The 93,676-nt window shown below is 72.1% G+C and carries 84 protein-coding genes and 1 tRNA gene (1 of these 85 running past the window's edge); 47 read left to right on the forward strand and 38 right to left on the reverse strand.

Annotated elements, in window-relative coordinates; genetic code table 11:
* The 4 genes in view from A3IG_RS0126170 to A3IG_RS0126185 are tightly spaced (at most 14 nt apart) and all read left to right on the forward strand, a layout consistent with a single transcriptional unit that may run on beyond the window.
* Nucleotides 1-1,495, forward strand: partial view of an FAD-dependent oxidoreductase gene (locus tag A3IG_RS0126170; protein ID WP_018386550.1) — the 3' portion only. The gene continues 101 nt to the left of window position 1, outside the view; the window shows 1,495 of its 1,596 coding nt (coding positions 102-1,596); the start codon falls outside the window, past its left edge; its stop codon occupies nucleotides 1,493-1,495.
* A 14-nt stretch (nucleotides 1,496-1,509) separates the two neighbouring features.
* On the forward strand, nucleotides 1,510-2,775 hold the full coding sequence (locus A3IG_RS0126175; protein ID WP_018386551.1) for an ABC transporter substrate-binding protein: 1,266 nt from the start codon (nucleotides 1,510-1,512) through the stop codon (nucleotides 2,773-2,775).
* 11 nt (nucleotides 2,776-2,786) lie between these two features.
* Nucleotides 2,787-3,728 (forward strand): carbohydrate ABC transporter permease, encoded by a 942-nt coding sequence (locus A3IG_RS0126180; protein WP_018386552.1) that lies wholly within the window; start codon nucleotides 2,787-2,789, stop codon nucleotides 3,726-3,728.
* Nucleotides 3,718-4,557: a carbohydrate ABC transporter permease gene (locus tag A3IG_RS0126185; RefSeq protein WP_018386553.1), complete on the forward strand. Its 840-nt coding sequence runs from the start codon at nucleotides 3,718-3,720 to the stop codon at nucleotides 4,555-4,557. Before A3IG_RS0126180 ends, A3IG_RS0126185 begins: the two co-directional genes overlap by 11 nt.
* A gap of 6 nt (nucleotides 4,558-4,563) precedes the next feature.
* On the opposite strand, the gene A3IG_RS35790 is transcribed toward A3IG_RS0126185, so the two are convergent.
* Genes A3IG_RS35790 through A3IG_RS34845 form a run of 4 tightly spaced genes read right to left on the reverse strand, consistent with a single transcriptional unit; the run spans nucleotide 4,564 to nucleotide 8,666 of the window.
* Entirely contained in the window at nucleotides 4,564-6,291 is a 1,728-nt protein-coding gene (locus A3IG_RS35790) for an asparagine synthetase B family protein (protein WP_018386554.1), read from the reverse strand.
* Nucleotides 6,292-6,301: 10 nt separating this feature from the next.
* On the reverse strand, nucleotides 6,302-6,820 hold the full coding sequence (locus A3IG_RS0126195) for a hypothetical protein (protein WP_018386555.1): 519 nt from the start codon (nucleotides 6,818-6,820) through the stop codon (nucleotides 6,302-6,304).
* A gap of 11 nt (nucleotides 6,821-6,831) precedes the next feature.
* A complete protein-coding gene (locus A3IG_RS0126200) occupies nucleotides 6,832-7,647 on the reverse strand; it encodes a hypothetical protein (RefSeq protein ID WP_018386556.1) in 816 nt (271 codons plus the stop codon).
* A complete protein-coding gene (locus tag A3IG_RS34845) occupies nucleotides 7,647-8,666 on the reverse strand; it encodes a hypothetical protein (protein ID WP_018386557.1) in 1,020 nt (339 codons plus the stop codon). Before A3IG_RS34845 ends, A3IG_RS0126200 begins: the two co-directional genes overlap by 1 nt.
* A 290-nt stretch (nucleotides 8,667-8,956) precedes the next feature.
* On the opposite strand from A3IG_RS34845, the gene A3IG_RS0126210 reads away from it, so the two are divergent.
* Nucleotides 8,957-9,697: a hypothetical protein gene (locus A3IG_RS0126210; protein WP_236719288.1), complete on the forward strand. Its 741-nt coding sequence runs from the start codon at nucleotides 8,957-8,959 to the stop codon at nucleotides 9,695-9,697.
* On the opposite strand, the gene A3IG_RS31385 is transcribed toward A3IG_RS0126210, so the two are convergent.
* From A3IG_RS31385 to A3IG_RS0126225, 3 genes are all read right to left on the reverse strand, one after another.
* Nucleotides 9,681-10,973 carry an ATP-grasp domain-containing protein gene (locus A3IG_RS31385; RefSeq protein ID WP_018386559.1) on the reverse strand — a complete coding sequence of 431 codons (1,293 nt, stop codon included), beginning with the start codon at nucleotides 10,971-10,973 and terminating at the stop codon, nucleotides 9,681-9,683. The two genes, A3IG_RS0126210 and A3IG_RS31385, sit on opposite strands and share 17 nt — an antisense overlap.
* Nucleotides 10,942-12,258, reverse strand: coding sequence for an MFS transporter (locus A3IG_RS31390; RefSeq protein ID WP_018386560.1), 1,317 nt, complete (start codon nucleotides 12,256-12,258; stop codon nucleotides 10,942-10,944). Before A3IG_RS31390 ends, A3IG_RS31385 begins: the two co-directional genes overlap by 32 nt.
* 61 nt (nucleotides 12,259-12,319) lie before the next feature.
* Nucleotides 12,320-13,009: an HAD family hydrolase gene (locus A3IG_RS0126225; protein WP_018386561.1), complete on the reverse strand. Its 690-nt coding sequence runs from the start codon at nucleotides 13,007-13,009 to the stop codon at nucleotides 12,320-12,322.
* A gap of 539 nt (nucleotides 13,010-13,548) precedes the next feature.
* On the opposite strand from A3IG_RS0126225, the gene A3IG_RS0126230 reads away from it, so the two are divergent.
* The 11 genes from A3IG_RS0126230 to A3IG_RS0126280 all read left to right on the forward strand — a co-directional run bounded on the left by A3IG_RS0126230 (nucleotide 13,549) and on the right by A3IG_RS0126280 (nucleotide 27,923).
* Complete coding sequence (locus A3IG_RS0126230; RefSeq protein WP_018386562.1) at nucleotides 13,549-15,375, forward strand: amino acid adenylation domain-containing protein; 1,827 nt, start codon at nucleotides 13,549-13,551, stop codon at nucleotides 15,373-15,375.
* 74 nt (nucleotides 15,376-15,449) lie between these two features.
* On the forward strand, nucleotides 15,450-16,397 hold the full coding sequence (locus tag A3IG_RS0126235) for a radical SAM protein (RefSeq protein WP_236719305.1): 948 nt from the start codon (nucleotides 15,450-15,452) through the stop codon (nucleotides 16,395-16,397).
* Nucleotides 16,391-17,131 (forward strand): deoxynucleoside kinase, encoded by a 741-nt coding sequence (locus tag A3IG_RS0126240; RefSeq protein ID WP_018386564.1) that lies wholly within the window; start codon nucleotides 16,391-16,393, stop codon nucleotides 17,129-17,131. The genes A3IG_RS0126235 and A3IG_RS0126240 overlap by 7 nt, the downstream gene beginning before the upstream one ends.
* A complete protein-coding gene (locus A3IG_RS0126245) occupies nucleotides 17,128-18,519 on the forward strand; it encodes a hypothetical protein (RefSeq protein WP_018386565.1) in 1,392 nt (463 codons plus the stop codon). The genes A3IG_RS0126240 and A3IG_RS0126245 overlap by 4 nt, the downstream gene beginning before the upstream one ends.
* On the forward strand, nucleotides 18,516-20,213 hold the full coding sequence (locus A3IG_RS0126250) for a carbamoyltransferase family protein (protein WP_018386566.1): 1,698 nt from the start codon (nucleotides 18,516-18,518) through the stop codon (nucleotides 20,211-20,213). The genes A3IG_RS0126245 and A3IG_RS0126250 overlap by 4 nt, the downstream gene beginning before the upstream one ends.
* On the forward strand, nucleotides 20,214-21,062 hold the full coding sequence (locus A3IG_RS0126255; protein ID WP_018386567.1) for a class I SAM-dependent methyltransferase: 849 nt from the start codon (nucleotides 20,214-20,216) through the stop codon (nucleotides 21,060-21,062). It begins immediately after the preceding gene.
* Nucleotides 21,059-22,159 carry a 1-aminocyclopropane-1-carboxylate deaminase/D-cysteine desulfhydrase gene (locus A3IG_RS0126260; protein WP_018386568.1) on the forward strand — a complete coding sequence of 367 codons (1,101 nt, stop codon included), beginning with the start codon at nucleotides 21,059-21,061 and terminating at the stop codon, nucleotides 22,157-22,159. The genes A3IG_RS0126255 and A3IG_RS0126260 overlap by 4 nt, the downstream gene beginning before the upstream one ends.
* Nucleotides 22,160-22,175: 16 nt before the next feature.
* The gene (locus tag A3IG_RS0126265; protein ID WP_018386569.1) at nucleotides 22,176-23,195 is read left to right on the forward strand and encodes a radical SAM protein; all 1,020 of its coding nucleotides are present in this window, start codon (nucleotides 22,176-22,178) and stop codon (nucleotides 23,193-23,195) included.
* Nucleotides 23,182-25,188, forward strand: a complete 2,007-nt coding sequence (locus A3IG_RS0126270; RefSeq protein ID WP_018386570.1) for a hypothetical protein — start codon at nucleotides 23,182-23,184, stop codon at nucleotides 25,186-25,188. The genes A3IG_RS0126265 and A3IG_RS0126270 overlap by 14 nt, the downstream gene beginning before the upstream one ends.
* Nucleotides 25,189-25,269: 81 nt before the next feature.
* Nucleotides 25,270-26,553: a serine--tRNA ligase gene (serS, locus tag A3IG_RS0126275; protein ID WP_018386571.1), complete on the forward strand. Its 1,284-nt coding sequence runs from the start codon at nucleotides 25,270-25,272 to the stop codon at nucleotides 26,551-26,553.
* A gap of 56 nt (nucleotides 26,554-26,609) precedes the next feature.
* Nucleotides 26,610-27,923 carry a PLP-dependent aminotransferase family protein gene (locus A3IG_RS0126280; protein WP_018386572.1) on the forward strand — a complete coding sequence of 438 codons (1,314 nt, stop codon included), beginning with the start codon at nucleotides 26,610-26,612 and terminating at the stop codon, nucleotides 27,921-27,923.
* A 145-nt stretch (nucleotides 27,924-28,068) separates the two neighbouring features.
* Here the strand turns inward: A3IG_RS0126280 and A3IG_RS0126285 are convergent, their stop codons facing one another.
* Nucleotides 28,069-29,088, reverse strand: coding sequence for an NAD(P)/FAD-dependent oxidoreductase (locus tag A3IG_RS0126285; RefSeq protein ID WP_018386573.1), 1,020 nt, complete (start codon nucleotides 29,086-29,088; stop codon nucleotides 28,069-28,071).
* 191 nt (nucleotides 29,089-29,279) lie between these two features.
* Between A3IG_RS0126285 and A3IG_RS0126290 the strand changes: the two genes are divergently transcribed.
* Nucleotides 29,280-30,251, forward strand: coding sequence for a serine/threonine dehydratase (locus tag A3IG_RS0126290; RefSeq protein ID WP_018386574.1), 972 nt, complete (start codon nucleotides 29,280-29,282; stop codon nucleotides 30,249-30,251).
* Between the two features lie 16 nt (nucleotides 30,252-30,267).
* On the opposite strand, the gene A3IG_RS31395 is transcribed toward A3IG_RS0126290, so the two are convergent.
* Nucleotides 30,268-30,588 (reverse strand): hypothetical protein, encoded by a 321-nt coding sequence (locus A3IG_RS31395; protein WP_018386575.1) that lies wholly within the window; start codon nucleotides 30,586-30,588, stop codon nucleotides 30,268-30,270.
* A gap of 240 nt (nucleotides 30,589-30,828) precedes the next feature.
* Here A3IG_RS31395 and A3IG_RS0126300 point away from each other — a divergent pair, with 240 nt between their 5' ends.
* Together A3IG_RS0126300 and A3IG_RS0126305 are read left to right on the forward strand one after the other, a co-directional pair.
* Nucleotides 30,829-31,221 carry a PPOX class F420-dependent oxidoreductase gene (locus A3IG_RS0126300; RefSeq protein ID WP_018386576.1) on the forward strand — a complete coding sequence of 131 codons (393 nt, stop codon included), beginning with the start codon at nucleotides 30,829-30,831 and terminating at the stop codon, nucleotides 31,219-31,221.
* Between the two features lie 418 nt (nucleotides 31,222-31,639).
* On the forward strand, nucleotides 31,640-32,293 hold the full coding sequence (locus tag A3IG_RS0126305; protein WP_018386577.1) for a DUF4352 domain-containing protein: 654 nt from the start codon (nucleotides 31,640-31,642) through the stop codon (nucleotides 32,291-32,293).
* Nucleotides 32,294-32,738: 445 nt separating this feature from the next.
* Here the strand turns inward: A3IG_RS0126305 and A3IG_RS0126310 are convergent, their stop codons facing one another.
* A complete protein-coding gene (locus A3IG_RS0126310) occupies nucleotides 32,739-33,095 on the reverse strand; it encodes a hypothetical protein (protein WP_040912355.1) in 357 nt (118 codons plus the stop codon).
* 488 nt (nucleotides 33,096-33,583) lie between these two features.
* Between A3IG_RS0126310 and A3IG_RS34445 the strand changes: the two genes are divergently transcribed.
* The 4 genes from A3IG_RS34445 to A3IG_RS31405 all read left to right on the forward strand — a co-directional run bounded on the left by A3IG_RS34445 (nucleotide 33,584) and on the right by A3IG_RS31405 (nucleotide 37,409).
* Nucleotides 33,584-33,675, forward strand: a tRNA-OTHER gene (locus A3IG_RS34445).
* A 73-nt stretch (nucleotides 33,676-33,748) separates the two neighbouring features.
* Nucleotides 33,749-34,711 carry a diacylglycerol/lipid kinase family protein gene (locus A3IG_RS31400; RefSeq protein WP_018386579.1) on the forward strand — a complete coding sequence of 321 codons (963 nt, stop codon included), beginning with the start codon at nucleotides 33,749-33,751 and terminating at the stop codon, nucleotides 34,709-34,711.
* A 50-nt stretch (nucleotides 34,712-34,761) separates the two neighbouring features.
* Nucleotides 34,762-35,895, forward strand: coding sequence for a ferritin-like domain-containing protein (locus A3IG_RS0126320; protein ID WP_018386580.1), 1,134 nt, complete (start codon nucleotides 34,762-34,764; stop codon nucleotides 35,893-35,895).
* Nucleotides 35,892-37,409: an MmgE/PrpD family protein gene (locus A3IG_RS31405; RefSeq protein ID WP_018386581.1), complete on the forward strand. Its 1,518-nt coding sequence runs from the start codon at nucleotides 35,892-35,894 to the stop codon at nucleotides 37,407-37,409. The genes A3IG_RS0126320 and A3IG_RS31405 overlap by 4 nt, the downstream gene beginning before the upstream one ends.
* A 78-nt stretch (nucleotides 37,410-37,487) precedes the next feature.
* Here A3IG_RS31405 and A3IG_RS0126330 read toward each other — a convergent pair whose 3' ends face one another.
* The 3 genes from A3IG_RS0126330 to A3IG_RS0126340 all read right to left on the reverse strand — a co-directional run bounded on the left by A3IG_RS0126330 (nucleotide 37,488) and on the right by A3IG_RS0126340 (nucleotide 40,332).
* Entirely contained in the window at nucleotides 37,488-38,375 is an 888-nt protein-coding gene (locus A3IG_RS0126330; protein ID WP_018386582.1) for a universal stress protein, read from the reverse strand.
* Between the two features lie 374 nt (nucleotides 38,376-38,749).
* Nucleotides 38,750-39,445, reverse strand: coding sequence for a response regulator (locus A3IG_RS0126335; RefSeq protein ID WP_018386583.1), 696 nt, complete (start codon nucleotides 39,443-39,445; stop codon nucleotides 38,750-38,752).
* The gene (locus A3IG_RS0126340; protein ID WP_018386584.1) at nucleotides 39,442-40,332 is read right to left on the reverse strand and encodes a sensor histidine kinase; all 891 of its coding nucleotides are present in this window, start codon (nucleotides 40,330-40,332) and stop codon (nucleotides 39,442-39,444) included. Before A3IG_RS0126340 ends, A3IG_RS0126335 begins: the two co-directional genes overlap by 4 nt.
* A gap of 130 nt (nucleotides 40,333-40,462) precedes the next feature.
* Here A3IG_RS0126340 and A3IG_RS0126345 point away from each other — a divergent pair, with 130 nt between their 5' ends.
* From A3IG_RS0126345 to A3IG_RS0126355, 3 genes are all read left to right on the forward strand, one after another.
* Nucleotides 40,463-41,170 carry an ABC transporter ATP-binding protein gene (locus tag A3IG_RS0126345; protein ID WP_018386585.1) on the forward strand — a complete coding sequence of 236 codons (708 nt, stop codon included), beginning with the start codon at nucleotides 40,463-40,465 and terminating at the stop codon, nucleotides 41,168-41,170.
* Complete coding sequence (locus tag A3IG_RS0126350; protein ID WP_018386586.1) at nucleotides 41,167-43,479, forward strand: ABC transporter permease; 2,313 nt, start codon at nucleotides 41,167-41,169, stop codon at nucleotides 43,477-43,479. The genes A3IG_RS0126345 and A3IG_RS0126350 overlap by 4 nt, the downstream gene beginning before the upstream one ends.
* Before the next feature lie 64 nt (nucleotides 43,480-43,543).
* Nucleotides 43,544-43,741 carry a DUF397 domain-containing protein gene (locus A3IG_RS0126355; protein ID WP_018386587.1) on the forward strand — a complete coding sequence of 66 codons (198 nt, stop codon included), beginning with the start codon at nucleotides 43,544-43,546 and terminating at the stop codon, nucleotides 43,739-43,741.
* Between the two features lie 110 nt (nucleotides 43,742-43,851).
* Here A3IG_RS0126355 and A3IG_RS31410 read toward each other — a convergent pair whose 3' ends face one another.
* The 4 genes from A3IG_RS31410 to tgmC form a co-directional block, all read right to left on the reverse strand.
* Entirely contained in the window at nucleotides 43,852-44,361 is a 510-nt protein-coding gene (locus A3IG_RS31410; RefSeq protein ID WP_018386588.1) for an ATP-binding protein, read from the reverse strand.
* Nucleotides 44,358-44,537 (reverse strand): hypothetical protein, encoded by a 180-nt coding sequence (locus A3IG_RS0126365; protein WP_018386589.1) that lies wholly within the window; start codon nucleotides 44,535-44,537, stop codon nucleotides 44,358-44,360. Before A3IG_RS0126365 ends, A3IG_RS31410 begins: the two co-directional genes overlap by 4 nt.
* Before the next feature lie 157 nt (nucleotides 44,538-44,694).
* On the reverse strand, nucleotides 44,695-45,897 hold the full coding sequence (locus A3IG_RS0126370) for a helix-turn-helix domain-containing protein (RefSeq protein WP_018386590.1): 1,203 nt from the start codon (nucleotides 45,895-45,897) through the stop codon (nucleotides 44,695-44,697).
* A 237-nt stretch (nucleotides 45,898-46,134) separates the two neighbouring features.
* Nucleotides 46,135-47,268 carry an ATP-grasp peptide maturase system methyltransferase gene (gene tgmC / locus A3IG_RS0126375; protein WP_018386591.1) on the reverse strand — a complete coding sequence of 378 codons (1,134 nt, stop codon included), beginning with the start codon at nucleotides 47,266-47,268 and terminating at the stop codon, nucleotides 46,135-46,137.
* Nucleotides 47,269-47,488: 220 nt separating this feature from the next.
* On the opposite strand from tgmC, the gene A3IG_RS0126380 reads away from it, so the two are divergent.
* Nucleotides 47,489-47,686: a DUF397 domain-containing protein gene (locus A3IG_RS0126380; RefSeq protein WP_018386592.1), complete on the forward strand. Its 198-nt coding sequence runs from the start codon at nucleotides 47,489-47,491 to the stop codon at nucleotides 47,684-47,686.
* A gap of 77 nt (nucleotides 47,687-47,763) precedes the next feature.
* On the opposite strand, the gene A3IG_RS0126385 is transcribed toward A3IG_RS0126380, so the two are convergent.
* From A3IG_RS0126385 to A3IG_RS0126430, 10 genes are all read right to left on the reverse strand, one after another.
* Nucleotides 47,764-49,008, reverse strand: coding sequence for a beta-ketoacyl-[acyl-carrier-protein] synthase family protein (locus tag A3IG_RS0126385; RefSeq protein WP_018386593.1), 1,245 nt, complete (start codon nucleotides 49,006-49,008; stop codon nucleotides 47,764-47,766).
* Nucleotides 49,008-49,259: an acyl carrier protein gene (locus tag A3IG_RS0126390; RefSeq protein WP_018386594.1), complete on the reverse strand. Its 252-nt coding sequence runs from the start codon at nucleotides 49,257-49,259 to the stop codon at nucleotides 49,008-49,010. The genes A3IG_RS0126385 and A3IG_RS0126390 overlap by 1 nt, the downstream gene beginning before the upstream one ends.
* 105 nt (nucleotides 49,260-49,364) lie before the next feature.
* Nucleotides 49,365-50,378 carry a beta-ketoacyl-ACP synthase III gene (locus tag A3IG_RS0126395; RefSeq protein WP_018386595.1) on the reverse strand — a complete coding sequence of 338 codons (1,014 nt, stop codon included), beginning with the start codon at nucleotides 50,376-50,378 and terminating at the stop codon, nucleotides 49,365-49,367.
* The gene (locus A3IG_RS0126400) at nucleotides 50,375-51,457 is read right to left on the reverse strand and encodes a fatty acid desaturase family protein (RefSeq protein ID WP_018386596.1); all 1,083 of its coding nucleotides are present in this window, start codon (nucleotides 51,455-51,457) and stop codon (nucleotides 50,375-50,377) included. The genes A3IG_RS0126395 and A3IG_RS0126400 overlap by 4 nt, the downstream gene beginning before the upstream one ends.
* On the reverse strand, nucleotides 51,454-52,413 hold the full coding sequence (locus A3IG_RS0126405; RefSeq protein ID WP_018386597.1) for a hypothetical protein: 960 nt from the start codon (nucleotides 52,411-52,413) through the stop codon (nucleotides 51,454-51,456). Before A3IG_RS0126405 ends, A3IG_RS0126400 begins: the two co-directional genes overlap by 4 nt.
* A 3-nt stretch (nucleotides 52,414-52,416) precedes the next feature.
* Complete coding sequence (locus A3IG_RS0126410; RefSeq protein WP_018386598.1) at nucleotides 52,417-52,905, reverse strand: hypothetical protein; 489 nt, start codon at nucleotides 52,903-52,905, stop codon at nucleotides 52,417-52,419.
* Nucleotide 52,906: 1 nt separating this feature from the next.
* Complete coding sequence (locus A3IG_RS0126415; protein WP_018386599.1) at nucleotides 52,907-53,404, reverse strand: type II toxin-antitoxin system RatA family toxin; 498 nt, start codon at nucleotides 53,402-53,404, stop codon at nucleotides 52,907-52,909.
* A 5-nt stretch (nucleotides 53,405-53,409) separates the two neighbouring features.
* Nucleotides 53,410-54,726: an aspartate aminotransferase family protein gene (locus A3IG_RS0126420; RefSeq protein WP_018386600.1), complete on the reverse strand. Its 1,317-nt coding sequence runs from the start codon at nucleotides 54,724-54,726 to the stop codon at nucleotides 53,410-53,412.
* A 9-nt stretch (nucleotides 54,727-54,735) separates the two neighbouring features.
* A complete protein-coding gene (locus A3IG_RS0126425; RefSeq protein ID WP_018386601.1) occupies nucleotides 54,736-55,872 on the reverse strand; it encodes an acyl-CoA dehydrogenase family protein in 1,137 nt (378 codons plus the stop codon).
* A 130-nt stretch (nucleotides 55,873-56,002) separates the two neighbouring features.
* Nucleotides 56,003-57,703, reverse strand: coding sequence for an aldehyde dehydrogenase family protein (locus A3IG_RS0126430; protein WP_018386602.1), 1,701 nt, complete (start codon nucleotides 57,701-57,703; stop codon nucleotides 56,003-56,005).
* 280 nt (nucleotides 57,704-57,983) lie between these two features.
* Between A3IG_RS0126430 and A3IG_RS0126435 the strand changes: the two genes are divergently transcribed.
* Nucleotides 57,984-58,982 (forward strand): bifunctional lysylphosphatidylglycerol flippase/synthetase MprF, encoded by a 999-nt coding sequence (locus A3IG_RS0126435; protein WP_018386603.1) that lies wholly within the window; start codon nucleotides 57,984-57,986, stop codon nucleotides 58,980-58,982.
* A 73-nt stretch (nucleotides 58,983-59,055) separates the two neighbouring features.
* Here the strand turns inward: A3IG_RS0126435 and A3IG_RS0126440 are convergent, their stop codons facing one another.
* A complete protein-coding gene (locus A3IG_RS0126440) occupies nucleotides 59,056-59,817 on the reverse strand; it encodes an AfsR/SARP family transcriptional regulator (RefSeq protein WP_018386604.1) in 762 nt (253 codons plus the stop codon).
* Between the two features lie 442 nt (nucleotides 59,818-60,259).
* Between A3IG_RS0126440 and A3IG_RS0126445 the strand changes: the two genes are divergently transcribed.
* The 8 genes from A3IG_RS0126445 (at nucleotide 60,260) to A3IG_RS0126480 (ending at nucleotide 70,219) form a co-directional block, all read left to right on the forward strand.
* Complete coding sequence (locus tag A3IG_RS0126445; RefSeq protein ID WP_018386605.1) at nucleotides 60,260-60,958, forward strand: GDSL-type esterase/lipase family protein; 699 nt, start codon at nucleotides 60,260-60,262, stop codon at nucleotides 60,956-60,958.
* Nucleotides 60,959-61,143: 185 nt separating this feature from the next.
* Nucleotides 61,144-61,788: a TetR/AcrR family transcriptional regulator gene (locus tag A3IG_RS35795; RefSeq protein ID WP_018386606.1), complete on the forward strand. Its 645-nt coding sequence runs from the start codon at nucleotides 61,144-61,146 to the stop codon at nucleotides 61,786-61,788.
* Between the two features lie 512 nt (nucleotides 61,789-62,300).
* On the forward strand, nucleotides 62,301-63,755 hold the full coding sequence (locus A3IG_RS31415) for a DHA2 family efflux MFS transporter permease subunit (RefSeq protein WP_018386607.1): 1,455 nt from the start codon (nucleotides 62,301-62,303) through the stop codon (nucleotides 63,753-63,755).
* Between the two features lie 169 nt (nucleotides 63,756-63,924).
* Entirely contained in the window at nucleotides 63,925-64,626 is a 702-nt protein-coding gene (locus A3IG_RS0126460; protein WP_018386608.1) for an SGNH/GDSL hydrolase family protein, read from the forward strand.
* A gap of 302 nt (nucleotides 64,627-64,928) precedes the next feature.
* Nucleotides 64,929-66,137, forward strand: a complete 1,209-nt coding sequence (locus A3IG_RS31420; RefSeq protein WP_018386609.1) for a cytochrome P450 — start codon at nucleotides 64,929-64,931, stop codon at nucleotides 66,135-66,137.
* A 44-nt stretch (nucleotides 66,138-66,181) separates the two neighbouring features.
* Nucleotides 66,182-68,425, forward strand: a complete 2,244-nt coding sequence (locus tag A3IG_RS0126470; RefSeq protein WP_018386610.1) for a molybdopterin-dependent oxidoreductase — start codon at nucleotides 66,182-66,184, stop codon at nucleotides 68,423-68,425.
* A gap of 140 nt (nucleotides 68,426-68,565) precedes the next feature.
* Entirely contained in the window at nucleotides 68,566-69,600 is a 1,035-nt protein-coding gene (locus A3IG_RS0126475) for an NADP-dependent oxidoreductase (RefSeq protein ID WP_018386611.1), read from the forward strand.
* 94 nt (nucleotides 69,601-69,694) lie between these two features.
* Complete coding sequence (locus A3IG_RS0126480) at nucleotides 69,695-70,219, forward strand: GyrI-like domain-containing protein (protein ID WP_018386612.1); 525 nt, start codon at nucleotides 69,695-69,697, stop codon at nucleotides 70,217-70,219.
* A 55-nt stretch (nucleotides 70,220-70,274) separates the two neighbouring features.
* Here the strand turns inward: A3IG_RS0126480 and A3IG_RS0126485 are convergent, their stop codons facing one another.
* Nucleotides 70,275-71,210, reverse strand: coding sequence for an SGNH/GDSL hydrolase family protein (locus A3IG_RS0126485; protein WP_018386613.1), 936 nt, complete (start codon nucleotides 71,208-71,210; stop codon nucleotides 70,275-70,277).
* Nucleotides 71,211-71,548: 338 nt separating this feature from the next.
* Here A3IG_RS0126485 and A3IG_RS0126490 point away from each other — a divergent pair, with 338 nt between their 5' ends.
* Nucleotides 71,549-72,043 (forward strand): DUF3145 domain-containing protein, encoded by a 495-nt coding sequence (locus tag A3IG_RS0126490; protein ID WP_026220694.1) that lies wholly within the window; start codon nucleotides 71,549-71,551, stop codon nucleotides 72,041-72,043.
* A gap of 231 nt (nucleotides 72,044-72,274) precedes the next feature.
* On the opposite strand, the gene fabF is transcribed toward A3IG_RS0126490, so the two are convergent.
* The 5 genes from fabF to A3IG_RS0126515 all read right to left on the reverse strand — a co-directional run bounded on the left by fabF (nucleotide 72,275) and on the right by A3IG_RS0126515 (nucleotide 77,312).
* Nucleotides 72,275-73,531 (reverse strand): beta-ketoacyl-ACP synthase II, encoded by a 1,257-nt coding sequence (gene fabF, locus A3IG_RS0126495; protein WP_018386615.1) that lies wholly within the window; start codon nucleotides 73,529-73,531, stop codon nucleotides 72,275-72,277.
* A gap of 114 nt (nucleotides 73,532-73,645) precedes the next feature.
* A complete protein-coding gene (locus A3IG_RS0126500; RefSeq protein WP_018386616.1) occupies nucleotides 73,646-73,912 on the reverse strand; it encodes an acyl carrier protein in 267 nt (88 codons plus the stop codon).
* A gap of 56 nt (nucleotides 73,913-73,968) precedes the next feature.
* Nucleotides 73,969-74,976 (reverse strand): ketoacyl-ACP synthase III, encoded by a 1,008-nt coding sequence (locus A3IG_RS0126505; protein WP_018386617.1) that lies wholly within the window; start codon nucleotides 74,974-74,976, stop codon nucleotides 73,969-73,971.
* Between the two features lie 66 nt (nucleotides 74,977-75,042).
* A complete protein-coding gene (locus tag A3IG_RS0126510; protein ID WP_051087647.1) occupies nucleotides 75,043-76,020 on the reverse strand; it encodes an ACP S-malonyltransferase in 978 nt (325 codons plus the stop codon).
* Nucleotides 76,021-76,109: 89 nt separating this feature from the next.
* The gene (locus A3IG_RS0126515) at nucleotides 76,110-77,312 is read right to left on the reverse strand and encodes a PucR family transcriptional regulator (RefSeq protein ID WP_018386619.1); all 1,203 of its coding nucleotides are present in this window, start codon (nucleotides 77,310-77,312) and stop codon (nucleotides 76,110-76,112) included.
* 76 nt (nucleotides 77,313-77,388) lie between these two features.
* Here A3IG_RS0126515 and A3IG_RS33445 point away from each other — a divergent pair, with 76 nt between their 5' ends.
* Entirely contained in the window at nucleotides 77,389-78,255 is an 867-nt protein-coding gene (locus A3IG_RS33445; protein ID WP_040912356.1) for a pirin family protein, read from the forward strand.
* A 152-nt stretch (nucleotides 78,256-78,407) separates the two neighbouring features.
* On the opposite strand, the gene A3IG_RS0126525 is transcribed toward A3IG_RS33445, so the two are convergent.
* Nucleotides 78,408-79,229: a serine hydrolase domain-containing protein gene (locus A3IG_RS0126525; RefSeq protein WP_026220695.1), complete on the reverse strand. Its 822-nt coding sequence runs from the start codon at nucleotides 79,227-79,229 to the stop codon at nucleotides 78,408-78,410.
* Between the two features lie 225 nt (nucleotides 79,230-79,454).
* Here A3IG_RS0126525 and A3IG_RS31430 point away from each other — a divergent pair, with 225 nt between their 5' ends.
* Nucleotides 79,455-80,039, forward strand: a complete 585-nt coding sequence (locus A3IG_RS31430; RefSeq protein ID WP_018386622.1) for a MerR family transcriptional regulator — start codon at nucleotides 79,455-79,457, stop codon at nucleotides 80,037-80,039.
* Between the two features lie 117 nt (nucleotides 80,040-80,156).
* On the opposite strand, the gene A3IG_RS0126535 is transcribed toward A3IG_RS31430, so the two are convergent.
* Nucleotides 80,157-81,431: an alpha/beta hydrolase gene (locus A3IG_RS0126535; RefSeq protein WP_407701042.1), complete on the reverse strand. Its 1,275-nt coding sequence runs from the start codon at nucleotides 81,429-81,431 to the stop codon at nucleotides 80,157-80,159.
* A 94-nt stretch (nucleotides 81,432-81,525) separates the two neighbouring features.
* Nucleotides 81,526-82,266: a TetR family transcriptional regulator gene (locus A3IG_RS0126540; RefSeq protein WP_018386624.1), complete on the reverse strand. Its 741-nt coding sequence runs from the start codon at nucleotides 82,264-82,266 to the stop codon at nucleotides 81,526-81,528.
* Between the two features lie 153 nt (nucleotides 82,267-82,419).
* On the opposite strand from A3IG_RS0126540, the gene A3IG_RS0126545 reads away from it, so the two are divergent.
* Entirely contained in the window at nucleotides 82,420-84,006 is a 1,587-nt protein-coding gene (locus A3IG_RS0126545; RefSeq protein WP_018386625.1) for an MFS transporter, read from the forward strand.
* Between the two features lie 218 nt (nucleotides 84,007-84,224).
* Nucleotides 84,225-84,626 carry a peptidase inhibitor family I36 protein gene (locus A3IG_RS0126550; protein WP_018386626.1) on the forward strand — a complete coding sequence of 134 codons (402 nt, stop codon included), beginning with the start codon at nucleotides 84,225-84,227 and terminating at the stop codon, nucleotides 84,624-84,626.
* A gap of 285 nt (nucleotides 84,627-84,911) precedes the next feature.
* Here the strand turns inward: A3IG_RS0126550 and aceE are convergent, their stop codons facing one another.
* A complete protein-coding gene (gene aceE / locus A3IG_RS0126555) occupies nucleotides 84,912-87,659 on the reverse strand; it encodes a pyruvate dehydrogenase (acetyl-transferring), homodimeric type (RefSeq protein WP_018386627.1) in 2,748 nt (915 codons plus the stop codon).
* Between the two features lie 478 nt (nucleotides 87,660-88,137).
* Between aceE and A3IG_RS0126560 the strand changes: the two genes are divergently transcribed.
* The 6 genes from A3IG_RS0126560 to A3IG_RS0126585 all read left to right on the forward strand — a co-directional run bounded on the left by A3IG_RS0126560 (nucleotide 88,138) and on the right by A3IG_RS0126585 (nucleotide 93,340).
* Nucleotides 88,138-88,572: a DUF3052 domain-containing protein gene (locus A3IG_RS0126560; RefSeq protein WP_018386628.1), complete on the forward strand. Its 435-nt coding sequence runs from the start codon at nucleotides 88,138-88,140 to the stop codon at nucleotides 88,570-88,572.
* A gap of 778 nt (nucleotides 88,573-89,350) precedes the next feature.
* Nucleotides 89,351-89,809, forward strand: a complete 459-nt coding sequence (locus A3IG_RS0126565) for a peroxiredoxin (RefSeq protein WP_018386629.1) — start codon at nucleotides 89,351-89,353, stop codon at nucleotides 89,807-89,809.
* Nucleotides 89,810-89,923: 114 nt separating this feature from the next.
* Nucleotides 89,924-90,499 (forward strand): TerD family protein, encoded by a 576-nt coding sequence (locus A3IG_RS0126570; protein ID WP_018386630.1) that lies wholly within the window; start codon nucleotides 89,924-89,926, stop codon nucleotides 90,497-90,499.
* 188 nt (nucleotides 90,500-90,687) lie between these two features.
* Entirely contained in the window at nucleotides 90,688-91,263 is a 576-nt protein-coding gene (locus A3IG_RS0126575) for a TerD family protein (protein WP_018386631.1), read from the forward strand.
* Nucleotides 91,264-91,376: 113 nt separating this feature from the next.
* Nucleotides 91,377-92,501 carry a DUF475 domain-containing protein gene (locus A3IG_RS0126580; protein WP_018386632.1) on the forward strand — a complete coding sequence of 375 codons (1,125 nt, stop codon included), beginning with the start codon at nucleotides 91,377-91,379 and terminating at the stop codon, nucleotides 92,499-92,501.
* 98 nt (nucleotides 92,502-92,599) lie between these two features.
* Entirely contained in the window at nucleotides 92,600-93,340 is a 741-nt protein-coding gene (locus A3IG_RS0126585; protein WP_018386633.1) for a TerD family protein, read from the forward strand.
* Nucleotides 93,341-93,676 lie beyond the last annotated feature (336 nt).

Consider the following 93,676-nt stretch of genomic DNA (forward strand, 5'->3'; position numbering starts at 1 on the left):
CGACTGGCTCGGCGGCCAGTTCACCAGCCAGGCCGTGCCGCCGGACGAGCACACCTGGATCGAGCAGTTCGGCGCGACCGCCTCCTACCGGGCGCTGCGCGACGGCGTCCGTGACTACTACCGGCGCAACCACCCGCTCACCGACACCGCGCGGCGCCGCCGCGACCTGAACCCGGGCGCCGGCTGGGTCAGCCGCCTGTGCCACGAGCCCCGGGTCGCCGTTGCCGTCATCGACGAGATGCTCGCCCCCCACCGCGGCTCCGGCCGGCTGACCGTGCTCCAGCCCTACCGGCCCGTCGCCGCCGACACCGACGGCGACCGGGTCACCGCGGTGACCCTCGCCCACCGGGACAGCGGGGAGCGGCTCACCGTCACCGCCGCCTACGTGCTGGACGCCACCGAGACCGGGGAACTGCTGCCGCTGACCGGCACCGAGTACGTCACCGGATTCGAGTCGCAGTCCGACACCGGCGAGCCCAGTGCCCCCGGCACCGCCCAACCCCTCAACATGCAGGCGGTCTCCTACTGCTTCGCCGTGGACCACGTGGACGGCGACCACACCATCGACCGTCCCGCCGGTTACGACTTCTGGCGCGACCGGCAACCCCCGTTCTGGGGCGCCCCGCTGCTGTCCTGGAGGGCCCCGCACCCACGGACCCTGGAGATCGTCGAGCGGAGCTTCACCCCCAACCCCGGCGACGACCCGCACTCCGTCCTCGCCGACCAGCGCGTCGGCGGTGGCGACGCCAACCTGTGGACGTTCCGCAGGATCGCCGCCCGCGACAACTTCCTCCCGGGCGCCTACGACAGCGACATCACCCTGGTCAACTGGCCGATGATCGACTACTTCGAGGGCCCGGTCCTCGACGTGCCGGACGCCGGGGCGCACCTGGCGGCGGCCAAGGAACTGTCGTTCTCCTTCCTGTACTGGATGCAGACCGAGGCGCCCCGCCCCGACGGGGGCACCGGCTTCCCGGGCCTGCGGCTGCGGGGGGACGTCACCGGCAGCGCCGACGGTCTCGCCCAGGCGCCCTACGTCCGCGAGTCCCGCCGCATCCGCGCCGAGTACACCGTGGTCGAGCAGGACCTCTCGCTCGACGTGCGCGGCGGGGCGGGCGCCGTCAGCTACCGCGACTCCGTCGGCGTCGGCATGTACCGCATCGACCTGCACCCCTCCACCGGCGGGGACAACTACATCGACGTCCCGTCCAGCCCCTTCGAGATCCCCCTCGGCGCACTGCTGCCCCTCCGCGTCGAGAACCTCCTGCCCGCCAGCAAGAACCTCGGCACCACCCACATCACCAACGGCTGTTACCGCCTCCACCCGGTCGAATGGAACATCGGCGAGGTCGCCGGGCTGCTCGCGGCGCACTGCGTGGCCGGCGGACTGACCCCGCGCGCCGTGCGGAACACCCCCCACCTCCTCGAGGACTTCCAGCGCCTGCTCACCGACCACGGGATCGAGCTGCGCTGGCCCGACATCAGCGGCTACTGACCAGGAGAACCGCCATGAACACGCACCTCCGGAACCGCAGAACCACCCTCGCCGCACTGACCGTCGCCGGCCTGCTCGCCCTCACCGCCTGCGGAGGGGGCGACGGCGGGTCGGGCAGCGAAGGACCCGTCTCCCTGAGCATGACCATCTGGACCGGGAACGAGGAGCACCTGAAGCTCCTGAACGGCATAGCGGCCGACTACCGCAAGAGCCACCCGGAGGTGAAGGAGATCAAGTTCGACACCCTGCCGGTGGAGACCTACACCACCACCCTCACCACCCGGATCGCCGGGGGCAAGGCCCCCGACCTGGCCTGGATACTGGAGAACTCAGCCCCGGACTTCGTCTCCTCCGGGGCCCTGGTCCCCGTCAAGGACGACCCGGACGTGCTGCCGGCGGCCAAGAAGCTCTGGCAGCGGGACGGCAAGCTCTACGCCTACCCCTTCTCCACCTCGCCCTACGGGGTCTTCGTCAACACGGACCTGATCAAGAAGGCAGGTCAGCCCGCGCCCGCGGACCTGATCGAGCAGGGCAGGTGGAACTGGGACGAGGTCGCCAAGATCGGCTCCGCGGTGAACGCCAGGACCGGCAAGGCCGGCATGGTGATCCGTGACTTCGACTACAAGGCATGGGACAACCTCGCCTCCGTGTGGAACGGCTGGGGCGCGGAGGCGTGGAGCGAGGACGGCAGGACCTGCGGCTTCGACAAGCCCGAGATGGTCGGCGCGATGACCTACCTGCACCGGGCCGTCTTCGAGGACAAGGCGATGCCCGCGCCGGGCACGACCGCGGACTTCTTCTCCGGGGAGGCGGCAATGACCGTCACCCAGATCAGCCGCGCCTCGCTGCTGACGGACTCGTTCGCGTGGGACTTCGTGCCGCTCCCGGAGGGCCCGAAGGGTCCCTATGACGTGATCGGCCAGGCCGGGCTCGGTGTCTTCGGCAACGGCAGGCACGTGGAGGAGGCCACCGACTTCCTCACGTTCATGACCAACGCGGAGAACTCCGCCAAGCTCGGCCGCTTCTTCCCCCAGGCCCGCACCTCCCAGTTGGACGCGGCCACCCTCGCCGCGAGCAACCCCCAGGTCAAGCCCGAGGCATTGGAGGAGGTCGTGATCAACGGGATCAAGGAGGGCAAGGTGAAGCCGAGCCACACCAACCAGTCGGAGATCGCCGAGGCCGTGCGGTCCGCGCTCGACCCGCTGTGGACGCCCGACGCGGACGTGGAGAAGGTCCTCGGTGACGTCTGCTCCGCGATCAGGCCGCAGTTGGAGAAGTGACGGTCCCCGCCATGAAGACCCTCGAACGGTCCACCTCCGCAGTGCCCCCGCCCCAGCGGTCCCGGCGCCCCTTCTGGACCGCACGCCGCCGGGACCACGCGGTCGGCTACCTGTTCATCGCACCGCAGCTCGCCGGCAGTGTGATCTTCGTCCTGATCCCGCTGGTGATGGTGCTCTGGTACAGCTTCCACGAGTGGAACGTGCTGGCGGGGACGTTCCACTCGGTGGGGGCGGACAACTACCGCGCCCTCGCCGACGACCCCAAGCTGCCCGGCGTCCTGAGGAACACCGCCCTCTTCTCGGCCGGCCTGGTGACCCTCAACCTCGGCCTCGCGCTGGCCCTCGCCGTGCTGCTCAACCAGAGACTGCGCGGCCGCGTCGTCTTCCGCACCCTGTTCTTCTCGCCGGTCGTCGTCTCGCTGGTGGCCTGGACCATCGTGTGGGGGTTCCTCCTGCAGAAGAACGGCGGCATCAACGCCTTCCTCGACCTGGTGGGCGTCCAGGGGCCCAACTGGCTGCGCGGCGAGGGCACCGCGATGCTGTCCGTCGTCGTCGTCCAGGTGTTCAAGAACGTCGGCCTGAACATGGTGCTCTTCCTGGCCGCGCTCCAGGGCGTGCCCCAGGAGTTCTACGAGGCGGCGACCGTGGACGGCGCGGGGCGGTGGCGCCAGTTCTGGCGCATCACGGTGCCGCTGATCAGCCCCACGATCCTGCTCACCTCGATCATCACCGTCGTCGGCTCGCTCCAGGTGTTCGCCCAGATCGCCGTGCTCACCCAGGGCGGCCCCGGGGACTCCACCACCGTGCTCGTCTACTACCTCTACCAGCAGGCCTTCGAGTTCCACCACTTCGGCTACGGCGCGACGCTCTCGGTGCTGCTGTTCCTCATCGTCCTCGTCCTCACCGTCATCCAGTGGCAGATGCGCAAGAGGTGGGTCTTCCATGAGAACTAAGCCGTCCCCCCGCGCCAGGCTCCTGCTCTACGGACTGCTGCTGGTCCTGTGCGTACCGTTCGTCTTCCCCACCTGGTGGATGGTGACGTCCTCGCTGAAGCCGGCCACGGAGATCTTCGCGTTCCCGCCGTCGCTGCTGCCCGACCACCCGGAGTTCGGCGCCTACGACAAGGTCTTCGACCTCCAGCCCTTCGGACAGCAGTACGTCAACAGCATGTACATCGCGGCGGTCGTGACGCTGGGCACCCTGGCCTTCTCCTCCCTCGCCGGCTACGCCTTCGCCCGCATCCGCTTCCGCGGCCAGAACGCCCTCTTCCTCGTGGTGCTCACCGGGCTGCTCATCCCCAGCGAGGTCACCATCGTGCCGCTGTTCCAGATGTTCCGTGACTGGGACATGATCGACACGCACTGGCCGCTCATCCTGGTCCCGGTCTTCGGGGCCCCCAGCGTCCTGGCGACCTTCATCATGCGGCAGTTCTACATCGCGCTGCCCAACGAGCTCGAGGAGGCCGCGCGCATGGACGGCCTCGGTCGGTTCGCCACCTTCCTGAAGATCGCCCTGCCCCTGTCCCGACCGGCCCTGGCCGCTGTCGCGATCTTCACCTTCCTGCACAGTTGGAACCTCTACCTCGAGCCGACGGTGTACCTCTCCACCCCGGAGAAGTTCACCCTGCCCCAGGCGCTGACCAGTTACGTCGACGCCTACGGCGGTCCCATGTGGAACGTCCAGCTCGCCGCGGCCTCGCTCACGGCGCTTCCGGTGCTCGCGGTGTTCGTCTTCGCGCAGCGGCAGTTCGTCGAGGGGCTCGCCCACACCGGTCTGAAGTGACCCCCCTCAGTCGGTGACGTCGAAGGAGCGCAGCCACAGCTCCAGGGTGAGGACGAGCCACAGCTTGCCGCCCTGACGGGGCAGCAGCGTTCCCGTGCCGCGGAGCCACGACCGCACGGTGTCCTCGCGGAACAGGCCCCGGTCGCGGGCCGACCTGCCCAGCAGCAGGTCGTGGCCCAACTCCCGCAGGGGCCCGTGCAGCCACCGCTGGACGGGCACCCGCATGCCGCTCTTCGGCCGGTCCACGACGGTCGCCGGCAGCAGGTCCCGCACGGCCTCCTTGAGGATCCACTTCTCCACGGTCCCGGAGAGCTTGAACCGGGACGGCACCCGGAACGCCTGGTCGATCACCTCCCGGTCGAACAGCGGGGCACGGCCCTCGAGTCCGGTGGCGGCGGTGATCCGCTCCACCTTGCTCAGGATGTGGTGGGCGCCCTTGGTCCGCAGGTTGGCGTGGAGCAACTGGTTGAGCAGGCCGTTCATGCGTCCCGGACGCAGGTAGGGCGCCACCAGGTCCTGCGGGGGCGGGGCGGGGGCCAGCGCCGCCAGCGCGTCACGGGTCAGCAGGGTGGGCAGGTCGGCGTGGCACTTGCGGTAGGAGTCCACGTACGCCCGCGCCCGGGACTCCGGGGAGGGATCGTCCCGGTGCAGCTCGTGGACGAGCATCGGGAGGTTCTTGGGGCCGCCGAACACCGGGTCGCCGCCCTCGCCGTTGAGCGCCACCCGCATCCCGTCGGCGGCGACCGCCTCGGCCAGCAGCAGGTTGGGCACGGTGAGCGGGTCGCCGACGGGGCAGTCCAGCAGGGCGACGGTCTCCGGGAGCCGGGCGGCGACGGTCTCCCCCGCGACGGTGAGCACCCGGTGCTCGGTCCCGCAGTGCGCGGCCACGAGCCCGGAGTAGGCCAGCTCGTTGGGCGCGTCGTCGCCGAAGCTGATCGAATAGGTGCGGACCGGGCCCGGGTGGAGCCGCGCCGCGAGCGCGGTGACCAGACTGCTGTCCACGCCGCCGGACAGCAGGACCCCGACCGGCCCCGCGTCCGGCAACCGCCGCGCCGTGGCCTGCTCGAGCAGGGCGCGCAGTCGCCCGGCGTGCTCGGCGGCCGGTGACTCGTCCACCGCCTCGGCCGGCTCCCAGAAGGTCTCCTCCACGGTGGTCCCGTCCGCGCGCAGCCTCAGGCACCGGCCGGGCAGCACCTCGTGCACCCCGCGCAGCAGCGTCTCGGTGCCCGGGAGGTAGGCGAACGTGAGGAACGAGCGCACCGCGGGCAGGTGCAGCCCGGTGTGCAGCGCCGGCCAGCGGCGCAGGGCGCGCAGCGAGGTCGCCGCCGCCCACCGGGAGCCGGCGCGGGCGTGGAACACCGTGCGGGCCCCCACGTGGTCCCGGACCAGCACCAGGTCCTCTCCGTCCGCGATGGCCAGCGCGAACATGCCGTCCGCCGCGGCGAGGCCGGCGGTGCCGAACGCCGCGTAGCAGCGCAGCAGCAGCTCGCCGTCCGGGCAGTCGCCGCCGTCGGCCCCGGCGGCGCCGAGCCGGGCGCGCAGTTCGGCCGCGTTGAACAGGGTGACCTCACCCACCGCCCAGCGTCCGGCCGCCTCGAACGGGCCGGTCGCCGCGCCGGGTCCTTCGAGCAGCCCCAGGGCCCGCCGGCCGGCGACCCGCACCGCCCGGCCGCCCATCGCCTCCACCTGGCCGGCCGGGTCGTCCGCCGCCAGGCACGCACACCACCGCGCCATTGCCCGTCCCTCAGCCGAAGTCGTCGAAGAGGTCGTCGCCACCCGTGCCGTCGCCCCAGTCGCCGTAGCCCCCGCCGCCCGAGAAGTCGCCGCCCGAGGCGTCGCCGCCGGCCTGGCCCTGGGCCTGGGCCTGGCGGCGCAGCTCCTCCTCCTGCTCCGGGGTCAACGCGGTGGGCGGTGCGACGAGACCCCCGACCAGGGCGCCCGCGGAGGCGGCGGCCAGGATCGCCCCCAGGCGCCCGCCGAACGACGTCCGGTTCACCGTCAGCACCCCGTCGCTCCACAGGGTGCGGCCGTAGCCGGCCTCCCGGCCGTAGAGCACCCGCCCGTTGCTGAAGACCCGCTTGACGACGCGCTGGCCGAGCAACTCGTCGGTGCCCTGGCGACCGCGGTTGTCCCGCCAGGCCACGAGGGTGGGCCCCTGGCGGACGCGCCACTCCTGGCGGCGGTCGGAGTACCGCCGGTGCACGGAGCCGTCCGCGAGCAACTCGTCCGTGTAGGTCGTCTCCTGCCGGTTCCGGGGCGACACTGCATGTCCTCTCATCGGGTGGGCCAGCTCAGGAAGCCGGTCTCGCGGGCCCGTCGCACCCCACCGGGCCGCCGTCGGGTCCTGACGTCGCGGACCAGCCGGTGCACCGTGCGCAGCAGCGACGCCGGCCGCACGGCCGCGACCTCCGCGAACCTGTCCCGCTCCAGCCACCGCTGTTCCGCGTGGGCCAGCCGCAGCGTGGGGCTCGGCGGTGCCACGGTCCGGGTGGTGGCCCGGCCGTGGGTCAGGTGCAGGGAGCCGGCCTGCCGGGGACGCAGCCCGAGCGGGACCACCCTGGTGCCGTCCGGCAGCCCGGTGAGACCGGGGAGGCGCTGCGGGAAGGTGAGTCCCCACGGGGACGCGTCGTGCAGCAGGTAGACCGTGGCGCCCTCGGCGCGGGCGAGCATCTCGACCACCCCCGGGGCGAGGGGGAGTTCGGCGGCGCTGAACATCGGGCACGCCGACTCCATCGGCAGCCCGTTGGCCCGCAGCATCCGCGCGATGTCATGGGACTCGCACACCAACAGCCGCGGCAGCCCGTAGTCGAACAGGTCCGGCTCCGGGGTGTGCCGTCCGGCACCAGGCACCGGCGGTGCCGCCGCCGGGAGCAGCCCGGGCACGTCGCCGAGGCGGCACAGTGCCGCGCGGAAGTCCGGGTAGCGCACCGTCGGGGCGACGGTGAACGCGGGCCGCCGGGGCGCCCGGTGCCAGGGGCCCAGCACCCGGCACAGCTCGTAGTACAACTGGCGCTCGGTGAAGCGGACCGCCCCGGGGGCGGCGGCGCTGGCCACCGCGATCCGCAGCGCCCGGTCCACCAGGGTGCCCATCACCGCTCCGGCCAGGTGAGGAAGCCCACCCCGCGGGCGCCCCGGTGGTCCGGGTCGGTGGCTTCCGCCGCCCGCCGCGCCGCCTGGTGCACCGCCGTGAGCAGCGCTGCCGGGGGCACCGCTGCCAGCGGCGACCACCAGCCCTGGGCCAGCCAGTCCAGCTCCTCGTCGGTCAGGGTCGGGCAGGAGGCCCGCAGCTCCGCCACGCCGTACTGGGGAAGCGGGCTCTCCCGTAGCCGGACGGCGTTCTCGTGGGCCATCACGGACCGCGGCAGCAGCCCGACGACCAGTGCTCGCTCGCCGAGCGCGGTGCGGGCCGCGGCGGCGAAGGCGAGCCCGGAGGGACTGGCGTCGTGCAGGACCACGGCGGGCACCCCGGGGGGAACCTGGTCCGGTGACTGAACCATCGCCATGGTCGGGGCGGCCGGGGCGTCGTTCGCGGCGAGGCAGTCGAGCACCGCCCGGTCCGGGCAGAGCACGGCGACCCCGGGACGGGGCGGCGCGGGCAGCGGGGCCGCGGTCGGCGGCACCAGGCCGCGCGGGCGACGCCCGTACACCTCGGCCCACCGCTGGAGCACCGCCGACTCGAACCGCTCCAGGGACATCGGCATCCGGACCGGATCGACCCTGCGGGCCCGGCGGCGGGCCAGGAACAGGCACAGGACCAGCACCGCGAGCACCGGCCCGCCGACGAGCAGCACGGGCTTCCGGAAGGGGTTCGCCGACACGATCGAGACCGCGGCGACCAGGGTGATGACGACGAGGGTGACGAAGCAGCCCCTGGAGGCCTGGCCGGCCGGGGGGATGCGGTTGCGTGACGCGGCGTACCACAGTTGGGGAGCGGTGTAGCGCAGCCCCCGGCCGTCACCGAGCTTCTCGGCGAGTGTGCGCATCCGCACGTCGTGCAGCCGCAGCTCGTTGTCCTTGGGCTCCAGGGCGAACGTCCGCTTGCAGGCGAGGCAGGTCCGGCCGGTGCGTTCCTTGTGCAGCAGGTTCACCGAGCAGTGCGGGCAGATCACGACGGGCCGCCCGGTCGTGCCGGGCGCGGCGGGCGGGGCCCGGCCAGGTGGCGCGGCGGACCTCCCACCGACCCGGCCGGGTCGGTGGGTTCGCGTGTGCCGGTCATGGTGGGACCCTTCCGGAGTCGCGGTGCGATCAGTGGAGGAGACACCGTCCGGGCGCTCCCGGTTCCACCTGGTTTCCCCCCGGTGCGCCCGACCGCCGCCGGTCAGCGACGGGACGGGGTGGAAGAATCGCAACGACCCCGGTTCTCCCGGGTTCTTGTGATGTGTCCGGCTCGGAGGGTCCGATGAGCGTGTCGCACCAGCGAATGAAGCACAGCGCCGACGACGAGAACGAGGTGCACGACGTCGCCCGTTTCCAGGACGCGGCGAGGAACGTGGTCACCCCGGTCCTCCGACTCCCCGCGGACACGGCGCTGGCCGTGGTCAACGCGTTCGCCGAGATCGTCAGGAACGCCAAACGGAGCCGGGTGGCCACCACACCCGACCGGGACGGCGTCGTGCGCTCCCAGACCTTCGAGGAGGGCGACGTCTACATGGTCGAGGCGCCCTTCGACGGTTTCTTCGCGGACCGCTACCTCATGGACTTCTACGACGTGGAGCAACGGGGCATCTGCTCCCGCATGCACCTGCACACCGGGCTGCGACTGGTGCGGATGATGACCGGCCCGGACACCCAGATCCGGGTGAGCAGCCTCTCCCCGTTCGAGGTGACCGACGTGCCGGGCGTTACCCCGTTCCTGCCGCGGACGTTCCAGGACACCCTGCCGGACACCCCCGAGGACGTCACCAGGACCCGCCACAACCTCGTGGTACCGCCCTGTTCCTTCGTGGACATGCAGATACCGCGGGGGGTGAGCCACCAGTTCAACGCCGTCGGGCCGCACGCGGTGATCGACTCGGTGCACCCCGAGGAGTCCATCGAGACGTTCCGGGAAAGGATGTCGGGGTACCGGATGACGGCGCAGACCGTGTTCCTCGCCGAGGACCTCCCGCCCGCGGACACCTGCGTCAACCTGCCGACCTGACGCCGACCGCCCCGGCCAGGTCCCTGGCGCCGACCCGCACGGGGCCCGGGGCGCCAGGACCGGGGAACTCCACGGTGAACGACAGTTCCGCAAGCGCCTCGGAGATCACCCGCGGCACCCGGGCGTGGTCCTCGGCCGAGCCGCACAGGATGTCCACCTCGCCGGTGCGCACCCCGCCGGTCAGCGAGGTGCCCGGGGACACCAGCGTGCGGTAGCCGGAGATCCCCGCGGCACGACGGACCCGGGACGCGCCGTGGACGCCCACGATCCGGCAGTCCACCGCGGGGGCCAGGGTGTGGTGCTGGAAGTGGACGCGGTCCGGGCGGGCCACCGCCGGTTCCGGCCGCTCACCCAGGGCGATGCGGCCGGCGAGCTCCACCAGGTCCACCCCCGCGGCCCGGGTGCTGAGTTCGTTGACGAACCCGCCGAGCCTGCCGTTGACCTCGATGACGCGGGGGCCCCGCGGGGTCAGCTTGACCTCCGTGTGGGTCAGCCCGTGGGCGACCCCAAGGGCCCGCAGGGCGGCTCCGGTCAGCGCCAGCACCTGCCGTTCCTCGTGGGGGGCGAGCGACGACGGCCAGAACTGGCCGGTCTCCCGGAACGGCGGCACCACGGGGAGCTTCCCGGTGACCGCGAGATGGGTGATCCGGCCGGCGACCACCGCCGACTCCACGGACACGTAGTCGCCGAACGGCCCGCGGTCGGTGCCCCGCAGGTACTCCTCGACCACCAGGCGGCGCTCGCCCGCGCCCCCGGCACCGACCGGCGCCAGCAACCACCCCACGAGCGCGGCCCCCTCGGCCCGGCCGCGCACCAGGTGGGTGTGGCGGCTGGCGGCGCCCCGCGCCGGTTTGACCACCGCCGGCAGCCCCGTGGTCCGCACGGCGTCGGGCCACCGCCGGGGGTCGGTGAGGTCCACCGACACCACCGGGTGGGCCTCCGCGCGGCGCAGTCCGCGGCGCTGCGCCGACTTGTCGGTGAGCATGGTGACCGTGGGCCCGCTGTGCGCGGGCAGCCCCCACCGGGCGGCGATCCGGGCGGCCGGCCGCAGCATGGTCTCGCTGAAGGTCAGCACCGCGTCGGGGCGGGGGCCGTCGGCCACCTCGTCGAGGCGGACCACCTGGCCGAGCCGCCGCGACAGTTCCAGCTCCGCACCGCCGTGCCGCCGCGGCGGGAGGACCACCAGCAGGTCACCGAGGCGACCGAGGCCCTCGGCGATCTCCACCAGGGAGGCCGAACCGCCGTCATACAGGACGGCCAAGCGCTTCCTCGCCATGGGTGCGGTCCTCCTCCGTGTCGGGTCTCGGTGCGGACCAGCCGCCCAGCGTCCTGACCTCGCGGACCGCCAGGACGCCCAGCGACGACAGGGCGACGACCGCGGCGGCGGCGAAGAGGGTGGTGCGCGCCCCGACCGCCACCGCCAGGGGGCCGGCCAGGGCCATCCCGGCGGGGGTCAGGGCGGTGGAGGTCAACCAGTCGAAGGCCTCCACCCGGGAGATCCGGTCGGCCGGGATGCGCTGTTGCACGGCGGTGTCCCACAGGGTGCCGCCCAGGCCGAGCGCGGTGTTCATCGCGCACGCCGCCAACGCGATGGCGGCGACCGGGGCGTGGAAGCCGATCAGCAGCAGCGGCACGCTGCCCAGCGCCATGCAGACGTTCGCGGTGACCAGCGGCCGGCGCGGGCGCCAGCGCAGCGCGAGGACCGCGCCGGCCAGTGCGCCGGCCGTCCCGGCCTGGCTGATCACCCCCCAGGAGAGCTCGCCGCCCAGGGAGCGCAGCACCACCAGCGCGCCGACGGTGAAGAACACGCAGCGGCCCAGGTTCCACAGGCAGTGGCTGATCAGGTTGGTCCAGTACCAGCGCCGCCGCCGCACCTCCCGGAAGCCCTCGGCGAGCTCGGCGGTGAACCGTCCCCGGGACCGGGTGACCCCGGCGTTGCGGGGGAGCGTCAGCAGGGACACCCCGCTGACCGCGAAGGTCAACGCGTCGATGCCGACGCCCCACCCGGGGCCGACCGCCAGGGCCACGGTGGTGGCGACGGCGGGGCCGGTCACCGCGCAGACCCGTTGGGAGACGGCCATCAGGGCGTTGGCCTGCTGGAGCTGGTCGGACGGCACCAGGGACTGCACGAGGCCGGCGGCGGCGGGTTGGAAGATCCCCGACGCGGCGCCGGTGCAGGCACCTGCGACGGCCAACCGGACGGTGTCGGTGCTGCCGCGGACGAGTTCGAGGGCGAGCCAGAGCTGGGCGAGGGTGCGTGCCGCCTCGGCGCCCACCATGAGCAGGTTGCGCGGGAGCCGGTCGGCCCAGACCCCGCCGGGTAGGCAGGCCAACGCCTCGCACAGCACGGTGACGGCCAGCACGACGCCGAGGTCCGCCGCGGAACCGCCGTTGTGCACGACCGCGAGGGTCAACGCCACCGGTGCCACCGCGCTGCCGAACTGCGAACAGGACTGCCCCGCCCACACCACCAGGAACCGGCGGTCGCACAGCGGCTCCGGGAGGCGCCGGCGGGGCCTCCGCGGCGCCTGCTGCGCGCCCGTCCCCGCGGTGCCGGTCACGGCGCCCGCCGGGCTGCTGTTCCCGGGCGCGCGCGCCGGACCGCGCGGCTGGCGCGGACGGTCAGAAGTGGTCCCCCAGGGCACCGAACCGGGGCACCGTGAGGAACCGCGGACTCGGGTCCGGCACCCGGTCGGCCTCCAGCGACCAGGTCATCGGGTGGGGGACGAAGACGGCGCCGAGTCCGCAGGCGAGCGCCGGGTTGATGTCCGAGCGCAGCGAGTTGCCGATCATCCAGGTGTGCTCGACGGGGAGGTTCCGGGCGGTGGCGAAGGACCGGTAGGCGGAGACGTCCTTCTCCGGCACCACCACCGCCTCGACGAAGTAGCCGGCGAGACCTGATTTCTCCACCTTCCGCAACTGCTCCTTTTCGCACCCCTTGGTGAGCAGGAACAACCGGTGCCGTGCGGAGAGCCTTTCCAGGGTGGATTCCACGCCGGAAATGAGGACCATCTCCATGTCGTGCACGCCGGCGCACAACGCGGCTATCTTCTCCACCTCCGCCGCATCCGGGGTGTCGCTGCCACGCAGTGCGCACAGGGCGTTGAGCAGGCTGTCCTCGAACACCTCGGCACCGTAGCCGCGTCGCCGGATGTTCTCCCGCTCCGTCTCGTCGATGACGTCGCGCACCTGCTGCCGGGTGAGCGACGGGTGATCCACGAGGTCGATGAGGCCCTCGATGGCGGCCTCGTAGTAGACGTTGTTCTCCCACAGCGTGTCATCCGCGTCGAAGATCAGGTTCTGGGACAGCAAGGGTGCTCCTCATGCAAGCGCCTCAGGTCGGCCGGGCGTTGACCGCATCATCCAACCTCTGACGGTGGCATGGTGCACCAGCCCGATCGTCGCCGTCGCCCCGATTACCCCCGCTCCCCGGCCAATTCGGCCGTCCAGGGAAACCCGGCTATACCGGTGGACCGACCCGGTGACGTCACATCAGCAACGCGTCACCTCATCGGCAACTCGGTTATGGGAATGCGCGTACACCGAGGTCGCGCGTGCTCTGTCACGCTTTCAGGTGACTTCGAGGGTCAGGGCAGTTCCCCGCACCGATACTTTTTCCGATGGGGATGGCCCTGGGCGTTTTCCGCGGCGTCATCATGGCGACTCCGCGCCACGGGTGGGGAATTCCCCGAAGTCATTTCTTCTCATCGGAAAACACACGCGGAAGCAGTTACGGCGAGTTTCGGCTGCGGTGGCGCCACGGTGGCGGCGCCGACGGGCGGAGGGGGAGTCGCGTGCGATCCAGGGACGGTCACGCAGCACCGGGGACGCCACCCGTCGGGCGGCGACGCGTGCTGGGCGAGGCGCTGCTGGCCCAGGCCTCGAGCAGCCCCGACCGGGTGGCGGTGCGCGCCGGCGGAGACACGCTGACCTACGCCGCGCTGCACGCCAGGGCCGCCGACGTCGCCGCCCGCGTCATCGCGGCGAGCGCCCCCGGTGGCACCGCGGGGCGGCGCGTGGCGGTGCTGTTGCCCCGCGGTACCGCGCAGGTGGTCGCCCTCGTCGGCACCGCCCTCTCGGGCGCGGCACAGCTCGCCGTGGACGTCGCCAACCCGCCCCCGCGGGCCCGTTGGCTGCTTGCCGACTTCGCCCCCCACCTGCTGATCACCGACGCGGCCACCGACGCACCGGGTGACGTCGCCCCCGGGGTGCCCCGGCTGTGGCTGGACGCCGCCGGCGGACCGGTGTCGGTGCCCACCCGACCGGGCGCGCCCCCCCGGGTGCCCGCCGGGCGCGGTGGGCACCCGGCACCGGCCACGGCCCCCGCGGCCTCCCCCGGGGACACCGCCTACTTCGTGTACACCTCGGGGTCCACCGGCAGGCCCAAGGCGACGCTGATCACCCACGACGGCATCATGAGCCGGCTGTGCTGGCTCCAGCGGTCCCACCGCCTCACCGCCGACGACCGGGTGCTGTACAGCAGCAGTTGCGGCTTCGACGCCAGCGTCGCCGAGCTCTACTGGCCGCTGACCACCGGCTCCCAACTCGTGGTGGCCGGGCAGGGCGCCCAGCGCGATCCCGACCACCTGGCCGATCTGATCGCCCGTCACCGCGTCAGCGTCCTGCAGATGGTGCCCTCCCTGCTTGACCTGCTGCTCCAGGGCCGGCCGCGGGACGAGCGGTACGACGGGCTGCGCCTGGTGCTGGCCGGCGGCGAGCGCCTCCCGCCCGCACTGCTGGCCCGGCTGCACCGGCGCACCACCGCCACCGTCGTCAACCTCTACGGCCCCAGCGAGTGCGCCGTCTACGCCACCGCCTGGCGCTGTCCGCGCGATCCGGACCCCACCGAGACGCTGATCGGCACCGCGGTGGGGGAGACCGAGCTCGTGGTGCTCGGCCCGGACGGCGCGGAGGCCGACGAGGGCGAGCTGTACATCGGCGGCGTCGGCGTCGGCGTCGGCTACTGGAACCGGCCCGAGCTGACCGCCTCGGCCTTCCTCGACCGGCTCGGCACCCGCACCGGCCGCTTCTACCGCACCGGCGACCTGGTGGCCCGCCGGGCCGACGGCAACCTCGCCTACCTGGGACGCACCGACCGCCAGGTGAAGGTCCGCGGCCACCGGATCGAGCCCGCCGAGGTCGAACGGGCGGTGCTGGCGGACCCCGAGGTGCGCCAGGTCGCCGTGGTCCCGGTGGAGCGCGGCTCGGGCACGGTGCTGGCCGCCTCGCTGGTGCTGTCCCGCGGCGCCGACCCGGCGGTGGTCCTCGACCGCCTCAAGCGGCGGCTGCGCGGCGAACTCCCCGACCACCTGCGCCCCGCCCTGTTGCGGCCCTGCGCCCGCCTGCCGGTGACCGCCAACGGGAAGGCCGACGTCCTGGCGCTCACCGAGAGCTGCGCGGCACACCTGGCCGACACCCCCGCCCCCACCGCCGACCCGGCCGGGGCCACCGCCCCGTCCCGCACCGAGCGGTTGGTGATCGACACCTGGCGGGCCGCCCTGCGCGTCCCGGACGTCGGGACCGACGACGACTTCTTCGACCTGGGCGGGGACTCCTTCGCCGCGCTGAGCGTGGTGCGGGCGCTGGAGAAGGAACTCCACCGCGAACTGCGCGTCAGCCTCCTCTACACCCACCCCACCGTCACGGAACTGGCGGCGGCACTCGACCGACGTCCCTGACCGCCGCGGGCGCCCGCCCCACCCGCGGGCACCCCCGACCCGTCCCCCCACCGAAGGAGCCTCCCGTGTCCGTCATGCTTGGCCAGCTCACCGTGCCGCGCCGTCGGGACGACGTCATCGACCAGATCCGCTCCCGGCTCGCGGAACGGGGCCAGACCCTCGCCGACGCGATCAGGGAACGGGAGCTGTACTTCCGGATCTCCGTCGTCGGCACCTGCAACCTGTCCTGCACGTTCTGCCACAACGAGGGCGCCCCGGCCAGCGGCAAGATCAGCCTCGGGGTCGTCGGGGAGGCGGTCCCGGCGGCGGTCAGGGCCGGCTTCACCCGGGTCCAGTTCACCGGCGGGGAGCCCCTGCTGCGCCCGGACATCGGCGACTTCGTCCGCCTCGCCCGGGAGCACGTGGACGACGTGGGCGTCACCACCAACGGCACCTACCTCCCGCAGCGGCTCGAGGCCCTGCTGGACGCCGGGCTGGCCAGGATGCACGTGTCGCTGCAGACCGAACCACTGGTCGAGGCCGGCACGAAGGACGCCTGGGGCATCCCGGACTGGCTGATGCCCACCGTGGAGCGGGCCGCCTCAGGCGCCTTCACCCTGCGGCTCAACCTGCCGGTGCCCGCAGACTCCCTGGACCGCACCGAGGCGTTCCTGTACCTGCTCACCGCCCGGGGCGTCAACGTCAAGGTGTTCTCGGTCCTCCCCGAGGGCGAGGTCCGGGAGGACAGCTACCCCCTGGCCGCGCTGAACGCCCTGGTGGACCGGGTCAACGCGCACAACTCCACCGTCCCCGGGGCCGGGGAGGTGCTGCTGCGCGGCTTCCGCCCGCCGGCCGGCATCCGCTGCTCCACCTGCGGTGACCTGCCCCGCTGCAAGGAGCAGTCACACTCCCTGCGGCTCGGCGCCGACCTGCTGCTGCGCCCCTGCCTGGCCACCCGGACCTGGGACGCGCCGCTCCAGCGTGACCACATCGACGCGTCGGTGACCGAGGCCGCGCTGCTCGCCCTGGACTACGCATGGTGAAGGGTCCCGCCGGGGCCCCGGAGGTCTACGACGTCCGCGCGTCGGCGGCACGGGGCCCACGGGGCGTCTACGTCGCCGTGTCCGGCAACACCTCGGCGGGGAAGTCCACCCTGGTGGAACGGGTGCGCCGGGAACTGACGGAGCGGGGCACCCAGGCCGTCGGGATCTCCGAGCGGCTGTTCCACCACCGCTACCTGCCCCTGATGTTCTCCCGCAGCGACACCTACGCCTTCCCCGTCCAACTCAGCTTCATGCTGGAGCGGCACCTGGTGCTCCTGCGGAACCTCGAGCTGGGCCGGGTGGTGGTCATGGAGCGCTCGCACCTGGACGACGGGCTGTTCGTCGCCGAGCACATCGAGACCGGCAGCGTCCAACCGGACCAGGCCGCGGCCTACCGCGAGCTCTCCGCCGTGCTGCACCGCCGCGTCCCCGCCCCCGACGTCCTGGTGCTGATGAACCCGCGCCCCGAGGTCTCCCTGGCCCGGTTGGCGGCGGCCGAGGCGGCCGGCGAACGGCCCCGGGAGTTCCCGGACGAGGACGCCAAACGCCGCTGGGTGCACCGCTGGCACGAGCTGTACGTGGACCTCCACGAGGAGTTCCGCAAACGGTGCGCCGCGGACCCGGCGTTCGCCGGCGTGCGGCTGCTCGAGGCCGATCCGCAGGCCCCGCCCGGGTCCGCGGCCCCCCAGGTCGTGGCCGCCGTCAGGGACGTGACCCGCCAGGGGCGGCCATGAGGGACGCGTCACCCGGGCCGGCGTACCCGGCGGAACCCTTCCTCCAGCGGCTCACCGCGGCGGGCTCCGACCTCGGCGGGCAGTTGGGCCGCTGCCTCGACCAGCCGCTGCGGCGGTACCTCGCCGGGCTCGTCCCGCGCGCCGGCACCGGCCACGCCGGGCACCTCGGGCGGCTCGCCACGGCGCTGGTCCGCTGGCTCGGGGAGCGCGGGGTCACCGACCCGGACGGGGTCGCGGACCACCTGCTGCGGGTGCCGGTCATCCAGCAGGCCGACCACGCCAACCTGCTGCTCGACCGGGAGACGTTCCTCAACAACTACCTGTTCCACCTCGCCTGCTCCCACGCCGGGGCCCGGGTGATGGTCGTGTCCCAGTGCTCCACGGTGAGCTGCCTGAGCCGGCGCGTTCCGGTCACCGGGCCGGTGTTCCTGCGCACCCGCGGCTCGCTGTACCGGGTGTTCCCGTTCTCCAAGCGCCGGTACAAGGACTCCACCTTCTGCTGCCTGCCCCCACCGCTGACCATGACCCTCGAACGGCTCGAGGGCGACGGTCCCGCCGCCGCCGACGACCCGGTGCTCGGCTCCCTGGTCGGCCGGGTCTGGCCCGACCCGGCCGAGGCGTACCGGCGGTGCAACGAGGAGATCTGGTCGTCCCTGGCCCTGGACCACTCGGTGCGCCGGGTCGCCGTGGACGAGTCCCTGGCCGCCGAGTGCGCCGCCGACCACCTGCTCGACCCGGCCAGCCCACTGCGGCACGTCGTCTTCGACCCGCGGGTGCGCCGGGCGTTCCTCGGCGTCAAACGCGAGCTGGTGGCGCGCCCCGACAACCTGGCGGTCAACCGGGCCGCCCCCGACTTCTTCTGGGTGCGCCGCGGCAGCCGGCTGCACCCGGTGGTGCTCCGCGAGGAGGGCGGCACCGCGGTGATGGTGGTCGAGACGGACGGGGCCGCGGTGCCGGTCCCGTTCGCCCCGCGGCCGGTCGCCGCGGCCCTGCGGGCCGGGGTGCTGCACACCGACCGGGTCCTGGCGTACCTGGTCCGCTGCCTGCTGCCGGGGGTGGTCGCCGTGGGCGGCACCAGTCAGCAGGACTACGTGCGGCTCTACGTGCGCCTGCTGACGGAGACGCACCGGCGGGTGCCGTTCCTCGACGCCGCCGAGGTGGCGACCGTCACCACCCCGGGGCTCAGCCGGCTGGGCGGGATGCCCCTGCTGCACCTGGACCACCCGGCGACGCTCCCGCTCACCCACCTGTCCCCGACGACCGACCTGGCCGCCGTGGCACGTCAGGTGCTCGACCAGCGGGTCGGCCACACCATCGGCACCCTGTCCTGCGCACGTTACTTCGACGAGGCCCTCGCCCGGAGCGAGGCGGTGGAGGCGCACGCGTGATCATCCTGGGAGTCAACAGCTACTTCGAGCACCCGTCGGTGGCGCTCGTCCGGGACGGCGAGCTGCTCTTCGCGGCCGAGGACGAACGCTTCACCGGCATCAAGCACGGGCGCCGCTACAGCCCCTACCACAGCTACCTGCCCATCGACGCGGCGTACCGGGCGCTGGACCACACGGGGATCTCCTTCCACGACATCGACGAGATCGCCTACTCGTACCACCGCTGGAGGCACCTGCGGAGCCTGTGGGGCTGCCTCACCGGACGCCGGCTGTCCACGCTGCGCGAGGAGCTCGCCGCGTTCGCCGGCCTCGCCTGCCTGCCGGCGGCCCTGCGGTCGGGGTACGACGTCCCCCAGCGGTACCGGCACCTGATGCGCCCCGAGGACATCCGGGGCGTGCCGTTCCGGGAGTGGCCCCACCACCTCACCCACGCCGCCTCGGCGTTCTTCTGCTCCGGCTGGGACGAGGCGTTGACCATCGTCTGCGACGGCGCCGGGGAGAACGCCTGCACCTCGGTGTTCGTCGGCCGGGGCCGGCGGCTGCGCACGGTCGCCGAGCAGGTCGTGCCGGACTCCCTCGGCCTGTTCTACTCCCTGGTCACCAGGCACCTGGGGTTCGAACCCTTCGCGGACGAGTTCAAGGTGATGGGTCTCGCGGCCTACGGGGAGCCCCGGTTCGCCGACGAGTTCGCCCGCGTCCTGCCCCTGCTGCCCGACGGTCGCTACCGGCTGGACCTGCGCCGGCTGCGGGCCCTGGACCGGCGGGTCGCCCCCGCCCGCAGCCCGGGCGCCCCACTGGAGCGGGTGCACCGGGACATCGCCAGGTCCGCGCAGCAGCGTCTGGAGGAGGCGTTGGAGCACATCGTCACCCACTACGCCAGGACCACCGGCCTGCGCAGGCTCTGCCTGGCCGGGGGCACCTTCCTCAACTGCGTCGCCAACGGGCGGATCGCCGCGCTCGGCCTGTTCGACGACGTCTTCGTGCAGCCCGCGGCGAGCGACGCCGGCACCGCCGTCGGCGCCGCCTCGCTGAGCGCCATCCGCAGGGGCGCGCCGGCCCAGTTGTCCTACGACTCGTTCTGCCTCGGCACCGCCCACCCCGACCGGGCGGTCGAGGCGGCGTTCACCCAGGCCGGCCTGGAGGCACAGTGGCTCACCGAGGCCGAGGTGACCGAGCGGCTCGCCGACCGGCTCGCCAGGGGCCGGATCGCCGCGGTCTTCCGCGGGCGGATGGAGTTCGGCCCCCGGGCCCTGGGCAACCGCAGCCTGCTGGCGGCGGCGTCCGACCCCGGCATGCGGGACCGGCTCAACCGGGTGAAGGGCCGTGAGGACTTCCGGCCGGTCGCGCCGATCGTGCCGTGGGAGGCGTTCGACGACTACTTCTCGGGCCATCCCGACCCGTACATGCTGTTCACGGGCTCGGCGAAGGACAAGGCCAAGGAGCGGACCCCCGCCGCGGTGCACGTGGACGGCACCGCCAGGGTGCAGGCGGTCCGCGCCGAGCGGGAGCCGTTCCTGCACCGGTTGCTGTGCCGGTTCGCCGACCGCTCGGGGGACCCGGTGCTGATCAACACGTCGTTCAACGTGCGGGGCAAGCCCATCGTGGAGAGCCCCCAGGAGGCCCTCGCCTGCTTCCTCGGCTCCGAAGTGGACTGCCTGAGCATGGGCGGCTGGTTCTACGAGAAGGGAGCCTGAGTGTCCACGGCCCCCGACGGGTCCCACGCGGTGCGGGTCAACCGCACGGCCTGGGACCTGCGCACCGGCGTCCACCTGACGTCCGACTTCTACCCCACCCGCCGGGTCCGCGCCGGAGGGTCCACCCTCAAACCGCCGGAACGCGAACTGGTGGGGGAGGTGCGGGGGCTGCGGCTGCTGCACCTCCAGTGCCACTTCGGCCTCGACACCCTGTCCTGGGCCCGGCTCGGTGCCCGGGCCACCGGGGTGGACCTGTCCCCGGTCGCCGTCCGCGCGGCGCGCCGACTGGCCGCGGAGACCGGCCTCGACGCCCGTTTCGTCTGCGCGGACGTCCAGGGGTTCACCGACCCCGGGGCGCCGTACGACGTGGTGGTCAGCACCTACGGCGTGCTGTGCTGGCTCGGGGACCTGCCGCGGTGGGCCGACTCCGTGGCCCACAACCTGCGCCCCGGCGGACGGTTCGTCCTGGTGGAGTTCCACCCGCTGCTCGAGGTGCTGCACCCGGGGAAGGTCAGCGGCGCCGGCCGCTACTTCGGCCCCGACCGGCCGCCGGCCACCTGGACGCAGGGCACCTACGCCGACCCCGCCGCGCCCATCCGCTACCGGGAGTACCGCTGGCAGCACCCCGTCGGCTCGGTGCTCGACGCGCTGATCGCCGCAGGTCTCGTCCTGGAACGGGTCGAGGAGTACCCGTACAGCTCCTACCGCCTCCTGGACGAACTGGACCGGTGCGTCAACGGGGTGTGGGTGAACAGCCGGTCCCCGGGCCGACTGCCCTACATGTACGCGGTGGTGGCGCGGGCGGCCCGCGGACCCCGGGCACCAGCAGGCGCGGAGGGACCCCGATGACACGACACCGGCTCGAGGCGTTGCTGCCGCCGGGCGCCGTCCCCCGGCCACTGGCCTACGGGCGGCTGCCCACCCCACTCCAGTACCGGCCGGACCTCGGGGCCGACCTCGGGGTGCGGGTCCTGGTCAAACGGGAGGACCTGCTGGACGACCTGGCCAGCGGCCACAAGGCGCGCAAACTGGCCCACGCGGTGGCCCGGGCCAGACGCCGGGGCGCCGACACCCTGGTCACCGGGGGGAGCCTGCCGTCGGGGCAGTGCGTGGCCGTGGCCGCGTTCGCCCGCAGGTACGGCCTGCGGTCCCACCTGGTCTACAGCGGCGACCAGCAGGTCAGGCCGCACCGCCCGAACGGCGCGTACCTGCTCGCGCTGCTCCTCGCCGACGAGGTCACCTGGCACGAGCGGACCCCGTGGCAGCGGAACGCCGAACTGCTCCGTGCCGCCTGCGCCGAGGAGGCGCGGCGGGGCGGGAGACCGTTCGCGGTCCCGCCCGGCGTCACGGTCTGGCCGGGCCTGCTCGGCAGCGTCGAACTGGGCCTGGAGCTCGCCGACCAACTCGGTACCGGTGCGGACGTCGTCCCGGGGCCGATCCACCTGGTGGCGCCCGCCGGCTCCGGAGGGACCTGCCTGGGGCTCGCCGTCGCCGCCCGGTTGCTCGGGCTGCCCTGGCGGGTGCACGGGATCTGCGTCGGCGGCAGCCGCACCTCGGTGACCGCCGAGGTGGCCGCGCTGCGCCGGCAGGCGGTGCGGCGGCTCGGGCGCCAGAACCTGACCGACACCCCGGTCGAGGTCCACGCCGACTGGCTGGGCGCCGGCTACGACCGACCCACCGCGGCCGAACTGCGGGTGCTGGCCGAGGCCGTGCGCCGCTACCGGCTGCCGCTCGACCCGACCTACATGCTCCGGGCCTTCCTCGGCCTGCTCGGCCTGGTCCGCGCCGGGACCATCCCCCGCGGGGCGCTGGTGGTGCTCGTCCACACCGGGGGGAACCTGGGCCTGTTCGCCGGCTGCCCGGCCCTGAACGACTGGCTGGGGGAGACCTTCGCCGCCCACCTGGCCGAGCCGCGCCCGCCGGCCGCCGTACCCAACGACCACTAGCCGGGAGACGACAGCCGTGCCGAACCAGACCCCCGTCCAGCGGGACGCACCGCTCACCCGCATGGCGAGACTCTTCCTGTGGATCAACTCGGGCTGCAACTCCCGCTGTCGCATGTGTGACATCTGGCGGGAGAAGCCGGGCACCAACCTGTCGGTGGCGCAGATCCGCCGGTGGGCCCCCCGGTGGCGCGAGCTCAGCCTGGGCAAAGTGATCATCTGCGGTGAGCCCCTGATGCACCCGGACGTCTGGGAGATCGCGTCGGTCATCAGGGAGCAGGGCATCCGGGTCGAGGTGCTCAGCAACGGCCTGCTGCTCGAACGGCACGCCCACGCGGTGGCCGCCCACTGCGACGCGTTCCGGGTGAGCCTGGACGGCCCCCGCGAGGTCCACGACGACGTCCGCAACGTCCCCCACGCGTTCGACCGCCTCCGCGCCGGCCTCGAACTGCTCGACCGCGTCCGGCCCGACCTCGCGGTGGAGGGGCGCTGCGCGGTCCACCGCCACAACTTCCGGCACCTGGGCGAGACCGTGGACGCCGCCCACGAACTGGGCCTGCGGGGCATCAGCTTCTCCGCCACCGACCTGCACAACGAGGAGGCGTTCCGGCGTTTCGGCGCCATCGACGAGGCGTACGTGGAGGCCCTGGCGATCCGCGGCGAGGACCTGGACGAGCTTGCCGTGCAGCTCGCCGCCCTGCGCCGGGACCACGCCGAGGACTTCGCCTCCGGGTACATCAGCGACACCCCGCAGGACCTGGACCGGCTGCTGACGCACTACTACCGCGCGGTCAACGGCCGGGCGGAGTTCCCCCCGGTGCGCTGCAACGCGCCCTGGACGTCGGCGATCCTGGAGTACGACGGGACGGTGCGGCCCTGTTTCCCGATGCCGGCGTACGGCACCGTCCACGGCCACGGCGGGCTCGCCGAGGCCGTCAACTCCCCGGAGGCGCTGGCCTTCCGCCGGGAGCTCGACGTCCTGGCCGACACCACCTGCCGGTTCTGCGTGTGCCCCACGGTCAGCGATGTCGGCGACTGACGGGCCGCCCGCCGCGGAGGGCGGCCGGGACGTGGTGCTGTGCGTCCCGCAGGGCGCGGCGGCGGCCGAGGCGTTCGTGGACCTGACCGGCCGGCCCCTGGTGCGGGCCGCCGACCTGGACGAGGCCGGCCGGCTGCTGGCCGGGCCCGGGGTGCGCACCGCGCTGCTCTCCGTGGGCGCCGCCCCCATGGCGTTCACCGCGAGCGCCGCCTACCGCGCGCACCACGCCGGCCGGGGCCTGGGGTGGGTCTTCGGCTGGGACGGCCCCGAGGCGGCGCTGGCCCACGCCCGGAAGATCGCCGGGTTCCGGTTCCGCGGCGCCAGGGAGGCCCTGGTCTGGTCCTCCCAGGCCCTGCCGGGGGTCCGCGAGGCAGCCGCCGGCGGCCTGCGCCTGCTGTCGGGGCCGATACCCGAGCTGGCCACGTCGCTCGCCGAGCCACGCCTGTTCACCGCGCTCAGCAGCCACGGCCTGGGCATCGACCTGTGGCTCGGGTCCGGGCTGCTGTGCTCCGCGCTGGACGCCGGGTCGCCGCGGCTGCGGGGGCAGGCCGTCCACCCCTGCCTCCAGGGCGGTCCCTGCCTGCGCGGGGAACGGGACCCGGGCGGCCCCGGGGAGCCCGACCGGCTCGCCGTCACCGGGGTCGCCTCCGCCATGCTGGTCCTGGACAGTTGCCGCGGCCTGCGGCTGGCCCCCCGCACCCGCTCGGCCTGCCTGGCGTCGGCGGCGGCACTCGGCCCGCACGCCGGGGTGGTGCTGGCCCCGGTCAGCGACGTCGAGGGGGTGCCGGGGGCACACCTGGCGGCGGGCGCGGCGCTGCTCGGCGGAGCCCCGGCGCACCGCGCCCTCGCCCTGGAGAACCGCGTGAACCTCGCCGCCATGGGGACCGCGCCGTGGCTGTTGCTCGGTGACCCGCTCGCGGTGCTCACCCGCCCCCGCTGCCCGGGCCGGGGCCCCGCGCGGGGGCGGTCGGTGGACGGCACCACGGTGCTGTTCCCGGCCACCCCCGAGGGCACCGTCACCATCGTCAGCGGGGAACCGGAACGGCCGTCCCAGCCGCGGGTGTGGGTCGGGCCCATCCCCGGCACCGGGCGGGTCGCGGTGGTCACCCAGGGGCTGCGGCGCCCGGTCGTCCGCGCGGTGGACCGGGCCGGGGAGCCGGCGTGCACGCTCCACCGGGAACTGCTGTCCTGCGCCGCCGCCGTGGCCACCTCGGCGCGGTTCGCGGCGACCGCGGCGGAGCTCCTCGGCGGGGCGGACGGTCAGCGGGCGCGGCAGGTCGCCGACGCCCTCGACGAGTGGCTGCGGCGCGCCCCGCGGCTGCGCGCGGGCCCGCCGGGCACCGTGCCGCACGGCGGCTGGGACCGGCAGCGCGACCGCTGGTACCGGGCGGAACGCCGCGCGTGGCAGGGCCTGCACGACGACCTGGCCGACGTGATGAGCCGGTTCACCACCGCCCTCGGGCCGTTGCAGACCGCCTTCCACCTCGACGCCCGGGTGGTGCCGGGGACGCCGGGCGAACCAGCCGAGCGGTGTCCCTACTGCCGGTCGCCCGCCCAGTGGCGGGAGTTCCGGCTCGACGCGCTGTCCCGTTCCCGCAGGGCCCTGCTGTGCTGGGCCTGTGACCTGGTCTACGACGGCCCCGCCGACCGGCCGGCGGCGGTGCTGTGCGGGCCCGCGGCGGTCCGGGGCGGCGAGGCGGTGCCGTTCGTGCTGCGTGCCGGTGGCCCGGCCAGGGCCGGAGCGGTACGGCCCCACGCGGCCGCGGTGCGGTTCGCGGTGGAGCGGGTGCCCTGGCGGATGGGCGTGCGGGTGTCACCCGGCGGGGGGTCCCCCGAGTCGGTGGGCGGCGCCGGGGTCACGTCACGGCATCTGGTGACGGTGGACCAGGCGCCCCCGGGCCTGTACTTCCTGGTGGGCTCCCTGGTGGTGGGCGGTGAGGCCGTGACGATCCGCCGGCCGCTGCACCTCGTTCCTCCGGATGGCGCAGGGTGAATCGGTGTACGGTCATGATCCGGTCGAACCGGGTCCCAGCCGAGTCGTTGGTCGCACCGCCGCCGAGGAAGTTGTACTCAGATGCTTGATATCGAACTCATCCGGAAAGAGCCGGACATGGTCCGGGACGCCCTGCTCAAGCGCATGGACGAGGTGGACCTCGAACCGGTCCTCAAGGCCGACCGGGACCGCCGTCGGCTGCTCCAGGAGGTCGAGTCGGCGCGGGCCGAGCGCAAGCGGCTCACCAAGGAGATCGGTCGGCAACGGGCGTCCGGCGGCGACACCGCGGAGGCCGAGCGCCGCGCCGCGGGGATCGGCGAGGAGATCGACCGCGCGCAGGCCGAGTTGACGGGCGTCGAGGAGGCGCTGCGCGGGCTGCTGATGGAGCTGCCCAACCTCCCCGACGACCGGACGCCGCCCGGGGGCAAGGAGGCCAACCAGGTGGTCCGCACCTGGGGCGAGCGGCCCGACCTGGGCGACGCCCCGCTGGACCACGTGGAGCTCTCCACCAGGCTCGGCCTCGTGGACTACGCCCGCGGGGTCAAGCTGGGCGGCAACGGCTACTGGCTGTACACCGGGCAGGGAGCCGCGCTGGAGTGGGCGCTGCTGGACTTCTTCAACCGGGAGCACTACGCCGCGGGGTACGAGTTCATGCTGCCGCCTCACGTGCTCACCGAGGAGTCCGGGTACGCCGCCGGGCAGTTCCCCAAGTTCTACGACGACGTCTTCCACATCCAGGCCACCGAGGGCGGGCGCGGGTCCTTCCTGCTGCCGACCGCCGAGACCGCGATCCTGAACGTCTACCGCGACGAGATCCTGCCGCTGGACCAGCTCCCGATCAAGGCGTTCGCGTACACCCCCTGCTACCGCCGGGAGTCCGGGAGCCACCGCAGCCAGGAGCGCGGAACCGTCCGCGGCCACCAGTTCAACAAGGTGGAGATGTTCCAGTTCACCACCCCGGAGCTGGCCGAGGAGGCGCTGACCGAGCTGGTCGGGCGCACCGAGTCCCTGGTGGAGAAGCTGGGCCTGCACTACCGGACGTCGCTGCTCGCCGCCCGCGACGCCAGCGCCACCATGCGCATGACCTACGACGTCGAGGTGTGGATCCCCAGCATCCAGACCTACAAGGAGGTGTCCTCGGCCTCCTGGGCCGGCGACTACCAGGCGCGGCGGGCCAACATCCGTTACCGGCCGGCACCGGGCAGGCCCACCACCCTGGTGCACACCCTCAACGCCTCGGGTCTCGCCACCAGCCGACTGCTGCCGGCGATCCTCGAGCAGAACCAACGCCCCGACGGGTCGGTGGTCGTCCCCGAGCCGCTGCGGGCCTGGGTGGGAACCGACGTCATCCATCCGCGGCGCTGAGCCGGGCCGGCCCCCCGCGGCCGGCGCCCGCCCGCGCGCAGAACAGGAGGGACACCATGCCCACGACCGATCCGCGCGCGCTGGTGGGTGCGCTGGCCGAGCACCAGAGCAGGGCCCGGCGGGCCCTGAACCTGACCCCCAGCGAGAACACCATGTCACCGCTGGCGCGGGTGCCACTGGTGTGCGACGTCTACTCCCGCTACTTCTTCGACCACCTGCGCCTGCTCGGCTCGTGGAGCTTCTACGGCGGTCTCGAGCCGGGCCGGATCGAGCTGGACATCCTGGTGCCGCTGCTGCGGGAACTGGCCGGGGCCGCCCATGTGGACGTCAGGCCGATCTCCGGGCTGAACTGCATGACCGTGGCCCTGGCCGCGCTGTGCCCCCGCGGCGGCACCGTGTACACCGTCCCGCTGGCCAGCGGCGGACACATGAGCACCCCCGTGGTCGCCGACCAGCTCGGCCTGCGCACCGTGCCGCTGCCCATGGACCGCCACCACGACGTGGACCCGGACCGGCTGGCGGACCTGCTGCGACGGGACCCGGCCGACCTGATCTACCTCGACCAGTCCACCCAACTGTTCCCGCTCGACGCCGGGCCGGTCCGGGACCTGGCGGACCGGCTCTCCCCGCGGACCCTGATCCACTACGACTCCAGCCACGTCAACGGGCTGGTCCTCGGCGGGGCGGTGCCCAACCCGCTGCGCCGCGGGGCCCACACCTTCGGCGGCTCCACCCACAAGACCCTCCCCGGCCCCCACAAGGGGTTCCTCGCCACCGACGACGAGGAGCTGGCCAAGCGGATCGGTGCCGTCGCCGACCACCTGGTCAGCCATCACCACCTGGGAGAGGTCGTGTCGTTGGCGGTGACCCTGCTCGAGCTCCGGGACCGCGACGGCGCGGGGTACGCGCGGAAGGTCATCGACAACGCCCGGGTGTTCGCCCGGACCATGCACCGGCACGGCCGCACCGTGGCCGCGGCCGACCGCGGCTTCACCGGCTGCCACCAGGTCTGGGTCCGGGCGGGCGCGGGGGTGGACCCGCACCGCGCGGCCGACCGCATGTACGCCCAGGGCCTGTTGGTCAACAAGCTGGACGGGCTGCCCGGTCTCGACGGCACGTCGTTCCGGCTGTCCGTGGCCGAGGTGACCCGGCTGGGCGCCGGGGCGGAGCACGCCTCGGCGCTCGGCGAGGTGGTCGCCGCGCTCCTCGGCGACGAGGACGCCGACCGGACCGCGGACATCGCGCGACTGCGGTCCTCGCTGTCCCACCCGCGCTACTGCTACACCTCCGACGAGGTCGAGCGGATGGGCGCCCCCGGGGAACTGCTGGCGCTGATGCGCGCGATCGAGACGCTGACCGGGGCGGGGTGAGCCGGGTGCGGGGAACGCACCGCACGTCCCCCGGAGCCGTCCCGCTGGACACCGGCGGGTGCGCGGCGGCCCCCGCGCCGCTCTTCCGGTCCTGCTCGGGCGAAGGCCCCTCCGCTTGTGAGCATCGCCCACCACACCGGGACCGTCAGAAGCGATCCGGGCGGCAACCTGCCAGAGCCGACTCAACGGTTCCGTCGACCAACTCCCGTGCGACCAGGCGGCCCACGGCCGCGGCGAGCGTGACCGCCGAGTGCATCACTGCCACGTAGAGGCCGGGGACCTCGGTGACCGGGCCGATGATCGGCTCACCGTCGGCCGGCATCGGGCGCACCCCGAGTCGGGTGCTGAGCAACTCGACGCTCCCGGCGCCGTGGAAAGTGGACCGGACGGCGGCAAGGGTCCTTTCGGGCGAGTCCGCGGCGGCGATCAGCCGGTCCGCGGCGACCTGCCGAAGATCGAAGTCCTCGGTGTTGACCACGGTGCGGACCAGACCGGCCGGGGCGCGGAGCCGGAACAGCGGGCACGGCGACGGTTGGACCGGGACGCGCACGCCGAGCGGCGCGCCCAGCGCGGCCGTGGCGACTCCGGCGGCCAGCACCACCGTCGCACCGGAAACGGTTCCTGATGTCGTCTCAACCCCGATGACCCGGCCCGCCGTGTCTCGGCGGACCGCGGTGACCGGCGTGTCCAGGTGCACCCGAGCTCCATGGGCGCGAGCGCCCGCGACCAGCCGCTCGGTCACGCCCACCGGGTCAACAGCGCCGTCACCCGGCGTCCAGACAGCCCACTCCGGGGGCTGGCGGAGGGCGGGCTCGAGCGTCGCCACGGTGGCCGCGTCCAGGATCGTCTGCCCGGGCCCGGCGTCCGGCGCACCGTCCTGACTGTTCCAGCTCAGCGAGCCGGACCAGGTCACCGGGAGTCCCGGCAACTCGGCCTCGAGCCGGTGGTACTCCGCCGTCGCGGTGGCCCGCAGCCCGGCGGCCGGACCCTTGAGCACGCCGAACGAGCCGACCCAGGCGAACGAGTCCGCGGTCACCCCGGCGCCCGGCCGCCCGGCGTCGACCAACGTCACGGTGGCGCCCGCCCGGGCGGCGTGATAGGCCACCGACGCGCCGACGATGCCGGCGCCGACGACGACCAGGTCCCTAGCCGGTGGGCTCAACACGTTCCCGACCTTAACGTTCCGCGGTGTCCGACCCCCAAACGAGATTTCGACGCGGGACACTGGGCTGTCCATCCGTAGGAGCCCGCCGGAGCCGAGCGCCTCGCCCGGATGGGCACTCCGTACCATCACGGTGGCCGCCGACCACGTGCCGGTACCGTCCCAACCTCCGTCCCCGGCCCCCGGAGCATCCCGTGCACACCGTGACCCATGCCGACGTCAAGGCCGCCGCCGAGCGCACCGCCGGCACCCTGCGCCCGGTGACCGTCGCCCCCGTCGCCCCCGCGGAACCGGGCGCGTTCGGCGGCGCGGAGGTGTACTGGGCCCTGGAGTTCCTCCAGCACACGGGGTCGTTCAAGGCCCGGGGCGCGGCCAACTTCACCGCGGCGCACCGCGCGGACGGCGCCATGCCGGAGGCCGGCGTGGTCATCGCGTCCGGGGGCAACGCCGGTCTGGCGTGTGCCTGGGCGGCCCGGCGGCACGGGGTTCCGGCGACGGTGTTCGTGCCCCGCGGCGCGCCCCCGGTGAAGGTTGCCCGGCTGCGCGCGCTGGGCGCACGGGTGCGGCTCGAGGGGAACGAGTACGCCGAGGCGCTGGATGCCTCGCGGGCCTACGCCCGGGAGGTCGGTGCGGTGGAGTCCCACGCCTACGACCACACCCTGGTCGCCGCCGGAGCCGGGACGCTCCTTCCGGAGATCGTCGCCGCGGTGCCGGACCTGGACACCGTCGTGGTCGCGGTCGGTGGGGGCGGGCTCTTCGCCGGCGTGACCGCCGCGGCGGACCACCACGGCGTCCGGGTCGTGGCGGTGGAGCCGGCCACCTGCCGGGCGTTGCACGCGGCACTCGAAGCCGGCCGCGTCATCGACGTCCCCGTGGACTCGGTCGCCGCCGACTCACTCGGCGCGCGCCGCGCCTCGGCCGCCGCCCTGGACTGGGCCAGGACCGCGGACGTCCGCTCGGTGCTGGTCGCGGACGACGCCATCGTCCGAGCCCGCCACCTGCTGTGGGACCAGCACCGCCTGGCCGTGGAGCACGCCGCGGCCACCGCGCTCGCGGCGCTCACCACCGGCGCCTACCGCCCCGCCGTCGGCGAGCGGGTCGCCGTGGTGCTGTGCGGCGCCAACACCGACCCGGCGGACCTCGTCACCCGCGGCCCCGGAGGGTGAGGTCCGGGCCCCTCCCTCAGCTCCCGGTGCCCTCCGCCTCCGCCGGCGTCGGGGTCGGCGTCGGCGTCGGGGTGGCACCGGCCGCCCTGGGGTACCGCGGTGGCCGTGCCCAGCCGAGCAGCACCCCGGCCAGCTTCCGTAACCAGTCCCAGCCGATCCGGCCCGCGGCCTCCTCAAGCAGCCGGAACACCGCGTAGTACGCGGCGGTCAGTGCGGCGGTGACCGCCGCGGTGGCGGTCTCGCCGTCCAGGTCGAAACCGGCCCTCGCGGCCAGGCCCAGCAGCAGGCCGACCACGATGGGCACCACGGTGCGCATGAAGCTGGCGAAAAGGTCCACTTCAGGATCACGTCCTTCGGATGGGGTGCGCGCGACCGGCGCCCACGGCACGCTGATCACCCGGGTCGGACGGTCCACCTGTCCGGACGTCAGGGACCGTGGAGAAGTCTTCAGGGGTTTCATTCCCCGCCGGGCGTCGCCCGCACCGTCGTTGCCCGCACCGTCGGCGGATGCGCCGGCCACCACCCAGGGACCGCGGGGCTGCCACCGGATCGGGGCGGGACTGGCTACCCTGGTGCGGTGACCGCTTCCCCGAGCGTTTTCGACCAGTTGGCCTCGGCCCGGTACATGCTGCTGACCACGTTCCGCCGGGACGGCAGGGCGGTGGCCACCCCGGTGTGGGTGATGCGTGACGGCGACGCCCTCGCGGTGTGGACCAACGCCGACTCCGGCAAGGTCAAGCGCATCCGCAACGACGGTCGCGTCACCGTCGTCCCCTGCACCATGCGGGGCCGCCCCCGGGGCAGGGCCGTGCCGGCCGTCGCCGAGATCCCGGGCCCCGAGCAGACGGCGCACTTCACCGAGCTGATGCAGCGCAAGTACGGCGTCCAGGCCCGGTTGGCCCTGCTGGGCAGCCGCCTGCGCGCCGGCGGGAGCAACACCGTGGGCCTCCGCGTCCGACTGACCGACTGACCGGCTCACGGGGGCCGAGGAACAGCGGGTGCTGGAGGAACGGGAGTTCGCCGAGGCGAAGGCCGAGCTGCGGGCGTGGGGGCGCCCCGGAGGTACGGGCCGCGCAGCGGCGGATCGTCAGCACCATCAACGCGTCCGGCAGGCTGAACGGAGACGGGCTCGCCATCAGCCTCGGGGGACATCGGTACAGCGGTTGTCGGTGAGTGCGAAGACGGTCCGGCCGACCGCTCCGTGTCCTCCTCGACGAACCCGGACCGGGCGAGCATCTATGCGTGGATTTCTTCTCAATGTCCTTTCGTGGCAAGCTTTTTGAATCCGTTTGGTGACAGAACCAGGGCCTCGCGTACCCCCAGGGCTACCAGAATCTTCTGTGGCGTCACTCGCCGGACCCACCCACAGGCATCCTCGGGGGAATCACATGCACCGTTCCATCGCGTCCGTGGCCGCAGCCATCGTGCTCGCCGCCACCCTTACTGCGTGCGGCGGCTCGGACGGAAACAGCGCCGACTCCGATCACCCGAAGATGCCGGGCATCAGTTTCCCGCCGGGCGTGGACCAGACCCCGGACGACGCGTCCAGCGACACTCCGGTCACGGACCCCACCACCACCCGGCCCACCTCCGGCAAGATCGGCGACACCCTCGTCCTAGAGGGATCGCCCGGGACCACCGCCGGCACCGTCCTGGTCGACATCACCCTGGACACGTACGAGGACCACGCCCAGCCCACCCTCGACGTCTTCGCGGCTGCCACCGGAAAGCGCCTGGTCGCGGCGCAGTTCACGATCGCCTCCAAGGGCGACACCGCCTACGTGGACAGCACCGGGGTCCTGGGCGCGAAGGTCGTCGACGACCAGGGCCAGGCGTACCGCGCCAAGCCCGGCCAGGTCACCTCGGGCAGCTCCTTCCCGCTCATCCTGAGCGTCCAGCCGGGCCAGAAGGCCACCGGCTGGGTGGTCTTCGACGTCCCCCAGGACGCGAAGATCACGGGCGTCCAGTACAGCATGGACCCGATCGGGGACAGCTTCGGGGACAGCAAGCCGGAGGGCCACGGCAGGTGGAGCCTCAACTGATTTCCAGCACGTGGCAGTCAGCGGCGCCGACACCCGTCCGGCGGGATCGCGGCGCCGCCCGCCACCGCTGCGTCACGGCTCGCGCAGACGCGCCGCGTCCCCGAACGCGACCAGGCGCATCCGGGTTCCGTCGCCGTCTCAGCGGGACACCGAGGCGTTGGGCACCGGCTCCGGCCTCGGACCGGGCGCGCCAACTCCCCGCCAGCACCTGACGTACCACCAGTACCACGGCATCGTGCGCGATGAGCAGGACATGCGCCCGGGTGGCGCCGGATCACCCGTCCCCGCGGCCCGTGCGTACACGAGGTTCGCCGTGCACTCCCCTGGTGGTGCGTGGAGCGGCGCAGCGCGATCAGATCGCGGTCGACGTCGTCCAGGAAGAAGAACCGCTCCAGCTCGCGGGGCGGGTCGGCCCGAGGCACCTGCCGTCGGCTGAATGAACCTGCTACTCCGCAGGAAGGGGACTCAGCGGAATCTGCATCAACGCCCAGCGCGTGAAGGTGAGCAGGGCTTCGCCGGCGATGTCCTCAAGCCGGTCGAAGTCCTCCGGCAGCACGTCGAGCAGGAAGTGCTCGACTTCCCCGTCGGCTCGCTTGATCAGGACGAGGGAGCGGTAACAGACCTTAGGGGGATGCTCAAGAAGGATCGCTCGCAGAGACCCCGTCGCATCGTCGGCCAGGTGCTGAGCAAGCCACCCAGGCTCACGTCCCCTGCCGAGGCGAAGCCGCTCGCCCTTCGTACTCAGTCCTACCAGATCTTGCTTGCTCACGCGCTTGATCGCTCTGGGCACCTTCTCCGGCATGGGAGCAGATTAGCCATCGACGGCCAGACCGCGATTTGCCGCACGGAACAGTCCATGCTCCTGCGACACCCCAGCACACACAGTGACTCCAACGACCGCTTGGGCAGCAGTACTCGCGACAGTTGAATACGCGAGTCCACCAGTATCAACCCCGCTCACCGACCCACCGGCCAGCCGCCGCCCCCAGCCCGCACGGCTCCCGGCCGGCAGCGTCGCCCCGCCGCGCCGTGGACGCCCCTGCCGAGGCGAAGCCGCTCGCCCTTCGTACTCAGTCCTACCAGATCTTGCTTGCTCACACGCTGGCCACCGTGCCGCACCGGTCGGACCCCCGTGACCAGCACGAACACCCGCTCCCCAGCGCTGCCGCCGCGCCGTCACCGGTCCCGCGCCGGACTGAGGTGGTGATCTCAGTGCCGTGTCAGCGGACTCTGCCAGAGTGGTGCTCGCAAGGACGGGGACGACGGTGACGGAGCCCCCGCCCGACGCGAGGAGAGATTCCCGTAGCGGCCCAACGGGGACCGGGAGGCAACTTCCGGTCTAGGTCTCACGGCCTTCGCAGGTTCGAATCCTGCTCTCTCCGCAACCTGTCGCCTGTGGACCCGCGCGACCACGTTCGATCCCCAGGCCCGACGACAACAGGCAGGGAGAGTGCCATGCCCCAAGGCCGTTGGGCAGGTTTCGCGCTGCTCATCGCCAACCCGGCCGCCGGCGGTCGGAGTCCTGAGCTCATCGACGCGGTGGCGGCGCACTGCGCGGAGCGGGTCTCCGTCCTGGACGTGGTGCGCACCGGCTATCCGGGGCACGCCTCGGAGATCGCCGCCAAGGCCATGGACGAACGGGTGGACCTGGTCATCTCCTTCGGCGGTGACGGGACCACCCGGGAGGTGGCGTCCGGTCTCGCCCGTGCCGCGCAGGCCCGTCCCGGCCTCGCGGTGCCGCCGCTGCTGCACCTGCCGGGCGGCACCGGCAACTCCTTCTACCGGGAGGTCTGGTCCGACCAGCCGTGGCAGCGGACGGTGGACGCGGCGCTCCTCGCCGACCGGCCGTCGCTGCGTCGGGTGGACCTGGCGCACATCGTGGACGCGGACGACTTCGCCCTGCTCGGCGCCGGTTCCGGACTGATCGCCGAGGCCCTGGTGACCGCGGCCAGGATCGCCGGGGAGAGCCACGGTCGGGACCGCTACCAGCAGAGCGTCGCGCTGACCCTGCGTGACTTCGCCCCTTACCCGGGCCGGGTGAGCGTGGACGGGCGCACGGTGCACGAGGGCACCGTCATCCTCGCCAACGTCGGCGGGGGCCGCTACCGGGGTGGCCAGTTCAAGGTGCTGCCGCACTCGGTGCTCGACGACGGCCTGCTCGACGTGTGCGTCATCGGTGGGGAACTGAGCCTGCGTGACCTGCCGGGCCTCACCCGCGACGGGAGCCATGTGCACCGTCCCGAGGTGGTCTACGCGCGGGGACGCAGCATCGTGCTCGAGCGCACCGACGGCAACCCGCTGACCTTCGAGTACGACGGGGAGCTGCAGACCGGTTCGGCGCAGCGGCACACCGTCGAGGTCATGCCGGGCGTCCTCCCCGTGCTCGCCCCGCCGGCCGCGCGGCCGGGCGGGGAGTGAGGGTCGCCGGGCGGGGACATCGACCGCATCAGTCACGAGGGAGAGCCCTGATGAACGGCCCTGAAGCGAAGACGACCACGGCCAGCGGCGGGGACAGGAACTGGACCTTCCCCATGGCCGGCGAGAACTTCTTCACCTGGGAGTACGGCAACGGCAGGGAGCGGCTGCTCAACCTGTACCAGAAGGGCAAGGACAAGCAGTGGGACAGCACCACGCGGATCGACTGGGACATCGAGGTGGACCCGTTCGACGCGCTGGGCACCCCGGAGAACACCCTCGCCCTGTACGGCTCCAAACAGTACGACAAGCTGAACACCCGTGAGCGGCAGGAGATGCGCCAGCACATGGCGTCCTGGGAGTTCAGCCAGTTCCTGCACGGCGAGCAGGGGGCGATGATCTGCTCGGCGCGGATCGTGCAGTCCGTCCCCGACCTCGACTCGAAGTTCTACGCCGCCACCCAGGTGATGGACGAGGCCCGGCACGCCGAGATCTTCTCCCGGTTCCTGGACGAGAAGATCGGCATGCAGTACAAGATCAACCCCAATCTCCAGGCCCTGCTGGGCGACGCGCTCAACGACTCCCGCTGGGACATGCCGTACCTGGGCATGCAGGTGCTGATCGAGGGCCTGGCGCTGGCCGCGTTCGGCATCCTGCGGGACAAGACCAACAAGCCGCTGCCCAAGCAGATCCTGGCCTACGTGATGCAGGACGAGGCGCGGCACGTGGCGTTCGGCCGGCTGGCGCTCCGGGACTACTACGCCCAGTTGTCGGCGAAGGAGATCGCCGAGCGCGAGGAGTTCGTGGTCGAGGGCTGCTACCTCATGCGGGATCGTTTCCGCATGCAGGAGGTCTGGGAGAACCTCGGCTTCGACATGGACGAGTGCATGGAGTACATGAACCGCGGCCCGCGGATGCGGGCGTTCAGGTCGTTGCTCTTCACCCGGATCGTGCCCTGTGTGCGGGACATCGGCCTGTGGGGGCCCAAGGTGAAGCAGGCGTACGAGGACATGGGCGTCCTGGAGATGGCCAACAGCGACCTGATCAAGCTCATGCAGTCCGACGAGGCCCAGGCGGAACTGCTGGACCGGGAACGGGCCGAGGCGGCGCGCCGGCAGGAGGCGCAGGAAATCGCCGACCGGGTGGCCGAGGTGGACCAGGCCATCACGGCCGGCGCCGCGGAGTGACCTCGGCGGCGGAGGAGCCGACGGCCTCCGGGAGCACCACCGCGGTTGACTCGCTCACCCGGCGGCTGGCCCGCTGGACCGCCGGGCTGCGCCTCGACGACGTTCCCGAACGGGTGATCCCGGTCGCGGTGAGCCAGGTGATCTCCCACCTGGCCACCGTCCGGGCCTCGGTGGCCCACCCGATGGGCCGCAGGCTGCTCACCGCGTTCGGCCAACCCGACCCCGCCGACCCCGCGCGCACCGCCCACCTGCTCGCCGCGCTGTCCTCCTGCCTGTACCTGGAGGACACCATGTACGCCGGGCACGTGGCGCACGCCGGAGTCGGGGTGCCGGTCGCCCACCAGGAACGGCAACGCCTGGACGGACGTGGTCTCCTGGCCGCGGTCATCGCCGCCAACGAGTCCGCGGCCAGGGTCACCGCGGCGGCCACCCTGGGACCGTTCCGCGGCCAGCAGGCCTCCCACACCCACCTGGTGGCCGCGGTCGCCGCCCGGCTGCACGGTGCCGGCGCCGACCACGACGCCCTGCTCAACGCGTGGGGACTGGCCCTGGCCGCGCCGCCGCTGTGGCTGCGCCCCTCGTTCCTCGGCAGCGACGCCAAGGTGCTCTCCGCGGCCGTCCCGGTGCGCATCGCCATGGACGCCTGCGACGCCGCGGCGGCCGGCCTGACCGGCCGGGACGACCTGCTGGAGCACCCCGACGGGGTGCTGGCCAAGTTCGCCCACGCCCCCGTCCCCGAGGCCGTGGTCGCCGGCCTCGGGGAGCGCTGGCACACCGAGACGCTGTCGTTCAAGCTCTTCCCCGGCGCGGTCCACCTCGACGCGCTGGTGGAGTGCGCCGCGGAGCTGCACCGCCGGCTCCGTCCACGCGGGGCGGACGACGTCGAGGCGGTGGAGATGCACGTGCCGCGGATGACCATGGTGATGAGCCGGCACGCCGGGCGCTACACCCGCGGGCCCGACTCACCCCTGGTCGCGGTCAACATGTGGGCCGGCTACAACGTGGCCACCGCCCTGCTCACCGGCGGCCTCGGGGTCGCGGACCTGGCGGAACCACTGGTGCGTGACCCGGACCGCTGGGCACTCGCCGGGAAGCTCACCATGATCCCCGACGAGACGCTGAGCCAGGAGGGCATCGCCGGGACCGCACCGGTCGGTGAGGCGCTGCGCCAGGCCGGGCCGCGGGCGCTGGACTGGAGGACCGAGCTGCCCGGCAAGCCCCTGGAACAGCTCCTCGAGGAACTCGGCCCGCCGAGCCCCACGTTCGAGCACGCCACCAAGAAGCTGGGCTGCCGGATGGTGGTGCGGATGGCGGACGGGCGCCGGGACAGCTACGCCATGGACGCCGGCACCGGCTCGGTGGGTTCGCCCTCCTGGTCCGCCCACCCCGAGCTGGTTCGCGACAAGCTGCTGGCCACCGGGGCGGACAAGGAGACCGCGCGGACCCTCGCCCGGCTCCCCGAACTGTCCGTGGACGAGCTGTCCCGGGTGCTGCGCCAGGTCCTCACCTGGTAGGGCGCCGCGGTGAACGGCCGCAGGAACAACGTCGGTCCCTCGTCGTGCGCATCGCGTGCGGACAACGGTCCTGCGGCCTCACCGGCGTGCCTCAGGGGCCCGGACGACCACGACCGGGCAGTGCGCGTGATGCAGCACGGCCTGGCTGACCGAGCCCAGCAGCAGGCCCGTGAACCCGCCGCGGCCCCGGGCACCGACGACGAGGAGTTCGGCGTTCCGGCTCGCCTCGATGAGCGCCTCACGGGCACCACCCCGCACCACCTCGTACTCGACCGCGACGCCGGGGTACCTCTCCCGGCGCCCGGCCACCGCCTCGGCCAGCAGACGTTCCTCACCGTCCGCGAGCATCCCCGGCTCGTACGCATAGGGCATCGAGGGGTCCTGCGGTGGGGGCACGTCCACGTTCCACGGGGTCCACGCGTGCAGGGCGGCGATGTCAGTGCCGCGGAGGGCCGCCTCCGCGAAGGCGAACCCCACCGCGGCGTCGCCGGCCGGTGAGCCATCGACCCCCAGCACGATCCGGTTGCCGGGACCAGGCCGTTCGCGCACCACCATGACCGGACAGTGGGCGTGCGCGGCCATGTGCACGGCCGTCGATCCCAGCAGCAGCCCGGTGAAGCCCCCCAGCCCCCGGCTGCCGACCACGACCAGCTCCGCCCTGCGCGACTGGGCCTCCAGCACCGTCAGCGGCTCACCGGTGACCACGGCCTCGGTGACCTCCACGTCCGGCGCCACCGAACGGGCACGCTCCACCGCCTCGGCCACCATCCGATCCACCATGTTGCGCAGCCCGCCCCCGCTCGGCCCCAGCGGCGACGGGCCGAGCGGTACGTGCATGACCGGCCAGAGGAACGCGTGCACCACCCTCAGCCCACACCCGCGCAGCCGCGCCTCACGGGCCGCGAGGTCGACCGCGTCCAGACTCGACGACGAACCGTCCACACCCACCACGACCGGGAGGCTCACCGTGGTCCTCCGATCCCCGGGCGCGTCGCAGGCCACCGGTCACCGCTGACCAGCCCCTGGCCGGGCCCAGCGCCGGGGTGCCACCACAGGGATCCGCGCGGCCACACCGTCATCACCCGCTCAGCCTCCTCACACCAGCCCCGCGCCACCTGGCCCGCCTCACCAACCGGCCGAACGGCCAGCCCCGGGACCACCGGTTCCCTGCCGGCGCCCTGCCCCACTCTCGTACCACGGGGAAGCCGACCGGTAACTCACCGCGGAGGTGTATACGCCGCGGCGGAGAACCCGGGGTATCGGTCGAACTGGCGAGCGCCGTGGCGGGGCGGGGTGCGGCGGCCTGGTGCGGGCCCGGCGCCCGCCCCGCACGGCCCGGGCTACCGGCCCGCGGCCCGCGCCCCGCGGTCACCCGGCCTGACCAGCCCGGTCTCGTACGCGAGCACCACGGCCTGGGCGCGGTCACGCAGGGCGAGCTTGGCGAAGATCCGGGCCACGTGGGACTTCACCGTGGCCTCGCTCAGGGTCAGCTCCGCGGCGAGCTCCGCGTTCGACAGACCGCGGCCCAGGAGCGTCAGGACCTCCAGCTCTCGGGGTGTCAGGGCGGCGAGGTCACCGTGCACGGCCGGCGGGCCGGCCGCGTCCGAGGCGAAGCGCTCCACCAGCCGACGCGTGATCGACGGGGCCAGCAGGGCGTCACCCGTGTTGACCAGCCGCACGGCCGCCGCCAGGTGCTCCGAGGTGACGTCCTTCAGGAGGAACCCGCTGGCCCCGACCGCCAGCGCGGCGTACACGTAGCGGTCCAGGTCGAAGGTGGTCAGCATGAGCACCCGGCAGCCGGGGACGTGCTCCAGGACCTGGCGGGCGGCCTCGAGGCCGTCCATGTTCGGCATGCGGATGTCCATCAGCACGACGTCCGGCCGGAGTTCGCGCGCCGCCGCCACCGCCTCCCAGCCGTCGGCCGCCTCACCCACCACGTCGATGCCCCGAGCGGCAAGGATCAACCGGAAGCCCGTCCTGATCAGGGTCTGGTCGTCGGCGATGAGGACCCGGGGCGCCGGCTCGGCCCCGGTCACGGGCGGTCCAGCGGGATGCGCGCCCGGACCCGGTAGCCGCCGCCGAGGCGGCGCCGGGCGTCCAGGTCCCCGCCGTACACCGCGACCCGCTCCCGCAGCCCCAGCAGTCCACGGCCCGCGCCCTCCCGGTACCGCGGGACGGCCCGTGCGGGCGCCGGTCGCTCCGCGACGTCGCCGGTCAGCGCGCTCCGACCGGTGCTCAGCACCTCCACGCGCAGCGCGTGGTCCGCGTACCGCACGATCACCTCGGCCCTGCCGCCATCACCGTGCTTGAGCGCGTTGGTCAGCCCCTCCTGGACGATCCGGTACGCGGTGGCGTCGATCCCCTGCGGCAGCGGGCGCGGCTCACCGGAGATCCGCACCTCCACCGGAAGGCCGGCGAACGATATTCGGTCCACGAGCTGGCCGAGCCGGTCCAGGCCGGGCTGCGGTGCCAGCGCCGCCGCGCCGCCGTCCCGGTCCGCGTCGCCGTGGGGGCCCTCGCCCGTGTCGTCGCCGTCCTGCGCCGGCGCCAACAGCCCCAGGAGGTGCCGCAGGTCGGTCATCGCGCCGCGCCCCGCGTCCTCGACCGCCCGAAGGGCCCGCGCGGCCTCGTCCGGCATCGTGTCCAGCACCTCGCGGGCCGCCCCCGCCTGGACCACCATGAGGCTGACGTTGTGGCTGACGATGTCGTGGAGCTCCCGGGCGATGCGGTCCCGCTCGGCGGCGACCGCGGCGTGCGCGGCGCTCTCCCGTTCCCGCTCCAGCAGCCAACCGCGTTCCCCCACGGCCTTCTGCCACCGGCGCCGCGTGCGCGCCAGGGCAACCGCCAGCCACCCGGCGGCCACACACGCCACCCCAAGCGCCGCCACCAGCACGTTCGCCTCCCACTCCCACACGGCGTTCACGGTCGCACATCGTCACCGGCGCCGCATCACCCTGTGGAAGCAGGGAGCTGCATCCACAGGATGAGGAGCGGGGCCCATTGCCATCCGGGGGCGGATGTGCGGGTTCCGGTCCCCGTCTAGCGTCCTGTGCATGGTCACTGAGAACGACGGGGGAGAGGCGGTCGTCCGCCTCGCCGACGTGCGCAAGGAGTACGGCGAGACGACGGCGCTCGCCGGCGTGTCGCTGGAGGTCCGCGCCGGCGAGGCGGTCGCGGTGATGGGCCCCTCCGGCTGCGGCAAGTCCACGCTCCTCAACATGATCGCCGGTCTGGACCGTCCGACGGGCGGCACGATCACGGTGCACGGCGAGGACGTGGGGGAGCTCAGCGAGAAGGGCCTCGCCCTGTACCGGCGGCGGCGCATAGGCATGATCTTCCAGTTCTTCAACCTCATCGACGACCTGTCGGCGATCGACAACGTGGCCCTGGCCGCGCAGCTCACCGGCACCCCCGCCCGGCAGGCCCGCCGCCGTGCCCTGGAGCTCCTCGACGAACTCGGCATCGCCGACCGCCGGAACGCCTACCCGGCGGTGCTCAGCGGAGGCGAGCGGCAACGCGTCGCCGTGGCCCGGGCGCTGATGAACCGCCCCGCCCTGCTGCTGGCCGACGAGCCGACCGGCGCCCTGGACAGCCGTGCCGGGGAACAGGTGACGGACCTGCTGCTCGACCTCAACCAGATCGGGCAGACGCTGATCCTGGTCACACACGACGAACACCTCGCGAGGCGCTGCGCCAGCCGGCTGGTCCGGTTCGCCGACGGCCGGGTCACCGCCGAGCACACCCTGGAGCCGTCCGCGTGAGGGCCGTGTGGGGGGTGGCCCGGGCGGCCATGCTGCGGCGCGGGCTCCAGACACTGGTCATCGGGCTGGTCACGCTCACCTCGACCGTGGCGATGGTGGTCGCGCTCGGCCTGGTGGACGCGGCCTCCGCCCCGTTCGACCGGGCCTTCGGCCAGCAGCGCGGGCCGCACGTCATCGCCGCGTTCGATCCCGCAGTGATCTCCGACGCGCAACTCGCGCGCGCCGCCCGGCGACCCGGTGTCGAGGCCGCCGCCGGGCCCTTCGCGCAGGCCACGGTGGAGATACCGGAGGGCGCGCACAACTTCGGCCTGGGCGACGAGATCACGGTCGTGGGCCGCCCCGGCCCCGGAGGCCCGGTGGACCGGCTGGACCTGTGGGCCGGCCACTGGGCCACCCGACCGGGCGAGGTCGTCCTGAACCGGCAGTCCGACTGGACCGCCGACGACCTGGGCAAGCAGATCCGGCTGCCCTCGGGCCCCACCCTCACCGTCGTCGGGTTCGCCTTCGACCTGAGCCGTACGGCGGACGCCTGGGTCGCCCCCGACCAGATCACGGCCCTGCACCCCCACACCACCCAGATGCTCCTCCGCTTCACCGGCGCCTCGTCGGGGGCCGAGCTCCGCTCGGGGCTGGCCACGGTGACCGAGGGGCTTCCCGACCAGGCACTCACCGGCTCCCAGTCGTACCTCACCCTCAAGCACCAGATCGGGAGCAGCGCGCGGGCCTACGCCCCCTACCTGCTGGCCTTCGGCATCCTCGGCGTCGTGGTGTCGGTGCTCATCGTCGCCAACGTGGTCAGCGGTGCCGTGATCTCGGGCTTCCGGCACATCGGCATCCTCAAGGCCATCGGGTTCACCCCGGGGCAGGTGGTCGTCGTCTACCTCGCGATGACCTCCGTCCCCGCGATCCTCGGCTGTGCGCTCGGCACCGTCGTCGGCAACCTGGCGGCGCGCCCCCTCTTCCAGTTCGTGTTCACCGGGCCCGACGCCGGGGTGTTCCACGACACCGCGGGCATACCCGCCTGGGTGAACCTCCTTGCCCTGCTCGGCATGCCGCTCGTCTGCGCCCTCGCCGCGCTCGTCCCCGCGGCGCGCGCCCACCGGCTGTCCGCGGCGCGGGCGATCAGCGCGGGCACCGCCCCCCGCGCCGGACGGGCGCTCGGCGCGCAGCGCAGGCTCGCCGGCAGCGGGCTGCCGCGGTCCATGAGCCTGGGGTTGGGCCTGCCGCTGGCCCGCCCGGGGCGCAGCGCCCTCACGCTTGCGGCCGTGGTCCTGGGGGTGACGTCCGTGACGTTCGCGACCGGCCTGGCCACCACGATGACCAGGTTCGGGGACGCGGGGCGGGACGCCTACCAGGTCACCGTCTACGCCGGCACGATCAAGCACGGCAGGGAGATCGAGCCGGTCCACGGCGACCTCGAACTCCAGTCGCTGCTGCGTTCCCTGCCCGGCGCCAGCCAGGTCACCGCCAGGGCCGACATGGAGGTCCGGATCGCCGGCTCCGGGCGCAAGGCGATGCTCGAGGGCCGTCGCGGCGACCTGCCCCGGTTGGACAGCGTCCTCACCGAGGGCCGGTGGACGCGTCGCCCCGGCGAGGTCGTGGCCGGATCGGCCTTCCTGCGCCAGAACGGCCTGCGGGTCGGCGACCACCTCCGTCTGGAGAATGGCGACCGTCAGCGGGAGATGACCATCGTCGGTGAGTACATGGAGAGCAACGGCAGGATGGTCGTCACCGACTGGGCGACGGTGACGGCCATGTCCCCGCGCGAGAAGCCCATCGCCTACCACGTCAAGCTCCGCGAAGGAGCGGACCCGGCCGCCTACGCGCGGGCAGCGCGGGCCGCCGACGCCGGGACCAACCCGGTGCCGAGGGGCCCCAACACCACCACCCAGACCATCGTCGGCTCCGCGTCCGTGCTCACCCTGCTGCTCGCCGTGGTCGCGTCGCTCGGCGTCTTCAACACCGTCCTGCTCAACACCCGCGACCGCCGCCGCGACCTGGGCATGCTCAAGTCCATCGGCATGACGCCCCGGCAGGTCACGGTGATGATGGTGACGTCGATGGCGGTGCTCGGAGCGGCCGGCTCGTTGCTCGGCATCCCGCTGGGCATGCTGGCGTACGAGCTGGTGGTGCCGCGGATGGCCGGCGCGGTGGACATGACGCTGCCCGGGTACATGACGGACGTCTGGCAGGGCCCGGCCCTGGCCGGCCTCGCCCTGGCGGGCCTGGTGATCGGAGTCCTCGGGGCGGCGGTCCCGGCCCGGCGGGCGGCGCGGCTGACGGTCGCCCAGGTGCTGCACAACGAGTGAGCGGGGGGCCGGCCCCCGGCGGGCCACCGCCGCGGAGACCACGCAGCAGAAGGGAGCAGGGGAGATGCAGGTACAGGGAACGGGATGGTTCAAGAGCAGCCGCAGCGCTCAGAACGGTGACTGTGTCGAGGTTTCGACCAGCCAACCCGGTGTGGTCCCGGTCCGGGACTCCAAGGACCCTGCAGGGTCGGTGCTGGTCTTCACGGCTGAGGTGTGGTCCTCGTCCGTCTCCGCGGTGAAGCGGGGGGAGCTGCCCGCCTGACCGACGTCGGGGCCTGCCCGGGCAGCATGGCCCGGGCAGGCCCTGGTGCTTCGCTGGGCTACCGGAAGAGTGGGCGGCGCTGGGCGTCCCGCTACCGAGCCGGTCGTTACTCAACGTGGACGTCCGGCGCATCCGCCGGTGGGCTGTGCCCACGGTTCGCGCTGGTTCTCCTCGGTGACCAGTTCGGCCCACACCCGTTTGCCCCGGCGAAGGAGGTCGGTGCCCGCGTCCGCGGCAAGGCTGGCGACGACGAGGAGTCCCCGCCCGTGCTCGTCCTCGTCGGACGGGGTTCCGGGCGTGGGTACCTGGCTGCTGGTGTCGGTGACCGCGATACGCACCCGACCCGGAGCGGGGCGGCTGACGGTGACGCGGATGCTGGGGCAGGCGGTGTGTTCCACCGCGTTTGCCACGAGTTCCGAGACGATCAGGTTGCCTGCGTCCTCCAGCTCGCTCAGTCCCCATGCGCTGAGGGCGGCCACGGTCAGGCGACGGCCGCGGGACGCGCTCTCCGGCCTCCGGGGAAGGGTCTCGGTGTAGACGGGCGGGCTGATGGCCGCTGCCCGGGAGACCGTGATGGCCGTCGTGCCCGCCGTCGGGGTGGGTGCGCCCAGCCCGCTCACAGCGCACGCTCCGGGCGTGCGTCCCGGGCCTCGGCTGAGAGCCGATCCAGTGGCTTCTCCGGCTTGCTCACACTGGCGGTGGGCGCGTGCGACACCAGGGGCCTACTGGCGAAACCCGCCGCCGCCTCGGCGAGATGGCAGTGGCGGAGGGCGTCCTGGGCGGTTCTGCGGGTCATGATGGTTCCTTCCTCACGGTTGCTCAATCGTGAGGAAGAACGCACAGACAGTGAATGAGCGGCCCGTGGGACTCCCGGAACCCGGCGGGGTGGACTCCCACAGAAGGTCAGAGCAGGCCGGACTGAGACCTCTGGCTCCCATGCGACGTGGGAGACGTCAGCGCATGGACACCGACACCCCCAGGATGCGCGACAGTTTCCGGACCCGAGCCGTGGAAGCGTCGCCCACCCGCTGCACGATCACGCCGGGGAGAGCCTGGTGTCTGGCCCACTCCGGTGCCGTGGTGCAGACGTCCAGCAGCGTGTCCAGACTGGCGTCCCACATCCTCGCGTCGCACTGCGCCAACGCGACATTGAGTTGGTGCCGGTACCGTGCCGCCTTCGGCAGGCCGGACAGGTCACGCAGCCCGTCAATCAGGCGCAGTGCCTTGCCGGTCTCGCCCAGCGCCAGGTTGATGCCCACGGCCTCGGCGGTCGCCGTGGCAGGACCGAACACCGCCCCGTGACAGTGCTGATCGCGACCCATCCGTGCCCCGGCTGCCTGGGCCTGCGACATGAAGTCACCCGACCGTACGGAATCGCCTCGGCGGGACGCGGCCACCGCCGCGGACACCATCAGGTTGCCGTACACGGTGAGCTGGTCGGCGTGGTTGTCCGAGTAGCGCGGCTCCACCGAGAGCGCGGCCTTCTCGGCGATGCGTTCCGCCTGTTCCAGTCGGGCGTCCCTCAGGTACACCCAGGACCGGGCCGAGTCGACCCGGGCGACACGCAGCGGGTCCTCCGCCAGTTCGGCGGCCGCCCGTGCGTGCCCCACGGCCGCGTACGCCAGGTCCCGGGCGCCCAGCAGGTTGGCCACGCAGCCGGCAATCTGGTAAGCGTCCGAGAGCACGCCGCGAACCACACCTCGGGGATCACTTGGCGACTGCCGCAGAGTGGCCGCGGCGGCCTGGGTGAGTCGCGGTAGGAGGCTGCCCAACTCCACGTACAGTCCCGCCCAGTACAGCGACCACGACCGCTCGGCGATGCGGCGCAGCTCATCACCGTCAGCAGGGAGCGAGTCCGCGTGCAGGAGGCCGGAAGCCGTGTCGTGGACCGCGGACGCGATGCGTCGCAGGGACGTGCGTTCGTCCTGGCCCATGGAACGCCGTGGAGCCTGTTGGCCGAGGATCACGGACACGTCCGTGCCCAGTCCGTCGGCCAGACACATGAGAGTGGGCAGAGAAACCGTGCCGCCCTGCTCGGCCTTCTGCACCGTCTTGACGGAGAGGCCGGTTCTTTCGGCCAGTTGGGCCTGTGTCAGGTCCTTGCCCCGGAGGATCTTCAGCCGTTCACCGGTGGTGTAGTCGGACCACTGCGCCACGTTCGGAACACCTCGATTCCCGTACAGCCGCCTACGGGAACGGTACCCGCGTGCCACCCAACGGCGATGACAAACGGCCCGCCCGAGCACACTGCCCGGGCGGGCCTCGGTGCGCCTCGCCAGGTGTTCCGCCGCGGGGCCGGCCATCACTCGAAGTGGTGGATCGGGTTCGCGCGGTCAAGAGCACCGCGCGAACCCGGTGCCGATGTGCCCCCGGCGCTGGCCCGCCCGTGCTCGTCAGGTCGGCAGGCGCCACTTCGGGCCGTCCGCGGAGCCGAGCCACACGACCTGGTCCCAGTCGGTGACGGTCATGCCGAATGCCGCCTGATCCGGCGAGCCCGCCTCCAGCCAGACCGTCAGGGCCTCCTCCACCTGGTCCCACAGGCGCAGCGGGCCATCCTGGTGGACCATCCACCCCTCGCTCGTGCGCTCCGTCCACGCTTGGGACCCGGTAGCGACGTCCACCAGGGCGACTCCGTCGCTGGTTCCCACCAGTTCCGCGGAGGGCGCGGCGAGTTGGGAGACGAAGCACCCCGTCCAGTCCTCGAGCAGGTCGGGATTCACCTGTGACGGCCGGGTATCGCCCTCATGGCGGTAGAACATCGGCCGCGGCGGGCGGTCGTGCGGTCTGGCGAGCATGTACGCCACCTGGTCGCCGGTGAAGCGGCCGATGGCCGTGCCGTCCTCTTCGATGGTCAGCCGGATCATGCCGGACGCGAGCATCCACCCGCTGATCGTCGCGGTGATGCTCCCACCGCCGCGTAGCTGCCACAGCCACGACGGGGGAATGCTGCGGACCGCGCACGTGGAGATCACGGCGTCGTAGTCGGCGCCAGCCTGGTACCCGAGCAGTCCGTCCCCCGTGACCAGCGTCGGGGCGTATCCCGCCGCGGCCAGGTGCTCGGCTGCCTCAGCGGCCAGAGCGGCGTCATACTCGACCGACACCACACCGGCGTCCCCAAGACGGTGGCACAGGAGCGCGGTGGAGTAGCCGGTGCCTGTGCCGATCTCCAGCACCCGGTCGCCCTTCCCGATGTCGGCGACCTCCATGGTGCGCACCACCAGGGACGGCAGCGTGGAGGACGATGTGGGGGCACCGGACACCGGGCCGGGCGCGTCGGCCGCGTGGACGCCGTTGACCTGCGTGACCCACGTGGTGTCGGAGTAGGCCATGCGCAGCCACTCGTCCTCGCTGGTGTCGGAGACGTGGACGGGCTCCCACATCGTTCCTGCCGGCCGGTAGAGGTGCTGGCCGAGGAACACCTCGCGGGGAACGGCCGCGACCGCCTGCCAGGCCGGGTCCGTCGCTTTCGCCCCACCGGTGACCCGGTTGGCCAGTGCGCGGCGGAGAGCAGTGGAGTCAGGGCTCATGGGGGTGTCCTGGGGTTGCTACCAGTTGACGACTCCTGACCACCGTAGTGGGCAGATGATGGCAAATGACCGTCAGAACACCGGATGTGTGGTGTCATCCGGGTGCGCGGTCGAGGTCCGCCGCGCGGCCGGCAAGGCCCGCGGACGTGTTGTCCGCAGGGACAGCACGGAGTTCGTCAAAGCTGTCGCCACAGAAACTACCCGCAAGGGAGCAGGGGAGATGCAGGCATACACGTCCGGATGGTTCAAAAGCAGCCGCAGCGCTCAGAACGGTGAGTGTGTCGAGGTTTCGACCAGCCAACCCGGTGTGGTCCCGGTCCGGGACTCCAAGGACCCCGCAGGGCCGGCGTTGGTCTTCACGGCTGAGGCGTGGTCCTCGTTCGTCTCCGCGGTGAAGCAGGGGGAGCTGCCCGCCTGACCGACGTCGAAGCCCGCCCGGGCGCACTGGCCGGGCGGGCTCCGACGCGTCCGGCGCGGCCCCTTCGCCGGGCGCGCCTAAGCGGACGTCAGCACCAGGACCGCGTTCTGCCCACCGAAGCCGAACGAGTTGCTGACCGCCACCTCCACCCGGGTCTGTCGCGGGGCCTTGGCCACCACGTCCAGTTCCACCGCCGGGTCCTGGCTCTCCAGGTTGGCCGTCGGCGGGATCAGCCCGTGCTGGACGGTCAGTGCGGTGGTCACCGCCTCGATCGCGCCGGCCGCCCCGAGGGCGTGCCCGACCACGCCCTTGACGGAGTTCACCGCGGGGCGGTCGCCCAGCACCCGGCGGATCATCCGGGCCTCGGAGACGTCGTTGAGCGGGGTGGAGGTCCCGTGGGCGTTGACGTGGTCCACCGCGTCCGGGGGCAGGCAGGCGTCCCGCAGGGCGGCGCGCACCGCTCGTTCGGCGCCCTGGCCCTCGGGGTCGGGCGCCGTCGCGTGGTGGGCGTCGGCGGAGGCCCCGTACCCGCTGACCATGGCGTGGATCTCCGCCCCCCGGGCCCGGGCGTGCTCGACCCGTTCCAGCACCAGGACCGCGGCGCCCTCGGCGGGGACGAAGCCGTCGCGGTCCACGTCGAACGGCCGGGAGGCGGACGCAAGGTCCGTCTTCCGCTCGGTCAGCGCTCCCATCTGGCTGAAGCCCGTGACGATCGACGGGACCAGCGGGGCCTCGGTCCCGCCGGTGATCACCACGTCGCACTGGCCGGAGCGGAGCAGCTCGCGGGCCATCCCCACCGCCGTGGTGCCCGAGGCGCAGGCGGTGGCGGTGACGAAGTTCGGCCCCTTCGCGCCGCACTCGATGGCCACGTAGCCGGCGGACATGTTGACCGACAGCATGGGGATGAGCAGCGCGGACACCCGTTCCGGGCCGAGCTCCGGGTCCAGCAGGGTCCGGTGCTGCTTCTCCCAGGTGGCGGCGCCGCCGATGCCGTTGCCCAGGACCACGCCGACCCGGGCGCCGTCCCAGGTGGCCGGGTCGAGTCCGGAGTCGGCCAGGGCCTCGGCCGCGGCGGCGATGGCGAACTGGTTGCAGCGGTCGAGGCGCCACGCCTTCTTGCGCCCGACCGCCTTCGCGCCGTTGAAGTCGGGGACCCAGCACGCGAAGTCGGCGGGCATGCCCGCCAGGGCCGGCACCCGGGAGGCCGCGGTGCCCGTTCCCGCGCTGACGCGCTCCCAGGCGGCGGACACCCCGATCCCGGCCGAGGTCACCAGGCCGACTCCGGTGATCGCGGCGTGGAACGGAGTGCGGTCGGGCTCCATCAGGCGGCGCCCTGCGACGCGCCGATCTTGCTCTCGATGATCTGGGCGGCACGCTCGATGGAGTCGTCGGGCCCGAGGTCGTCGTCGCCTATCTTCACGCCCAGGTCGGCGGAGACCGCCATGGTCAGCTCCACCAGGGCCAGCGAGTCCAGTTCCAGGTCGTTGAACGTGTCCTCGGGCTTGATCTCGTCGGCCTCGAAGCCGAACTCGGCGGTCATCAGTTCCACCAGGCGGTTGTAGACGTCGCTCATGTCAGGCTCCTGAAGAGGGTGTTGGGGGATCGGGTTGTGGGGCGGGCGCGGGGGAGTGGGACGGCCGCCCTGGGAACGGGGCCCCGCGGGTCACCCCGGGACGGGTTACCCGGGGGTCACCGCGGGCCAGCGCATGGTGCAGGACCCCCAGGCCAGGCCGCCGCCGAACGCGGTCATCAGCAGCCGGTGCCCCGGTCGCAGCAGTCCGCTGAGCGTGGCGTCGGCCAGGGCCAGGGGGATGGAGGCGGCGGCGGTGTTGCCGACCCGGTCGAGGTTGACGGCGCAGGCGTCCCTGGCGATGCCGACGCGGTCCGCGACCGCGTGCAGGATGCGCAGGTTCGCCTGGTGCGCCACGAGCACGTCGGGGGGCGTGGACCAGCCCACGTCGGTCATGGTCTTGCGGGCCGAGGCAGTCATCCGTTCCACCGCGTTGCGGAACACGGACTTGCCGGCCATCCGGAAGTACGGGTCCGCGTCTCCCTCCGCCGGCCGGTCCGGGTCCCTGCGGGGGTCCCGGGAACCGCCGGACGGGATCACGATGAGTTCGCTGCCGGTGCCGTCGCTGCCGAGGTCGAACGCGCCCAGGGCGCCGTCCTCGTCCGGCTGGCCGGCGCGGAGCACCACCGCCCCCGCCCCGTCCCCGAAGATCGCCCTGGTGGAGCGGTCGTGGGGGTCCAGGATGGTGGAGAAGGTGTCCGCGCCGATCACCAGCACCCGTTCGGCGCCGCCGGTGGCGATCATTCCGGCGCCGGTGGCGAGCCCGTACAGGAAGCCGGTGCAGACCGCCACCACGTCGAACGCCGCGACCGTGCCGAGGCCCAGGCGGGAGGCGACCAGCGGCGCGGTGGCCGGGCAGGGCCGGTCCGGGGTGGTGGTGGCCAGGACCACCGCGTCCACGGAGTCCACCTCGGCCGACTTCATGGCCCGTCCGCCGGCCTCCACGGCCAGGTCCGAGGTGGCCATGGTGGGGTCGGCGACGTGGCGCTGGCCGATCCCGGTGCGGCTGCGGATCCACTCGTCGCTGGTGTCCAGGACCTGCGACAGGTCGTCGTTGGTGACCACCCGCGGGGGCAGCCAGGTACCGAGGCCGCAGACCACGGCGGCCCGGCCGGCGCTCACTGCGCGCCCTGCGCGGCGACCCGCGGGTTCTCCAGCCGGCGCACGTCCTCGCTGACCTCGGCGAGGTAGTCGGAGACCTCGAGGTACGACTTGAGCATGGTGCACTCGACGTAGGGCAGGCCGTTGCGCAGGCAGTAGTCCTTCACCAGCGGGTGGGCCCGGCGCAGGTTGCTGCGCGGCATCGACGGGAACAGGTGGTGCTCGATCTGGTAGTTGAGCCCGCCGTAGAGGAAGTGGGTGATCCGGTTGGGCATGAGGTTGCGGGAGGTGACGACCTGCCGGGTCAGCCAGTCCCACTCCTCCTTGTCCCCGTCCCGCACCGGCAGCCCCTTGTGGTTGGGGGCGAACAGCAGGCCCATGTAGAGGCCGAAGAGGGCCTGGTGGATGAGGATGAACAGCACGCCCTTGACCGGGGACATCACCCAGAAGACGGCGACGAGGTACACCGCGAGGTGCAGGGTGAGGACGGTCAGCTCGGTCTTCTTGTAGCGCTTGAGGGCGCCCCGGCGGGCCGCGATGAACCCGGACAGGTGCAGCCGCAGGCCCTCCATCATGATGGTGATGTAGAACATCCACGCCTGGTGCCGCACGATGAACCTGGCCAGGGCCCCGGTGCGCCGGTCGCGGTGCTTGGCGGTGAAGATGACCTGACGGCGCAGGATGTCCGGGTCCTTGGACAGGTGGTTGGGGTAGTTGTGGTGCTGCGTGTGGTGGCCCACCCACCAGCCGAAGCTCACCCCGGACAGCACGTTGCCGTGGATGTAGCCGACCACCTCGTTGCCGCGCTTGGTGCGGAAGAGCTGCCGGTGGCCGGCGTCGTGCCCGATCAGGTCGGTCTGGGTGGTGACGAACGCCAGCAGGACCGCGACGGCCATCTGCCACCACGAGTCGCCCACCACCACGAACAGCGCCCAGGAGCCGATGAGCAGCAGCGCGTTAACCGTGATCTTGTACGTGTAGTAGCCGGGCCGGACATCCATCAGCCCCGCGTCCCGCACCAGCTTGGAGATCTCCTCGAAACTGCCGGTGTGGGACAGCGTCCCGCTGTTGGCCGCCGCCGGGCGCTCGACATCGGTCACAGCGCTTCCTCCAGGCCCATGTACACCAGTCGCTGCTGCTGCATGCGGTCGGCCCACTCGTGCGCGGTGGCGATGCGCTCGTCCGGGGTGGTGTCCACCAGGCGTCGGCCCGGCCACACCTCGTAGTCCCCGAGCAGGTGCCCGTGCTCCTCGATGCCCTGCTGGAACAGGCCCTCGCGGCGCTCCATCATCGCCTGGGCCGGCAGGTCCTTCCACAGGTGCCGGCCGCTGTTGATCAGCTCGAGGATGCGGTCCTTCTCCTCGGGGTGCTTCAGCAGGTACTCGCGGGCGATGGAGCTGCCGACGGTGAGGTGCCGGATCTCGTCGATCGCTGCCCCGCGCTCGATCTCGGACGCCGCCGGATCGAAGATCTTCCACTTGCGCTCGCTCAGTTCGGCGGCGGGTGCGAGCACGCCCTCGACGAGGATGGTGAGCACCACGACCCCGCCGATGAAGTCGCTCTCGTCGCGCAGCACCCGCAGGCCCAGGTCCTCGAGCGGCACCAGGATGCCGTCCTTGTCCTCGCGGGCCAGCCGTTCGATGGACTGCCACAGCTCGGCCTGGGGGATGCCCAGGTCCAGCAGGTGGCTGCGGAAGACCATGGCGTGCCGGGCCTCGTCCATGAGCTGGGTGGCGTAGAACTCCATGGAGTCGTTGTCGGGGGCGAGCGCCACCAGGTAGGAGATGGCCCGGGTGGCCTTCTCCTCGGCGATCGACCGGAACGCCAGCTCCTGGGTGAGCGCGTCGTTCAACGGCCCGGGCCGGCTGGTGATCTCCGGGGTGCCGACGTCGTCGGCGTGGCCCAGCACATTGCCGCGCAACGTTCCCTGGGGGACCGCGCGGAGCCAGTACTGGAGGTTGCAGGAGGCCGCGGTCAGCTCAAGGCTCATGGCCCCGTCGACCAGCGAGGGGGCGTTCTCCCAGTCGGCCTCGGCAGGGATCTTCTGGTCGGTCAACGGTCAACTCCTCGTATCGACCTGCTCGACGAGCAGGGCGCGGTCGGTGCTTGCTGCCTCGAACTCGCTGCGGAACCGCAGGTAGGCGGGGTGGGCGACCGGTTCGAAGTGCAGGGCGAAGGGCTTCAGGAAGTTCCCGAACAGCGCACGGTCACCGCACAGGTGGATGGGCAGGGCCAGCAGCGCCCACTCCGGACCCCACAGCCAGATCCACAGCAGCGTGACCAGACCCTGGGTGACCAGACTGTGCATGGTGTTGTAGAGGACGTAGTAGACCTTGGAGATCTGCTTGTCCTTGCTCCGGTGGTAGACGATCGCCCCCGGGATGTACCCGATGAGGTCGATGTAGACGAAGAGCCCGGCGAAGGCCCACCAGTTGATGTCCCCCAGGTGGACGAAGAACAGGGTGCTGGCCACGACCAGGCCGAGCCCGTACTCCGCCCGCAGCAACCGGTAGGTGGTGGGGGTCTCGAAGTGGTTCTTCCCGTCCATGTCAGCGCCCCCCGGCGGCCACGGGCGCGGCGGCGACCGCGCGGGCGAGGGTGTCGTCTCCGACCACGGCCGCCGTCTCGAAGAGGCTGACCACCACCCGGGCGATGGTCTCCTTCAGCACCCGTTCGGCGACCGGGTCCAGGATTCCGGCGAGGCTGGGGATGCCGAAGTCGAACTCGGCGGTGAACGCCACCAGGCAGCCGTCGGCGTCCGGGGTGATCTGCCACGTCCCGGAGAAGTCCGCGAAGTCGCCGTCCAACTGGCTGAAGGAGATCCGCAGCGCGTCCCGGTCGAAGCGGTCCGCCTCGCTCCAGGTGAGGATTCCGTTGCGGAAGTACACCTCCCAGTCGCTGCTCTCCTCGTCGTCGGTCACCTCGTGGACGGTGACCGAGCGCACCACATCGCTGAGTTCCGGATAGCGCGAGAAGTCCTTGATCCGGTCGAAGGCGGTACCCGGATCGATGTCGTCGACGCGAACGGTCAGGTGTGCGCTGCGCATGGGTTTCAGCCACCTTCTGATGTGGGTGCGTACCGGGCTGCCTGCATCTGGCAGGCGCGGTCAACTGCCGCGTAGAGGAAGTCCACGTCGTCCCTGGTCAGGACCGCGGGCGGGGTGAGCCGCAGGACCAGGTGGGAGTTGAGCGAGTGGTTGGCGACCACGCCCTGCAGGGCGAGCTCGATCAACAGGTCCCCGGCGGGTCCCGGCTCGGCGAACTCGATGCCCAGCAGCAGTCCGCGCCCGCGCACCTCGCGGACCGCGTCGCCGAAGTGGCCGCGGACGATGGCGCCGAGGTTCGGCAGCAGTTCGTCACCGAGTTCCCTGGCCCGCTCCACCAGCCCGTCCTCGCGCATCGCGGCGATGGACCCGCGGGCCGCGGCCATCGCGAGCGGCACCTGGGAGAACGTCGAGGTGTGCAGGTAGGGGTCCTTGTCGAAGACGGAGAACGCCTCGCGGGTGGCCACTGCGGCCGAGACCGGGACCACCCCGCCGCTGAGGCCCTTGCCGACCAGCAGCACGTCGGGGGTGACGTCCTCGAAGTCCGCTCCCCACCAGGAGCCGAGCCGGCCCATGCCGGTCTGGATCTCGTCGAGCACGAAGAACGCGTCGTACTGGCGGCACAGCTCCTGCACGGCGCGCAGGTAGCCGTCCGGTGGGATGACCACACCGGCCTCGCCCTGGACCGGTTCGACCACCACGCACGCCTCGCCCCCCGAGTCGGCCAACACCGCGCGCAGCGCCCCGGTGTCACCGAACGGCACGTGGGTGGTCAGGGACAGCAGGGGCCGGAACGGCTCCTGGAAGACGTCCTTGCCGGTGAGGCTGAGCGCGCCCATGGTCTTGCCGTGGTAGCCGTCGCGCATGGCGACCAGCCGGCGCTTGCCGTGGGTGCGGGCCATCTTGATCGCGGTCTCCACGGCCTCCGCGCCGGACAGCGCGAAGTGCACGCGTTCCAGGCCGGGCGGGCAGATCGAGACCAGGTCGTCGGCGGCGAGCGCGGCCTGCGGCTCGAGGAAGATCCTGGTGGCCACGGGGTGCCGGCCGAGCTGCTCGGTCACGTACCGCAGCACCGTGGGGTGCCGGGCGCCGGTGAGCAGCACGCCGTAGCCACCGCAGTTGAGGAATCGTTTACCCTCGCTCGTGGTGACCCAGGCACCCTCGGAAGCCACCTCGATGTGGCCGCCGAACATCTCGCCGAGCACGGCGCGGCCCTTGTTGAGCCGGGTGCGGTACAGCCGTCCCAGCTCCTCACGGCCCGGGACGTCGGCGGTGGCTGGTGACGCGGCCCCGGACGCGGGCCGCGTGGTCGGCGTGATACTCATGTTTCTCCCTCAGGTCAGACGGAGCGGCCGGCCCGCGACGTGGTCCAGGAACGGCCCGGTGAAGCTGTCCCGGGACGGCGGGTGGAAGGAGAGCCCGTGGGAGGCGGCGGCGAGGTACGACACCTCGTCCGAGCCGATGAACGCCATACCGCCGAGCAGTTCCACCGCGCGGTTGCGGGCGTCCCCCAGCGCGTCCTGGGCCGCGTACCTGGCGACCAGCGACTTGGCGAGGCCGGCGTTGTCGGCCTCGCCGTCCCTGATCATGCGGGCGGTGCCCTCGAGCAGGAGCTGCGCGGTCTCCAGCCGGGCCACCAACCGCGCCCGGTCCGAGTCGCTGCCCCGGCCCCGGACCAGCACCCTCTCCACCAGGGTGCTGACCATGCCCAGGTAGCAGGCGGAGATCAGCAGCTCGAACCAGATGAAGCCCACGGTCTGGAGCTGGTCCAGCTCCCCGGCCTCGCCGAGCTCGGTGCGCATCAGCAGTTGCTCGTCGACGAAGACGTTCTCCAGCCGCACCTCGTCGCTCTCCGCACCGGCCAGGGTCCTGGTCCCCCAGAACGGGTGGACACTGATCCCCTCGGTCTCCCGGGGCACCAGCAGCACGGCCATCTGCTCACCGCCGTCGTCGGTGGGCAGCGACACGCTCGCGGTGAGCAGGCTCATCGAGTGGGCCAGGCTGCACGGCTTCTTGGCGCCGTTGATCAGGAAACCGCCCTCGGCCTTGCTCGCGGTCATGGTGGGGGTCAGGATGCCCCGGCCCGGCTGGCCCTCGGCGAACCCCGAGGCGACCAGCAGCCCCTGCTCGGCGATCCCCTCGAGCAGCGCCCATTCCATGCCGCTGCTCTGGATGCTGTCGGCGAGGGTGAACAGGGTCGCGACGGAGAAGTGGTGCATGGTGGTGCCGACGGCCAGCGACGGCGCCCGCGAGGCCAGGGCGCGGGTCACCGCGAGCGCCTGGACCGGGTCGGCCCCACCCCCCTTGTACTCCTTGGGGATCACCAGACCCGGTCCGCCACGGGCACGGAAGCGGTCCATGGCGGGACTCTTCGGGGCTTCCAACTCGGCGAGCGGGATCGCGGCGAGGTCGTCGAGCAGTCCGGGCAGGAACGATTCGCAGACATCCTTGGCGGCTTCCAACGAGCGCATGGGCTTTCCTCGGTTCCTGGAGGGGTGGGCGGGCGTGACCCGGGTGCCGCCGGCGGCCGGGGAGCGCGCCGGTGCCCCGGGGGTGCGGTCGAACGGCCCGGTGGCGTGGCCCGTCGGGCCGGTCGCGCGGTCAGCGGCTGCCGTTGCGCATCGCGTGCCAGGCGCCGAAGACGGAGTCCCGGGGGCGGGTGCCGGGGGCGGCCACCGCCACGCCCTGGACGTGCGAGGTGCGCAGGATGGGGTAGTTGGCCTCGCCGAAGACACCGCCGGTCAGGCCGGTGCCGCCGTGCGTGGGCAGGTAGGACAGGAAGCCGATGTGCGAGTCGTTCACCTTCAACAGGCCACCGGTGGTGACCCGGGACACGAACCGGTCCACCACCTGCGGGTCCCGCGCCCACAGCGAGTTCCGCAACCCGTACTCGTTGCTGTTGACGTAGTCGATGAACCGCTCCAGCAGGACGTCGTCGTCGGCCGGCTCCGCCGCGATCACCGGGAGCAGTGGGAAGAACGTCTCGTGGCGGACCGCCTTGACCTCGCGGGCCCCCGCCAGGCCGCGCACCAGGACCACCGTCGGCTCCAGGAAGATGCCGGCGGTGTCCCGGGTCTCGTCCATCTGCATGGCGTGCCCGCCGCACACCAACTCGGCGCCCCTGGCCAGCGCGTCGTCCAGACAGTCGAAGAACTTCTCGTTCCGCAGCACCGGCGTCAGCAGCACGTCCTCCTCCCCGGGGTGTCCGGGGCGGATGTGGCCGACCTTCCGGGCCAGCAGGGCAACCAGCTCATCGACGACGTCCGGGTGCGCCACCACCTGGTTGGGGATCATGCAGAGCTGACCCGAACCGTAGAAACTCTCGGTCAGCGCCTCCGCGGCCAGCTCCAGGTCGGCGTCCTTCCAGACCACCACCGCGTCGTTGCCGGCCAGCTCCAGGATGGGCTTCTTGCCGGCGGCGACGCAGCGCTCCTGGAACTTCATGCCGTTCTCGCTGTTGCCGAAGTACATGATGTCGTCCACCGCGGGGCTCTCCAGCCAGGCGGTGAGCATCGGGGCCGGGTCGCCGCAGACCACGTTGAGCGTGCCGGGCGGGGCACCGACCTCCTCCAGCACCGGGGCCACCACCTCGTGCAGCACGTACATCACCCCGAGCGGGCCGCTGCGCGGGGCGCGGACCACCAGCGCGTTGCCGGCCATCACCGCGTTCACCCCGAGCAGGGCGCTGGACAACGGCGCGTTCTGCGGCGGGTTCAGGCACACCACCCCGTCCGGCTGCCGGCGCACCACGATCCGCCGCCCGTCGTGCCGGAACTCCTGGTGCATCTGCGACCGGTAGAAGCCGAGCGACTCCGGGCCGAAGCACTCGAGCATGCCCGAGACCTGCCAGCGGGCCAGGGCCAGCGGGTGCCCCTCCTGGACCAGGATCTCGGTGATCTCCTCCGCCTTCTCCGCGAGCCTGCGGTGGATGCCCGCGCCGACCGCGGTCAACCGGGTCTCCAGGGGGAAGGCCGCCCACTGCGGGGCCGCCCGGGAGGCCGCCTCCACCGCGAGCTGCACCGTGGCCCGGTCCGCCTTGGCGACCCGGCCCACGATGCTGGCGGGCAGGTCCTGGGCGGGAACCCGTCCCTGTTCCAGCTTCCGCTTCAGGGTCAGGCTCGAGAACGCGTCCTCAAGCAGAGCCGCAGCGTCCACGACGTACACCCAGTCGGTGCTCGGCACCCCCTTGCCGTCGATGTAGGAGAGGTAGGTGCGAACGTCCTGACCGGCCCGGCGGGGCGGGGCGGACGCGGCGGGATCCCGTCGGCGTGACACCGGTGCCGACAACTCGAGGCTGCTCACGCTTTCCTCCGCTTTCTCCTGCCCTTGCGAGCGGCACGGGCATATGCGACATGCGGTGCGTCGGCGAGAACTCTCTCAGCAGCACCTGAAAACCTTCGGAGACCGCACTGAGACCGCCCCGTCAGCGGGGTGCAAGAGCGAAGGAGGAGCGTGGTCGTCCGGGCGGACGGCACCGCGGCCCGGGGCCGGCCGGCCTGGCGAGCTGCACCGGAGCCCCCGGCGGTTCCAGCGGGCACCGGTAGGCCTCACCGGCGTCGGCGCGACGGCAGGAGGAGCGAACATGACCACTGTGGACGAGGGCACCAGCTTCGACGCGGTTCTCAACTGCCTGCGGGCACACGGTGAGAACCCGAGTGCCTTCCTGGCGCTGAACACCGGCAACGAGTACTTCACCACCCGGGCCGTGGACGGAGTGGTGGCCTATCGCCGAGCCGGACGTTACCTGATCCAGTTCGGCGGCCCGTTCGCGGCCCCCGAGGACCAGGCGGCGCTGCTGACCGCGTTCCTCGACTTCGCCGGGGAACAGCGGCGGCGGGTGGTGGCGATCCAGCTCCAGCGCTCCGACGCGGAGCTGTACGCGGAGTCCGGCTTCACGGTCAACCAGGTGGGCGGTTCCTACTCGGTGCACCTGCCCGAGTTCACCCTGCGCGGCACCCGCTTCATGAAGCTGCGGAACAAGATATCCCGCGCCAGGCGGAGCGGGCTCGAGGTCAGTGAGGTGCCCCTGGAGAAGTGCCAGCAGGACATCGAGACGATCGACCGCCAGTGGCTGCGCGGCAAGGGCCGCCACGTCAAGGAGATCGAGTTCCTGGTGGGACAGTGCGGCGGGCCGGCCCAACGGGAGCGCCGCCTGCTCCTCGGCCGGGTCGAGGGGGTTCCGGTGGCGTACATCTCCTACTCACCGGCGTACGGCTCCCGTCCGGGATGGCTCCACGACCTGAGCCGGCGCGTCCCCAGCGTCGCCCCCGGGGTGATGGAGGCGATCAACCTCCAGGCCATGGAGACGTTCAAGAACGAGGGGGCCGAATGGCTGCACTTCGGCTTCACCCCGTTCACCAGCCTCTCACCGGACCACGAGGTCTCCTCGGCGAGCCGGGGCACCGCGAGGTTCATGCGGTTCCTCGCCGACCACGGGGAGAAGGTGTACCCGGCGGCGAGCCAGCTCGCCTACAAGGAGAAGTGGAACCCGCACCTGGTGCTCCCCGAGTACCTCGCCTTCCACGGCCGGGCCAGGTTCGGGGCGATCTGGCAGGTGCTGAGGGTGACCAAGTCCGTGTAGGGGCGCTGCGGTCCGGACCGTCCCGGGTCCGGACCGCGGTGGTCCCCGGGGCTCCCGCCGTGCCGGGGGAGCGTCACAGCAGGGCGGGGTCCTGGCGCAGGATCTCGTGGAACTTGGCCCGCAGCGCCTGGCCGGGTTCGAGGCCCAGGTCCTGGGCGAGACGCTGCCGGGTGCGGTGGTAGGCGTCCAGGGCGTCGGCCTGCCGGCCGGACCGGTACAGCGCGGTCATCAACTGCTCGCAGAACCGCTCACGCAGCGGGTACTGCGCGTGGAGCTGTTCGAGTTCGGTGATGACGGAACGGTGCATGTCCAGCTTGAGCTTGGCGTCGAAGAGCTGTTCGCGGGCGGTGAGCCGGGTCTCGGCGAGCCGGGCGTAGGCCATCCGGCAGATCATGCCGTGGCCGGCGTCCAGCAGCGCCGGTCCGCGCCACAGCCGCAGCGCCTCGGTGAGCAGCACCACGGTGCGCCGGGGATGCTCCTCGTGCACGGTCTCCGCGTGCAGCACGAGGTCGTAGAAGCGGAGGGCGTCCACGTCATGGGTGGGAATGGCAAGGGTGTAGCCGGAGTAGGACGTCTGGATGATGGAGCGCAGACTTTCCCGACCGGTGCGTTCGGCGAGGATTCTGCGGAGTCTGGCGATGTGCCCCTGGAGGGAGTTCTCCGCGTTGCGGGGAGGTTCCTCCGCCCACAGCTCGTCTATGAGATCATCGCGGGACACGGGGCTGCCGGGGGTGAGCGCCAGGACGGCGAGGATGGCCCGGAGCTTCTCACCCGGGATGCTGAGCGAGATGCCCTCGTCCACCACTTCCAGCGACCCGAGAATGTTGACCTGCATATCGTGTTCCGCCCCTTTCGGCAGCGCGACCGGCGAGTGACCGGCCCGATCGGCGGTACGGCGTTGGTGCGGCCCGAAAGGCGGACCGCCCGCCCGGCGTGGGAGCAGCGGGGGTACGCGTCGGCATCCTCCAAGCCACGGTGGCAGCGGGTCTTACAGGGTGGATCGACACTGCGTCAGGTCCGAGTGGACAGGGGACTGCCTCATCATCCATCTCCCCCTGTAAGCGGCCTCGAGTCGTGATCGACCGACCCTTGGGTTCCGCTTGCGTCGGCCGGAGTGCTGGCGCGTCAAGAGGGATCGTCCCTCGCGACGCGGAGTGCAGTCAAAGGCGTGTTCGATACGGCCTAGGCTCGGGTCGGTCGCCGGGCGGGGCGCCCGGCCCGGCGCGGTGGAGACGCCCGTCGCGCCGGTACCAGCACTCTTCGTGGAGGAGACGGCGATGGCGACGAGGCCAAGCACGGGGCACCAGGTGGACCCCCACGGTCTGCGGGCGGGCGAGGCGGGGCGGCTGCTCGCCGGTGCCGGGTGGCGCCGGTTCGTGGTCCTGGGTGACGGTGGCGCGACGGTGGCGCGGCGTGGGGTCCGGGGAGGCGCCCTGACGTCGTGGACGGAGCGGGTCGCCGGGACGTTACGAGCCGTCCGACCGGACCTGGCCCACCTCAACCTGGCCAAGCGTGGAGTGGTCGTCGCCCAGGTGCGGTCGCAGCAGCTCGCCGCCGCACTGGACTTCACCTGTGACCTGGCGGCCGTGTTCTGCGGTACGGACGACGTCCGTCGCCGCTCGTTCGACGCCGACGCCTTCGAGATGGAGCTGAGCCGGATCGTGGCGCCGCTGCGGGACGTCGGCTGCGAGGTGCTGACGGTGTCGCCGTTCGACGTCACCCGCACGGACGTCGTGCCGGTCGAGGAGCGGAACCGCCTGCGCGACCGGCTGCGGCTGCTGGTCGAACGCACCGCGGTGGTGTCGCTGCGGCACGGCGCGCTCCACGTTGACCTGGCGGGTCACCCGGCGGGTGCCGAGGCGGACGTCTACGACGGGGACGGGCGGCAGTGGAGCGGCCGGGGGCACGCCGTCGCGGCGGCCGAGGTGGTCCGCCGGCTGGGGGCCCACGTGACCCTGGGCCGAAGAAGTCATTGAGTGATGAACTCGTTGACTCGCCGAGTACGGGAACCGTAAAATCCGAACGTCGGTATGTTATGCGGCCGGTGTGCCCGGATCGCGACACGGGCCTGACGGGCCACGGGCGTCGGGCACGGCCAGATCGCGGTGGCGAGCCGGTCACGCTGTTCACTGGTCGTCTGCAGGCGAGGAGAATCGTATACATGACCGTCTCCCGCCACCCTCGCATTCCCCGCAGGACCCAGCGGGAGCGCAGTGAAGCCACAGCCGCCGACCTGGTCAACGCCGCCAGGGAGCTGTTCGCGCAGGACGGGTACGCCGCCACCTCCCTGGAAGCCGTGTGCGAACGGGCCCGGGTGAGCAAGGGCGCCCTCTACCACCACTTCAAGAACAAGGAAGAGCTCTTCCGGGTGGTCTGCGCGGGAGAACAGGAGCGGATCGCCGCCGCGGTGGCCGCCGCCTACCGGGCGAGCCAGGACGACTCCTGGTCGGCGGTGTTCGAGGGCTGCCGCGCGTTCCTCGAGGTGTCCATGGACCCGGCGGTCCAGCAGATCACCCAGCTCGACGCGCCGAGCGCGCTGGGCTGGTTGGTGCTGCGGGAGATCCGCTCCGGCTGCTTCGACCTGGTCCGGGCGGCGGTCGCCCGGGCGATGGACGAGGGTCGCATCGCGGCCCGTCCGGTCGATCCGCTGGCCACCATCCTGTACGGCTCCATCTGCGAGTCCGCGATGGCCCTGGCCCGGTGTGAGGAGGACCAGCAGGACCGCCTGCACCGGGAGACCCTCGAGGAGCTGCGCCTGCTGTTCACCGCCCTGTCGGTGGACGGCTCCCTGGTCAACCAGGGCTGACTCCCGGGGCCGCCCGGAGCACCCCAGCCCCCCGCCCCGACCCCCGACGGGGCGGGGTCCTCCTCGGTGCGGGCCCGTTGGGCTCGTCCTCGACCACCGCGGCGACGGCGCCCGGGCTGACCGCGCCGGAGCGGACGGAGGCTGACCGCGCCGCGCGTCCCCGCCGCTGCCTGGCGGAGGCGGAGAACGGTGTTTGACCGTTCGTCCAGGGCACTGCGAGAGCCCGGTCACTACCGTCAACGCCCGTGAGTCGGCTACCCGGTACGCCTCCCCCGGGTAGTCGGCGAGCCCCCTGACGCCCACCTCGAACCGGGCGGGGCGCCACCGTCCGCGCACGAGGCCCGACCGCCGCGCTCCGCCCCCCGTGCCAGCCGCCGCGCCCCGGCCCGCCCCGGCCGTCGTTCTCCCCGTGCCGCCCCGGCCCTGCTCCGGCAACCCCCCGCGCGCCGTGGGCCGTTGACGTGCCCGCGCCGTACGCAATACATTCCGACCATCGGTATGTAGGAGGCATGATGAGTCAACCGTCCCCCGGCACAGCGGAGGCCGCGCGGCGCGGCTACCTTCCGCTGCTGCTGCTCGCATCCGGCGCGACGTTCCTGGCCGTCCTCGACGTCACCATCGTCAACCTGGCGATACCCGACCTCGCCGAGGACTTCGAGGACGCGGCCTTAGCGGACCTGTCATGGGTGATCACCATCTACGCGACCCTGTTCGCCGCGCTGCTGGCGCCGGCCGGCCGCGTCGCCGACGTGGTCGGCAGGAGGTCGCTGTTCATCGGCGGCATGAGCTGCTTCACCCTGATGTCGTTGCTGTGTGCGCTCGCCCCCAACCTGCCCCTGCTGCTCACCGCCCGAGCCCTCCAGGGCGCCGGTGCCGCGGCGATGATTCCGGCCTCCCTCGCCATCGTCCTCGTCGACACCCCGCCGGAACGCCGCCGGGCCGCGATCGGCCAGTGGAGCGCCGCCTCCGCCCTCGCCGCCGCGGTGGGGCCCTCGCTCGGCGGCGTGATGGTGGACGCGTTCGGCTGGCGCTCGCTGTTCCTGATCAACGTTCCGCTCGGCCTCGGCCTGCTGCTCTGCGCCGGCATCATCCCCCGGACCACCCGTCCCGAGGGGAGCAGGCTGCCCGACGTGGTGGGCACCGTGCTGCTCGGCACCGCCGTCGGCCTGCTGTGCCTGGGCATCTCCAAGGGCAGCGACTGGGACTGGGGCAACGCCAGGACCTGGCTGTGCATCGGCGGCGGCGCCCTGGCCCTGGGCCTGACCCTGTGGCGCTCCTCCCGCCACGCGGTCCCGGCCGTGGAGACCTCGTTGTGGCGCAGCCGCACCTTCGCCCTGTCCAACGTGGCCTCGTTCTTCTACGGCGCCTGCCTGTACGCCTGGCTCCTGGTCGGCGTGCTGTACGTGACCTCGGCATGGGAGTGGTCCGAGCTCAAGGCCGGCCTGGCGATGACACCGGGGGCGATCGCCGCCACCCTCACCGCGCTGTACGTGGGCAAGCTCCAGACCAAGTACGGGGTGCGCGTGGTGGTGATGGCCGGCTCCGTGCTGCTGGGCGCGACCGGTCTGTTCCTGGCGTTCACCCTCCCCGAGGACTCGATGTTCCTGGCGTACTGGCTGCCGCTGGGCACCCTGGCCGGCATCGCCATGGGCGCCGTCACCACCGGGACCTCGACGGCGGCGGCCCTGTCGGTCTCCCCGCTGCGCTTCGCCGGGGCCACGGGGCTGAACCAGACGGCGCGGCAGATCGGTGGCGCGATCGGCATCGCGTCCATGGCGACCATGCTCAGTGGGAAGGCGATCAGCGTCGATGACTTCGGCACGGTCTACGCCTTCTGCGGGATCGCCGCGCTGCTGACCGGTGTGGCCGCGATCGGTCTGGTCTTCCAGGCCGCACCGGCCCCCGCCGGAAACGGCGGGGACAAGACCGGCGCCCAGGGGGCGTCGCAGCAGGCCCCGGCCCGCTGAGCGACCGGTGCTGCCGGCCGCGGGGGGCGGGGCCCGGCACGCCGTATACCCAGGGAGTCCAGCAACTCCGCACGATCCGAGGCCGGGGTACCCACGCTCCCCGGTGCCTGCGCGCCCGGTCCCCCCGGAGTACCCCGAGGCCCGGGACCTGACGAGGAGAGGGAACGACATGACGAGCACCCAGCCGGAACCCGTTGACATCGCGTTGGAACTGGCCGACCCGCACTGTCTGACCGAGGAGGCCATGGACAGCCTGCTGGCGAAGGCCCCGTGGCAGCGGTACGTGGTGTTGGGGGACAGCATCGCCGAGGGGGTCCGGGAGGCGATACCGGGCTACCGGGACGCCAGTTGGGCCGACCGCCTGGCCACGGCGCTCAGGCGGATCCAACCCGACCTGGAGTACCGCAACCTGGGCGTCCGGGACCTGGTCGCGTCCAAGGTCAGGTCCACCCAGCTCGACCCCGCACTGGAGTTCCGACCGGACCTGGCCGTGGTGCTGGCCGGCGGCAACGACATCCTGGGCCGCACCTTCGACCCGGACGCGGTGCAGACCGAGCTGGCCCGGATGATCTCCTCGCTGCGCAGCACGGGCTGCACGGTGGTCACCATGGGGCTGTTCGACATCACCAGCTCGCCGCACGTGCCGGAGAAGTACCGGGCGGTCATGAAGGAGCGGCTCGCGGTGCTGGCCGAGCACACCAGGGCGGTCTCCTTCCGCATGGGCTGCCTCTACGTCGACCTGCCCAGCCACCCGTGCGGCACGGAGGACATCTACGCCCGCGACGGGCTGCACCTGAACACCAGGGGCCACGCCATCGTCGCCACCGAGACGGTCCGCCGGCTCGCGGAGTACCTCGACACCAAGGACTGACCGACGTTCCTCCCCTCCCGGGCGCCCATCACCTCGAAGGGCGCCCGGAGGCGTTTCCTGAGCCGCCGCTGAGATCGCCCTGACACGGGTGTGTCAGGGGCGTGTCGTCGATTCCGGACAGACTGGCCTTGCCGCGCCGCCGCCGGCGGCGGTCCCCGGCCCGCCGCGCCGCCGTGGCACCGTCCTGTCCCGCGCCCCCTGCCCGCCCTCCGGCCGCCCGCCCACACGGCCAGGTCCCACGGCTCCGTACCCCGCACCCCGGTCAGGTCACCCGTTCATCCGTCCCGTCGGAAGGCATTGACATGACAGGCACCGCCACCCCGCACGACCCGCAGTACCGCTACCCGATCCCCCGCACCTCCCCCCACGAGCCGCCGTGCGAGTACGCCAAGCTCCGCACTGAACAGCCGGTCTGCCCCATCGCCCTGCCGACGGGGCATCCGGCCTGGCTCATCACCCGTTACGAGGACGTCAAGACGGTGCTGTCGGACCACCGGTTCAGCCGGGAGGCGCTGTTCCGTGAGGGCGCGCCGCGCGCGCAACTGGTCGAGCCCGACTCCAACAGCGTGATCAGCATGGACCCGCCGCGGCACACCACGATCCGGAACCTGATCAACCGGACGTTCACCCCGCGGCGCTCGGAGAAGCTGCGGCCGACCATCAACCGCGTGGTGACCGACTTGCTGGACGCCATGGAGGTGGCGCCCAAGCCGGTGGACCTCAACGCCGCCCTGGCCCGGCCCATGGCGCTGCGGATCATCTGCGAGCTGCTCGGCATCCCGATCGAGGACCACCCCAAGTTCGGTAGCTGGTGCGACCACTTCATGTCGCTGACCAAGTACACCGCCGAGGAGATCATCCGCTCCAACCAGGAGATGCGGGCGTACTTCGGCAGGCTGATCGACATCAAGCGGGAGGAACCGGGTGAGGACCTGCTCACCCAGCTCGTCCAGGCGATGGACGAGGAGGAGAAGATCACCCGTGAGGAGCTGATCAGCACCGGCGTCATGCTGCTGATCGCCGGGCACGACACCACGGTGACCGTCACCGGTGGCGGCGCGATCATGCTGATGACCCACCCCGATCAGATGGCGCTGATCAAGGAGGACCCGACCCGGCTGAACCCCGCCATCGAGGAGATCATCCGCATGGTGACCCCGGGCGACGGGACCTTCATCCGGATCACTCTGGAAGACGTCGAACTCAGCGGCACCACCATCCCCGCCGGTTCCGCGGTGATCGCTCCGATCAGCTCCGCCAACCGCGACGCGGAGGTCTTCCAGGACCCCGACACCATGGACATCCTCCGCGAGGACAACAAGCACATCGGTTTCGCCCACGGGACGCACTTCTGCGTGGGGTCCGCGCTCGCCCGGGCCGAACTCCAGATCGGCCTCGGCATGCTGTTCGAACGTTTCCCCGGACTGCGGCTGGCCGTGCCCGCGGAGGAGCTGCGCTGGCGCAGCACCGCGGCCCTCGGCGGCTACGAGGAGATCCCCGTCACCTGGTGACCACCGGGGTCTTCCGCGGGCGGCCACGAACGGAGAGGAACCCCATGACCAGGACCGCTCACCGCATCTGCCCCTTGTGCGAGGCCAGTTGCGGCCTGACCATCGAACTGGACGGAGACCGGGCGACCCGGGTCCGTGGGAACGCGGCGGACGTCTTCAGCAAGGGGTACGTGTGCCCCAAGGGGATCGCCCTGGGAGACCTCGACCAGGACCCCGACCGGCTCCGGACACCGCTGCTGCGCCAACCGGACGGCAGCCTGGCCGCGGTGAGCTGGGACGAGGCGTTCGCCGCGGTGGAGACCGGCCTCAACCGGGTCATCGCCGAGCACGGCAGGGACGCGGTGGCGTACTTCTACGGGAACCCGATCGTCCACACCATCGCCCTGCCGCTGTACAGCCGGGTGCTGCGGGAGATGCTGGGCAGCCGCAACGTCTTCGGGGCCAGCACCATCGACCAGATGCCGAAGAACGTCTCCTGCGGGCTGATGTTCGGGGACCCGTGGGCCGTTCCCGTCCCCGACATCGACCGCACCAGCCACCTGCTGGTGATCGGCGCCAACCCGATGGTGTCCCACGGCAGCATGTGGACGGTGCCCGACCTGCCGGGCCGTCTGCGGGCGCTGCGGGCCCGCGGCGGCCGACTGGTGGTGGTGGACCCGCGGCGCACCAGGACCGCGGAGGTCGCCGACGAGTACGTGCCGGCGCGCCCGGGAACCGACGTCCACCTGCTCTTCGCCATGGTGCACACCCTCTTCGCTGAGGGCCTGGCGGTCGAGCTCGACGAGGCCGGGTTCGCCGGGCTCGACCAGCTCCGCCAGGCCGCCGGGGACTTCACCCCGGAGGCGGTGTCCGAGGTGTGCGGGATCGCCCCCGGAACCATCAGGAAGCTGGCCAGGGACCTCGCCGCGGCCCCGACCGCCGCCGTCTACGCCCGGTTCGGCGCGTGCACCACCGAGTTCGGCACCCTGACCAACTACCTGGTGGACGTGCTCAACGTGCTGACCGGCAACCTGGACCGGCCGGGCGGCGTGATGTTCGGCGAGGCCCAGCACAACGCGCTGGTCGCCACGGAACCGCTGGTGCTCGGCCGCTGGCACAGCCGGGTGCGCGGCCTGCCCGAGGTCGTCGGGGAGTTCCCGGTGGCCACCCTGGCCGACGAGATCGACACCCCGGGCGACGGCCAGGTCAGGGCCGTGCTGATGGTGGCGAGCAACCCCGTGCTCGGCGCGCCCAACGGGGAGCGGCTCGACCGTTCGCTCGCCGGTCTGGACTTCATGGTCGCCGTGGACTGCTACCTCAACGAGACCACCCGGCACGCCGACGTGATCCTGCCGCCGCCCCGGCTGCTGCAGACCGGCCACTTCGACATCGTGCTGTCCCGGATGGCGGTGCGGCGGGTGGCCAGGTACTCCCCGCCCGCGCTGCCGCTGGAGCCCGGGCAGCCGAGCGAGTCCGCGATCCTGGCCAAGCTGGCGCTGATCGCGGGCGGCTTCGGCGCCGGGGCCGACCCGGCGGCACTGGACGAGATGATCATCGACAGGACGCTCCAGGCGGTGCTCGCCGCCCCCGGGTCCCCGTTCGCCGGCCGGGACCCGGCCGAGCTGAAGGCGATGCTCACCGGGGCGGACAGCGTCGAGCGGCGCCTGGACCTGATGATCAGGCTGTCCACCCTCGGGGACGCCTTCGGGCTCCGCCCGGACGGACTCAACCTGGCCGCCCTGGTCGCCCACCCACAGGGCATCGATGTCGGTGCCCTACGGCCCCGACTGAACGAGGTGCTGGTCACCGCGTCCGGCAAGGTGGAGCTGTACCCGGAGCCGGTCGGCAGCGATGTGCAGCGGCTGGCCAAGCGGCTCCTGCGTGGGGAGGTCCCGGGGCGGGACGCCGCCGACGGCGGTCTGCTGCTGATCGGCCGGCGCAACCTGCGGTCGGCCAACGGCTGGACCCACAACGTGCCCGCGCTCTCCGGGGGCAGCAACCGCTGCACACTGGAGATCAACCCGGCCGACGCCGGGCGCCTGCACATCAGCCCCGGCCAACCGGTCACGGTGCGCAGCAGGGCGGGCAGCATCGAGGTCACAGCCGACGTCACCGACCGGGTGGCACCGGGCGTGGTCAGCCTCCCGCACGGCTGGGGCCACGGCCGCGACGGGGCGCGGCTGCGGCACGCCGCGAAGGACCCGGGGGCCAGCGCCAACGCCCTCACCGACGAACTGGTGGTGGACCGGCTCTCCGGCACCGCGGTGTTCAACGCGGTCCCCGTGCGGGTGACCCCCGCGGTGGCCTAGCCCCCCGGATCACCGTGCGCCCGGTGGTCGGCGCGGCCCCGCCCCGACCACCGGTGCCGCCGGGTAGCCCCGGACGGCGGTTAGTGAGCGGGCGGGGACGGTACACATGACAGGACGTCCGGAAGGAGAGCCGACCCGTCATGACCGCTACCCACGTCACCAGCCGCGAGGTACGTCTCGTCGCCCGACCGAGCGGCTGGCCGCAGCCGGAGGACTTCGAGGTCGCCGAGGTGCCCGTCACCGAACCCCCGCCCGGCCACGTCCTGGTGCGCAACCTCCACCTCTCCGTGGACCCCTACATGCGCGGCCGGATGAACGACCAGGACTCCTACGTGCCGCCGTTCGAGCTGGACCAGCCGATGGAGGGCGGCGCCGTCGGCCGGGTGGTGTCCTCCCGCGCCCCCGAGCTGCCCGAGGGCACCCATGTGCTGCACCCGCTGGGCTGGCGGGAGTACGCCGTGCTCGACGCCCGCCAGGCCACCCCGGTTCCCACCAGGTTCGACAACGGGCAGACCGTCCCGTTGAGCACGTACCTGGGAGTGCTGGGGATGACCGGGCTCACCGCCTACGCCGCCCTGGTCGAGGTGGCCCGCCTCCGGGAGGGTGACGTGGTGTTCGTCTCCGCCGCGGCCGGGGCGGTGGGGAGCGCGGCCGGGCAGATCGCCCGTCTGCGGGGGGCGTCCCGGGTCATCGGCAGTGCCGGCACCCCGGAGAAGGTCCGACTCCTCCTGGACGAGTACGGGTTCGACGCCGCGTTCGACTACCGGGCGGGGTCGGTGGTCGAACAGTTGCGGAGCGCCGCCCCGGAGGGCATCGACGTCTACCTCGACAACGTCGGGGGTGACCACCTCGAGGCCGCCATCGACGTGCTGCGGGTCCACGGACGCGTCGCCATGTGCGGCATGATCTCGCAGTACAACACCACCGAGGCGACCGCGGCGCCGCACAACCTGGCCAAGGTGATCGGCAAGCGGCTGACCCTGCGCGGGATGCTGGTGCGCGACCACTCCGACCTCCGCGAGCAGTTCTTCCACGAGGTGGGCGGTTGGGTGCGGACCGGCGCGCTGAAGTACCAGGAGACGGTGGTGGAGGGGATCGACAACGCGGTGGAGGCGTTCATCGGCATGCTCCGCGGGGAGAACGTCGGCAAGATGGTGGTCTCGCTCCCGGAGTGAGCGGGCCCCCGGCCCACCGTGGGCGATGAGTCGCGGCCCGTCCAGCGGTCTGAACGAGCGGCACCTTTCCCACCACGGAGGGACACACACCACCATGACCGTCGAGCCGACGAGCGCCGGACCGAGGGTGGAGATCCGCAGTGAGCAGCCGTGCGTCGCGATCTCCGTCACCACGACCCCCAGCGAGTGGGGCGGGGTGGGGACGCTGGTCATCGAGGCCCTGGAGTGGCTGGCCGCCAGGGGGCTGACCCCGGCGGGAGCGCCGTTCCTGCGCCACCGGTTGGTGGGTGACGGCGGGCGCCCGTTCCGCCTCGAGATCGGCTGGCCGGTCGAGGCCCCCGTCGAGGGGGCCGGTCGGGTGGTCGCCGGTGTCATACCCGCCGGCCGGTACGCGGTGCTGGTCCACGCAGGTCACCCCGACCGGCTCCCGGAGTCCTGCAAGGCCCTCGAGCTCTGGGGCGCCGACCGGGGGCTGGAGTGGGACGTCCACCGGGACGGCGCGGAGGAGGTGTGGGGCGGCCGGTTCGAGTTCTACCTCACCGATCCGGCCGAGCGCCCAGACCCGGAGGAGTGGCTGACCGAGATCGCCTACCGGGTCAGGGACGAACCCGCCGGGTGAGCCGTTCGTCGGGGGCCGGTGGCCCGGGCCCCGGCGCCGTCACCAGTCCCGGTCCTCACCAGTCCCGGTCCTCGGTCCCGAAGGCCGCCCGGTACAGGATTCTGGCCAGCTCGGCCTGGCCGTCCACGCTGGGGTGGAACCAGTCCCAGGGGCTCAACTGCTCGGTGGTGAAACGGAACCGGTGCACCGCGCCGCCGTCCCAGATGCAGGTGGGGGTCGCGGCGCAGGTCTGCTCCAGCACCTCGTTGTACGCGTCCACCCTGGCGGAGACCGCGGACCGGCGTTCCCGGTCGGCCGGCGCCGTGGAGCCGGCGTTGCTCAGCATCGACGGGCAGATCCCCAGTTGCCAGACCTGCTTGGCGAGCCGGTGCTCGCGGCCCACCCGCCAGAGCTGTTCCAGGTCCGGGATGCTGCCGACCAGCACCCGCGCCTCGGGGGCCGTGCGGTGCAGGACGGCCAGGGCCGCCTCGAAGTCCGCGCGGAAGTCGGCGACCGGGGTCATCCGGTCGACGGTGGGCCGGCAGGCGTCGTTCGCCCCGATGAGGACGGCCACCAGGTCGGGGTCACGGGCCGCGGCCTGACGCATCTGCCCCGGCAGCTCGGCCATGCTGGCGCCGCTGCGTGCCAGGTTCCAGCTCCCGCGGACCGTGCTGTCGGCGGAGTCCGACGAGCTCCGCGCGCCGGTGGGCCGCCCGAGCAGCCGGGCGGCCAGGCTGTCCACGCGCTCGTCGGTGCCGGTCACCCAGGAGACCTCCGGGCAGTCCGACAACAACGAGCAGGCGTCGAACCCACGGGTGATGGAGTCCCCGACGGCGGCGACCGACCGGGGGCGTTCCGGCCAGGCCGGGGCGCGCTGGGGTGGTGCGGTGGCCGGGGCGGAAGCCTCCGGGTCCTTCGAGGTGTCGGACGCCGTGCAGCCGGCGAGCAGCAGCGTCGCCGTGGTCAGCGCGGTGAGCGGGGTGATCGCCTTTCGTAGGGCTGACAGGCGCATTGCGCTCCCTGGGACGAGTGGGTGATATCCCGACGGGCCCGACGGTACGTCACTGCGGCGGTGGTCAGGCACGGTAGCGTTTTCCCTGGGTGTTGGCAGGACACCTCGGTACGAGCCGAGGGAAGATCATGGAGTGGTGGGGTGGTTCGAGTTTACGCTTAGTCAGCTACTGTCCCATTTGTGAGTTTTGTCTGTAGGTAACGTTTACCGAAAGTCACTTCGGGAACTGGTATGACAGTGACCAATGGGGCAGAATATCTGTCCTCGCCCGGGCTCCCGCAGGCACGGGAACGAGGCCGCTGGGGAAGGCGACCCTCGTCCACAGCCTGGAGGTCCCGGTGACGACACGTGGAGTTCTCTATGTGCACTCCGCGCCGCGCGCGCTGTGCCCGCACGTCGAGTGGGCCGTTGCGGGCGTGCTCGGTGTGCGCGTCAGTCTTGACTGGATCCGGCAGCCGGCGTCCCCGGGCACCTGGCGGGCCGAGTTCTCCTGGCAGGGCGAGCCCGGCACGGCGTCGAAGCTCGCCTCCGCGCTGCGCGGGTGGCACCTGCTGCGGTTCGAGGTGACCGCGGAACCGTGCCCCACCGCGGAGGGGGAGCGCTACAGCAGCACTCCCGAGCTGGGCATCTTCCACGCGGTCACCGGCATGCACGGCGACATCCTGATCCCCGAGGACCGGCTGCGCGCCGCCCTGATCAGGTCGAGGAACGGCGAAGCGGACCTGGAGACGGAGATCTCCAAGCTGCTCGGCAAGCCCTGGGACGACGAGCTGGAGCCGTTCCGTTACGCCGGTGAGGGCGCCCCGGTGCGCTGGCTCCACCAGGTGGTCTGACCGACCGGGCGACGGCCGGGGCGACGACCGTCGCCCCGGCCCGCCGTGGACCGGTGGTGGACCCCCCTCTTTCGGGTGATTGCGCCGGCCCGCGTCCGGCCCCGACCAGGACGGCCCCGCCGCACACGCACAGGCGTGCCGCAGCCCGGGTGCGGTGGAGCACCCGGGCTGCGGTGGGACGTGCGGCCGTGTGTGGCTCAGCGGGCCGTCGTGGCGGCGGGACCGCCCGCCCTACCGGCGGAACGCGAGGACGACGTTGGCGCCGCCGAACCCGAACGAGTCGTTCAGGGCGGCGACGGTGCCCTCCGGCAACGGCCGGGGCTTGTCCACGATGATGTCCGCCTTGATCTCCTCGTCGAGGACGTCGACGTTGATGGTGGGCGGTGCCGTCCGGTGGTACAGCGCGAGCACCGTGGCCACCGTCTCCAGACCCCCGGCGCCGCCGAGCAGGTGACCGGTCATCGACTTGGTCGAGGAGATGGCCATGTGGTCCAGGTCGTCCCCGAAGACCCGGCGCAGCGCGTTGATCTCGGCGGAGTCGCCCTGCGGGGTCGAGGTCGCGTGGGCGTTGATGTACGCCACCTCCGCGGGCTTCAGGTCGCTGGTGTCCAGGAGGTTCTGCAGGGCGGCGGCGATCCCGCGGCCGTTCGGCTCCGGCTGGGCGATGTGGTGGCTGTCCGCGGAGAGGCCCTGGCCGACCATCTCGCAGTACACGCGCGCCCCGCGCGCCGCGGCGTGCTCGGCCGACTCCAGCACGACCACGCCCGAGCCCTCACCGAGCACGAAGCCGTCCCGGCCCTTGTCGAAGGGCCGGGAGACCCTGGTCGGGTCATCGGTGTTCTTGGACAGCGCCATCATGTTGGCGAACGCGGCGACCGGCAGTGGGTGGATCGCGGCCTCAGTGCCGCCGGCCACCACCACGTCGGCCCGGCCGGTGCGGATCATCTCCGAGGCGTAGCCGATCGCCTCCCCACCGGAGGCGCAGGCGCTGACGGGGGTGTGCACCCCGGCCTGGGCGTTGACCTCGAGCCCCACGTTGGCCGCGGAGCCGTTCGGCATCAGCATCGGCACGGTGTGCGGGGACACCTTGCGGAAGCCCCGCTCGCGCAGGATGTCGTACTGCTCGAGGAGCGTGGTCACCCCGCCGATCCCGGAGGCGATCACGGCACCGAGGCGCCCCGGTGCGACCTGGGTCCCGTCGGCGGGGCCGGTGAACCCGGCGTCCGCCCACGCCTCCTTGGCGGCGATCAGGGCGAACTGGGCCGAGCGGTCCAGCTTGCGCGCCTGGGGGCGGGGGAGAACCGTGAGGGGCTCCACGGCCACCTGCGCGGCGATGCGCACCGGTAGGTCCGCGGCCCACTCGTGCTCCAGGAGGGACACCCCGGAGCGGCCCGTGAGCAGGCCGTCCCAGGTCGATGCGGCGTCGCCACCCAGGGGCGTGGTGGCACCGATACCGGTGACGACCACGGTGCGGTTGGTCGCGTTCACAGGGCAAGTCTCCACGTGGTTGGTGCGGACGGCGTGCTGCCGGGGAGGGACACGACAGCGCGCGCCGCCCGGACGAGGCTCGCCCGGCCGAAGCCGGGCGACGCGGCGGTCAGCTTATGACTGGGTGCTGAGCTGGGCGTTGAGGATGTAGTCGGCAGCGTCGCCCACGGTCCTCAGGCCCTTGACGTCGTCGTCCGGGATCTTGACCTCGAACCGCTCCTCGGCCGCGACGACGACCTCCACCATGGAGAGCGAGTCGACGTCGAGGTCGTCGGTGAACGACTTGTCCAGCTCGACCTCCTCGGCCGGGATGCCGGCGATCTCGTTGACGATCTCAGCGAGACCCTCGAGGATCGCATCCTTGTCATTGATGGCGGCCATCAGGCGCACTCCATTTCCTATGTTGCGAGTTGTCACGAACCACGGGGTGCAGTCCGCTACGGCAGGGTAACGACCGTTGCGGCATAGGTCAGACCCGCCCCGAATCCGATGCACAGGGCGAGGTCGCCGCTCTTGGCCTGGCCGGTGGCCAGCAGCCGCTCCATCGCGAGGGGGATGGAGGCGGCGGAGGTGTTGCCGGTGGTCTCCACGTCACGGGCGATCGCGACGTGCTCCGGCAGCTTGAGGGTCTTCACCATCGAGTCCACGATCCGCATGTTGGCCTGGTGCGGGATGAAGACGTCCAGGTCGGCCGCGGTGATCCCGGCGGCGTCCAGCGCCCGCTGGGCCACCTTGGCCATCTCGAACACCGCCCAGCGGAAGACCGCCTGGCCCTCCTGGCGCAGCGCCGGGAAACGGACGCCCTCGCCGCCGTTCCGGTACGCCTCCCAGGAGACCGTCTGAGAGATCACGTCGGACTTGTCGCCCTCCGAGCCCCACACCACAGGGCCCATCGCGGGCTTGTCGGAGGGGCCCACGACGACCGCGCCCGCGCCGTCACCGAACAGGAAGGCCGTGGACCGGTCCTCCAGGTCGGTGAGGTCGGAGAGCCGCTCCGCGCCGATGACGAGCACGTGGCGCGCGCTACCCCCGGTCACCATGTCCTTGGCCAGGTTCAACGCGTAGGTGAAACCGGCGCAGCCCGCGTTGACGTCGAACGCCGCCGGACGGCCGGCGCCGACCCGGTGGGCGATCTCGGTGGCGACCGCCGGGGTCTGCTTGAAGTGCGAGACGGTGGCGACCAGGACGCCGTCGATGTCCTCGGGGGCCACGCCGGCGTCCGCGATGGCCTTGCCGCCGGCGATCACCGCCATCTCGGCGACGGTCTCGTCCGGCCCCGCCCAGTGCCGGGTGACGATGCCGGAACGGGAACGGATCCACTCGTCGCTGGAGTCGATGTGCTTGAGGATCTCCTCGTTGGGGACCACGCGGGTCGGCCGGTACCCACCGACCCCGAGGATGCGGGCGTGACGGGCACCGAGAGCCGGGGTGATCGTGGCAGTCATGCGTGACGTCCCTTCCTGGGGCGGCTACTGGGGGAGATCGAAGGCCGTGCGCCGGCTGGGGCCGGCCTACTCCGCGGGCGCCTCGCGGTCGAGCGGGAACAGCGGGTTGGCGTCCGGGTCGCCGTGCTCAGCGACCAGTTCGCGGGCGGCGTCCAGGTCGTCCGGGGTCTTCAGGGCCAGGGTCCGCACCCCGGGCAGGGCCCGCTTCGCCAGGCCGACCAGGGTGCCCGCGGGGGCCACCTCGATGATCGCCGTGGCGCCGAGGTCCCGGATGGTCTCCATGCACAGGTCCCAGCGGACCGGGTTCGACACCTGGGTGACGATCCGGGCCAGCACCTCCTGGCCGCTGGGCACCACCCGTCCGTCGGCGTTGGACAGGTAACGGGTGCGCGGGTCGCGCACGGTGATCCCGGGGACCAGCTCCCTGAGTGTGGAGACGGCCGGGGCCATGTGGTGGGTGTGGAACGCGCCGGCCACCTTCAGCGGGCGGACCCTGGCCCCCTCGGGCCGGTCCTCGGCCAGCGCGGCGAGCTGCTCGGTGGTTCCCGCGGCGACGATCTGCCCCGCGCCGTTGTGGTTGGCCGGGGTCAGTCCGTGCTCGGCCAGCTTGGCCAGCACCACCTCGGGGTCGCCGCCGAGCACCGCGGACATCCCGGTCTCGGTGACCCCGGCGGCCCGGGCCATGGCCAGTCCGCGCTGGCGGACCAGGGCCATCGCGGACTCCGCGCTGATCACGCCGGAGCCGGCCGCGGCGGTGATCTCGCCCACGCTGTGCCCCGCCGTGGCTGCCACCAGGCGGTGACCCTCCAGCGGGCGGGGGAACAGGGCGAGGGCGGACACCAGGCCCGCGGCGACCAGCAGCGGCTGCGCCACGGCGGTGTCGCGGATCTCCTCCGCGTCCGCCTTGGTGCCGTAGTGGACGAGGTCGAGCCCGGCCACCGCCGACCACCACTGGAGACGTTCGGTGACACCGGGGACGTCAAGCCAGGGGCCGAGGAAGCCGGGGGTCTGGGCACCCTGTCCGGGAGCAACGAGTACGAGCACCATCACACTGTCCCTTGTCCGAGGGGTTCAGTGCGCGTACGGACAGGGACGAAGAACTCACAAGCGATTTGTGGACCTTCTACAAATGACTAGATCTGTTGCTCGCTGCCCGCCAATCTGCCGAGGATGAGCGCGGTGTGCAGGGTGAATGCCGAACGTACGTCTGATGGTGACCAACCGGTGATGTCCGTCACACGTCGCAGCCGGTAGCGAACGGTGTTCGGATGGACGAACAGCATCCGCGCTGCTCCCTCCAGCGATGACGCCTGTTCCAGGTAGACCGAGAGGGTCTCCAACAGCGCCGAGCCCGCGGCCTCCAGCGGTCTGTAGATCTCCTCCACCAACTGGTCGCGGGCCGTGGAGTCTCCCGCCATCGCCCGCTCCGGCAGGAGATCATCGGCGAGAACCGGCCGCGGCGCGTCCGGCCAGGCGGCGCACGCCCGGAGGCCGGCCGCCGCCGACTGCGCCGAGCGCGTGGCCGCCAGCAGGTCCGGCACCACCGGTCCCACCACCACGGGACCGGCGGCGAACGGCCCGATCAGCGCCCTGGCCGTGTGCAGCGGATCGTCGCTGCCACCTGCGATCACCGCGAGCCGGTCGCCGAACACGCCGGTCATCACGTGGAGCTTCGCGTGCCGCGCCGACCTGCGGATGGCGTCCACGGTCAACTCGCTGTCCCCGTCCGGGGCCGTCCCCAACACCACGAGCACCCGGTCCGGCGTGCTCCAGCCCAACGCCGCCGCACGGGACAGCAGGCCCTCATCGGCCTCCCCCGACAGCACCGCGTTGACCACCAGCGACTCCAGCCTGGCGTCCCACGCCCCCCGGGCCTCCGCCGCCTGGGCGTAGACCTGGGCGGTGGCGAAGGCGATCTCCCGGGCGTAGACCAGCAGCGCCTCGCGCAGCAGCGCCTCGTCCCCCGGGGCCGCCACCTCCTCGATGGCCTCCTCGACCACCTCGATGGTGGTGCGGACCATCTCCACGGTCTGCCGCAGCGTGACCGCTCGGGTCAGCTCCCGCGGCGCGGTGCCGAACACGTCGGTGCTGATCGCCTGGGGCGCCTCAGGATGCCGGAACCACTCGGTGAACGCGGCGATGCCGGCCTGGGCGACCAGGCCGATCCACGAGCGGTTCTCCGGCGGCATCGCCCGGTACCACGGCAGGGACTCGTCCATCCTGGTGATGGCCGCGGCGGCGAGCCGGGCCGCGGACTTCTCCAGCCGGCGCAGGGTCTCCGCGTGGCCGCTGGGGACGACACGGTCACTGGGCGAGGAGGGGGAGGTGTCAGACACGCTCCAAGCGTGCCCTACCCGGGACGGTATCCGGGAACCAGGTGGGGGAGGATGGTGCGCGCGGAGGTGAGGTCGCATGACAGTCCCCGTGCCCACCGGGGTCGTCCTGACCCGGGCCGAGCAGCGGTACACCGGGGGAGAGCCGGGCATCGAGTCCCGGTACGCCTTCTCGTTCGGCGACCACTACGACCCGCGGAACATCCACTTCGGGCCGCTGCTCGCGGTCAACGAGGAACGGCTCGAGCCCGGCGCGGGCTTCGCGCCCCACCGGCACCGGGACACCGAGATCGTCACCTGGGTCCTGGAGGGAGCCCTGGAACACCGGGACTCCGAAGGGAACCAGGGGGTGCTGCGGCCGGGCACCGCCCAGGTGATGAGCGCGGGCGCCGGGGTGGAGCACACCGAGCGCAACGCCGGCCCCACGCCGGTGCGGTTCGTGCAGACGTGGCTCCAGCCGGACGCCTGGGAGCCGCCCCCCGCGGGCGCCGACCACCCTCACGCCCCGGGGCCGGACGCCCCCGGAGGCGTTCCGCGCTACGCCCGGCGAACGGTGCCGCCCGAGCTGCGGCACGCGGTGCTGGCCGCCGGCCCGGAACCCCCCGCCGGCCCAGGGCCCCCATCCGGTGCCGCGCCGCTGCGCCGGCGGGATGCCGAGCTCCACCTGGTGCGCCGAGCGGCCCTCGACACCGACGGGGCCTCGGAGCCGGGGGAACCGGGGCCGCAGGAGCTGACCGAGCTGCCCCGGGCACCGTTCCTCTACGTCCACGTGGTCCGCGGTGAACTGCGCTGCGCGGCGGACACCGGCCGGGGTGAGACGGACCACCGGCTCCTGCCGGGGGACGCGCTGCGGGTGCGGGACAACGCCTGGGCCCGGCCCCGTGCCGGCGAGCACGGGGTGGAGCTGCTGGTCTGGGCGATGCACAGCGACCTGCGCCGCGGCTGACCGTAGACCTGCGCCGCGGCTGACCGTGCCCGCGGGGGGGCCGCCGCCCCGTGCCCACGCCGCCCGTGCCCACCGGGCTCCCGGCGGACGGCCCAGCACTCCGGTTGTCACCCGCAAGCGTCCTTGACCAGCAGACGGAGTGCAGCGGGGGGTCAGAGCTGAGCGGCCAGTTCCGCAAGGACCGCGTCGGTCAGCGCGGGCCACACCTCGACCGCCCAGGGCCCGAAGTTCCGGTCGGTCAGGCAGACACAGGCGGCGCCGGCCACCGGGTCCACCCACAGGAACGTCCCCGACTGACCGAAGTGCCCGAAGGTCCTCGGTGAGGACGTCGCGCCGGTCCAGTGCGGACTCTTGCCGTCGCGGATCTCGAAGCCGAGTCCCCAGTCGTTGGGGCGTTGGTGGCCGTATCCGGGGAGCACCCCGCTGAGACCGGGGAAGGCCACCTCGGTGGCGGCGGCCAGGGTCGAGGGATCGAGCAGTCGCGGCGCCTGGAGTTCCGCGGCGAACTTGACCAGGTCGTCCACGGTGGAGACGCCGCCCGCCCCGGCGCTGCCCGGCAGGTCGCTGCCGGACATGTCCAACGGCTCGAACACCGCCTGCCGCAGGTACTCGGCGAACGGTATCTGTGTGGCCTTGGTCACGGTGTCGGCCAGCACCTCGAAGCCGGCGTTCGAGTACAGCCGGCGGTTCCCGGGCTCCGCCATCGCCCGGTGGTCGTCGAAGGCGAGTCCCGAGCAGTGGGCGAGCAGGTGCCGCACCGTCGAGCCGGGCGGTCCTGCCGGCTCGTCCAGCTCCACCGCTCCCTCCTCCACGGCGACCAGCGTGGCGTACGCGGTCAGCGGCTTGGTCACCGAGGCGAGGGGGAACGGGCGCGCCGTGTCGCCGTGCACCCCGCGTACCGTTCCGTTCCGGGTGACGACCGCGGCGGCGGCGTTGTCGACCGGCCAGGTGTCGATCACCCGCAGGCTCTCCATCTCCATGCACGTGAGGGTACTGGCGAGGGAGGCGCGGTCCCGAACCCCGGGGCCCGGTGGCGCCCCCTCGGCCCCCGCCGGGCTCCCGCTCCGGTTCCCCTTTCCCCCGGTGGGCCCGACCCTCGGGGCCGCAGGTCGTCGGGGCCTGCGGTCCTTGCCTAGAGCGGACTCGAAGTCGGTAACGTGGGGCCGCCCCAGCGGTTCAGAGGAGGGAGCGATCCGCGCATGACGTTGCCGAGGACCAGGGGAGCCGCCTCCGCTCCCGCACCGGCCCGGCGTCCCCTCCCCGGGAGGTCCGCCTCCGGGCGGACGGCGTCCCCCACCGACGCGCCAGCGACCGGCACCGGGCCCGTCGGGCCCCGGCCGGTCCCCGCGACGTGCACCGAGGTTCCCCCCGCCGACGCGGCCCCGGGCATCCGCCGACCGCACGGCACGGACGGCTACCTGATCAGCGAGGTCGTCGCCCTCACCGGGCTCAGTGCGCACACGCTGCGCTGGTACGAGCGCATCGGGCTGACGCCGCACATCGACCGCTCGCACACCGGGCAGCGCCGGTACCGCGACCACGACCTGTCGTGGCTGCACTTCCTCAACAAACTCCGCCTGACCGGGATGCCGGTGGCCGACATGGTGCGCTACGCCGAGCTGGCCCGGGCCGGTGACCACACCCGGGACCAGCGCCGGGAGTTGCTGGAGGCGCACCGGGAGAACGTGCGGCGGCAGCTCGACGACCTCAGGGACAGCCTGACGGTGCTGGACCACAAGATCGCGTTCTATGCGGGGCCCTGCGGCTCGCGGGAGACGGCCTGACGGCCACTGACGCTCCCGCGTTGGCCTGACGTCCGACGGTCGGGGGCCTGACGGGAGGGGGGCCGACGGGACGGGACAGGGTGGCCGGACCCGGCGCGGTGGGTGGCGCGCCGGGGTTCAGGTCAGACCTATGGCGCACAGCGGGTCCTGGTCAGCACAGGCCACCGCGTCGTACGCGCCGACGGCCAGGGAGCCGAAGTTCCGCAGGCTGGTGGTCCCCGGCTTCAGGTACCCGTTGTGGCCGTGGGCGTTGTCCGCGCTCAGCACCCGGGCGCCGAAGTCGTCGGAGACCGGGTCGGCCCCGTGCCCGAGCCCGGCGAACTCCAGGTGGGGCACGTTCCTGATCCAGTCGCTGGAGTCCCGCGCCGCCCACACCCGCGCATCGGTGTTCAGGTCCTCCGCCCGGTCGGCGCGCACCCCGGGGCTGCCGAACACGGCTATGTCCACCACCTTCCCCTTGGGGAGCCGGGAGGCGGCGAGCCCGCACACGACCGAGCCGTAGCTGTGGCAGAACAGCGAGGTGCTGGTGCGTTCCGGCAGGCCGTCCACCATCCGCAACAGCCGGTCGGCGCCGTCCGCGGCGAGACCGCCGGTCGCGGCGTCGAAGTCGATGCCGGACGGGGTCGTGTAGTCGGCCCAGGCCACCACCGCCAGCTTGGCGGTGGGGTCCTGGTGGCGCCCCGTCGCGTACAGGGCGCGAGCCATGCCGACCGGCGCCTCCCGCTCCTGCTCGGTGCGTTCGAAGGAGAGGAGGTCCGTGTCCGCGCCGGGGACCACCACCGACACCCGCTCGGCAGTGGCGAGGTCACCGAACACCTCGGCGGCCCGGCCGCGGCCCGTCGGGTCGAAGGAGAGGATCTGCCGGCCGTCCTCCAGCAGGGAGCGGTACCGGTGCACCAGCCGCAGGGAGTTCTGGCGGCCGTGCTCGGTGAGGTCCGATGACAGGCGGCGGCGGTTCTCCGCGCGGATCGCCCTGCCCAGGGACGTCCGGTTGGCTCGGTAACGCAGGTTCAGCGGGGCGCCGTCGAGGTTCCCCACCACCAGCGGGTGGCGTTCGGCGAGCTGCTGTTGCTGGCGCGCCGTCAGCGACGTGAAGAACCGGGCTACGGCCCCGGGCGAGGAGTCGGGGCGGGGCAGCCGTCGCTGGTCGATCGACCCGTGCAGCCACGCCTCCAGTGCCGCGGCGCGCGGGTCGCTGTCCCACCGGCGGGCGTGGCGGTTGGCCGTCCAACCGGTGGTCACCAGCAACACCAGGACGACGAACACCGCCAGCACCGCCCGCCCCGGAGACGTCAGCTCCTGGGCGAGGGCGCGTACCCAGTAGCAGCCGAGGGTGCGCGAACAGACGGTGTCGGACGCGGGGATGGCCAAGGGCTCGTCAAGAGAGTGCAGAACGTTCACCGCGCCCCACGATAGGAGAGCGGCGGCACCCCGCGCAGGGCGAGTGGGGTAGGTCACGTGTGGAGTTGGCAGAAACCGGGCAGGATCACTCTTCTGACGTAGTGTCGGCCCGCGTTGCCGGCGTCCCTGGCGCGCTGCTGGCGGGGGGCTCCTCCAGGGCCCCGGCGCGGCGGCCCCAGTCGCCGGCGAGCGCCGGCTGCAACTGGTCCAGGTGTCGTTCGATGAGCTGGACCATGGCGTCGAGGCTGGGGACCCCCTCGCTGTTCCAGACGCGGTTGGCGGCGCGGCAGGCCGCGGTGAAGACGGCGGTGACCAGGCGGGGGCGCAGGTCCGCGGACAGGTCGACCCCCTCGCGCCGGGCCAACTCGGCGGCCACCCGCTCCTCGAGCTCCTCGGCACGGCGCAGGTGGGCGGCGAGCAGGGAGGGCGTGGACTCGATCAGCCGCACCACGCTCAGGTGCAGGCCCGAATCCACGGTCGTCGACGTGGTGTTGCGCATCTCCTCGTGGACCACGCGTGCCGCCCGGCGCAGCGCGGTGAGGGGGGACTCCTGCGGAGGGCGCCGGCACAGCTCCTCGTAGAAGAGCTCCTCAGCGACGATCACCGCCCCGAAGGCCAGGTCCTCCTTGGTCGCGAAGTACCGGAAGAAGGTGCGCTGCGAGACCTCGACCGCGGCGGCGATCTGGTCCACGGTGGTCTGCTCGTAGCCCTGCTCGAGGAAGAGTCGAATCCCGGCCTCGACCAGGTCCTCGCGGGTGCGCTGCTTCTTGCGCTGACGCAGCCCCGTCCTCGGTGCCGTGGCCGGCGCCTCCATGTACTGGGTCACTCCAGGTCACCCCCCTCGTGCATATGCGCGGTTCTCGCACACATGATAGGAGCTGTCAGTTACTTACGCTTGAGATTGTTTGTCAACTGTCAGTGACTGACATAGCCTCACATCATGAGCATCCCACGTTCGAGTGAGTCGGGGGGACAGGCCATGACCCAGGCGGTAGCCGATCAGACGCCGAAGGACGTCGTCACCGGACGGTCCAGGGTCCGTGGCCATCCCTGGTTCACCCTGCTCACCGTCGCCATAGGCGTGATGATGGTCGCCCTCGACGGCACCATCGTGGTCGTGGCCAATCCGGCCATCCAGACCGACCTGAAGGCCTCCCTGGCCGATGTGCAGTGGATCACCAATGGTTACCTGCTCTCCCTCGCCGTCTTCCTGATCACCGCGGGGAAGGTCGGGGACAGGTTCGGCCACCGGCAGACCTTCATGGTGGGCGTGACCGGCTTCGCCCTCGCCTCCGGGGCCATCGGCCTGTCCAACGGGGTCAGCATGGTGGTCACCTTCCGGGTGCTCCAGGGCCTGTTCGGCGCCATGCTGCAGCCCGCAGCGCTCGGGCTGCTCCGGGCCGCCTTCCCGGCCGAGAGGCTCAACATGGCCATCGGCATATGGGCAGCGGTCATCGGGACCTCCACCGCGGCCGGCCCGATCGTCGGTGGCCTGCTGGTGGAACACGTGAGCTGGGAGTCGGTGTTCTTCATCAACGTCCCGGTGGGCGCCGTGGCCCTGGTGATGGGCCTGGTCGTGCTCCGGGACGTGCGGGCGGAGAACGCCCCCCGGTCGTTCGACATCCCGGGTATCGGGTTGCTCACCGGCGCGATGTTCTGCCTGATCTGGGGGCTCATCAAGGCCCCCGAGTGGGGCTGGAGCAGCGGGCGCACCCTGCTGTTCCTCGGGCTGGCGGTGCTCGGCTTCCTCGCCTTCGCGATATGGGAGAGCAGGGCCCGGGAACCCCTCCTCCCGCTGCGGCTGTTCCGCTCGGCGCCACTGACCGCAGGCACCGGACTCATCGTCCTCATGTCCTTCGCGATGATCGGTGGGATCTTCTTCACGACGTTCTACCTCCAGAACGTGCACGGCATGGGGGCCGTGGACAGCGGCGTGCACCTGCTCCCGCTCACCGGGATGATGATCGTCAGCTCACCGATCGCGGGAGCGCTCATCACCAAGATCGGACCGCGGATTCCCATGTTGGCCGGCATGCTGTTCACCAGCACGGCGATGTTCGGGATGACCACGTTGGGCACGGAAACGGGCACGCTGCCGATGTCGCTGTGGTTCGCGACGCTCGGCCTCGGCCTGAGCCCCGTCATGGTCGGTGCCACCGAGGTCATCGTGGGCAACGCCCCACTGGAGCTCTCCGGGGTCGCGGCCGGCCTCCAGGCGTCCGCGATGCAGGTGGGCGGCAGCCTCGGCACCGCGGTGCTCGGCGCGCTGATGGCGGCCCGCGTCGAGAACGTCCTGCCGGACAAGTGGGCCGACGCGGGACTTCCCAAGACGTCACCGGAACAGATGGATCAGTTGTCCGAAGCTGCCTCCGTCGGTAAGGCCGTGGTGCCGCGGGGCACCTCCGAACAGGCCGCGCAGACGATGACTGACGTCGCCCACTCGTCCTTCCTCAGCGGGATGGAGCTGTCGTTCCTGGTGGCCGGTGTCATGGGGCTGGGAGCGGCGGTCCTGGCCCTGTTCACCAAGCGCGGCAGCCACCAGGCAGGTCCATCCGCACACGTCTGAGTGTCCCCCATGAGCGGCTGCGCTTCCGGGTTATCCACAGGGGGCGGGCTCGATCACTCGATCGAGCCCGCCCTGACGTTTCTGCACAGCCTTTCCGCGTCCTTCCGACACACGTCCGAGTGGACCCGCCCTGTGGGCCTTGGCAGAGGCGGTGGGACCGCCCGACGCTGCTGTTCAGCGCCGGGGAGGTAACCGGTGCCCAACGGGGGGAGTTGGTCATGCGCGCCATCACGCTCGCCGTCGCCGGAATCCTGGTCGCCGCGGTGCCGACGACCGCGGCCGGCCACGCCGGGCCGCCCACCGCCGCGTCCGCAGGCGCCCCGATCACCGCTCGCGCCGTGGACGGGTGTGACCGGGGGGAGTTCTGTGTGTGGACCGGGGCCCGGCACACCGGGCGCCGCCACACCTGGAACCTCGCCGGTGCCGGAGTGCAGAGTTGTGTCCCACTGCCCTCCGGTGACGTGGGCAGGTCCTTCGCCAACCGGATGTCCCGGCCGGTGACGGTCTACGAGGACCGGGAGTGTGCCACGGAGGGACAGTTCGACACCTACCCCGGAGGCGGGACCTGGGTCCCCGAGGCGCCCTTCGTGGTGCGGGCCCTGCAGGTCTGGGAGAGCTGAGGCATGGTTCGTTCCGTCCAGGCAGCCGGCCCCTCCAGGCCCCCGTGGCGCCTCCGGTGGCGAGGCCCACGCCGACTCCGATGGCTCTCGCGCTGGCGGTTTCCGCGCCCCGGCGCCGGGCGCCGTCGGCCCCCGACGGGGTGCCACGGTCCTCTCCTCGGGCACGTCGGGCGCCGGGCCGGCGTCGCGGACGCCCGATCAGGGCACGAAAAGGGGCGGTGGCGCCCGCACGAACTGCCGGCACGCCACCGCCCCGGGCCGGGAGCAGGCCCCCGACCCGATGTGTCAGGCCTCGCCGCCCGCCGAGCCCGGGTGGGCCGCGGAAACGTCGAGGAGCTGGTAACGGTCGATCGCCGCCTTCAGCGCGGAGCGGTCGATCCTGCCCTCCCGGGCCAGCTCGGTGAGCACCGCCACGACCACCGACTGCGCGTCGATGTGGAAGAAGCGCCGCGCCGCCCCCCGGGTGTCGGCGAAGCCGAAACCATCCGCTCCGAGCGACTGCCAGGTGCCCGGTACCCAGCGCGCGATCTGGTCCGGGACGGCCCGCATCCAGTCGGACACGCCGACGAACGGGCCCTGCGCCCCCTGGAGTTTGCGCGTCACGTAGGGCACCTGCTGCTCCTCCTCCGGGTGCAGGAGGTTGTGCCGCTCGGCCTCCACCGCGTCGCGCCGGAGCTCGTTCCACGAGGTCGCGGACCAGACGTCGGCCCGCACGTCCCACTCCTCCGCGAGGATCCGCTGCGCCTCCAGTGCCCACGGCATGGCGACGCCGGAGGCGAGGATCTGAGCGGGGATGGAGCCGGATTCCCCGGCCTGGTAGCGGTACAGGCCCTTGAGGATGCCCTCGACGTCCACGCCCTCAGGCTCGGCCGGCATCTTGATCGGCTCGTTGTAGACGGTCAGGTAGTAGAAGACGTCCTCGCCCTGCGGGTGCTCGGGCGAAGAGCCGTACATCCTGCGCAACCCGTCCTTGACGATGTGCGCGATCTCGAAACCGTAGGCCGGGTCGTAGGCGACGCATCCCGGGTTGGTCGAGGCCAGGAGCTGCGAGTGGCCGTCCGCGTGCTGGAGGCCCTCACCGGTCAGCGTGGTGCGGCCGGCGGTGGCGCCGAGCACGAAGCCACGGGCGAGCTGGTCGGCCATCTGCCAGAACTGGTCGCCGGTGCGCTGGAAGCCGAACATCGAGTAGAAGACGTAGACCGGGATCAGCGGCTCACCATGGGTGGCGTAGGCGGAGCCGGCCGCGATCAGGGACGAGGTGCACCCCGCCTCGGAGATGCCGTCGTGCAGCATCTGTCCCGTGGTGGACTCCTTGTACGCCAGGAGCAGCTCACGGTCCACGGACTCGTAGGTCTGGCCCGCAGGGGAGTAGATCTTGGCCGAGGGGAAGAGCGAGTCCATGCCGAAGGTGCGGTACTCGTCGGGCGCGATCGGCACGAAGCGCTTGCCGATCTCCTTGTCCCGCATGAGGTCCTTCAACAACCGGACGAACGCCATGGTGCTGGCGATCTGCTGGTTGCCGGAGCCCTTCTTCAGCGCCGCGTAGGCCTTGTCGTCCGGCAGGCTCAGCGGCTTGTGCCGCACGACCCGGGTCGGCACGTAGCCGCCCAGCGCCTTGCGGCGGTCGTGCATGTACTGGATCTCTTCGCTGTCCCGCCCGGGGTGGTAGTACGGGGGCAGTCCGGACTCCAGCTCCCGGTCGCTGATCGGGATGTGCAGCCGGTCCCGGAAGCGCTTGAGGTCCTCGACCGTGAGCTTCTTCATCTGGTGCGTGGCGTTGCGGCCCTCGAAGTTCGGGCCGAGGGTCCAGCCCTTCACGGTCTGGGCCAGGATCACGGTGGGCTGGCCCTTGTGCTCCTTGGCCGCCTTGAACGCCGCGTAGATCTTGCGGTGGTCGTGGCCACCGCGGCCGAGGTGGAGGATCTGCTCGTCGGTGAGGCCCTCGACCATCTTCCGGAGCCGGTGGTCGTCACCGAAGAAGTGCTCGCGGATGTAGGCGCCGGTCTCGGTGGCGTAGGTCTGGAACTGTCCGTCCGGGGTGTTGTTCAGCTTGTTCAGCAGCACACCGTCCACGTCCTGGGCGAGCAGCGGGTCCCAGGTGCGGTCCCAGACGAGCTTGATCACGTTCCAGCCGGCGCCACGGAAGTACCCTTCGAGCTCCTGGATGATCTTGCCGTTGCCGCGTACCGGGCCGTCGAGGCGCTGGAGGTTGCAGTTGATCACGAAGGTCAGGTTGTCCAGACCCTCGCGCGCCGCGAGGCCGAGCTGACCGAGCGACTCGGGCTCGTCCATTTCGCCGTCACCGAGGAAGGCCCACACGTGCGAGGCGGAGGTGTCCGCGATGTTCCGGGCGTGCATGTACCGGTTCATCCGAGCCTGGAAGATCGCTGCCAGGGGGCCGAGCCCCATGGACACGGTCGGGAACTCCCAGAAGTCGGGCATGGACCGGGGGTGGGGGTAGCTGGACAGCCCGTGAGGAGCCTTGGACTTCTCCTGGCGGAAGGCGTCGAGCTGTTGTTCGGTGAGACGGTCGAGGAGGAAGGCCCGGGCGTAGATGCCTGGCGAGGCATGGCCCTGGAAGAAGATCTGGTCGCCGCCGTCGCCTCGGTCCTTACCCCGGAAGAAGTGGTTGAAGCCCACGTCATACAAGGAGGCCGACGAGGCGAACGTGGCGATGTGCCCGCCGACGCCGATACCCGGCCGCTGGGCCCGGGAGACCATGATCGCCGCGTTCCACCGGGTGGCGGCGAGGACCTTGCGCTCGATCTCCTCGTTGCCCGGGAAGAAGGGCTCGCTCTCGGTGGGGATGGTGTTGATGTAGTCGGTGCTGAGCAGCCCGAGCCCGCCGATTTGCTGCTCTCGGGCCCGCTCCAGCAGCCGCAGCATGAGGTAGCGGGCACGCTCACGGCCGCGAACGTTCGCGACGGCGTCGAGCGACTCCATCCACTCGCCGGTCTCTTCCGGGTCGATGTCCGGGACCTGGCTGGGCATGCCGCCGATGATGATCGGGTTGCGATCGGATCCGGAAGCCACGCTGTTCCTTCACTGTTCGGTCTGACTCTCGATGGGTCGCACCGCCTCCATCGTGTACCGCGCGCACAGATACGTCATCTCTACTATGCGGTAATCGCCACGCTGTGAGACGAAGGCCGCAAGGAGCCCTCACGGCCAAGCTGGCCAAATACCCACCCTACGCCGTGGGGGTCGACGCCTGGGACACGGTGGCTGGAGCACGAACGGGCCCAGAGAGTCGTACGACCGTTCGGGTGTGTGCCGTATCCGGGCGACAGGGAACGACACCCGGGTACAAAGTGGGAAGAATCCGGGAAGAGGACGTGCAGTGGCCTGTGATCCGAGTCACTGGAGGCTGTGTGGGTTGGGGCGACACGTCAATGTTTGGGTGGGATCGCCCTCAGGGTACTTGCGCGATCCGCCCGGCCCGTGTGGACTACGGCCACGACCCCGGGCGGAGGCCGGGACCGAAGAACGCACCGAAGACAGGAGGCAATCCGTGAGCGCGACCGCGGGCCACGCGGAGTCCAACCCGGCGACCCGGTTGGGACTCCAGCCCGGACAGGTGGTCCAGGAGCTTGGTTACGACGACGACTGCGACCAAGACCTCCGAGAGAGTATCGAGGAGCTCACGGGCGCGGAGCTCGCCGACGAGGACTACGACGACGTTCCCGACGCCGTGCTGCTGTGGTTCCGGGAGGACGACGGCGACCTCACGGACGCCCTGGTGGACGCCACGTCCGTCGTGGAGAACGGCGCCCCCATTCTGCTGCTGACCCCGAAGACCGGCCGCGCCGGCTATGTGGAGCCGAGTGACATCGGTGAGGCAGCGACCACCGCGGGCCTGGCCCAGACCAGCAGCTTCAACGCCGCCAAGGACTGGTCGGGCAGCCGGCTGGTGACCCCCAAGGCCGCGCGGACCGGGAAGCGCTGACCGCACGGCGTCGCGGGCCCCGGGTCGCGACGTCCGTGCCCCCGACGTCCCGCGTCCCGGCACCTGGTGCCCGGGACTCCCCGGTGTTCCCGACGCCGAGCGGTCCTGGGTCCGTGCCTGGACACCCGTGTCGCGGCACGCCCTGCCTGGACACCGTGCCCCCGGGACGCGCCCCTCGTGTCCTGACGAGGCCCCGCCCATCGCCGGCGGGGTTCTCGTGTGCGCTGGCGCCTCCACCCACCGGGCCGTCCCGCCCACCCCATGCCACCCAGTGCCAGCGCCCCCCGCGTGCCGGACTCCCCGCGCCGGAGTCCTCCGAGGGCCGGGCACCCGCGTGCCGCCCCGGGCCGGGAAGGTCCCCGGCCCACCGCCGTGCCCCGCCTCCAAGCGCCGCTGGGCCTCCGCCGCCCCGACGGCCTCCCCCATGGTTCGAGCAGCCTCCACGGGCCCCGCCCAGCAGCCGGTCCCGACGGGCCGTGGCACCGGCACCCCGCCGCCCGACCCTGTAACGGCGCCGCTCCCCTCCGCACCTGGCCGTCATCCGCCTTTCCCACCCCGCCCGCCCCACCCCGCCTCCCGCGACCCGGCCGGGTCCGGTCCACCCGGGTTTCCCGGGACCCGCCTCGCGCCCCGGTGGCCGGGGAACTGCCTGGCCCGGTTCCCGCGTCATTACCTGGCAAGGGTCGGTCGGCCATCACTGCTCGAGTCAGGAATGCAAGACTGTCCGTGCCGTTCGATACCAATGTCGTGCGGGGAAGAGCAGGAAGGGATTGCGCCCATGGCGATCGAGGTCGGCACGAAGGCTCCGGACTTCGAGCTGAAGAACCAGCACGGCGAGCTGGTTCGTCTGTCGGACTTCCACGGCAGCAAGAACGTGGTGCTGCTGTTCTACCCGTTCGCCTTCACCGGGGTGTGCACGGGCGAGCTGTGCGCGGTCAGGGATGAGCTCCCACGGTTCGTCAACGACGACGTGCAGCTTCTCGCCGTCTCCAACGACTCGCCATTCACCCTCCGGGTGTTCGCCGAGAAGGAGGGCCTGGAGTACCCGTTGCTGTCCGACTTCTGGCCGCACGGTGCGGCGTCCCGCGCCTACGGGGTGTTCGACGAGGAGAAGGGGTGCGCGCTGCGTGGCACCTTCATCATCGACAAGGAAGGTGTGGTGCGTTGGACGGTGGTCAACGGACTGCCCGACGCCCGTGACCTGAACGACTACGTCGAGGCGTTGAAGACGCTCTGACGTCCGGAGAACCGGGTGCCCAGTCAACGAGCTGAGCACTAGGATCGACCCGATTGATCCAACGCATTGCACGACGGGGGCGCGTGATGTGCTCCCCGACTTACGGGAGGACTCGTGGGAGTCAGCCTCAGCAAAGGCGGCAACGTCTCGCTGACCAAGGCCGCACCGAACCTGACGGCGGTGGTCGTCGGTCTGGGGTGGGACGCTCGTACCACCACCGGCACCGACTTCGACCTTGACGCCAGCGCCCTGCTGACGAACGCGGACGGCAAGGTTGTCTCGGACAGCCACTTTGTGTTCTTCAACAACCTCAAGAGCCCCGACGGCTCGGTCGAGCACACCGGTGACAACCTCACCGGTGAGGGCGACGGCGACGACGAGGTGATCAAGGTCAACCTGGCGACGGTCCCGCAGGATGTTGCCAAGATCGTGTTCCCGGTCTCGATCTACGAGGCCGAGGCCCGCCAGCAGAGCTTCGGGCAGGTGCGCAACGCCTACATCCGCGTGGTGAACCAGGCCGACAACAACGAGCTGGCCCGGTACGACCTCACCGAGGACGCCTCGACCGAGACGGCCATGGTCTTCGGTGAGCTGTACCGGCACGGGGCCGAGTGGAAGTTCCGCGCCATCGGCCAGGGCTACGCGTCCGGGCTGCGGGGGATCGCGCAGGACTTCGGCGTCAACGTCTGAACCGTGGCGACACCGTCATGAGCGGCAGTGCGGCGCCGCACGCCCTCGGGCGTGCGGCGCCGCCTGTTCAGGGGGTGGGAACGCCCCGGGCGGTCCGGCCGCCGAACGGTGTTCCCGGATGGCGGCGGGATCGTTCCCGCACCCCCATCCACGGTCATGTCTCCACCAAATGGGGAGGAAAGCGGCAAATGAGTGTGACCCTCGCAAAGGGGGGCAATGTCTCCCTCACCAAGGCGGCTCCGAATCTGACCAAGGTGATGGTCGGGCTGGGGTGGGAGGCCCGCTCCACCACGGGCGCGCCCTTCGACCTGGACGCCAGCGCGCTGCTCTGCAGGGGTGGCCGGGTCCTCGGTGACCAGTACTTCGTGTTCTACAACAACCTCAAGAGCCCCGAGGGGTCAGTCGAGCACACCGGAGACGAACTGGTGGGCGGCACCGGCGGTGACGACGAGACCGTCCTGGTGAATCTCCCCGATGTCCCGGAGACCGTGGACAAGATCGTTTTCCCGGTGTCCATCTATGACGCCGACGCCCGTCGTCAGAGCTTCGGCCAGGTCACCAACGCCTACATCCGCGTGGTGAACCAACTCGACGGGATGGAACTCGCCCGCTACGACCTCAGTGAAGACGCTTCGAACGAGACGGCGATGATCTTCGGTGAGCTGTACCGCTATGGCGGAGAGTGGAAGTTCCGGGCCGTTGGTCAGGGGTATGCCTCAGGTCTGCGTGGTATCGCTCTAGACTTCGGGGTCAACGTCTCGTAAAAAAGCTGCGGACAGTGCGGGGGATCCTCATGTTCAGGCCAGTCAAGCCGGCGTCCCCTCCTGGCGCGGACACATCGCCCGGATAGATACCGACCTGATTAAGGAACTATGCAGTGATCCTCCGAACCTTTGGCTGGTCGTTCGGCGTCACCGTCGCCGGACTGGTCTTCGCCGCCTGGATGTGGGGATGGGAAGCCTTCGCCATCGTGGGCATCCTCTCCATCCTCGAGATCTCGTTGTCCTTCGACAACGCGGTCGTCAACGCCGGCGTGCTGAAGAAGATGAACGCCTTCTGGCAGAAGATCTTCCTGAGCGTCGGCGTCCTGATCGCCGTCTTCGGCATGCGGTTGGTCTTCCCGGTGGCGGTCGTCGCGATCAGCGCCAAGCTCGGCCCGATCGAGGCGCTCGACCTCGCCATCAACGATGAGGACAAGTACGAGAAGTACGTCACCGAGGCCCACCCGGCGATCGCCGCCTTCGGTGGGATGTTCCTCCTCATGATCTTCCTCGACTTCCTCTTCGACGAGCGTGAGGAGCACTGGCTCGGCTGGCTGGAGCGGCCGTTGGCCAAGCTCGGCAAGGTGGACATGCTCTCGGTGGCCGTCGCGCTGATCACCCTGCTGGTCGCCGGGATGACCCTGGCCACCAGCGTGGCGCACCACGGCGGGGACAAGACGGCCACCGTGATGCTGGCCGGGGTCGCCGGTCTGATCACCTACCTCATCGTCGGTGGCCTGTCCGGGCACTTCGAGGACAAGCTCGAGGAGGAAGAGGAGGCCGAGGCGGAGGCCGAGGAGCAGGCAGCCGCGGAGGGCCGCCAGGTCAGCGCGATGGGCGTCGCCGGCAAGGCCGCGTTCTTCTTGTTCCTGTACCTGGAGGTCCTGGACGCGTCCTTCTCCTTCGACGGGGTCATCGGTGCCTTCGCCATCACCAACAAGATCTTCTGGATGGCCCTGGGTCTGGGCATCGGCGCCATGTACGTCCGGTCGCTCACCGTCTACCTCGTCCGCAAGGGCACCCTGGACGACTACATCTACCTGGAGCACGGCGCCCACTACGCGATCGGCGCCCTGGCGGTCGTCCTGTTGGTGACGATCAAGTACGAGATCCACGAGGTGATCACCGGCCTGATCGGCGTCTCCCTCATCCTGGCCTCCTTCTACTCGTCGGTCCTGCACAACCGGCGACAAGCGGAGAGCGGGGAGAGCGAGGAGGAGAAGACCGAAGTCAAGGTGTGACCGAACGCCGATTGCGGAACGCTTCTTGCGGGGCGGCCTGGGACAGCAGCTCACGGCCGCCCCGCTGTCGTGTGCCCGGACGATGAGGGGGGCAACCCATGTGGGATCTGTTCCAGCGCGCCAGGATGGCGACCGTGGACAGCGGCAGTCCCTACAAGGTGACGCTGACCAAGTCGACGCCGTTGGTCTCGCTCACCGAGCAGGGCTCTGCCAGTGGCCACCTGCGGATCAACCTGACCTGGTCGATGCGCCCGACCGAGCTCAACCAGCCCCGGCAGCGCAGCAGCCTGCTCCGTCGCCCCCTGAGCCTGTTCGAGCCGCAGGTGGTGCAGGCCCAGGGCCCGGCCATGGTCAACGTGGACCTCGACCTGGGCTGCATGTACGAGTTGAAGGACGGCACCAAGGGCGTGGTGCAGCCGCTCGGCAAGCTCTTCGGTGACCTGCACAAGCCGCCCTACGTGGAGACCAGCGGCGACGACCGGTTCGGTGCGCCGTCGGGGGAGACGCTGTACGTCAACCTGGACAAGAAGGACGAGTTCAAGCGGCTGCTGGTGTTCGTCTACATCTACGACGGCACGCCCGCGTTCAGCCGCACCCAGGCGCTGGTCACCCTGTTCCCCAGCATGGGGCCGAGGATCGAGATCAAACTGGACGAGCGCGCCCCGGAGGCCCGGTCCTGCGCGGTGCTGCTGCTGGAGAACCGCAAGGGCCACTTCCTGGTGCGCCGCGAGGTGAAGTACGTGTACGGGTTCCAGTCCGAACTGGACGGGCTGTACGGGTGGGGCATGCAGTGGGCCCGCGGCTACAAGGGGGAGGACGCCTCCGGCGGCGACGCCTGATCTCCGGCCGGCCCCGGGAGCGCTCCGCGGCGGTCCGGGTGCTGCCGGACCGCCCCAGGGCCTGTCTGATGAATCCCGCCTGGGTCGTGACGCCTGGCACGCGCGCTCGCTGCGTTGTCGGGATCGTCCATGTACGCCCAGTACGAGGACGACCCTCCGCCTTGCGATCGCACGCACCAGACGCCGCGACCCCCGCCCTCCGGGCGGACGGCGCTACTCATCAGACAGCCCCTAACGGTGTCCGGAGCGGCTGGGCTGGAACTGAGGTCCCTGTGGGGGCAGGGTGAAGCCGCCGTTGCCCGGCTGCGGCTGGACCGGCGGGGGGACCGGCGCCGG

The sequence above is a fragment of the Wenjunlia vitaminophila DSM 41686 genome (assembly GCF_000380165.1).
In the GTDB taxonomy this organism is placed as follows: Bacteria; Actinomycetota; Actinomycetes; order Streptomycetales; family Streptomycetaceae; genus Wenjunlia; species Wenjunlia vitaminophila.

Coding starts and splice junctions, on each gene's coding strand:
- A3IG_RS0126470 (WP_018386610.1), top strand. CDS start 66,182: ATGACCAGGACCGCTCACCGCATCTGCCCCTTGTGCGAGGCCAGTTGC.
- A3IG_RS0126460 (WP_018386608.1), top strand. CDS start 63,925: ATGACGAGCACCCAGCCGGAACCCGTTGACATCGCGTTGGAACTGGCC.
- A3IG_RS0126280 (WP_018386572.1), top strand. CDS start 26,610: ATGCCCACGACCGATCCGCGCGCGCTGGTGGGTGCGCTGGCCGAGCAC.
- A3IG_RS0126345 (WP_018386585.1), top strand. CDS start 40,463: ATGGTCACTGAGAACGACGGGGGAGAGGCGGTCGTCCGCCTCGCCGAC.
- A3IG_RS0126240 (WP_018386564.1), top strand. CDS start 16,391: ATGGTGAAGGGTCCCGCCGGGGCCCCGGAGGTCTACGACGTCCGCGCG.
- A3IG_RS0126365 (WP_018386589.1), bottom strand. CDS start 44,537: ATGACCCGCAGAACCGCCCAGGACGCCCTCCGCCACTGCCATCTCGCC.
- A3IG_RS31430 (WP_018386622.1), top strand. CDS start 79,455: ATGACGTTGCCGAGGACCAGGGGAGCCGCCTCCGCTCCCGCACCGGCC.
- A3IG_RS0126310 (WP_040912355.1), bottom strand. CDS start 33,095: ATGCCGGAGAAGGTGCCCAGAGCGATCAAGCGCGTGAGCAAGCAAGAT.
- A3IG_RS0126180 (WP_018386552.1), top strand. CDS start 2,787: ATGAAGACCCTCGAACGGTCCACCTCCGCAGTGCCCCCGCCCCAGCGG.
- A3IG_RS35790 (WP_018386554.1), bottom strand. CDS start 6,291: ATGGCGCGGTGGTGTGCGTGCCTGGCGGCGGACGACCCGGCCGGCCAG.
- A3IG_RS0126245 (WP_018386565.1), top strand. CDS start 17,128: ATGAGGGACGCGTCACCCGGGCCGGCGTACCCGGCGGAACCCTTCCTC.
- A3IG_RS33445 (WP_040912356.1), top strand. CDS start 77,389: ATGACAGTCCCCGTGCCCACCGGGGTCGTCCTGACCCGGGCCGAGCAG.
- A3IG_RS0126235 (WP_236719305.1), top strand. CDS start 15,450: ATGCTTGGCCAGCTCACCGTGCCGCGCCGTCGGGACGACGTCATCGAC.
- tgmC (WP_018386591.1), bottom strand. CDS start 47,268: ATGAGCCCTGACTCCACTGCTCTCCGCCGCGCACTGGCCAACCGGGTC.
- A3IG_RS31385 (WP_018386559.1), bottom strand. CDS start 10,973: ATGGCGAGGAAGCGCTTGGCCGTCCTGTATGACGGCGGTTCGGCCTCC.
- A3IG_RS0126200 (WP_018386556.1), bottom strand. CDS start 7,647: ATGGGCACCCTGGTGGACCGGGCGCTGCGGATCGCGGTGGCCAGCGCC.
- A3IG_RS0126550 (WP_018386626.1), top strand. CDS start 84,225: ATGCGCGCCATCACGCTCGCCGTCGCCGGAATCCTGGTCGCCGCGGTG.
- A3IG_RS0126575 (WP_018386631.1), top strand. CDS start 90,688: ATGAGTGTGACCCTCGCAAAGGGGGGCAATGTCTCCCTCACCAAGGCG.
- A3IG_RS0126185 (WP_018386553.1), top strand. CDS start 3,718: ATGAGAACTAAGCCGTCCCCCCGCGCCAGGCTCCTGCTCTACGGACTG.
- A3IG_RS35795 (WP_018386606.1), top strand. CDS start 61,144: ATGACCGTCTCCCGCCACCCTCGCATTCCCCGCAGGACCCAGCGGGAG.
- A3IG_RS0126175 (WP_018386551.1), top strand. CDS start 1,510: ATGAACACGCACCTCCGGAACCGCAGAACCACCCTCGCCGCACTGACC.
- A3IG_RS0126585 (WP_018386633.1), top strand. CDS start 92,600: ATGTGGGATCTGTTCCAGCGCGCCAGGATGGCGACCGTGGACAGCGGC.
- A3IG_RS0126440 (WP_018386604.1), bottom strand. CDS start 59,817: ATGCAGGTCAACATTCTCGGGTCGCTGGAAGTGGTGGACGAGGGCATC.
- A3IG_RS0126260 (WP_018386568.1), top strand. CDS start 21,059: ATGACACGACACCGGCTCGAGGCGTTGCTGCCGCCGGGCGCCGTCCCC.
- A3IG_RS0126525 (WP_026220695.1), bottom strand. CDS start 79,229: ATGGAGAGCCTGCGGGTGATCGACACCTGGCCGGTCGACAACGCCGCC.
- A3IG_RS0126210 (WP_236719288.1), top strand. CDS start 8,957: ATGAGCGTGTCGCACCAGCGAATGAAGCACAGCGCCGACGACGAGAAC.
- A3IG_RS0126445 (WP_018386605.1), top strand. CDS start 60,260: ATGGCGACGAGGCCAAGCACGGGGCACCAGGTGGACCCCCACGGTCTG.
- A3IG_RS0126505 (WP_018386617.1), bottom strand. CDS start 74,976: ATGACTGCCACGATCACCCCGGCTCTCGGTGCCCGTCACGCCCGCATC.
- A3IG_RS0126485 (WP_018386613.1), bottom strand. CDS start 71,210: ATGCGCCTGTCAGCCCTACGAAAGGCGATCACCCCGCTCACCGCGCTG.
- A3IG_RS31420 (WP_018386609.1), top strand. CDS start 64,929: ATGACAGGCACCGCCACCCCGCACGACCCGCAGTACCGCTACCCGATC.
- A3IG_RS0126435 (WP_018386603.1), top strand. CDS start 57,984: ATGACCACTGTGGACGAGGGCACCAGCTTCGACGCGGTTCTCAACTGC.
- A3IG_RS0126565 (WP_018386629.1), top strand. CDS start 89,351: ATGGCGATCGAGGTCGGCACGAAGGCTCCGGACTTCGAGCTGAAGAAC.
- A3IG_RS0126545 (WP_018386625.1), top strand. CDS start 82,420: ATGACCCAGGCGGTAGCCGATCAGACGCCGAAGGACGTCGTCACCGGA.
- A3IG_RS0126410 (WP_018386598.1), bottom strand. CDS start 52,905: ATGGACGGGAAGAACCACTTCGAGACCCCCACCACCTACCGGTTGCTG.
- A3IG_RS0126415 (WP_018386599.1), bottom strand. CDS start 53,404: ATGCGCAGCGCACACCTGACCGTTCGCGTCGACGACATCGATCCGGGT.
- A3IG_RS0126420 (WP_018386600.1), bottom strand. CDS start 54,726: ATGAGTATCACGCCGACCACGCGGCCCGCGTCCGGGGCCGCGTCACCA.
- A3IG_RS31415 (WP_018386607.1), top strand. CDS start 62,301: ATGAGTCAACCGTCCCCCGGCACAGCGGAGGCCGCGCGGCGCGGCTAC.
- A3IG_RS0126355 (WP_018386587.1), top strand. CDS start 43,544: ATGCAGGTACAGGGAACGGGATGGTTCAAGAGCAGCCGCAGCGCTCAG.
- A3IG_RS31400 (WP_018386579.1), top strand. CDS start 33,749: ATGCCCCAAGGCCGTTGGGCAGGTTTCGCGCTGCTCATCGCCAACCCG.
- A3IG_RS0126380 (WP_018386592.1), top strand. CDS start 47,489: ATGCAGGCATACACGTCCGGATGGTTCAAAAGCAGCCGCAGCGCTCAG.
- A3IG_RS0126475 (WP_018386611.1), top strand. CDS start 68,566: ATGACCGCTACCCACGTCACCAGCCGCGAGGTACGTCTCGTCGCCCGA.
- A3IG_RS0126320 (WP_018386580.1), top strand. CDS start 34,762: ATGAACGGCCCTGAAGCGAAGACGACCACGGCCAGCGGCGGGGACAGG.
- serS (WP_018386571.1), top strand. CDS start 25,270: ATGCTTGATATCGAACTCATCCGGAAAGAGCCGGACATGGTCCGGGAC.
- A3IG_RS0126390 (WP_018386594.1), bottom strand. CDS start 49,259: ATGAGCGACGTCTACAACCGCCTGGTGGAACTGATGACCGCCGAGTTC.
- A3IG_RS0126270 (WP_018386570.1), top strand. CDS start 23,182: ATGTCGGCGACTGACGGGCCGCCCGCCGCGGAGGGCGGCCGGGACGTG.
- A3IG_RS0126480 (WP_018386612.1), top strand. CDS start 69,695: ATGACCGTCGAGCCGACGAGCGCCGGACCGAGGGTGGAGATCCGCAGT.
- A3IG_RS0126385 (WP_018386593.1), bottom strand. CDS start 49,008: ATGGAGCCCGACCGCACTCCGTTCCACGCCGCGATCACCGGAGTCGGC.
- A3IG_RS0126500 (WP_018386616.1), bottom strand. CDS start 73,912: ATGGCCGCCATCAATGACAAGGATGCGATCCTCGAGGGTCTCGCTGAG.
- A3IG_RS0126305 (WP_018386577.1), top strand. CDS start 31,640: ATGCACCGTTCCATCGCGTCCGTGGCCGCAGCCATCGTGCTCGCCGCC.
- A3IG_RS0126425 (WP_018386601.1), bottom strand. CDS start 55,872: ATGCGCTCGTTGGAAGCCGCCAAGGATGTCTGCGAATCGTTCCTGCCC.